The sequence below is a fragment of the Hymenobacter yonginensis genome, assembly GCF_027625995.1.
Classification (GTDB): Bacteria; Bacteroidota; Bacteroidia; order Cytophagales; family Hymenobacteraceae; genus Hymenobacter; species Hymenobacter yonginensis.
Window position 1 is genome coordinate 3,025,509 of the sequence record NZ_CP115396.1, and the last position, 115,343, is coordinate 3,140,851.

The 115,343-nt window shown below is 60.9% G+C and carries 96 protein-coding genes (2 of these 96 cut by a window edge); 56 read left to right on the top strand and 40 right to left on the bottom strand.

Features of this window, described 5'->3' with window-relative positions; genetic code table 11:
• The 3 genes from O9Z63_RS13035 to O9Z63_RS13045 form a co-directional block, all read right to left on the bottom strand.
• Positions 1 to 114 carry the 5' portion of a TRAFAC clade GTPase domain-containing protein gene (locus O9Z63_RS13035; RefSeq protein WP_270125682.1) on the bottom strand. It extends 909 nt beyond the left edge of the window, so 114 of the gene's 1,023 nt are visible here — the first part of the coding sequence; it begins with the start codon at positions 112 to 114; its stop codon lies beyond the left edge, outside the window.
• The gene (locus O9Z63_RS13040) at positions 111 to 1,397 is read right to left on the bottom strand and encodes a GTPase-associated system all-helical protein GASH (RefSeq protein ID WP_270125683.1); all 1,287 of its coding nucleotides are present in this window, start codon (positions 1,395 to 1,397) and stop codon (positions 111 to 113) included. The genes O9Z63_RS13035 and O9Z63_RS13040 overlap by 4 nt, the downstream gene beginning before the upstream one ends.
• Positions 1,398 to 1,742: 345 nt before the next feature.
• Positions 1,743 to 4,841, bottom strand: coding sequence for a DEAD/DEAH box helicase (locus O9Z63_RS13045; protein ID WP_270125684.1), 3,099 nt, complete (start codon positions 4,839 to 4,841; stop codon positions 1,743 to 1,745).
• Positions 4,842 to 5,119: 278 nt separating this feature from the next.
• Here O9Z63_RS13045 and O9Z63_RS21195 point away from each other — a divergent pair, with 278 nt between their 5' ends.
• The 5 genes from O9Z63_RS21195 (at position 5,120) to O9Z63_RS13065 (ending at position 13,827) form a co-directional block, all read left to right on the top strand.
• Entirely contained in the window at positions 5,120 to 5,449 is a 330-nt protein-coding gene (locus tag O9Z63_RS21195; RefSeq protein ID WP_408613545.1) for a DUF6660 family protein, read from the top strand.
• Positions 5,450 to 5,634: 185 nt separating this feature from the next.
• Positions 5,635 to 10,038 (top strand): CusA/CzcA family heavy metal efflux RND transporter, encoded by a 4,404-nt coding sequence (locus O9Z63_RS13050; protein WP_270125686.1) that lies wholly within the window; start codon positions 5,635 to 5,637, stop codon positions 10,036 to 10,038.
• Positions 10,039 to 10,065: 27 nt separating this feature from the next.
• Complete coding sequence (locus tag O9Z63_RS13055; RefSeq protein ID WP_270125687.1) at positions 10,066 to 11,238, top strand: efflux RND transporter periplasmic adaptor subunit; 1,173 nt, start codon at positions 10,066 to 10,068, stop codon at positions 11,236 to 11,238.
• 3 nt (positions 11,239 to 11,241) lie between these two features.
• Positions 11,242 to 11,664: a Fur family transcriptional regulator gene (locus O9Z63_RS13060; RefSeq protein WP_270125688.1), complete on the top strand. Its 423-nt coding sequence runs from the start codon at positions 11,242 to 11,244 to the stop codon at positions 11,662 to 11,664.
• A gap of 75 nt (positions 11,665 to 11,739) precedes the next feature.
• Entirely contained in the window at positions 11,740 to 13,827 is a 2,088-nt protein-coding gene (locus O9Z63_RS13065; RefSeq protein ID WP_270125689.1) for a heavy metal translocating P-type ATPase, read from the top strand.
• A gap of 1,285 nt (positions 13,828 to 15,112) precedes the next feature.
• Here O9Z63_RS13065 and O9Z63_RS13070 read toward each other — a convergent pair.
• Positions 15,113 to 15,349: a helix-turn-helix domain-containing protein gene (locus O9Z63_RS13070; protein WP_270125690.1), complete on the bottom strand. Its 237-nt coding sequence runs from the start codon at positions 15,347 to 15,349 to the stop codon at positions 15,113 to 15,115.
• A gap of 220 nt (positions 15,350 to 15,569) precedes the next feature.
• On the opposite strand from O9Z63_RS13070, the gene O9Z63_RS13075 reads away from it, so the two are divergent.
• Positions 15,570 to 16,067 carry an SH3 domain-containing protein gene (locus O9Z63_RS13075; protein ID WP_270125691.1) on the top strand — a complete coding sequence of 166 codons (498 nt, stop codon included), beginning with the start codon at positions 15,570 to 15,572 and terminating at the stop codon, positions 16,065 to 16,067.
• Between the two features lie 1,951 nt (positions 16,068 to 18,018).
• Here the strand turns inward: O9Z63_RS13075 and O9Z63_RS13080 are convergent.
• From O9Z63_RS13080 to O9Z63_RS13090, 3 genes are all read right to left on the bottom strand, one after another.
• A complete protein-coding gene (locus O9Z63_RS13080; protein ID WP_270125692.1) occupies positions 18,019 to 18,306 on the bottom strand; it encodes a helix-turn-helix domain-containing protein in 288 nt (95 codons plus the stop codon).
• Positions 18,307 to 18,538: 232 nt separating this feature from the next.
• Positions 18,539 to 19,432: a hypothetical protein gene (locus tag O9Z63_RS13085; RefSeq protein ID WP_270125693.1), complete on the bottom strand. Its 894-nt coding sequence runs from the start codon at positions 19,430 to 19,432 to the stop codon at positions 18,539 to 18,541.
• A gap of 6 nt (positions 19,433 to 19,438) precedes the next feature.
• A complete protein-coding gene (locus tag O9Z63_RS13090; protein ID WP_270125694.1) occupies positions 19,439 to 20,620 on the bottom strand; it encodes a site-specific integrase in 1,182 nt (393 codons plus the stop codon).
• A gap of 508 nt (positions 20,621 to 21,128) precedes the next feature.
• Between O9Z63_RS13090 and O9Z63_RS13095 the strand changes: the two genes are divergently transcribed.
• Positions 21,129 to 21,527: a hypothetical protein gene (locus O9Z63_RS13095; RefSeq protein WP_270125695.1), complete on the top strand. Its 399-nt coding sequence runs from the start codon at positions 21,129 to 21,131 to the stop codon at positions 21,525 to 21,527.
• A gap of 11 nt (positions 21,528 to 21,538) precedes the next feature.
• Here the strand turns inward: O9Z63_RS13095 and O9Z63_RS13100 are convergent, their stop codons facing one another.
• Positions 21,539 to 21,901, bottom strand: a complete 363-nt coding sequence (locus tag O9Z63_RS13100) for a hypothetical protein (protein WP_270125696.1) — start codon at positions 21,899 to 21,901, stop codon at positions 21,539 to 21,541.
• A gap of 314 nt (positions 21,902 to 22,215) precedes the next feature.
• On the opposite strand from O9Z63_RS13100, the gene O9Z63_RS13105 reads away from it, so the two are divergent.
• From O9Z63_RS13105 to O9Z63_RS13125, 5 genes are all read left to right on the top strand, one after another.
• Positions 22,216 to 22,626 (top strand): hypothetical protein, encoded by a 411-nt coding sequence (locus tag O9Z63_RS13105; protein ID WP_270125697.1) that lies wholly within the window; start codon positions 22,216 to 22,218, stop codon positions 22,624 to 22,626.
• Between the two features lie 156 nt (positions 22,627 to 22,782).
• Positions 22,783 to 23,796: an NAD(P)/FAD-dependent oxidoreductase gene (locus O9Z63_RS13110; RefSeq protein WP_044016328.1), complete on the top strand. Its 1,014-nt coding sequence runs from the start codon at positions 22,783 to 22,785 to the stop codon at positions 23,794 to 23,796.
• Positions 23,797 to 23,990: 194 nt separating this feature from the next.
• Positions 23,991 to 24,317 (top strand): 2Fe-2S iron-sulfur cluster-binding protein, encoded by a 327-nt coding sequence (locus tag O9Z63_RS13115; protein ID WP_044016326.1) that lies wholly within the window; start codon positions 23,991 to 23,993, stop codon positions 24,315 to 24,317.
• 45 nt (positions 24,318 to 24,362) lie between these two features.
• On the top strand, positions 24,363 to 25,229 hold the full coding sequence (locus O9Z63_RS13120) for a hypothetical protein (protein WP_270125699.1): 867 nt from the start codon (positions 24,363 to 24,365) through the stop codon (positions 25,227 to 25,229).
• 154 nt (positions 25,230 to 25,383) lie between these two features.
• Positions 25,384 to 25,755 carry a DoxX family protein gene (locus tag O9Z63_RS13125; protein WP_270125700.1) on the top strand — a complete coding sequence of 124 codons (372 nt, stop codon included), beginning with the start codon at positions 25,384 to 25,386 and terminating at the stop codon, positions 25,753 to 25,755.
• Between the two features lie 106 nt (positions 25,756 to 25,861).
• On the opposite strand, the gene O9Z63_RS13130 is transcribed toward O9Z63_RS13125, so the two are convergent.
• Complete coding sequence (locus O9Z63_RS13130) at positions 25,862 to 26,296, bottom strand: hypothetical protein (RefSeq protein WP_270125701.1); 435 nt, start codon at positions 26,294 to 26,296, stop codon at positions 25,862 to 25,864.
• A gap of 170 nt (positions 26,297 to 26,466) precedes the next feature.
• Complete coding sequence (locus tag O9Z63_RS13135; RefSeq protein WP_270125702.1) at positions 26,467 to 32,742, bottom strand: alpha-2-macroglobulin family protein; 6,276 nt, start codon at positions 32,740 to 32,742, stop codon at positions 26,467 to 26,469.
• Between the two features lie 189 nt (positions 32,743 to 32,931).
• Between O9Z63_RS13135 and O9Z63_RS13140 the strand changes: the two genes are divergently transcribed.
• Positions 32,932 to 33,639 carry a porin family protein gene (locus O9Z63_RS13140; protein WP_270125704.1) on the top strand — a complete coding sequence of 236 codons (708 nt, stop codon included), beginning with the start codon at positions 32,932 to 32,934 and terminating at the stop codon, positions 33,637 to 33,639.
• A gap of 90 nt (positions 33,640 to 33,729) precedes the next feature.
• Here O9Z63_RS13140 and O9Z63_RS13145 read toward each other — a convergent pair whose 3' ends face one another.
• Entirely contained in the window at positions 33,730 to 34,311 is a 582-nt protein-coding gene (locus O9Z63_RS13145) for a DinB family protein (protein ID WP_270125705.1), read from the bottom strand.
• A gap of 124 nt (positions 34,312 to 34,435) precedes the next feature.
• Here O9Z63_RS13145 and O9Z63_RS13150 point away from each other — a divergent pair, with 124 nt between their 5' ends.
• From O9Z63_RS13150 to O9Z63_RS13160, 3 genes are all read left to right on the top strand, one after another.
• Positions 34,436 to 35,395, top strand: coding sequence for a hypothetical protein (locus O9Z63_RS13150; RefSeq protein ID WP_270125707.1), 960 nt, complete (start codon positions 34,436 to 34,438; stop codon positions 35,393 to 35,395).
• An 84-nt stretch (positions 35,396 to 35,479) separates the two neighbouring features.
• Positions 35,480 to 36,544, top strand: coding sequence for a ComEA family DNA-binding protein (locus O9Z63_RS13155; RefSeq protein WP_270125708.1), 1,065 nt, complete (start codon positions 35,480 to 35,482; stop codon positions 36,542 to 36,544).
• A gap of 84 nt (positions 36,545 to 36,628) precedes the next feature.
• A complete protein-coding gene (locus tag O9Z63_RS13160; RefSeq protein WP_270125709.1) occupies positions 36,629 to 37,498 on the top strand; it encodes a hypothetical protein in 870 nt (289 codons plus the stop codon).
• 81 nt (positions 37,499 to 37,579) lie between these two features.
• Here the strand turns inward: O9Z63_RS13160 and O9Z63_RS13165 are convergent, their stop codons facing one another.
• Positions 37,580 to 38,476, bottom strand: a complete 897-nt coding sequence (locus tag O9Z63_RS13165; RefSeq protein ID WP_270125710.1) for a hypothetical protein — start codon at positions 38,474 to 38,476, stop codon at positions 37,580 to 37,582.
• A gap of 248 nt (positions 38,477 to 38,724) precedes the next feature.
• On the opposite strand from O9Z63_RS13165, the gene O9Z63_RS13170 reads away from it, so the two are divergent.
• Positions 38,725 to 38,925 (top strand): cold-shock protein, encoded by a 201-nt coding sequence (locus O9Z63_RS13170; protein ID WP_044016307.1) that lies wholly within the window; start codon positions 38,725 to 38,727, stop codon positions 38,923 to 38,925.
• Positions 38,926 to 39,224: 299 nt separating this feature from the next.
• Here the strand turns inward: O9Z63_RS13170 and O9Z63_RS13175 are convergent, their stop codons facing one another.
• Together O9Z63_RS13175 and ricT are read right to left on the bottom strand one after the other, a co-directional pair.
• Positions 39,225 to 39,713, bottom strand: a complete 489-nt coding sequence (locus O9Z63_RS13175; RefSeq protein ID WP_270125711.1) for a gliding motility lipoprotein GldH — start codon at positions 39,711 to 39,713, stop codon at positions 39,225 to 39,227.
• Between the two features lie 18 nt (positions 39,714 to 39,731).
• Entirely contained in the window at positions 39,732 to 41,408 is a 1,677-nt protein-coding gene (gene ricT / locus O9Z63_RS13180) for a regulatory iron-sulfur-containing complex subunit RicT (protein WP_270125713.1), read from the bottom strand.
• Between the two features lie 393 nt (positions 41,409 to 41,801).
• Here ricT and O9Z63_RS13185 point away from each other — a divergent pair, with 393 nt between their 5' ends.
• The gene (locus tag O9Z63_RS13185; RefSeq protein ID WP_270125715.1) at positions 41,802 to 42,608 is read left to right on the top strand and encodes a M57 family metalloprotease; all 807 of its coding nucleotides are present in this window, start codon (positions 41,802 to 41,804) and stop codon (positions 42,606 to 42,608) included.
• Positions 42,609 to 42,991: 383 nt separating this feature from the next.
• Here the strand turns inward: O9Z63_RS13185 and O9Z63_RS13190 are convergent, their stop codons facing one another.
• The 5 genes from O9Z63_RS13190 to O9Z63_RS13210 all read right to left on the bottom strand — a co-directional run bounded on the left by O9Z63_RS13190 (position 42,992) and on the right by O9Z63_RS13210 (position 49,485).
• Positions 42,992 to 45,574 carry a S8 family serine peptidase gene (locus O9Z63_RS13190; RefSeq protein WP_270125717.1) on the bottom strand — a complete coding sequence of 861 codons (2,583 nt, stop codon included), beginning with the start codon at positions 45,572 to 45,574 and terminating at the stop codon, positions 42,992 to 42,994.
• Positions 45,575 to 45,816: 242 nt separating this feature from the next.
• Positions 45,817 to 46,980, bottom strand: a complete 1,164-nt coding sequence (locus O9Z63_RS13195; protein ID WP_270125719.1) for a zinc-dependent alcohol dehydrogenase — start codon at positions 46,978 to 46,980, stop codon at positions 45,817 to 45,819.
• A 133-nt stretch (positions 46,981 to 47,113) separates the two neighbouring features.
• Entirely contained in the window at positions 47,114 to 47,989 is an 876-nt protein-coding gene (locus O9Z63_RS13200) for an NHL repeat-containing protein (protein WP_270125722.1), read from the bottom strand.
• 70 nt (positions 47,990 to 48,059) lie between these two features.
• On the bottom strand, positions 48,060 to 48,854 hold the full coding sequence (locus O9Z63_RS13205) for a UDP-2,3-diacylglucosamine diphosphatase (protein ID WP_270125725.1): 795 nt from the start codon (positions 48,852 to 48,854) through the stop codon (positions 48,060 to 48,062).
• Complete coding sequence (locus O9Z63_RS13210; RefSeq protein WP_270125727.1) at positions 48,820 to 49,485, bottom strand: LutC/YkgG family protein; 666 nt, start codon at positions 49,483 to 49,485, stop codon at positions 48,820 to 48,822. Before O9Z63_RS13210 ends, O9Z63_RS13205 begins: the two co-directional genes overlap by 35 nt.
• Positions 49,486 to 49,895: 410 nt before the next feature.
• Here O9Z63_RS13210 and O9Z63_RS13215 point away from each other — a divergent pair, with 410 nt between their 5' ends.
• Complete coding sequence (locus O9Z63_RS13215; protein ID WP_270125729.1) at positions 49,896 to 51,230, top strand: tetratricopeptide repeat protein; 1,335 nt, start codon at positions 49,896 to 49,898, stop codon at positions 51,228 to 51,230.
• Between the two features lie 222 nt (positions 51,231 to 51,452).
• On the opposite strand, the gene ftsH is transcribed toward O9Z63_RS13215, so the two are convergent.
• Positions 51,453 to 53,573 carry an ATP-dependent zinc metalloprotease FtsH gene (gene ftsH / locus O9Z63_RS13220; protein ID WP_270125730.1) on the bottom strand — a complete coding sequence of 707 codons (2,121 nt, stop codon included), beginning with the start codon at positions 53,571 to 53,573 and terminating at the stop codon, positions 51,453 to 51,455.
• 91 nt (positions 53,574 to 53,664) lie between these two features.
• Positions 53,665 to 54,054, bottom strand: a complete 390-nt coding sequence (rsfS, locus tag O9Z63_RS13225) for a ribosome silencing factor (RefSeq protein ID WP_270125731.1) — start codon at positions 54,052 to 54,054, stop codon at positions 53,665 to 53,667.
• A gap of 84 nt (positions 54,055 to 54,138) precedes the next feature.
• Here rsfS and O9Z63_RS13230 point away from each other — a divergent pair, with 84 nt between their 5' ends.
• The 5 genes from O9Z63_RS13230 (at position 54,139) to rlmB (ending at position 61,364) form a co-directional block, all read left to right on the top strand.
• A complete protein-coding gene (locus tag O9Z63_RS13230; RefSeq protein ID WP_333490314.1) occupies positions 54,139 to 54,861 on the top strand; it encodes a biotin--[acetyl-CoA-carboxylase] ligase in 723 nt (240 codons plus the stop codon).
• A gap of 290 nt (positions 54,862 to 55,151) precedes the next feature.
• A complete protein-coding gene (locus tag O9Z63_RS13235) occupies positions 55,152 to 55,802 on the top strand; it encodes a T9SS type A sorting domain-containing protein (protein ID WP_270125733.1) in 651 nt (216 codons plus the stop codon).
• 216 nt (positions 55,803 to 56,018) lie between these two features.
• Entirely contained in the window at positions 56,019 to 59,018 is a 3,000-nt protein-coding gene (locus O9Z63_RS13240) for a protein O-mannosyl-transferase family (protein WP_270125734.1), read from the top strand.
• Between the two features lie 124 nt (positions 59,019 to 59,142).
• Positions 59,143 to 60,366 carry a GWxTD domain-containing protein gene (locus tag O9Z63_RS13245; protein WP_270125736.1) on the top strand — a complete coding sequence of 408 codons (1,224 nt, stop codon included), beginning with the start codon at positions 59,143 to 59,145 and terminating at the stop codon, positions 60,364 to 60,366.
• Entirely contained in the window at positions 60,330 to 61,364 is a 1,035-nt protein-coding gene (gene rlmB / locus O9Z63_RS13250) for a 23S rRNA (guanosine(2251)-2'-O)-methyltransferase RlmB (RefSeq protein WP_270125738.1), read from the top strand. The genes O9Z63_RS13245 and rlmB overlap by 37 nt, the downstream gene beginning before the upstream one ends.
• Positions 61,365 to 61,437: 73 nt before the next feature.
• On the opposite strand, the gene O9Z63_RS13255 is transcribed toward rlmB, so the two are convergent.
• Positions 61,438 to 62,529, bottom strand: coding sequence for a mannose-1-phosphate guanylyltransferase (locus O9Z63_RS13255; RefSeq protein ID WP_270125740.1), 1,092 nt, complete (start codon positions 62,527 to 62,529; stop codon positions 61,438 to 61,440).
• A 123-nt stretch (positions 62,530 to 62,652) separates the two neighbouring features.
• A complete protein-coding gene (locus tag O9Z63_RS13260; protein ID WP_408613546.1) occupies positions 62,653 to 63,630 on the bottom strand; it encodes a KpsF/GutQ family sugar-phosphate isomerase in 978 nt (325 codons plus the stop codon).
• Positions 63,631 to 63,801: 171 nt separating this feature from the next.
• On the opposite strand from O9Z63_RS13260, the gene recQ reads away from it, so the two are divergent.
• Complete coding sequence (gene recQ / locus O9Z63_RS13265; RefSeq protein ID WP_044016281.1) at positions 63,802 to 65,997, top strand: DNA helicase RecQ; 2,196 nt, start codon at positions 63,802 to 63,804, stop codon at positions 65,995 to 65,997.
• Between the two features lie 178 nt (positions 65,998 to 66,175).
• On the opposite strand, the gene O9Z63_RS13270 is transcribed toward recQ, so the two are convergent.
• Positions 66,176 to 66,598, bottom strand: a complete 423-nt coding sequence (locus O9Z63_RS13270) for a BrxA/BrxB family bacilliredoxin (protein ID WP_044016277.1) — start codon at positions 66,596 to 66,598, stop codon at positions 66,176 to 66,178.
• A gap of 178 nt (positions 66,599 to 66,776) precedes the next feature.
• On the opposite strand from O9Z63_RS13270, the gene O9Z63_RS13275 reads away from it, so the two are divergent.
• From O9Z63_RS13275 to O9Z63_RS13305, 7 genes are all read left to right on the top strand, one after another.
• A complete protein-coding gene (locus O9Z63_RS13275; RefSeq protein ID WP_270125743.1) occupies positions 66,777 to 67,067 on the top strand; it encodes a hypothetical protein in 291 nt (96 codons plus the stop codon).
• Positions 67,068 to 67,195: 128 nt separating this feature from the next.
• On the top strand, positions 67,196 to 68,257 hold the full coding sequence (locus O9Z63_RS13280; protein WP_270125744.1) for a tetratricopeptide repeat protein: 1,062 nt from the start codon (positions 67,196 to 67,198) through the stop codon (positions 68,255 to 68,257).
• A gap of 154 nt (positions 68,258 to 68,411) precedes the next feature.
• A complete protein-coding gene (locus O9Z63_RS13285) occupies positions 68,412 to 70,445 on the top strand; it encodes an OmpA family protein (protein ID WP_270125745.1) in 2,034 nt (677 codons plus the stop codon).
• A 214-nt stretch (positions 70,446 to 70,659) separates the two neighbouring features.
• Positions 70,660 to 74,328 (top strand): hybrid sensor histidine kinase/response regulator, encoded by a 3,669-nt coding sequence (locus O9Z63_RS13290; protein WP_270125746.1) that lies wholly within the window; start codon positions 70,660 to 70,662, stop codon positions 74,326 to 74,328.
• Positions 74,329 to 74,379: 51 nt separating this feature from the next.
• Complete coding sequence (locus O9Z63_RS13295; RefSeq protein ID WP_270125747.1) at positions 74,380 to 75,099, top strand: LytR/AlgR family response regulator transcription factor; 720 nt, start codon at positions 74,380 to 74,382, stop codon at positions 75,097 to 75,099.
• 78 nt (positions 75,100 to 75,177) lie between these two features.
• Positions 75,178 to 75,756, top strand: coding sequence for a PKD domain-containing protein (locus tag O9Z63_RS13300; RefSeq protein ID WP_270125748.1), 579 nt, complete (start codon positions 75,178 to 75,180; stop codon positions 75,754 to 75,756).
• A gap of 188 nt (positions 75,757 to 75,944) precedes the next feature.
• Positions 75,945 to 76,346 carry a hypothetical protein gene (locus O9Z63_RS13305; RefSeq protein WP_270125749.1) on the top strand — a complete coding sequence of 134 codons (402 nt, stop codon included), beginning with the start codon at positions 75,945 to 75,947 and terminating at the stop codon, positions 76,344 to 76,346.
• A gap of 205 nt (positions 76,347 to 76,551) precedes the next feature.
• On the opposite strand, the gene O9Z63_RS13310 is transcribed toward O9Z63_RS13305, so the two are convergent.
• Entirely contained in the window at positions 76,552 to 78,021 is a 1,470-nt protein-coding gene (locus O9Z63_RS13310; RefSeq protein ID WP_270125750.1) for a hypothetical protein, read from the bottom strand.
• Between the two features lie 430 nt (positions 78,022 to 78,451).
• On the opposite strand from O9Z63_RS13310, the gene O9Z63_RS13315 reads away from it, so the two are divergent.
• From O9Z63_RS13315 to O9Z63_RS13335, 5 genes are all read left to right on the top strand, one after another.
• Positions 78,452 to 78,733 (top strand): hypothetical protein, encoded by a 282-nt coding sequence (locus O9Z63_RS13315; protein ID WP_270125751.1) that lies wholly within the window; start codon positions 78,452 to 78,454, stop codon positions 78,731 to 78,733.
• Positions 78,734 to 79,014: 281 nt separating this feature from the next.
• Positions 79,015 to 80,553, top strand: a complete 1,539-nt coding sequence (locus O9Z63_RS13320; protein ID WP_270125752.1) for an ABC transporter substrate-binding protein — start codon at positions 79,015 to 79,017, stop codon at positions 80,551 to 80,553.
• A gap of 3 nt (positions 80,554 to 80,556) precedes the next feature.
• A complete protein-coding gene (locus O9Z63_RS13325) occupies positions 80,557 to 81,609 on the top strand; it encodes an ABC transporter permease (protein WP_270125753.1) in 1,053 nt (350 codons plus the stop codon).
• Positions 81,606 to 82,595: an ABC transporter permease gene (locus tag O9Z63_RS13330; protein ID WP_270125754.1), complete on the top strand. Its 990-nt coding sequence runs from the start codon at positions 81,606 to 81,608 to the stop codon at positions 82,593 to 82,595. The genes O9Z63_RS13325 and O9Z63_RS13330 overlap by 4 nt, the downstream gene beginning before the upstream one ends.
• A 308-nt stretch (positions 82,596 to 82,903) precedes the next feature.
• Positions 82,904 to 83,128: a hypothetical protein gene (locus O9Z63_RS13335; RefSeq protein ID WP_270125755.1), complete on the top strand. Its 225-nt coding sequence runs from the start codon at positions 82,904 to 82,906 to the stop codon at positions 83,126 to 83,128.
• Between the two features lie 170 nt (positions 83,129 to 83,298).
• Here O9Z63_RS13335 and O9Z63_RS13340 read toward each other — a convergent pair whose 3' ends face one another.
• Complete coding sequence (locus O9Z63_RS13340) at positions 83,299 to 84,204, bottom strand: SDR family oxidoreductase (protein ID WP_270125756.1); 906 nt, start codon at positions 84,202 to 84,204, stop codon at positions 83,299 to 83,301.
• A 41-nt stretch (positions 84,205 to 84,245) separates the two neighbouring features.
• A complete protein-coding gene (locus O9Z63_RS13345; RefSeq protein WP_270125757.1) occupies positions 84,246 to 84,887 on the bottom strand; it encodes a peptidylprolyl isomerase in 642 nt (213 codons plus the stop codon).
• A 172-nt stretch (positions 84,888 to 85,059) separates the two neighbouring features.
• Between O9Z63_RS13345 and O9Z63_RS13350 the strand changes: the two genes are divergently transcribed.
• On the top strand, positions 85,060 to 85,710 hold the full coding sequence (locus O9Z63_RS13350; protein WP_270125758.1) for a DUF2238 domain-containing protein: 651 nt from the start codon (positions 85,060 to 85,062) through the stop codon (positions 85,708 to 85,710).
• A gap of 87 nt (positions 85,711 to 85,797) precedes the next feature.
• On the opposite strand, the gene hemC is transcribed toward O9Z63_RS13350, so the two are convergent.
• The 4 genes from hemC to O9Z63_RS13370 form a co-directional block, all read right to left on the bottom strand.
• Positions 85,798 to 86,736 carry a hydroxymethylbilane synthase gene (gene hemC, locus O9Z63_RS13355; protein ID WP_270125759.1) on the bottom strand — a complete coding sequence of 313 codons (939 nt, stop codon included), beginning with the start codon at positions 86,734 to 86,736 and terminating at the stop codon, positions 85,798 to 85,800.
• Between the two features lie 198 nt (positions 86,737 to 86,934).
• Entirely contained in the window at positions 86,935 to 88,074 is a 1,140-nt protein-coding gene (locus O9Z63_RS13360) for a DNA polymerase III subunit (RefSeq protein ID WP_270125760.1), read from the bottom strand.
• A gap of 87 nt (positions 88,075 to 88,161) precedes the next feature.
• Positions 88,162 to 89,400: a GlmU family protein gene (locus O9Z63_RS13365; RefSeq protein WP_270125761.1), complete on the bottom strand. Its 1,239-nt coding sequence runs from the start codon at positions 89,398 to 89,400 to the stop codon at positions 88,162 to 88,164.
• A gap of 182 nt (positions 89,401 to 89,582) precedes the next feature.
• Positions 89,583 to 89,828, bottom strand: coding sequence for a type B 50S ribosomal protein L31 (locus O9Z63_RS13370; protein ID WP_044016244.1), 246 nt, complete (start codon positions 89,826 to 89,828; stop codon positions 89,583 to 89,585).
• A gap of 201 nt (positions 89,829 to 90,029) precedes the next feature.
• On the opposite strand from O9Z63_RS13370, the gene O9Z63_RS13375 reads away from it, so the two are divergent.
• From O9Z63_RS13375 to O9Z63_RS13420, 10 genes are all read left to right on the top strand, one after another.
• Positions 90,030 to 90,434, top strand: a complete 405-nt coding sequence (locus O9Z63_RS13375; protein ID WP_270125762.1) for a hypothetical protein — start codon at positions 90,030 to 90,032, stop codon at positions 90,432 to 90,434.
• A gap of 139 nt (positions 90,435 to 90,573) precedes the next feature.
• Complete coding sequence (rdgB, locus tag O9Z63_RS13380; protein ID WP_270125763.1) at positions 90,574 to 91,158, top strand: RdgB/HAM1 family non-canonical purine NTP pyrophosphatase; 585 nt, start codon at positions 90,574 to 90,576, stop codon at positions 91,156 to 91,158.
• A gap of 187 nt (positions 91,159 to 91,345) precedes the next feature.
• Positions 91,346 to 91,972: a uridine kinase family protein gene (locus O9Z63_RS13385; protein WP_044016239.1), complete on the top strand. Its 627-nt coding sequence runs from the start codon at positions 91,346 to 91,348 to the stop codon at positions 91,970 to 91,972.
• 154 nt (positions 91,973 to 92,126) lie between these two features.
• A complete protein-coding gene (locus O9Z63_RS13390) occupies positions 92,127 to 92,498 on the top strand; it encodes a hypothetical protein (protein WP_270125764.1) in 372 nt (123 codons plus the stop codon).
• 180 nt (positions 92,499 to 92,678) lie between these two features.
• Complete coding sequence (gene secDF, locus O9Z63_RS13395; RefSeq protein ID WP_270125765.1) at positions 92,679 to 95,696, top strand: protein translocase subunit SecDF; 3,018 nt, start codon at positions 92,679 to 92,681, stop codon at positions 95,694 to 95,696.
• 188 nt (positions 95,697 to 95,884) lie between these two features.
• Positions 95,885 to 96,451, top strand: coding sequence for an RNA polymerase sigma factor (locus tag O9Z63_RS13400; RefSeq protein WP_270125766.1), 567 nt, complete (start codon positions 95,885 to 95,887; stop codon positions 96,449 to 96,451).
• Positions 96,426 to 97,775 carry an outer membrane beta-barrel protein gene (locus tag O9Z63_RS13405; protein WP_270125771.1) on the top strand — a complete coding sequence of 450 codons (1,350 nt, stop codon included), beginning with the start codon at positions 96,426 to 96,428 and terminating at the stop codon, positions 97,773 to 97,775. The genes O9Z63_RS13400 and O9Z63_RS13405 overlap by 26 nt, the downstream gene beginning before the upstream one ends.
• Before the next feature lie 142 nt (positions 97,776 to 97,917).
• Positions 97,918 to 98,316 (top strand): hypothetical protein, encoded by a 399-nt coding sequence (locus O9Z63_RS13410; RefSeq protein ID WP_270125772.1) that lies wholly within the window; start codon positions 97,918 to 97,920, stop codon positions 98,314 to 98,316.
• 14 nt (positions 98,317 to 98,330) lie between these two features.
• On the top strand, positions 98,331 to 98,948 hold the full coding sequence (locus O9Z63_RS13415) for a YceI family protein (protein WP_270125773.1): 618 nt from the start codon (positions 98,331 to 98,333) through the stop codon (positions 98,946 to 98,948).
• A gap of 27 nt (positions 98,949 to 98,975) precedes the next feature.
• Positions 98,976 to 99,899, top strand: coding sequence for a DUF5777 family beta-barrel protein (locus O9Z63_RS13420; protein ID WP_270125774.1), 924 nt, complete (start codon positions 98,976 to 98,978; stop codon positions 99,897 to 99,899).
• Between the two features lie 183 nt (positions 99,900 to 100,082).
• On the opposite strand, the gene O9Z63_RS13425 is transcribed toward O9Z63_RS13420, so the two are convergent.
• From O9Z63_RS13425 to O9Z63_RS13440, 4 genes are all read right to left on the bottom strand, one after another.
• Positions 100,083 to 100,721 (bottom strand): NifU family protein, encoded by a 639-nt coding sequence (locus O9Z63_RS13425; RefSeq protein ID WP_044016228.1) that lies wholly within the window; start codon positions 100,719 to 100,721, stop codon positions 100,083 to 100,085.
• Positions 100,722 to 100,856: 135 nt separating this feature from the next.
• On the bottom strand, positions 100,857 to 102,173 hold the full coding sequence (gene nhaA, locus O9Z63_RS13430; protein ID WP_270125775.1) for a Na+/H+ antiporter NhaA: 1,317 nt from the start codon (positions 102,171 to 102,173) through the stop codon (positions 100,857 to 100,859).
• A gap of 139 nt (positions 102,174 to 102,312) precedes the next feature.
• Positions 102,313 to 103,389 carry a chorismate synthase gene (aroC, locus tag O9Z63_RS13435; RefSeq protein WP_270125777.1) on the bottom strand — a complete coding sequence of 359 codons (1,077 nt, stop codon included), beginning with the start codon at positions 103,387 to 103,389 and terminating at the stop codon, positions 102,313 to 102,315.
• Between the two features lie 231 nt (positions 103,390 to 103,620).
• Complete coding sequence (locus O9Z63_RS13440) at positions 103,621 to 105,117, bottom strand: BatD family protein (protein ID WP_270125779.1); 1,497 nt, start codon at positions 105,115 to 105,117, stop codon at positions 103,621 to 103,623.
• Between the two features lie 288 nt (positions 105,118 to 105,405).
• Between O9Z63_RS13440 and O9Z63_RS13445 the strand changes: the two genes are divergently transcribed.
• The 5 genes from O9Z63_RS13445 to O9Z63_RS13465 all read left to right on the top strand — a co-directional run bounded on the left by O9Z63_RS13445 (position 105,406) and on the right by O9Z63_RS13465 (position 109,455).
• The gene (locus tag O9Z63_RS13445; protein WP_270125781.1) at positions 105,406 to 106,158 is read left to right on the top strand and encodes a ferritin-like domain-containing protein; all 753 of its coding nucleotides are present in this window, start codon (positions 105,406 to 105,408) and stop codon (positions 106,156 to 106,158) included.
• Between the two features lie 41 nt (positions 106,159 to 106,199).
• Entirely contained in the window at positions 106,200 to 107,216 is a 1,017-nt protein-coding gene (locus O9Z63_RS13450) for a ferritin-like domain-containing protein (RefSeq protein WP_270125782.1), read from the top strand.
• Between the two features lie 184 nt (positions 107,217 to 107,400).
• On the top strand, positions 107,401 to 108,117 hold the full coding sequence (locus O9Z63_RS13455; protein ID WP_270125783.1) for a ferritin-like domain-containing protein: 717 nt from the start codon (positions 107,401 to 107,403) through the stop codon (positions 108,115 to 108,117).
• Between the two features lie 13 nt (positions 108,118 to 108,130).
• Positions 108,131 to 108,994, top strand: coding sequence for a ferritin-like domain-containing protein (locus O9Z63_RS13460; protein ID WP_270125784.1), 864 nt, complete (start codon positions 108,131 to 108,133; stop codon positions 108,992 to 108,994).
• A 266-nt stretch (positions 108,995 to 109,260) separates the two neighbouring features.
• Entirely contained in the window at positions 109,261 to 109,455 is a 195-nt protein-coding gene (locus O9Z63_RS13465; protein WP_044016216.1) for a hypothetical protein, read from the top strand.
• An 82-nt stretch (positions 109,456 to 109,537) separates the two neighbouring features.
• On the opposite strand, the gene queG is transcribed toward O9Z63_RS13465, so the two are convergent.
• Positions 109,538 to 110,473 (bottom strand): tRNA epoxyqueuosine(34) reductase QueG, encoded by a 936-nt coding sequence (gene queG, locus O9Z63_RS13470; protein WP_270125785.1) that lies wholly within the window; start codon positions 110,471 to 110,473, stop codon positions 109,538 to 109,540.
• Positions 110,474 to 110,604: 131 nt separating this feature from the next.
• Positions 110,605 to 111,645, bottom strand: a complete 1,041-nt coding sequence (gene ruvB, locus O9Z63_RS13475; protein WP_270125786.1) for a Holliday junction branch migration DNA helicase RuvB — start codon at positions 111,643 to 111,645, stop codon at positions 110,605 to 110,607.
• A 199-nt stretch (positions 111,646 to 111,844) separates the two neighbouring features.
• Here ruvB and O9Z63_RS13480 point away from each other — a divergent pair, with 199 nt between their 5' ends.
• The gene (locus tag O9Z63_RS13480) at positions 111,845 to 112,822 is read left to right on the top strand and encodes a hypothetical protein (protein ID WP_270125787.1); all 978 of its coding nucleotides are present in this window, start codon (positions 111,845 to 111,847) and stop codon (positions 112,820 to 112,822) included.
• Positions 112,823 to 113,017: 195 nt separating this feature from the next.
• Here O9Z63_RS13480 and O9Z63_RS13485 read toward each other — a convergent pair whose 3' ends face one another.
• A complete protein-coding gene (locus O9Z63_RS13485; protein WP_044016206.1) occupies positions 113,018 to 113,347 on the bottom strand; it encodes an HIRAN domain-containing protein in 330 nt (109 codons plus the stop codon).
• Between the two features lie 251 nt (positions 113,348 to 113,598).
• Here O9Z63_RS13485 and O9Z63_RS13490 point away from each other — a divergent pair, with 251 nt between their 5' ends.
• Together O9Z63_RS13490 and O9Z63_RS13495 are read left to right on the top strand one after the other, a co-directional pair.
• On the top strand, positions 113,599 to 114,060 hold the full coding sequence (locus O9Z63_RS13490; protein WP_270125788.1) for a DUF4268 domain-containing protein: 462 nt from the start codon (positions 113,599 to 113,601) through the stop codon (positions 114,058 to 114,060).
• Positions 114,061 to 114,081: 21 nt separating this feature from the next.
• Positions 114,082 to 114,438 (top strand): hypothetical protein, encoded by a 357-nt coding sequence (locus tag O9Z63_RS13495; protein ID WP_270125789.1) that lies wholly within the window; start codon positions 114,082 to 114,084, stop codon positions 114,436 to 114,438.
• Between the two features lie 62 nt (positions 114,439 to 114,500).
• Here O9Z63_RS13495 and O9Z63_RS13500 read toward each other — a convergent pair whose 3' ends face one another.
• Both O9Z63_RS13500 and O9Z63_RS13505 read right to left on the bottom strand, forming a co-directional pair.
• Complete coding sequence (locus O9Z63_RS13500; protein WP_270125790.1) at positions 114,501 to 115,034, bottom strand: hypothetical protein; 534 nt, start codon at positions 115,032 to 115,034, stop codon at positions 114,501 to 114,503.
• Between the two features lie 86 nt (positions 115,035 to 115,120).
• Positions 115,121 to 115,343: the 3' end of a hypothetical protein gene (locus O9Z63_RS13505; RefSeq protein ID WP_270125791.1), read on the bottom strand. The gene runs 476 nt beyond the window's last position; only the last 223 of its 699 coding nucleotides appear in the window; its start codon lies off the right edge, out of view; it ends in the stop codon at positions 115,121 to 115,123.

Here is a 115,343-nt window from a genome sequence, read left to right on the forward strand (position 1 = left end):
TTCGGCTTGGTTGGCTGCTTTCTTTCGAAACTTGCACTTGGTTCCGTCGCCGCCACCTTCTTCAGCGCAACCCGACTCCTCGGGGTGGCAATAGGTTTGGGTGCACGTTATCATAAGCGGGAAGCCAGCAGGCGGTCGGTGAGTAAATCGTGAAGCAGAATGACAGCTAGTTGGTCAGGGGCGGCAGGATGGTCAGAGCGCAAGCCGGTGCGGTCTTGTAACTGTTCAGGGGCGGCGTGCTGGTGCAGTACTTGAGTAAGAAACGCCGTGAGAGTGGTGCGCTCGGCACAGGCAGTCATTACCAATGGTAATGACTGACGCAATGCCGCGCGGTTTTCATCGACGGCAAAGACCGCAACCAAATCGGCCAGCGTTTGGGGTTCGGGTTTGCCACCCACCACAGCGCGGTAGGTATCAGTTAGCAGAAAATCTACGCTCACCGGAATGGTATCGGGTACCAGCTTCGCCAATTCTACGGCCATCACGGCGGGTAATAGGGCAGCATCCAGGTCACGGTAGCTTCGGCGGAGCGTAGTGGAGTACAGCGTTTCCTTCCACCACAGTAACTGGCTACGCCGCTCCACCGCCTTCAGCGACTGATGCGATTTGGCAAGTGTGTCGGTTATGGCTTTGCTGACAGAGCCGAAGAACTTGTTGACTTCTGCCTCTAAGCTTACAGTAGAAAGCGACTGGCTGAAACTTTGCAGAGCGGTTTCAACGGCTGACGTAATGCCAGCGGACGCTTTTATGCCAAAGTTCTCATACCAATCAGCTGAAGGTTCCTGAGTATTTCTGTAAGCGGTTTCTATCTCTAGGGACTGCACTGAGTTGGTCATTTCAACTCGCAACTTGTCATTGTCCACCTTGGCACTCCCAAATTTAAATCCGCTCAGTTTAAACGGCTCAATCTGAGGTGTCAACGCTGTCTGCTCTAATGACCACTCCGCAACAGCATGCACCTCCAACTCGCTGCCGAACTTCTCTAGCAGCAGTTCGATAGCAGGTTGCTCCGAGCCGAAGTCCGCGAAATGGTAATATCCGCTGGCGGTGTAGTAGAGGACTTTTAAAGCCGTCATGTCTTCCGCTGCTCGCTCGTACAGGGCGCTCAACATAACTCCCCGCACTGTTTGACGGGGCATGGCTCCCCTGAACTTGCCGCCAGCTCCCGGCCAGTGTTTTTTTATTACCTCATACGTAGCAACCAGTAAGGGACTGTCCTCCGCCACGTGGGCATCGAGAGCTACTAGCGTGTAGCAGCGTATCTGGCTGGGAGTTTTCTTGAAAAGTTTGACCAAGTCCCCAACAGCTTTTAGAAGTTGTTCGCGGCGCGTATCATCGTCTCCGATGCCGAAGAAGTCGTTTTCGTGCCAGAGGTCAAAAAGGGGATTGACAGACATAAACCTGGAGTAATTTCTAAAATGGTTAGCGTGAGATGCTAACGCAAGATAAGCGAGCTGTGACGAACAAACGGCAGTAAAACTGGCATGAAGCCCCATCTATGGACTTTCACTCGTTTAACTTGTAAGAAGATTACGTCAGGATAATGCTCTTGCGTACGCCCTACAGCATAAAGTTGATGAACAGCTTGTCAGTTTTACTACCCAGTCTGGCCTGTGGCAGTGCTAGTCCAACATAGAGAGTTGTATACTCTGATCCCGGATAGTTCAACCGCGGAGAGGTGTGATTTAACGTTCCAACAGCTGTTCACACGCTCTAAGACCGCTTCGAGCTTTGTTAGTATGTCAGGCACTACCAATGACCCGCAGTGGTACCCCAGCCAGTTCATGCACGAAGTTTTGCGTAACTCCAAGCAGCTTCAACAGTTCCGGCCCCACGTCCCCCTGTTTGATAGAGGGCTGTACAATGATGAAGGAAAATTCGACTGGCAGCTGCCGCTTAGCCAGCCGTCGTAGCGTTTCCAATTCCTTCACCGTTCCCTTTTCCAATCGGTCGCGTGTCATCCCCTTCTCCGTCTTGGGCTTGCGTCGAAGCAAGTGTAACAGAAGTGCATCCGGACGGCGGTGCTTCCAGTGGACTGACCGTTGCGTCTGTCCGCATACTTCATACAAGTTCTTTACCGCGTTTCCGATCTTACCCTTACTGGCGTACTTCAGATGGTATAGCTCCACGGCAATCCGGTCAGGGTGTAGCTTGAGTGTTACTATGTCGGCCGCTTCACCCGCGCTGTCATCATCATAAATAATGTCGTAGTCACCCTGCTGAAGCCTCTGGATCACCCGATACTGGATAGAATCCGTTACCGGAAGTACACCCTGTGACTCGGCACTGAGATCAACACCCGTCCAATCCCAATATTCGATTCCCGCCGCCGGGAATAACCCAATTGAGTGCTTCGGGGCCAAGTGGTCGTTGCCTCGCACTGAGGAGCCATCGGCAAACCACACCGTTGGCGGCAAGCGCTGTAGGAACTGTACTCCTTCCTCCTCCCGCCGCCCAAATAAGGCCTGTACGGCTGGCCCACCAGTCTGCATGATGGCATAGTGCGGGTATCTGGCCCTGGCCTCCCCTGCTTCTTGTAAGGTTACGCGAAATGCCGCCTGCTGGGTATCACTAACCAAAAGGAAATCGATTGTAGTAGCACTGAATACCCCAGTTAGCTCCAGTGTTGCGTTTGACAGATCAACTACTTCGTCGCCCAACCTGAACTTGAAGTACACCTCGTCTTGAAGGTACAAGTCTTCGTGCCAGTCAATCCACACTGGGTCACTCTCCGGAAACTCGCTCACATAAGTCGGCACCAACGTCTCTTTCAGAAACTGGTTGGGGTCGATGTTCGGATCTAGCAGCTGCTTGCCAACTTTGGAGCACCATTTGGTGAACACGCTCAAGTCGTTCTCCCGCTTCAGCCAGATACGCCCCTTGTAAGAAGCCCCCAGGTTGCGCTGCTTGCCGTCTTCGTAGCCCATTCCCATCACGAAGGCTTTTTCACCTTTCTGCTGCTCCAGTGCGCTAACTGCCTCCTCCAGGTCACGCCCCACCATCATCCTAAATCGGACGTCTTTACCCACGTGGTTGCGTAGCCCCACGTTTTGCAGACTGATGCGGTGCAGGCCATCAAACGTTTTGAACACATCCACCCCCTTGATGATCTGTGCATTGTTGTCCAAAATAGCGTTAGCCAGCGGCTCGTAGAGCGACGAGTTGTCGGAACTATGGATAAAGAGTAGCTTGAGTCGTGCCTCCCAGAATACTACGATAATCCGCCAGGTCAACTGGTACACCTCTTTCGAGTCCAACCAATCTACGCCGTCTTGGTGGGCTGTCAGGATAAGCAACAACTGCTTGTCGCTGTTGAGGTCGTCAAACTGGTAGAATGCCTTATCGTAGTCGGGTAGTCCTTGTCGGAAGTTACGTGGGTTCCATGTATCAGCGGTACGATACACTACCGTACTCAGCTTAATTTTGATGTTGTTAAGGGGCAGCTTGGCCTCGTTGAGCCGGGAGAAACCCGCCAGTAGTCGCTTGAAATCTACCTCTTCTTGAATCCGGGTCTGGCCCATGTTGGCCAGCAGCTTGTTCCAGTCTGTGTCGGCTGCATACAACTCATCCAACTCGTCACCCACTTGCGGATCGGCGATGTTGGCAATGAAGCACGCATTACCCAGTTGCTCGTCGCGCTTGGTGCGCGTGAAACGCCCAGCCAGTTGGAGAGTGATGGGCAGGCTTTTACGAATATCGTGGAAGGCGGCAATCTTCAACTCCGGCAGGTCGAAGCCTTCACCCAGCATATCTACGCACACAATGATGCGAGCTTGGCGTGTAGTAATCTGACGTAATATTTCCTTAGCCCCGGTCACACCCGAGTATAACAACACGGGGGTCAGGTCATTATGCGGTGCGTAGAGTTGATACACCTGTTTGGCCCGCTCCTTTGTGGCGCAGCGGGCCATCAATATGTGGTTGTAGCCAGCTGTCAAGTCCTCGCGTAATCGGGCCATCGCCGCATCAGCAATGGCTTGGTCGGCCTTCTCGGGCTGAAACACACTGACCGGTTTGAACTCGATGGTTTTGTAGTACCCCTGCCGTTGGGCCTCGCTTAGGGGGAAGTTGAAAAGAAGGTTGCCTTCAAGCCGCTGCCCATCGTTGCGAAACGGGGTGGCTGTGAACTGTAGCACCTTGTGGCTGTCAAAATGGTCTTTCACATATTGCCAAGAGGCGGCCTTTACGTGGTGTGCCTCGTCGATGAACACATGAGAGCAAACGTCAGCCATATGTTGCAACTGAGTTGGCTCCAGTGTCTGCAGAATTGACATCGTAGCTACCAGAACGTTGCTTTGAGCTACGAACCGCTCGAAATCAGCGCCATCAGCAAATGACTGACGCATCACGCCAACTGCTGGGTACCCAGCCCCCTGACCGACAATGCCAAACTCCTTGAGTAAGCCCAGTGTGATGAACTTCTCGGCAATCTGAGTGCGCAACGCATCGGATGGTACGACGACGAGTAGCTTGGCGCACTGTTTCGCGACAAGCACTGCCAGCATAGTCTCAGTTTTTCCTGTGCCAGTAGGTAGCACTACGAGTCCCGCATCGGAAGGTAACGTCAGATGCCCTAGCACAGAGTAAATGGCACCAAGTTGTGGCTGGCGTAAACCGGGACTCTCAGTAGCCTGGTCTTCCTCAACGAAAAAGAAGTTGTTGCACCACGAGCTTACGATGTCAGCGGGGGTGGTAGCAGCAGATTCTTCGGCCTTCAGCCACCGCTTAAACTCAACTTTCTCTAACTGCCACGCCGCAAGCGTAGGTTTATGTTTAGTCTGCACCACATGTGTCTCACCAACCGGAACATCGGCCGGATCTGCGGTTAGGTAGAGTGACATGTGTGTGCTCTGCAGGCGTAGGCCGTTTAGGTGAGGGGTTGCGGTTATGTCAACCAGTTTATTTCCTCGCCGCCGCAGCCGGGTAACGGTATTTTTCTGGCCTGGTACCGAATAGACCTCCGTATGCCAATCTGGTAGTAATAACTCCATTGATGATGTGGTTACGCGTATAATACCGCACAAGCTACTAAAGAATGGTGTAGTCAGCAGCTTCTAACCTGTACCCTTTCCGACTGGTAAAAACACCGAGCCTGCTGTTTTGCGTACCTTTGTTCCACATGCGTTTTTTGTCTCTGTTCTTCGCCTTCTACTTCGCTTGCCTGTCGACGCTGACGTGTGCCGATGAAGTAATCGTGTGCCAGGACCAGACGCAGACCATCGTGGCTGCTTCCTCTCATGCTGATTGTAGCGCGGCTAACGTAGGAGACTGGTGCTCCCCTCTGTGCCAATGCCATTGCTGCGGTGGTGCCGTCACTCTGTTACCTTCTCTAGCAGCCCCTGCTTCACAGAATGCCTTGGAATGGGGTTCTACGGAACGCCATGCCCATTCTCTAGCTACCGCCCCAACGCGGGCACCCGCCGCCGTCTGGCAACCGCCGCGAGCCTAAAACGTCCCCCTTTTTTCCTGCTGAGTACCCCTTAAGGGCAGTTCGTGGCTGTACGTCATGGACGACCCCTCGTATGGGCGCATCGCGTCCTAGTGGGAGTCACTCCCGTGCCGTTCCCACCCGTTTGGTCGGAACGGCTGGTCAGGCAGGGTTTACGGAAGCGTTAGACCTTACCCCAGCGACGGATGTTTGATCGGCTGATTCATTTTTCTATTCACAACAAGCTCATCATCGGGCTGCTCACTCTGGCGCTGACTGCCTGGGGTAGCTACTCGCTGAGCCGGCTACCGATTGATGCGGTACCCGACATTACCACCAACCAAGTTGTCGTCTACACAGTAGCCCCGTCCCTGGCGGCAAGCGACATCGAGCGGCTGGTGTCCTTCCCCGTGGAGCAGAGCCTGGCCACGATTCCCGGCCGGGAGGAAGTGCGCTCCTTTTCGCGCTTCGGCCTCTCCGTCGTCACCATTGTCTTCGAGGACAAGATTGATATTTATTGGGCCCGGCAACAAGTCGGAGAGCGGCTGCGCGAAGCCGAAAGCCAGATACCCGAAAGCATCGGCCGGCCGGAAATGGCCCCGGTCAGCACCGGGTTGGGGGAAGTGTATCAGTACCTGGTGCGCGCTAAACCCGGCTACGAGCAGAAGTACGACGCCCGCGAGCTGCGTACTATTCAGGACTGGATTGTGCGGCGGCAATTGCTGGGCACACCCGGCGTAGCGGACGTGGCCAGCTTCGGCGGGCAGCTTAAGCAGTTTGAAATCCGGCTGGACCCCACCCGGCTCCGCTCGCTCGGGGTCACCACGGAGCAAGTCTACCAGGCTGTTTCGCGTAACAACCAGAACGCGGGCGGTGCCTACCTCGATCAGAAACCCACTGCCTACTTCATCCGCACCGAAGGACTGGCCGAGAATGCCGCCGACCTGGGTAACATCGTCGTGCGCAGCACCCAAGGGGGTATGCCGGTGCTGGTACGGGATGTGGCGGACGTACGCTTAGGCTCGGCCGTGCGCTACGGAGCCATGACCCGTAACGCGGAGGGAGAAGTGACCGGTGGGCTGGTGCTCATGCTTAAGGGAGCCAACGCCAACGAGGTCATCAAAGCCGTGAAAGCGCGCATGCAGACTGTACGCAAGTCTTTGCCCGAAGGCGTCACCATTGACGTGTACCTGGACCGCTCCGACCTGGTAGGCCGCGCCATAAGCACCGTGCAGACCAACCTGATCGAGGGCGCCCTGATTGTCCTGTTCGTGCTGGTGCTCTTTCTGGGCAACTGGCGCGCCGGGCTTGTGGTAGCCTCGGTCATTCCGCTGGCCATGCTCTTTGCCATCAGCATGATGCGCCTGTTTGGGGTGTCCGGCAACCTGCTCTCACTAGGGGCCATAGACTTCGGCCTGGTCGTGGACGGGGCCGTGATTATCGTCGAAGCCATCGTGCACCGCCTGCACGGCGGGCAGCTCCAAGTGCCGGGAAACCGGTTGACCAGTGCGCAGATGAACGAGGAAACCTACCACGCGGCCAGCCAGATTCGCTCCTCGGCAGCCTTTGGGGAAATCATCATCCTGATCGTGTATCTGCCCCTGCTGGCGCTGGCCGGCATCGAGGGCAAGATGTTCCGGCCCATGGCTGAGACGGTCGCCTTTGCCATCGTCGGCGCTTTCATCCTCTCGCTCACCTACGTACCCATGATGTCGGCCTTGGCGCTCAGCCGCTCGACGGAACCTAAACGCAACTTATCGGACCGGATGATGAGCTGGCTCGAAGCCCGTTACCGACCGGTGCTTGTATGGGCCCTACGTCGGAAGACGGTGGTGGTGTCGGCGGCCTTGGTGCTGTTTGCCGGCGCTTTGCTGCTGTTCCGCACCCTGGGTGGGGAGTTCATTCCCCAACTCTCGGAAGGGGACTTTGCAATTGAAATGCGCACGCTGACCGGCTCGTCGCTGAGCTACACGGTGGAGAAAAGCCAGCAAGCTGCGAGCATCCTGCAGAAACAGTTTCCCGAGGTCAAGGAAGTGGTGGCCAAGATCGGCGCGGCCGAGATTCCCACGGACCCCATGCCGGTGGAAGCCGCCGACGTGATGGTTATTCTGGAGAAGGATCGGGGGAAGTGGACCTCGGCCACAACGCAGGAAGAGCTGGCTGAGAAGATGGCCAAAGCCCTGAGCGTGATTCCTGGAGTCACTTTTGGCTTCCAACAGCCCATCCAGATGCGCTTCAACGAGCTCATCAGTGGGGCCAAGCAGGATGTGGTCCTTAAAATCTACGGCGAGGACCTGCAGCAGCTTGCTTCCTACGCCGAGCGCGCCGCCCGTCTGGTACGCCAAGTGGAAGGCGCGGAGGACGTGTACGTGGAGCAGGTCACGGGTCTGCCGCAGATCGTGGTGAAGCTGGACCGCAACCGCCTGGCCCGTTTTGGCCTCAACGCCGAGGATGTGAACCGCACGGTGCAGACGGCCTTTGCCGGACAGAGTGCCGGCCAGCTCTTTGAGCAGGAGCGACGATTTGATGTGGTGCTGCGCCTGGCCCCAGAGCTGCGCCAGAACATCGGCAACGTACGCCAGCTGCTGGTGGCCACCCCGGCCGGCGAGCAGATTCCGCTGGAGCAGGTAGCGTCGGTAGACCTGCAAGAAGGCCCAAACCAGATTCAGCGCGACGACGCGAAACGTCGGATTACGGTGGCCTTCAACGTACGGGGCCGGGACGTGGAAAGCGTGGTGACGGAACTGCAGGGCAAAGTGGATCAGCAGTTGGAGTTTGCACCCGGTTACTACACCACCTACGGCGGGCAGTTCGAGAACCTGCGCCAGGCTACCGAACGGTTGAGCGTCGCCGTGCCCGTGGCGCTGCTGCTCATCTTCGTGCTCCTGTTCTTCACCTTCAAGTCCCTGAAGCAGTCGATACTCATTTTCACGGCCATTCCCCTGTCGGCCATCGGCGGGGTGCTAGCCCTGTGGCTGCGCGATATGCCCTTCAGCATCTCGGCCGGAGTCGGCTTCATTGCCCTGTTCGGGGTAGCCGTGCTCAACGGCATCGTGCTGATCGGTTACTTCAATCAACTCAAGGAGGAAGGCCGTATGGACCTCTACCAGCGTATTTTGGAAGGTACCCAGGTAAGGCTACGGCCTGTGCTGATGACAGCCACGGTAGCCTCACTGGGCTTCCTGCCTATGGCCTTGTCCACCTCGGCCGGCGCGGAAGTGCAACGTCCTCTGGCCACCGTCGTGATAGGGGGCCTAGTCACCGCGACTCTGCTGACGTTGCTGGTGCTGCCCGTACTCTATTCCTTATCGGAACGCGGTGAAACACCCGCCCCGCAGCCATCGGCTTCCCGTTCCTTGCCCGTTGCGGGGCTGCTCGTGGCACTGGGGCTGAGTGGAGTACTGAAGAGTACGCCAGCGCACGCCCAGGGGCCTCTTACTGCCACTCAGGCCGTAGGGCGAGCGCTGCAGGCTAATGGCACAGTCCAGGCCGCGCAACGCTCTCTACAGGCGCAGCAAGCCCTGCGACGCACTTCCTTTGACGTGGGGCGTACCACGGTGCTGGGTACCTATGGGCAGGTCAACTCCCCCCTCTCCGACAACGTGCTCAGTATCGGGCAGATTATTGCCCTACCAAGATACTACAAAGCTCAAGCGGGGCTGAGTCAAGCCCAGATCAGCGGCCGGGAGCAGCAACTGGCCCAGGTGCAGGCCGAACTACGCCGGCAGGTACGACGCAGCTACGAGCAGGCGGTCTACGCCCGGCATCGGCTGCGTACCCTGCGCGGCCAGGACAGCATCTACCGCGAGTTTCTGCGCTCGGCCCAACTCCGCTTCAAAACCGGCGAAGCTGCCCGCCTGGAGCCCGCCAATGCGTTGATTCAGCAGGGCGAAACGCAGAACCTGTTGGCGCAGGCCCGGGCGGATTACGCCATTGCCCAGCGTCAGCTGCAGGCCTTGCTGCAATCGCCCCAACCCGTGGACATCGCCGACAGCACGGTGCACCTGCTGCCCGCTCCGGTGGTCGCTGCGGACACCGCTGTGCTGGCCCTCACTCCCCAGGCGCGGGTCTTGCAGCAGCAAATTGCCGAGCGCCGGGCGGAAACCCGCGTGGAGAAAGCCCAGGGGCTGCCTCAAGTGAGCGTGGGCTATACCAATCAGTCGTTGCGCGGTACGTACGAAATAGACGGACAAGCCACTACCTACGGCACCGGCGACCGGTTCCAGAGCGTACAGGCCGGCGTAGCGATTCCCCTGCTGCGCGGCCCCCAGAAGGCTCGGGTGCAGGCCGCCCAGTTGCAGGAGCAAGCCGCCACGGCGACCTACCAGCGTTACCGGGCGGAAGTAGCCAGCCAGCTGGAGGAGCTACGCCTGCGCCTGCAGGAGCAACAACAGCGCGTGCAATTCTATGAGCAGACCGGCTTGCTGCAAGCGGCCGTCATTGTCCGGCTCAGCCAGCGCGCCTACAAGGCTGGTGAAACGACCTATTCCGAGCTGCTGCTCAATCTGGAGCGTGCCCTGAGCGTGCGCACCGCGTACTTGGATGCCGTGCTTCAGCACAATCAAACCGCCATTGATCTGGACTACCTGCTGGGCGCTACCGCGCAGTAAGGAAACTCCTTTTCCTGAACCCAACCCATGCATAAGATTGCAACCCTGGTGCTGCTGCTGAGCCTGACCGTAGCCAGCTGCACCAACAAGAACGAGAAAGAAACGGCCGAAACTACGGAGACACCCGCGTCGGCAGAAGAAGAGGAAGCAGAGGAAGCCTCGGACCTGGTTTCCCTTTCGCCCGCCGAGCAGCAAGCGGCAGGTATCCAGACCGGACGCATCCAGAGCCGCCCGATGGGAGCCGGGTTGGCGGTAACGGGTACGCTGGACGTGCCCCCGGAGAGTGCCGTATCCATTACCGCCCCATTGGGAGGCTTCGTAGAGCGCACGGAGCTGCTGCAGGGGGCCCGTGTGCGCAAAGGAGAGGTGCTAGCCACCATTCGCAACCCGGAGTTTGTGACCCTGCAGCAGGACTACCTGGAAACCCGCGCTCGGCTGGCATACGCCCGTACGGAGCTTGCCCGCCAGAAAGAGCTCTACGAGCAGGAGGTCGCCCCGCAAAAAAACTACCAGCGCGCCCAGGCTGACTACAATGCCCTGCAAGTGCAAACCAACGCCCAGGCTGCCCGATTGCGGCTGGCGGGCCTCCCCGTGGGCGGCAAGATTGTCACCACGGCCAGCTTACGGGCTCCCCGGGCGGGCTTTGTGCGCGCCGTGAACGTGACGGTCGGCCAGGCAGTGACGGCCACCGATGCCTTATTTGAAATCGTGGACCCAGAACACCTGCACGTCGAACTCACGGTCTTCGAGCGGGATGTGGCCCGGGTACAAAAGGGGCAGCTGATCCGCTTTACCCTGGCCAGCGACTCTACCGGCTCCCACCGGGAGCGTACGGCTCACGTGTACCTGGTCGGCAAAGCTATTGGCGAGGACCGGACCGTGCGGGTGCACGGCCACCTCGACCAGGAAAACGACCCAGCGTTGCTGCCAGGCCTCTACGTGCGCGCTATGATTGAAACCGGCCGCAGCGACGCGCCGGTGCTCCCCGATGCGGCTCTGGTGCGCTTTGAGGGCAAGAATTACGCCTACGCGGTGGAAGCGCCGGGCCGCTACCGGATGGTACCCGTTACGCTAGGTCGTAGCGAGGACAACTTCACGGAAGTCACCTTGCCTGAAGCCGTGCCGGCCACGACGACGTTCGTGACGACGGGAGCCTACTCGTTGCTGGCCAAGATGAAAAACGCCGAAGAGGAGGAATAAACTATGGCTCACCCCCAAGAAGACACCCTCATCGCCCGGCAGATTACGCCGACGCCCGTGCGCCTGCTCGTACTGGATGTGCTGCAGCACCACCCGGCCGCGCTCAGCCTGGCGGATGTGGAACTCCTGCTCGGGTACGCGGACCGTATTACCGTGCACCGAACGCTGAAAATCTTTACCGAGAAGGGACTCGTGCACCGCATCGAGGACGGCAGCGGAGCCGTCAAGTTTGCCCTGTGCGAGCCGGGCTGCACCCCGGAGCACCACCAGGACTTCCATGTGCACTTCTTCTGTACCCGCTGCCGGGAAACCTCCTGCTTGTCCACGGTGGCGGTACCCGTCATTGCCTTGCCGGGAGCGTACCAGGTACAGGAAACCAGTCTGGTGATGAAGGGGCTGTGCGAGAACTGCGCCAGCGCCGGCTGAAACAATGCAATAGCATTGCATCGTCCAGCCCCCGAGGTTTGCCTCTTCTAGTTGATCTACCTCATTCCTTAGCTCATGCCTGACCCTTCTCTAGATAAAACCAACGAGGAGCTGAACACCGCCAAGCAGGTGCAGCTCGAAAATGTAGGCGCGCTGACCCGCGACCAACTCTCCCCCGACGCCGCGACAGAGCCACAGGGCCACGACGTACCCGGCCATGACCACGCGCCAGCGGCGGATACCACACCCGATGCCCAGGCCGGCCACACCCATGAAGAAGGTGACGACCATGACCATGAAAATGCGGGAGCCAGCCCTTACCTGTGGCCGGGCGTGAGTCTGGCGCTGCTGCTGGCCGGTATCGCGCTGGACTACTTCGACGTTTCCTTCTTTAGCGGCACCGTACGCCTGCTGTGGTACGGGGTGGCCTTTTTGCTGGTCGGCTGGAAAGTCATCAAGGCGGCGGTGCTAAGTATTCCATCCGGGAACGTGTTCAACGAGTTTCTACTCATGAGCTTGGCCACGCTCGGGGCGTTTGCCATCGGCGAGTACCCGGAAGGAGTCGCCGTGATGCTGTTCTATACCGTGGGCGAACTGTTCCAGGACGCGGCCGTTAACCGGGCCAAGCGTAGCATTCGAGCCCTTCTAGAGATCCAAGCCACGGAAGTCACAGTGTTGCGCGGAGGCCGTAGTCTGGTGCTGGATCCTAAGCAGGTACAGCTGGGCGATATCATTGAGGTGAAGCCCGGGGAGAAAGTAGCCCTCGACGGGACCCTGCTAGTTGGACCCGCCAGCTTCAACACGGCCGCTCTTACCGGCGAGTCAGCTCCTCAAACCAAGCAAACTGGGGACATGGTACTGGCCGGCATGATCAACCAAGAGTCACTGGCGCAGGTGCAGGTAACTGCGACGTACCAGGACACGAAGCTGGCCAAAATCCTGTCGATGGTGCAGGATGCGGTCGGGCGTAAGGCGAAAACCCAGCTGTTCATCACCCGCTTTGCGAAGATCTACACACCCATCGTCGTGCTACTGGCCGCGCTGCTTATTGTCGTGCCCTATTTTCTGGTGGACGACTATGTGTTTCGAGACTGGCTCTACCGGGCCCTCGTCTTTCTGGTCATCTCTTGCCCCTGCGCCCTAGTCGTGAGCATTCCATTGGGCTACTTTGGTGGCATCGGCGCGGCCTCCCGGGCCGGCATCCTGCTTAAGGGCTCCAACTTCCTGGACGTGCTGCGTGAAATCGACACCGTGGTGATGGACAAGACCGGTACGCTGACCCAAGGCGTGTTTGCCGTGCAGCAGGTGCAGCCCGCCGCTGGGTTTGACGCTGAGCAACTGTTGCGCCTGGTCGGAACCCTGGAAACGAAATCGACTCACCCCATTGCCAAAGCCGTAGTACAGCATGTCGGTAACGCAGTGGCAGGCGTCATGGTAGAGAACGTCGAGGAAATAGCCGGCCACGGGTTGCGTGGCCGGATCGATAGCAAGGACGTCCTGGCCGGCAACACCAAGCTGTTGACCAAGTTTCAGGTTTCCTACCCCCCCGAAGTAGATCAGGTAGTAGATAGTATTGTGGTTGCGGCTGTAAATGGTCAGTACGCCGGCTACCTGACTGTGGCCGACGCACCTAAGGCTGACGCAAAGCAAACCGTGCGGGAGCTGCGGGCCGATGGCATCACGAAGATCGTCATGCTCTCGGGTGACAAAGACAGCATTACTCAGCGGGTAGCCAAGGAGCTCGGTATTGACGAAGCCCACGGTGGGCTGTTACCGGAAGACAAAGCCCGTTATGTACAGCAATATCTCACGGAAGGCTGCAAGTTGGCGTTTGTGGGTGATGGGGTGAACGATGCGCCGGTCGTCGCCTTGGCCGACGTAGGCATTGCCATGGGTGGTCTGGGGTCGGACGCGACGATTGAAACAGCCGATGTAGTCATTCAGACGGACCACCCTAGCAAGATTGCCACGGCTCGCCGGATTGCTCGCGCCACGCACTCAGTAGTGTGGCAGAACATCTGGCTCGCGTTCGGGGTGAAAGCCATCGTCCTGGCCCTCGGGGCGGGTGGCGTGGCCACGATGTGGGAAGCCGTGTTTGCCGACGTCGGAGTGGCTCTACTCGCGATTCTAAACGCTTGGCGCATTCAACGGATGAAGTTTTGAACTCCTGTACTGATGTAGTTGCCGCTCCCTTGTCGACGAGTGGTTAATAGAGTTGCTACGTCAGCATGAACTATCGTCTGAGTACACGACTCCCTAGTCGAAGTAATGACGTCACATCATTCTCGACTAGGGAGTTGTGTACTTATACATGTATACACTCACATGTCATGACAACATGTAAGCTGAGTCTGTGAGCGTGTCGCTGCCCTCATCGAAGACACACCAATGGAAGCAATCTGCGTTTGCTGCTTAAACAAGTCACCCCCCTGCCCCCTCCAGGAAGATGACTTCTGATTGCTGCTCCCGTGGACTACAACCAGAAGGTTGCTGTTCGCAGGTAAGAGTCGTTACAAGTCGTCGAAAAACGTTGCTCTCCTCAATCCTCCGGCATAGAGGATGAGTAGCCCGCCACTCCGAAGAAACGGAAGTGGGTCGTTGCAGAAGCGGTTCAGGCAGCGGCTCGTGCTACTACCTAGTGGTAGTAGTTAGGTTGTTGTCCGGTACAAAACCACGCAAAAAAACCGAGTTAGCTATAAGGTACTGCAGACGACTTGTGAGAAGAGTTCTATGTCCGAACTGGACTCGCATGACTTCTTGCTGCAGTGGAGCACTCTATAATCTACTAAATAATTCGTCGTCGTGCAAGCTGTAGGCGGTTGACGTCGGAAAAAGTTACATAGGTAACTGTTGCGCCCTGCGTTGACATGATGAGCTAAGTCCCGCAGTACAGTGGCAAAAACAGGATGGAGTGAGCGTGCATGTGTGAGGAGAGAGTGATATTGCCGTGTATTCAATTAGTTCTCTCTCGACCCAGATGATGCGGCTCAGTAGTACACTAGATAGCTAACTCGGTGTACTACGACTCGAGTTCACGTTACTGATTACGCCCATGGGGACAGTGAAGATGACATAATGAGAGGATGAGAAACGGCCGTCCAAGAAAAAAATGAAAAAAATCTAGAGTGTCGTGAATGCGAGAGCACTGGGTACCCTAGGAAACACCCCCCGGTGCTTAGGCTTAACCAGCCTACCCCCCCTAAACACCTCCGTTCAGCACTTAGTGAGTTAAACGGTTCACGTTTAAATGTCACAGAGTTACAAGTTTACTACACCTAGTTAGTCTCCGGTAATGCTTACCACATTTGTGAGTCCAAGTAAGCCATAGTGGTGGTGACAGACTGACGCTGCTCCATTGCTAACTTGAGGTAGACTACTGAAAGGAGTTGTCACAGGTCGCCCGACGTCCGAGAGCTTGAGCGTATCTACATCAAAAACAAGAGACTTCTCAATCAGCTTCTTCCATACCAGGACACTTCACTAGTTCATGAAGCGGCATACCCAGTGCTTTCGTGAGAGAGAGCAGCACGTCGATTGTGGCGGAGAATTGCGCAGTTTCAATGCGGTGTACTGTCATCTTGGACACATCCGCATAGTCGGCCAGCTCCTGCTGACTCATTCCGCGCTGTTCACGCAAGTGCCGAAGACGAGCACCGAATGCTTTAACACCAGCCGGATTTTTCACGGTTGGCAAGCTCCCACAGTACTACAGCAATATTGTCTACATATATGTAGATCGTGTGGGCAAACGTCCTACTTTTGCAGAGCGCATCGCCCCTCACCCCCGCTTTCTGGTATCCTCGTTAGAATGTCTGTAAACAACGAGCAGGCACTTGACCGACGACCCTTGAGGGTCTGAAGCTCTCGTCAACTAAGACGCTGTTTACCCTGATTAACGCTCTTCAATGATTCACCGACTCTCTCTTCTTACAGCGTTTTCACTGCTGTGTACCGTGGGTTTCAGCCAGACCACCCGCAACACCAACAATGGGGTAATCATCAACAGCACTGTTGTTGTATCAGACCCAGTGTATGTCCCAGTCGCGCCCTCTAGCACCGGTACAAGTGCGTTTGAAAGGAAGGTCATTCGGAAAATGGAAGATGAGCAGAGAGCTAGGGACATAGAGTACCGTCGTACTTTCGAAACCATTGAGAAAGAAGCGGAGGAGAAACGGCGTGAGGATGCCTATCGGCTCCTACCTACTTACTACACGACTCAGGTCGTCAACATGAGAACGGATGGGGGAACAGAATACCCGATAATGCGACAGCTTCCTAAGGGCACTGTTGTTAAGGTTGTTGAGGGAGGGGGCTTTCTCAACGGTGGTTGGTGGTTGATACATGTTCCCGGTACGGAGGCAGCAGGTTACGTGCACCCCAAGTTTTTAAAGCCGCGACTCTGAGAGTCGTGTCTCTACCCCATTACACAAGTTCGTTGAAGCAGCATTTGGTTGGTGCAAGGAGTCAACATTCACTGGTCTGTCAAGCCGCCCTACATCATAGCTGCTCCCTCAGCACGAACTGACCGAACGTTCAAGATTCTGTCCTCTATATAGTAGTTCCCATGCTTTCATCACAGAACCACACCTCTGCAAACGCCCTACCCTACGGTTCAGCTACTCCTGCTCAACAGGAACAGGCGCTCATTCACGCCCGGCAATCACTGCAACCCCAACTTCCTAGCTTCGTTGACGATCAGTGGGCTAACATGTTTGCTACTTACGCACCTCAACTTCATGTAGAAGCGGAATCAGGAGCAGTTACACTAGAGAATGACACACTTGTAGGCTTCGCCAACTGGGTTAACCTACACCGAGATTCTAACCAAGATGTGCCCCTTTACGGGCCGGAAGCGTACTATCTCGCCCGCAATCTGGTGTCTTATTCTCAGGATGCAAAGGAACTACTCACTGCGGATCCCGAACTCTCACAGCCAGAGTCCATCAGTGTTATGAGAGCGTTGTTCAGCCGCCTATCAGTTGGTAACAGCGTCGCCGAGCGTGTCTATCACGCTTGTCAGAAGCAGGTTGAGTAGACAGAGCAGTAAACAACCTGTTCTTGGAAACCAAAGAGTCCAGCGACATCACCTCCCACTGGGTGAATGCGCTGGACTTTTCGTTGTGGGTGCTAAGCTGACTCGTGTAGAGGCAGAACTACTACCTAGTGTCTGAGTCAGGCGATGTCTGAGGTCGGAAGTTCCCAGTTAGCAGAGATGAATACACACCCTTTTGTCGACGTCATTATGTGAGTGTGCTTTACTGCATCAGAAGATTTGCACTCCACAGTATTCCTCCTTAGCAACTCATCAAGCCGCCAAAAGGTTAATGCTGTCGTCGTTCCAGCTAGACAGCACCTCATCCCTCCTACTACCAAATTCCACATGATTACATGTGTGGAGAATGGTACCACTTTTGGGACTTACTTCCACCAACTGAAACTCGTTTGGACAAAGCTCTCGCATGTGATCAGCCAGAAGCAAGTCATAGGGGTGAGGTCCTTCTTGCTGCCTCATCTGCTTTTGAAGCTGACGGTACAACGCCTGATTACGCTTGAAGGTAGATTTGGGAGTATGAGGACGGACACCCTCCCACCATTCCAAATTAGTGCCTGAGTACAACAGGGCAGCGTGAGCCATGGAAAGGTTTGAGTAATCGGGAGCAAGCCGGCGAACTGTTCTCTTCCATTGCTCATGCACATATGTAGCAACCGTTCTAAGCACGTCAGGTGCCGCCAAGTCGACTAAAGTAAGATTTGTGCGGCCTGTGAGCTTGTTCAAGTTGCGGACGCGAGTGAAGACTACCTCGAATCTCAATAAGTGGCGACAACCCATTGGTAGTGAGGTACCCTGACGCGTAGCATAAGTCCCCTTGTCGTAGTACTTAAGCCTGTAATTAGCATGAGTTGCCACGTACTCCAACGGACGAGTATATCCTGTTGGAGGAGGTACTGCATAGAAGGGACTCTTCTTGTGGTGACTCAGTGTTTCCAAGAATGGGCGCGGTGATGAAGGCACGACGATGTTCACACCAGCTTCCAGCTTACGCGTTACAAATACCTCAGCAGGTAGTCCTAAGCAAGACGCAAGGGATGCAGTGGCTTCGAATACCTCCGCGATATCAAACATGCCGACGTTAGAGCCCTGTGCGAATGTGTGTAGAGAGCCTCGCACATTGCCCCAAAACTCGCCTGGCATGTAGTCTATGCGCATTCCACGATATTGAACCCGAAGACGGCCCTTATCGTCAGGTTGCCCGGCGCTACTGGCAAAGGCAGGTGAGTTAGCCAGCGCCACTTCAAACTCATGTGCCGGCTCGGGAAGACGAAAATGTAGGTGCAGATTGTCGTACACGCCCTCTACGCAGTTGCTCGGAAGGGCTTATGGTGGTGCTTCAAGAGCATTCGGTCAATTTCCTCACGATTGTAGTAAATCTTCCCACCAATCTGGCTGAATCCGATCAGCCCCTCGTCGCGCCAAGACTGCAACGTTCGCTTACTGATTTTCAGCAAGGCCGCAGCTTCGGCGTTATCTAACCAGTCAATAGTGGCTTTCTTACGCTCCTGCTCCATGAGTTTTCTCATGTAGGCGAATGTGTTCTGCTGAAGCTGGTCATATGCTTCACTCTGTAGTACTACAAGGTTCATGTGGTGTAGGTGGTTGTGGTTTGATGCTGCGAAATAATAGTGTAGAGCAGCTCTACAAAATACCCACCACCGTTACATGTAACGCACCTGTAATTGACCTGTAGCAGTACTGCACGAAAAAGGCCACACATGGTATTGTGTAGCCTTTTTACGAATCCGCATCTAGTCCCGAAATAGTCAACAAACTTCTGCGGACCTGTAACGAGGTCTACATGTTGACTCTACAAAATGACTATCGTAGCACACTACCGAGGTCCTCATTCTCGCTCATTTTGGCCGCATTCTTCCTTGTAAGTCCCGTACTCTGAAGTTGCTTGGCAGTAAAACTGTCCCCATTACGGTGGACAAAGCACGCTGCCACGGTTTCCCATTTCCCGACCCTATCATTAGCAAGTGGCATCAACTTGGGCTCAATCGACATAAAGACGTGTCGGAGTTGTTTGTTTGTACCAATCCATGTGACGGGCTTCAAAACAGCCTTCCCCGAGAAAATCTCCCTGAAGTCCTCAACTGAAGTGTCGAGAGCAATTAACCTGAGTTCGTCCCGCAATTTGTGGAACAACTCAGTCAAGTAATGCCGTGTCAGAGCTTTGTCCTCCTTGTTAGTTCCTACTCCAACATACTTGTAGTGGCAACTGACAATCGTTGAATCCACCAAGTCTGGTACATCCACCAAATCATTAGGCTGCAGCGGACTGTGTGCTGTGACAAACTTTTTAATCTCGGCCAGAGCGGTGGAAACACATGGATACTTGGTGTATATATGCTGTCCGGCGACGATTCCAATCAGGCTGTCAACGTCTTTCGTTACTTGCCGAGCAAACGCTTGTCGCTCAACCAGTGAATCCGAAGTCAACCCATCGTAGATAACAACCTGACACTTCTTGAGCTTCTGTGCTACCTCCGAATATATGATCTGTCCGAAGTTCTCCACCACTTGGATGAATTGGAAGTCGTGATTCATGTACTCGTACTCAACAGTTTCCGTGTCTTCGTAGTACTTGACATCACTATTAACGCTGGCTTTGCCGGCGTATTCTTTATGAAATCCCTCACGCCTTCTCACTAGTTCGCCCAGCTTGATTAAGCGGATGAAGTACTTCAAAGCGGACTTACGCTTCTTCATGTGTGGTCAGTTGAATGCGTCCATCGCCTCGTCGAGTTTTGCGTTGACGATCTTCGCGTAAATCTGTGTTGTGTTGATGGAGCGGTGTCCCATCAGTTTGGAAACTGCCTCAATTCCTACCCCTTTCGTGAGTGCTCTGGTAGCAAACGTGTGCCGCGAACTGTGAAAGCTGACATGTTTCTCGATTCCTGCGCGCTTGACGATGATCTTCACGTTCTTGTTGGCGTAGGCGGTTGCTGAAGAGATGACTCTGTGCAAGGCTTTTGGATCAGTGTAGTCAACATCCGCTCTAAGAAACGGAAAGATGTAGTCGGATGGCCCATTACTATCCTGCTGGTAGAGGTGTAGTATTTCCAACCCTCTGCTCGGCACCTTAACCGCCACGACATCACTCGTCTTTTGCATTGTGGTACGGATGTGTGTACCGGAAAAGTTTCCCCATTTAAGTTGGAGCAGGTCAGAGATACGCAGGCCGCCCACATAGGAAGCAAAGACGAATACGTTTCTATGGTGCCACAGTTTGGTCCCCTCTTTGAGCGGCAGGATCCACAATGCTTCTAGTTCGTCTTCTGAGAGGTAAGTCTTAGTCGTTTTCTCCAGTTTGAGCTTGAACTTTCGAAACGGGTCACGGGCAATAGGGAACAAATCCTCCCGGATGGCGTCGTTGATGAGTTTACGAAAGATCTTGAGGTTGGCATGTATGGTGTTGACCGCGTTACCCAACTCATCACGCAGATGCACCTCGTACTGCTTCAAAAAACTCACCGTGACCTCATCAAAGAGCAGGTCACTCGTCCCTAAAAACTCCTTAAGCTTGGTGTAAACAGAAGTTGCCTTGGCCAGTGTACTGATTTTTCCGGTTTTCTCCAGGGTGTGCAGGTGTCTATCGAAGTACTTGAGGAAGCTCTCTGACGACTGCCCCATGATGGTATTCTTAATTTGCACAGGGGAGACGAACTTAGACTCCCGCTGTAGATCAAGAGCCACTCCCTCGGCCTCGGCGACCTTTGTGGCAATGAACGCATTTACGCGTCCCATGTTCGGGTGCGACTTCTTAACCTTACTCAGGTCACTGTTCCAATCCTGTGGCTTCACCCGCAGGCTGATGGAGATGTATTTTGGTTTCCTGTCCTTAATTATACGCAGGTAGACGGGTGCCTCACCAGCCTTGTTTATCTTCTCCTGCATCAGGAGTACCTTAACACTTGCCATGTGGTTGGGATCTTGGTTGCCTAGCAAAGGTACACACGGAGCACACCAGGTAAAACAACAGGTAAAACATCCACCTCAAAACAACACCAAAATCTACACCTGTCTACAACCCATACACTCGTTATATCCGGCCTAGAGTGGAAATACGACGCAAAGAGAAGCAACACAAGTACAATATCGGAGTCCTTACACGACCACGAAAAAACCCCTCAGCAGCCTGCTGAGGGGTTTTTTTATGCGGTTTTCTTTCGGGTGCCACGCGCAATCCGGTTTCTAAGACCAGCAGCAAGCGGCCCTGAGGCAGTGCTTTATCAGCAACTTAAAAAGCCATATTTTCCAGATTTGAAACCCGCTAAATAGTTCACGGTCAGAAGTTAAAATTTTACAAACCCAGATTGGCAAGGTTTTGGGATTTCGGCACTCACTGCCCGCAAGAGCAGCATTGTTCCATTTCACCGTTTCGTCCCAACCCCTAACAACCAACATGCTGGATCGAATTAGAAAACACCTCATCCTCTTCGCCCGACAGCAGGTAGGCACCACCAGCTACCTGAATCTTGTACAGGAAGCCGATCTGGGTTTCAACCTCGACAACACCCACGAGAAAAAACGCCTGAAAGAAGTGCTGGCCGAAATTTCGGAAGCGGAGTATGCGGCCGGGCGGCCCATCCTGAGCTGCCTGGTGACCGTGGCGGGCCACAAAGGCCAGGGCGACACCTTCTACAAGCTCTGCGAGCAACTGGGCCTGGGCGAATGGCGCGACCTGCGCCGGCAGGAAGATTTCCTGAAAAACCTGCGCGCCGAATGCCGTGCCTACTGGCAGGACGACGCCAACTTTGCGCAATTCAGCCAGCTCAGCGAATACAGCGACCGGCAGGCCTAGCCCCGCTGCCGCTACGAGAGCAGCTTGGCCTGGTGGGCCGCATTAATGATGGCCGGCGCATTTTTGAGCGTAGCCAGCACAAACTCCCGGGCGGCCTCCTTCAACTCATCCTTGCTGATGTCGTGCGCCTCTTCGCGTACCAGCTCCCCTATCGTTTGGAAGGCCAGCACCAGCGTTTCGCGCTTCGGACGCTCCTGCTTCAGCTGGGCGTAGGCCAGGGCCAGCTGCGCATTAATTTTTTTGCGCCGCGTCCGGAAAACCGACTCGTTGGCCGCGTGGGGCTTGATGGCATCGAGCAGCTTCAGCAGGGGCAGCAGCTGAGTGGCCGTGGATACCACAGTGCCTTCCAGCCGCTGCCGACGCCGGCGCAACATGGCCGAGGCAACGCTTCTTTTGCTGTCTGGGTCAGCGGCGGCGGCCTGCTGAGAATGTTGGGCTTCTTTTGAGTGCATACGGGGCCTGATTGCCAATAACAGGTGCCCCAAGATAGGGCCTGCCCAACATTATTGCTTCTGCTGCATGCTCCGCGAACAATGTTTGCGGAGCATGTGTAGTTTGTAGCCCAGCTACAGCAACTGGCGGAAAGGGCACTAATGTTGTGGGCCCGGAATAGCACCGATATTTACGGCGTTAGCCGGCCACTATCCTCTCCGCCACTTATCGATATTCCGTTATTCACACGCCGTTTATGGACCTTATTGCCTACCGCCCACAGTACCGGATTTACCTGCACGTGGCCGGCAACCATATCGTCTATGAGCGCCTAGAAGAAATGACGCTGGCTACGGAGCTGCCGCATTATGTGGCCGATATCGAACGGGCCCTGAAGCTGGTGAAGCCCGGTTTCACGGTGCTGTCGGATCTGCGGCGCACCTTGGGGCCCAACCCCCAGATGCTGCCCGTGTTCCGGCAGGTACGCCAGATGCTGCTGGCCTACGGGGTGGGGCTGATGGTGGAAGTACACCCTCCTTCGCTCAGCGTGCCCAAGTTTATGCAGCAGGTGCGGGCCCAGTCGGAGGAAATTCCAACCCACCTGTTCACCGATATAGCCGAAGCTAACGCCTTCCTGCAGCGGTTCTGGGCGCAGCAGGCTTCCTGATACCTGGCTTGGGGCGAAAGTACCGCCACGAAAGCGCGGGTTGGAGCCGGGTGCCTATCTTTGCGGCGGCATTGTCAGGCCTCGCCAACGTTTTGGCCTGTTTGGCTGTTGTGCCCAGGGCCCTGTTGGCCATTTGTTTGAACTCACCCTTCACTGATGAATTCTATTTCCACCGATATCTGCATCATCGGGGCCGGCCCGGTGGGGCTGTTTGCTGTATTTGAGGCCGGGCTGCTGAAGCTGCGCTGCCATGTAGTAGACGCCCTGCCCCAGGTAGGCGGGCAGCTGTCTGAAATTTATCCGAAGAAGCCCATCTACGACATTCCGGGCTTCCCGGATATTCTGGCCGGCGACCTGGTCAACAACCTGATGCGCCAGATCGAGCCCTTCCACCCCACCTTCACGCTGGGCGAGCGGGTGGAAGGCTACCGCAAGCTCGACGACGGCTCGTTTGTGGTGACCACCATCGACGGCACCGAAATCAACTGCAAAGCCATTGCCATTGCCGGCGGCCTGGGCTCGTTTGAACCCCGCAAGCCTGCCATCGAGCAGCTCGAAAGCTTCGAGCAGGGCAAGGGCGTGTACTACATGGTGCGCGACCCCGAAACCTTCCGCGACCAGCGCCTCGTCATTGCTGGCGGCGGCGACTCAGCCCTCGACTGGACTATTTTCCTGGCCAACGTAGCCAAGGAAGTGACGCTCGTGCACCGCGGCACCACCTTCCGCGGCGCCGCCGACTCGGCCGAGAAAGTGAAACACCTGCACGAGGCCGGCAAGGTGAACCTGGTGCTGAGCAGCAACGTGACGCACGTGCATGGCAACGGCCAGCTGCACGCCGTGACCATCACGGCCAACGACGGCACCGCCACCGAGCTGCCCGTGGATTCGTTCATTCCGCTGTTCGGCCTCACGCCCAAGCTCGGCCCGATTGAGGACTGGGGCCTGGAGCTGGAAGACAACGCCGTGAAGGTGAACACGCTGGACTACTCCACCTCGGAGCCCGGCATCTTCGCCATCGGCGACATCAACACGTATCCGGGCAAGCTGAAGCTGATTCTGTGCGGCTTCCACGAGGCGGCCCTCATGTGCCAGGGCGCCTTCAAGCACATCTTCCCCGAGAAGAAATACACCCTCAAGTACACCACCGTAAACGGCGTTCCGACGCTGTAATTTGGTGATGAAGTGATGAGGGAAGAACGTCATTCCGAGCAGCGCGAGGAATCTCGCGTGCTGATGGTGGAGTAGTATGACCTACCACATTAGCGAGATTCCTCGCTGCGCTCGGAATGACGTTCTTCCCTCATCACTCCATCCCCTCATCACTTCATCACGCTATTACCCCCCATCACTTCATCACGCACTCAATGACCGAAGACGTACGCGTATACGTGGAGGAAGCGCCCGGCCAGCGCACCGAAGTAAGCGGCCCCACCGACATGGGCCTCAGTCTCATGGAGCTGCTCAAGGCCAGCGGCTACGACATTCAGGCCACCTGCGGCGGCATGGCGCTGTGCGGCACCTGCCACATTGAGGTGCTGGCCGGCCCCGCCCTCGACGAGCCCTCCGACGACGAGCTGGCCATGCTGGAAAGCCTGCCGGTGATGAGCCAGGGCAGCCGCCTCTCCTGCCAGATCCGCCTCACCGAGCGCCTCGACGGCCTGGTGCTGCGCCTGATGCCGCAAAATACGTAGGCTGCCAGCCGCAATTTGCGGCCCGCCGGCGGCGTTAGGCTGCCGATGGCTACAACTACTTTTACTCATGATATCCTGTACCGCGGCCTGATGGGCTGCGGTTTTTTATTGCTTGGTTCCAGCGGCCATGCCCTGGCGCAGCGCGAAACAGAGCTGAACATCAGCACCGGCACGACGCTGGCCCAACTGGCTACCAAGAAACAAGACCTGACTCGACAGTTTCGGGCGGTGGCAGGCTTCAATACCGGGGCCGCGCTGCGCCTGGTAGTGCCGCTGAGTTCCCGGCTGGGGGTGGGCTTCGAGCAGCGGGTCACAGGTCTGAATCAGAGTGTGCGCTACGGCACTCGCGACAACGGATTGAGCACGGGCATCGGGGATAACACGGTGCATCAGTCGGGGCTGAGTGTGCGCCTCTACGACCTATGGCGGCCGGGGCCGCGCTGGGGCTTGGATGTGGCCATAACAGGCTCTTATGCCTGGCCCTACTATTGGCACAATGGGTCTTATGAAGGTCCGCTTTGGTTTGGTTCTGCAGCCCAACTACCCCGGCCCGGCATCCCACTGGTGCTGGTACGTGAAACCGAACGGCGGGGCACCGCCATGGCCGGTGTGGAGGCACTACTACATTACGAACTGGGGTTGCGCCACATGTTGCTGCTTACGGCCACTTACCAGCGCGGCCTGCGCCCAATCACGGAAATCACTTCCACCCGGCTGGAATACATTGATGACAACGGCGCCGTGCAGCAGGGCAGCCTGACGGTCGTCAGCCGGGGCTCTTACGCCACAGTGCAGCTGGGCTACGGCCTGCGCCTGGGCCAGCTGGCCGGTGCTACCCGCCGCAACCCCACCCCCCGCTACAGCCTCGACCCCGACGATACCGACCCGGACACGACACCGGAAACCGAGTAGCAAGCCAGTGGCGCTAACAGAACGGCGGCCCGTTAGATTGATTGGAGCAAAGAGAGCGGTGGTATGAATTATTGCCTGAATCCGCCATATTGTGCAGCAGCTCAGTTCAAAACGGGCTCCGAGTTTCTCTCACTTCCACCAACCCACTTTTCGTATGACAGCTTCTACCCGCAACATCATTGCCTGGATTCTGCAAGTCCTGCTGGGCTTGGCCTTTATTGCATCCGGTGGCCGAAAACTCATGGATCTGCCGGGCACGGTGGCCATGTTCGGCAGTATGGGCATGCCCGCCGTGGTGGCGTATCTGGTAGCCGGCGGCGAGCTGCTGGGCGGCATCGGGCTGCTGATACCGCGCTTTGTGCGGCCGGCCGCGCTGGGGCTGATTATCATCATGCTGGGCGCGGTGGTGATGCACGCCACCAAAATTCCGGGCGGGTTGGCCAAGGGCGTACCGGCCATCGTGCTACTGGTGCTGCTGCTGGTAGTGTTCTGGCTGCGCCGCCCCGCCACCTCCTCCACCATGTAGCAGCCCAGTGATTCAGCCCAAAGACTTACCACCGGGTTTCACCCAAAAAAGAAGCGGCAACCGTTCTGGCTGCCGCTTCTTTTTTGGGTAAGGTCAAGGATTGTGGCTAGCGCCGACGCGAGTGGCTGCTTTTGGTGGCCGTCTTGCGCTTGCCAGCCGACGACTTATGCACCACTTTCTTTTTGCTGCTGGTAGAGCGGTGGCGGCTGCGTGAAGCTACATGCCGGGGGGCGGCAGCCGGAGCGCTGGCCTTGGGGGCAACTTCCGGAGCTTTCGGCTCCGGGGCGGCTTCGGCATGGTAGGCCGATGCTTCGGTATCGGCCTGGGCGGCGGCTTCTTCACGGGCGGCGGCCTTCAGCACGGCATCCTGCTTGCGGCGGGCGGGCATCAGAAAGTCGCGCTCGGCTCGCTCGCGGGGAGTCAATTTCTCTTCGCCGGGCAGCGCGGTGGGGGTTACGGAGGTGGTCTTCTTTTCGCTTTGGGCCATCAGGGCCGTGCTGCTCAGCAGCAGGCCGGTTATCATCACAATCAGTCTCTTCATTGTTCCAACAGGGGCTAAACGGAACTTCAAAATTACCACCCCCCGGCTACAAAATCCAAAACCGGCCACGTACTGAGCTGGCAGAAAGCCCTTTTGGCCGGATTGGAGTGCACTTTCACCGGCAAAAAAGCTACCGGCCGCCACTATATAGCGGCCGGCAGCTATGGCCGCTACGGCTGCCCCGCAATCTGCACGCGCGTGCCGGCCGAGTGGGTGGTGAATTCCGGCGCGTAGAGGCACTGCAGCTGGCTCAGGCCACCCGAGAAGTTGCCGGCCTGCGCCGCCCGCAGCCGGTATTCGAAGGTGTGGGTGCCTTTGGGGAAGAAGCCGATGAAGAAGTTGGTGGCCGCGTCGCGGGGGCTCTCGTAGTAGCCCAGGCCGCCCTGGTAGCGGTAGCCAGAGGTCTGGCCGATGAGCTCCAGGCCGGCAGCGCGCTGGTCTTTGAGGTGCACGTATTCCAGGTCGCGGTCGGCGCGCAGCACCAGGCGCACCACCAGCACGTCGCCGACGCGCAGGGGGCTGGCAGCGGTGAGGCGTTCCAGCACCGGGCCGCCGGCGGTGCGTTGCTCGCGGTAGAGCTGGCGCTCCAGCTGCAGGCCTGTGGCGGCGGGCGTTATCTTATCCAGCTGCTCGAAATACTGCCAGTAGAGCGCGCCCCAGGCCACGCCGGCATCGGTTTTCTGCACCGATACGCGGCCCTGCGCGGGCTGCACTTCGGCGGCGGGCCAGCTGACTTTGTAATAGCCGGTGCCGGCCTGCTGGGCGGTAGGCGTCACGGGCTTCCCTCCCACCGTCACGCGCAGGGGTTGGGTGGGCTGCAGCCAGTCGGAGCCGCGTAGCAGCAGGGCGTAGCAGGCATCGGCGGTGGCGCGGGTGCTGGGCCAGCTCTGGGTCTGCTTCTGCTTGAGCAGCCAGAGCTTCATTTCATCCACGGATTTCTGGTCGTTCTGCACCTCGTCGAAAGCCTCGATGAGGGTGGCCTGAGTTTCGGTGGGAGCTTCGCGCCAGTAGTAGCCGCCGCGCACTTCCTTCCAGTACATGCCCAGCTCGGGCGAGTGCAGGGCGTTTTCGGTGAGGGCCGTGAGGATGGCGCGGGGAGCGGCGGGCTGCTGCTGGCGGTGCAGGGCCAGGGCAATCTGGGCCTGCAGGTAGCGGGTGCGGGCGGGCCAGAAGGTGGCGGCCTGCTGCTGGTAGTAGGCCAGCGCCGGCTGCGCGGCCTTGGCTACGGCCGGCGCGGCCCAGAAGCTACGGGCATACAGCGCCTGAACCTGCAGATCGGAAAGGTGGTCCTGCTTCAGATTTACGCCCTTTTGCTGGCGCAGGTCGGTGTAGTCGCGCTGCAGCTCGCCATCGAGGTAAGCCAGGGCCTGGCGCAAGACGGGGGCGGCGCGCTCGTCCTGGCTGGCATCGAAGGCACCGAGCTTGCGCAGCTTGCCGAAGCCGGCCACGATGAGCTGGGTGATGTAGCGGTCAGCGGGCATCTTCTCAAACCACGGAAACGCCCCGTTGGGCTGCTGCATGGCGGCCAGCTTGGTGAGGGCGCGGGCGGTTTCGGCCTTCAGGCGGGGCTCATCGAACAGCTCGGTAAGGCGGCGCATCCGCTCGGTTTCGCTCTGGGCGTCGCGCACCCAGGGCGTTTCCTGGAGCAGCAGGGCCTTCAACTCAGGGTTCTGGTCGAGCTTGCTGGTGAGGGCGGCTTTATCCCCACTTTGGGCGGCGCGCTGCCACTCGGCCAGCATAGTCTTGAAGCGCGGATTGCATTGCAGGATTTTGGCCGCCAGCAGGTTGGCGTAGAGGCGGCTGAACACCTGCTCGGAGCACTCGTAGGGGTACTCCATCAGGTAAGGCAGCGCCTGCACGGCGTACCAAGCCGGGTTTTCGGTCATTTCCAGCGTGAGCGAGTAGTTGCGCCGGGTGGCCGAGGTGGTGCTGGTCAGCTTCTGCAGCTCAAACTCCCGGGTGGCCGGCCCCACGATGGGCAGCGGCAGGCTTTCGGTGACCAGCAGACGGTTGGGCAGCACCGGCAGCGTGTTCTGCTCGCCGTCTTCGATGGTTGTTAGTTGTTGGTTGTCGGTTGTTTGTTTGTTCTGGCGGCGGGCCTTTTTCTGCTCCTTCTTATCCTTGCCTGACAACTGCGTACCGGCAGCTGACAACTCTCCCGACGCCACCACCTTGTATGTTATGGCTTCGATGGGTAGCTGGCCTTCGGCGGTTTCGGGGAGGATGAGGCTCCAGCTCACAGCTTGGCTCTGGCGGGCGGGCAGATTGAACGCCAGCTGGGCGGGACTTTGCAGCACTTTCGCCTCGATGGGCTGCTGAGTACGGGCATCGAGCAGCAGCAACTGGGTGCGGCCGCTGATGGGCGCATCGGTGAGGTTGCTGAGCTTGGCCGAGAAGGTGAGCTGGTCGCCTTCGCGGAAGAAGCGTGGGGCGTTGGGCGTCACCTGCAGGCTTTTCTGGGTCACCAGCTCGCGCTGCAGCATGCCGGAGTGCAGCTGCTGGTCGTGGGCCAGGGTGAGCAGTTGCCAGCGGGTTACGGCCTCGGGCATCTGGAACTCCAGCACGATTTCGCCTTGGGCGTTGGTGCGCACGGCGGGCGCCCACAAAGCCGTTTCGCGGAAGTCGGTGCGGGCCTGCACGTTGCTGAGGTCGGGTTGGGCAGCGGGTTCTGATACAGTTGGCGCCGCGTCTTTAAACTTAGGCGAATGTGCCACTCCGCGCATCCTGACTTTACCATCACTGCTTGGAGCGGCTGCCATTGCAGCAGCTTCAATCCGGTCTTCCATACGCGCATTACCCATTGCTGTACGAGTTAGTACTGCTTTATCAGCAAGCTCCGTCTGATCCGGAATTGCATCCTCGCCCATAAAGCCCCACATATTGAGGTGCGGGTAGACGAGGCTCCAGACCGGACCGGCCACGGGGTTGCCGTCAAACAGCTCCGTGGATTCCTCCACGCCAAACCGGCCGTTCCAGGCCAGCACGGCGGGGTAGTATGGCTGGGCAAACTCCGGCTCCGCGAAGGAGTGCGGCCGGAAAACGTCCAGCGACTTATCGTAGAGCGAGGCCAGCAGCTCGGCCGCGGCGGGCTGGCCGTTGGCCTGGCGGATGGTGACGCGCCAGGTTTCCTGTTGGCCGGGCTGCAGCTTGTCGCGGAAGGTGGCGATGCTGAGGGTTAGTGGCGCGGGCGGCGTGGCGACCTGCACGGTGGCTTCGTGGCGGTAGAGGCGGTTGTCGCGGATTTGCGTGAGGTGCAGATGCAGCTCCGCGCCGTCGAGGGCGGCGGTGGTCGGAATTTCCACCACGCGCTGCTCGTTGGCGGTCAGCGTGAGCCACTCGTGGCGCAGGGTTTCGCCCTTGGCTTCCACTTCCAGCAGCACCCGCGCCCCGGCGGCGCTGCCTACCAGGAAGCGGGCCGGCTGGCCGGGCAGCACGCTATCCTGCAGGGCCACAAACCAGTCGAAGGTGGGCACGGGCAGCGTGGCGGCGGTGGCTGAAAAGAGCGTGAAGCGCTGCTCGGCTTTGGCCTCCGGCGCGTCGGCGGTGGCGGCCGGCGCGGTGGCTTCCAGCAGGTAGCGGCCGGGCTCCTGAGTGGACAGCGAGGCGCGCAGGTTGGGCAGCAGGGGCGTTTTATCTGTATCGAACTCCTGGGTCAGCACGAGGGTACGGGCCCAGGTGCTGTCGTTGTCTTCGCGGGCGTAGGCGTCCAGCGGGAAGCGGCGCTGGAACTCTTCGCGGCTCAGGGCTTCGCGCTCGGGCCGGTCCCAGGCGCGGGGGCGCAGGGCACGGGTGGGCGGCGTGAGGCGGAACAGGCGCAGCGTGCCCCGGGCCGGGCGCGGCTCGCCGGCCGCGTTGGTGCTCAGGAGCTGCAACGGTGGCAGCTGCTCGCGGTTGAGCTGCTCGGGCACGTCGAGGCGCAGGGAAAGAGCGCTGGTGCCGAGGCTCACGCGCTGCTGGCCGGTGCGGGTTTCGCCGGCCGCGTCGGTCACGTCGGCCGTCACCTCAAACGCGTAGCCGGGGCCCCAGCCGCGCTTGCCGGGGCCGGCCGTGGCGTCGCCCTTGGCCACGAACGTGACGGTGAAGCCCCCGGCCGAGTCCGTCTGCGCTTTGCCGCTGAGGATTTCCAGCTCGGGCGGCCCCTGCATCCCATACAGGCTGCGGAAGCTCATTCCGAACAAAGGCCAGAACGTGCGCCGCACCACCCGGTACTGCACCGTGGCACCATCAATGGGCTGGCCGGCGTAGGCGGTAGCCTTGCCCCGCACCGTCACGGATTGGCCCAGCACGGGCGTGCCCGTCACCGGCTCAAACGTCACCTGGAACGTGGGCCGCTTGTAGTCCTCGACGGCAAAGCTGACGCTGCCAGCGTCGGTCTGCAAGCTCATTTCGCCGTTGAGCAACCCGGTAGGCAGCACCACGGAGCCGTGGAACGAGCCAAAGTCGGATGTGGTGAAGGGCAGCGTCTGTACGGTCTGGCCGTTCACGTCCACGAGCCGCACCGACACAGCCTGCCTGGTGAGCAGCTGCGACTTGCCGGCGCGGGTTTCGGTGAAGATGCCTTTGAAGTACAGCGTCTGACCGGGCCGGTAGATGGCGCGGTCGGTGTAGAGGAAGGTGCGGCGCTGGGGCTGCTCCAGCTCCCGCAGGCCCCGGCGCGGACCATAGTAGCCGTTTTGCGTGGTCAGCAGCGAGTCGCGGCCCTGGGTGAGCAGCAGCGCGCGGAGCTGGGTGTTCTGGCCGGTGGCGGTGCCCAGCGCAATCTGGGTCAGGCCCTCGGCGGTGGTGGTTTGCGCGGTGCCGCGCCGCTGCTTGTATTGGCCCGCCTTCTGGTCGTAATACTGAAAGAAGGGCAGCACCTGCACGCCGGCCTGGGGAGAGCCGGTCTGGCGGTGCAGCACGAGCACCTCGGGGCCTTCCTGGGCGGCGGCATTGCGGCGCAATTCGCTCAGCTCGCTCACGCTCAGCTCAGCGTAGGTGGTAGCCACGCCGGGCTTTTCTTTGGTAGCCGCTTCCTCAGCGGTGCTCAGCACGATGAGGTAGTGGCCCACCGGCAGCGCCGGGCCGGCGTGCTGCACGGTGTGGGCGCGGTAGTCGGCGGGGCCGGGCAGCTCCAGGGGCCAGGCGGCGGCGGGCTTGCCGGCCAGCACGCGGGCGTAGAGCTTCTGAAAACGGTCTTCGTCGTAGGACTCCGGCTTTTCCAGCTGCCGCAGCTGCCGGACTGTGCTGATGCGGTAGGCCTTGGCGTACAGCTTAGGCACGTTGCGCACGTTCAGCTTCAGCAGCCAGGGCTGGCCGGGCAACACCACTTCTTCGGTAGTGAAGTGCAGCTCCACGGCCTCGATTTCCAGGCGCAGGTTGCGGGCCTGCTGAGCGCCCTGGGTCTTCGGCCAGGCTTTTTCGGCGGCCAGGGCCAGCGTGCGCGCCTGGGCGGGGTCGGTTTCGCGCAGGCTGTTGGCTTGCTCAAACATAAACCGGCTGGCAATCGGCAAGGCTTTGTAGGTGTCGATGGCGCGCAGCAGGGCGGCGCGGTACAGCGCGTCTTCGTCGGGCAGAGTGGCGTGCTCGCGCACGAAGCGCAGGCGGGCCAGGTCCACGTCGGCCAGGGCGGCGGGGTTGGCAGCGGCCTCGCGGAGGCGGAAGGCGGTGAGCTGCTGCAACACCCGCAGCACCTGCAGCTGCCCGTTCAGCGAGTCGGCCGGTGGCGCGGTCAGCTTTAGCTGCACAAACTCAGCGGCGGGGCCGAACAGGGCCGGATTGGTCAGCTCGAACTGCTCGGCAGGCTTCGTGACGTAGAACTCGTCGTTGCCGAGGCCCTCGATGGCGCGGCGGGCCAGCAGGTCGTAAAGCGTGGGCGTGAGGGCGCTGCTTTCGGCGTCGCCGCCGGTTACGGCATAGCCCAGGGCGGCCAGTTTCAGCTGCTGCTGGCGTTGGGGCTCATCGAGCAAAGAGGCGCGGTAGTGCTGCAGCACAGCGCTGCCCAGGCGGGCGGCATCCCAGGTGCGGATATCAGCTTGGCTGGCATCGGCGGGGTCGAGTGCGGCGGCACGGGTCCGGTCGTAGAGCTGGTAGCGGTGCTGCTGGTAGTAGTTGGCGTAGAGCTGGGCCAGCAGGCTGTGCAGGATGGGCCGGGCCGGAAACTGCGCCGTTTTCAGGTCGGCCTCAACCAGGGCAATGCCTTTTTCGTCAGACTCTTCTTCGCGCTCATCCAGCAGGCGCAGCTTGTAGAGAAGAGCGCGCAGGTACTCGGGCGTGTCCTGGCGCTGGCGGGCCTGCTGGTAAATGGCCTCTACCAGCTTATCGGCCGAGGCCGTCTGGTCTTTGGCCAGCAGCTGGTCGATTTTCTTCCAGGCGGCGGGGGTACCGGGGCCGGCACCCGTCGGCGGGTTTTGGGAGGAGCCAGGGAGCAACATCAGCAGGGCCAGCAAACTAAAGAGGAAGGAACGCATAGGCTTGAAACGACGGGAAACGGCAAGTTGGTAAAATCCAGATGCCTGTTCCTGCGCAATTCCATATTCACTCTGGCAGAAAGTTGGCGGCTAGCTCCTGCGTCGGAAGGAAAGCCCGTAGCGAAGCAGTCTATATTCGCGCCGAATACAACCAAACAGGTTCACTTACCCCCTATTTTCCTCTTTTTTATGAAGTCCCTATTTACCGCCCTGCTGGGTATGGCAACTGTAACCCTGGCTGCTCCTGCCGCTGAGGCACAAATCAGTTTTGGCCCCCGCATCGGGGCTAATTTCGCCGATTTCAGCTACCACACTCAGGCGTCGTATGTTCTAAACTCGCAAATGCGCTTTGGTGCGCAGGCTGGCGTAGCGGCCAACATTGGCTTCGGCAATGTTGCCTTTCAGCCGGCGTTGCTCTACAGCCAAAAGGGCTACCGGGTTGATTTGGAAGATTCCAGCCCTAACAGGGTCTCGACTCACCAGGAAGAACTACGCCTCAACTATCTGGAAGTACCCCTGAATGTGGTGTATACCGCTAACGGCGCCACAGGCTTGCAAGTATTTGCTGGTCCATACTTCGGGCTGGCACTGAGTGGCAAGGGCAAAGAGGAGCTGAAGTATACTACTGGCAGCCTCAACGATATTCTTGAAGGGAAATACGACGTAGAATTCGCCGACCAGGCCGGTACCGACAATTCAAAAGCTTATTACCGCCGCCTCGACCTGGGCGCCACATTTGGCGTGGGCTACAAGGTTGGCCCAATGCAGGCACAGCTCGGCTACGCCATGGGTATCAGTAACATTGCCCCCAACGACCGAAATAACGACGAGCCCAAAAACAAAATCCGCAACCGCAACCTCCAACTTGGTTTGACCTATTTTTTTGGGGCGAAGTAATTGGTGCTGCCTAGATATAAAAGAAGAGCTGCCGGGTGGACCAGCAGCTCTTCTTTTATGCTATACTTTTCCGCTTTAGTTGTGCGCCGCTCAGGCCGCCACGCCGTGACCCTGCAGCACCCGCTCGGCCTGCGTTACGTGGCGGCGGATGTGCACCACCAGCATTTCTAGCACGTCGGTGAGGCGGGGCCAGAGCAGCGGAATGATGGGGTTGGGGATGCGCACGGCGTTGGCGTTGACGCGGCGGGCCTGCTCCAGCAAGCTCAGCAGCTCATCGAGCTGGCGGCCGAACACCTCCACCACGGTGCGCGGCAGCCGCGAGCCGCTGGGGGCATACTGCTGGGGCGTTTTCAGAGGTTTGTCCGTGGGCGGCACCTTCAGGGCGGCCGTCATTTTCTGGCCGATGTAGCCGTGTTTCACGGTTTCGGCGGGGGTGCTGCCGCGCTCCTGGGCCCGCTTGAGCTTGCGCGTGATGGTAGGCAGGTAGAAGCCACCGATGATGTTGAGGTGTTCCAGGCACTGGCCCACGCTCCAGGTGTCGGGCGAGGGTCGACGGTTCAGCTGGTCGTCGGTCAGGGGCCGGAAGCGGTGCTGCGTCACTTCACGCAAGGCGGTCAGCTCGGCAGTCAGGCCATCGAAGAATTCGGAGGTGCGGGTGGTGGGCTGACTCATGACGGGGTGCAAACAGGATAGAGAGCGGCAGAACGGCGCGTAATGATACGGGCCAGGGGTGGCATCGGCAATTACGCAGCCTGCATTATAGAAGATTCACACCATTTTCTGATACCTTGTCTATATGTATCGGTTTCTATTTAGCGTCTTTTTCCTGACTATCTCCGCCTTTTCGGCCTGGGCCCAGGCAGTGCCCAGCCCCGGCGAAAATATTGCTTCCCTCGTCACGTTCGGGGCCCAGGCCGACCCTAGCTGGGGCGACGACGACTTCACCCAGACCTTTTTCTTTCTGGTGCCCAAGCAAAACCGCCAGCCGGTGTACATCCGGGTCTTCGACCCCGACTGCGGCGGCCAGCTCGACGAGAAGCGCTTCAACTGGAACACCACCACTGAGTTCAGCCTCTACGGCGGCCCCGGCACCCACTCCGCCCCCGACGCCCGCAAGCCCAAACCGGGCGGCAACTTTCGCTCCGGCACCTTGCTCAAACAGGTGAAGTTTGGGGCCGACGCGAAATACGATGGCAAGTGGTACACGTTCGGGCCGCTCAACCCGCTGGAGGGCGAGTACGTGCCGGAGTTTGATGGCTACGTGTTCAAGCTGATTGTGCAGGGCAAAGCCGGCGACGACGGCAACCTGTACCGCTACTTTTTCAGCACCAGCCCCACCCAGAACGTGGCCGTGGAGGGCGGCAACGCCTTCACCTACGAGTATGCCTTCCGGCTGGTGCCCACCCGGCGCGCCATTACGCACCTCTACCCCTACGTCAACGACCGGGTGGTGAGCATCACGCAAAGCAACTTCGACCTCGACGGCGACGTGACCATCAAGATCTTCAGCGTGGCTAAAAACGGCCACCCGGCCAGCGTGAGCCAGGACAACGTGTGGGCCCGCAGCCAGCACCCCATCAGCAGCAAAGAGCACGGCCTCTCGCTGGACATGCGCCTGACCTCGCTCACCAAGGAAGGCAACGACCTGGTGTTCTACGTCACGGACCAGTACGACGTGGCGCTGCCGTTTTTTGCTATTCCGCTGGGCGGGCCGCCGCGCTACCGCTACGACGTGGACGTGAAAATCCGGAAGTAGCTGCCGGCCGGGCTTGGGGATGAATAGGCGGCTTGCTATATTGATTGCAGCTTATTCTGTACCAATATTCTATGCTTACCCGGTATGCCGCTACCCTCTCCTCCCCCCACCAGGGCCCAGGCGCCCGCTACTGGTTTTCGGGCCCGGTTTCGGGTGGCGCGGCGACGCTACTTCGGGTTTTCGCGCCGCGAAACCACGGGCTTTGCGGTGCTCCTGACGCTGCTGCTAGGGCTGCTGGTGGCGCCTTTGCTGCTGCGGCCGCACCTGCCTTCCTATAATCCCGCCGCCGACCAACGCCAACTCAACCAGTGGGCCACTGAGCTGGCCGCCAAACGCCAGTCCCGCCCCACCTACGCCGGCTCCGGCAGCCGCTACCCGCGCCGCACCTATCCGCGCCGGCCCCGCGTGCCGCAGGTGGCTCTGGCTCCTTTCGACCCCAACCGGTTTTCCAGCCTCGACTGGCAGGCGCGCGGGCTGCCGGCCTGGCTGGGTGAGCGGCTGGTGAAATACCGCGACGCGGTGGGCGGCTTCCGGGCCAAAGAGCAGCTCCGGCGCGCCTACGGCCTCTCCGACACCACCTACGCCCGCCTCGCGCCCTACATCCAGCTGCCTGAGGCCCTGCCGCCGCGTGAGCCGCGCACCTACGCCGCCCGCCCCGACCGCGCCACCGACCCGGCCAGCCGCCGCTTTGGGGCCGGCGGACCGGCCGCCAGTGCCTACCCGCGCAAGCCTCGCAACCTGCAGCCCTTCGATCTGAACACGGCCGATACCACGCAGCTGATGCAGATCCGGGGCATCGGGCGGGGGCTTTCGGCGCGGGTGGTGGACTACCGGCAGCGGCTAGGCGGCTTCCGCGAGGCCGGGCAGCTGTCTGAGCTCTACAGCTTGCGCGACGCGCCCGACCTGGTGGACAGCCTGCGCAAGTACACGTTCGTGCGGCCTGGTTTCGTGCCGGAGGGCGTGGATATCAACAATGCGCCGTTTGAAGTGCTGCAAAGCCACCCCTACGTGGGCAAGCGCCTGGCCCGGGTGGTGGTGGCCTTCCGCCAGCAGCACGGTCCGTTCCGGCAGCCCACCGACCTGCGCCAGATCCGCATCCTCGACGAGGCCACCTACGAGAAGCTGCTGCCCTATCTGCTGATTAAATGAGGCCGCTTCAGCCGGCGCAGTAGCTTTGCGGGCCCAACCCTTCGGGCCTGCTGGGAGTTAAACGGCTAACCTTTCTTCATTTTCATGCTGTTTCTGCTGCGCGACAAGCTGTTTCCAATTCTCGTTTTTCTGCAGTCGGTGGTGTGTGGCTGCGGCTCCCAGGATGGCCGGGGAGAATTTATTAAGATCAACAAGCACTATAAGGTAGAGCAGACGGGCCGCATGCGCCAGCCACTGGTGAAGGAAAGCTCGGGCTTTGCGCTGGCCGGGGTGCAGGAAGACCTCTGGACCCACGGCGACGGCGGCAGCGCGCAGTCGCTGTTCCGGGTGACGCCCCAGGGCGACGTACTGCAAACCCTGAACCTGGCCCCGCTCACCAACATCGACTGGGAAGACCTAGCCCGCGACAACGCCGGCCGCCTCTACATCGGCGACTTCGGCAACAACCAGAACAAGCGGCGCAACCTGGCCATCTACCGCCTCAGCGGCCCCAAGCTCGATCAGGTAGACACCATCCGGTTCCGCTACTCCGACCAGCGAGAGTTTCCGCCCCGCAAAGCCGCCCGCAATTTCGACTGCGAGGCCTTCTATTATCATCAGGACAGCCTCTATCTATTCACCAAAAACCGGGGCAAGGGCCACTACGTGAAGCTCTACTCCTTGCCCGCCCGCCCCGGCAACCACGTAGCTACTCTCCTCGACAGCCTCCGCATCAACACCTGGGTTACGGCCGCCGACATCAGCCCCGACGGCCGCACGGTGGCGCTGCTCGGCTACGGCCACGTGTATCTGCTGGAGCGCCAGCCCGGCCGCCGCCTGTTCGATAGCCCTAAGTCCTGCCTGGCGCTGCCCACCACCGGACAAGCCGAGGCGCTGGCCTTCCTCAACAACACCGACTTCATGGTCAGCAACGAGAAGGGCCGCATCTACCGCGCCACCCGCAAAGCCCGATAACACCTTTACAGCTAAAGCAAAACGGCCCGCTACCTAAGGTAGCGGGCCGTTTTGCTTGGTGCCGAAGCAGCCGATTACGCCTTATTCCTGGGTGCCGGTGCGCTTGGGGGTGGCGCCATAGTCGGTATCCTTTTCGCCGGCCGGGCGGTTTTCCTGGCGGCTTTGCTGCCCGTAGTTCTGGCTCTGGTCCTGGCTGTCGTAGTCGCCGCGGGCGGGCGAGCCGGCCTGGCTGTTGTCGTTGGCGGCGTCGTACTCGTCGTTGTAGGAGCCGCCGCGCGAGCCGTGGCCGTCCTGGGTGCTGCCGCTGTAGCTACTACCAGCGCCGGCGTTAGCTTCTTCGGGATGGGCAGCGGGGCGGCCGGCTTCGTCCTGGGCGCTGGCCGTGCCAGAGGCGGCGGCGGCACCGGGGGTGGGCTGGCGGTAGTTGCTGTCGTCGGGGTGGCCCTGGTTGTCGTAGCCGCCGCGGGACGAGTGGTCGTCTTCGCGCTGGTTGCGGCCGGTGTCCTGTGCCGAGTTGGACACTTCGGCGTGCAGCGGGCTGCCGCCGGAGGTGTTGCCGTAGTCGGCGCTATAGCCTTCGCTACGGCTTACGTCCGAGCCATTGTCGTTTTGCTGGCTGGTGGCTCCGCCCATGCCCTGGCCGTTGTCGCCGTTGCCTTGTGGGGTCTGGTGGCCGTCGTGGTGGGCAGTGGTATCGGAGGGCGGGGCGGCCTCGCGGGCTGGCTCCGGGGTGAGGTTGCGCACTTGGTTGCCGTAGCCGCCGTGCGTGTGGCCGAGGTGGCCGTGGGCACCAAACTCGCCCCGGTCGGGGCTACTTTGCTGGTTTTCGAGCCGGTCGGGATCCTGGAAGCTGGCCTGCGTGCTGCTGTTGTCGTAGCGGCTGCCTTCGCTCCCTACGGTGGAGTTGCTGTTGTCGGCGGCAGCTGGCGCGGCCGAATCGGGGGCGGTGTTATGCGGTTTTTTTTCGTCGTTTTCCATGGGCGGGGCTGCCATGTTGGCGGGAATAGGTGTGGCAGCTACCGTGCTATACGGGGCCATTTCCCGCATGGTTCGTGCTGACTGGCAAGCTCCCGGTTCGCCCGGGCCAGCCGCCTTACGCCGGGCCGCCAGCGGCGGCAGCCGGGAGGGCGCACCCGGCGCCACTGGCCCTTCGTGCCTGATTATTCGAAATAGCTATTAGATTTACCGGCGTCTTTTCCACACTTCCACTACAAGCAGGTTCTTCTATGAAAACAGGCAAAGTGAAGTTCTTCAACGAATCGAAGGGCTTCGGTTTTATCATCCAGGACGAAAACGAGCAGGATATTTTCGTGCACCAAACGGGTCTGATTCACGAAATCCGTGAAAACGACCGGGTTTCCTTTGAGGTAATTGAAGGTAAGAAAGGCCTCAATGCCGTGAAAGTAGAGCGTATTGCCGCCGTGTAATACCGCCTTCCGTTGGCTATCTGCAAAAGCTCCGGCCTCAGGGTCGGAGCTTCTTGTTTTAATAATGGCTGTTCAGCAGGGCGTTGATTTCAATGATGCCGGAGCAGTAGCGCGAACTTTGTAGTTCGCGCTCCAGAACGACAACCACCCGAACGGCGCGGGGCCGCGAACTACGCAGTGCGCGCTACTGCCCCGGCATAACAGCAGGTAACAAGGCTTACGCCCTGCCGCATAAAAAAGGCCGCCGCACCAACTTCTATAGAGTAAGTGCGGCGGCCTGCTTTTTATTGGTCAGGCTGCTACGGCTTGCTCGCAGCAGCCTGGGACACGCGCACCCCCACGGCCATCAGGCCGGGCAGCTGGTCTTGGCGCATGTACTGCTCCAGCACCAGCTTGTAGGTACCCGTCTGCCGGAACCGCTGGTTAGGCAGGGCCAGAAACTGGTGGTCGTAGATGTCGCCGGTACCGCGGCCGCGGGGCTCGCCGGTTTGGGGGTCCATGAGCAGCATCTGGTGCAGCAGCTGCGACACGGGCTTGCCGTCGGGGGCCGTGAGCGTGTGCTTCAGGTACAGGTTGTAGTAGCCGTAGGCGGAGGCATTGCGCACGTTGAAGTACACGTCGTACCGCTGAGTGGTGTCGGCAATGTCGAACGTGAAAGCCGGCTTCTGCCGCACCGACCAAGTGTAGCCTTCAAAATCGACGTTCTTTTCATAGAGCTGGCTTTGGTCGCAGGCCGTTAGACCCGCTACCAAAGCCAACAAGGGCAGCAAACGAAATAGCTTGAGCATAGACATCAACTACTGACTCTAGGAAGCGCTGGGCGGAGTAGCGGCCGGGCCTCGGTTTTCGCCGCGGTTGCCGCCTTCACCCCGGCGGCCGCCGCGGCGGCCGCGGCCACCTTCACGGCCTTCGCGGGCGGGCCGCTCGGGGCTGCCTGCGCTGCCTTCGGGCGGGGTTGGGCGGGTACCGGCATCACCGGAGGCCGGAGTGCTGGAGTTGCCCCGGCCACCGCGCCGCTCACTGCCGCTCCGGCCCTGGCGAGGCTCGGCGGCGCTGCCGTCGGCATTGCGGCGGCTTTCACGGCCCTCGCCACGGCTGGCATCGTCGCGGGTGCTGCCTTCGGCGCTGCTGCCGGTGCGGTTGCGGTTGTTGCGGCGGTTGAGGGGGCGGGCAGCTGCCCCGCGCGGACGGCGCGGCTCTTCGGCAGCACCTTCCGCTGCGGGCGTGGCGGCAGGGCCGTCGGCATCGGAAGGTGCTGGCGCGGCCGTGGCGGCCGGGCGCGGCCGGCCACTGCCGCGTGGGGCGGCGGCGGCTGGGCGGTCTTCGGCAGGCGCCTCGGAGCGGCCTTTCTTCTTGGTGCGCTTCAGGCGCTTGCCCGCCTTGATCTTGTCATCGAGGCGCTCCAGCGAGCCTTCCACGATGGCCGTCACGTCGGGCGCCTTTTCTTCTTCGCGCAGGGCTACCAGCAGCGTATCCACCACTTCGCCGCGCTTGTTCATGTCCTGCACCTCGCGCACCCGGTCGGTGGTCAGCACCACCCAGTTGTTGTCGCCGCGCACGGCAAACCACATTTTACGGCGGAAGATGTCGGTTTTCTGCAGCACGTACTCGCCCTTGCTGGTAATGAGCGGACGCTGCACCTGCGGAATGTCCTTGAGGGCGTCGAGGTAGGTGTCGAGCTCGTAGTTGAGGCAGCACTTGAGGCGGCCGCACTGGCCCGAGAGCTTGGCCGGGTTGAGGCTCAGGTTCTGGTAGCGGGCGGCGGTGGTGCTCACGCTCTTAAAGTCGGTGAGCCAGGTGGAGCAGCACAGCTCGCGCCCGCACACCCCGATGCCGCCCAGGCGGCCGGCCTCGTGGCGCAGCGAAATCTGGCGCATCTCCACGCGCACCCGAAACTCGTCGGCGAGGCGTTTGATCAGGTCGCGGAAGTCCACCCGGTCTTCGGCCGAGTAGAAGAACGTGGCGCGGGTGCGGTCGGCCTGATACTCCACATCGGAGAGCTTCATTTTCAGGCGCAGCTCGTCCACCACGGTGCGGGCCCGGAACATGGTGCCGGTTTCCAAGTCGCGCACGGCATTCCAGCGCTCCACGTCCTGCTCGGTAGCTACCCGCAGAATATTGCGGATGTCCTTGGAGTCGGTGGGCACCTTCTTCTTTTTCATCTGCAGGCGCACCAGCTCGCCCTTAAGCGAGACGTGGCCCAGGTGCCAGCCGCTGCCGCCGGCCTCAATCACCACGGCGTCGCCGGTGATGAGGGGCAGGTGGCTGGCGTTGCGGTAGAAGTCCTTTCGGCCGCCTTTGAAGCGGATTTCGACCAGGTCGAAGCCCTTGAAATCACTGGGGGTATCTAAATCCTGGAGCCAGTCGAAGACATTAAGACGCGTACAGCCGCTGCTACAGCTGCCTTTCGAGCCGCAGCCCGAGGCAGAATTGGTAGAGCAGCCTCCACCGGATGAGCCGGATGAGCAAGTAGAACAGGCCACTGGTGAGGTATCTATATAGTGAAGCGGCGCGGTGCGCCGCGGAAAATCGGTTTCAGACAAAGATACAGAAAACAGCTACGGATGACCGTGCCCGGTATAAGGTGCGCCATGCCGGCCGCCGCCGGGCCTAACGTTGATAGGGTAAAACCAATGTGACAGCGCGGTCTAAAGAGCAGGCGGAATGATAAAATACTTATCCCGCCCAAATCTTCATCATTCCTTCATCAACGCACGGAAAGCCAGCTTTTGGGATATCACAGAAAGAATAGTGAAAATACCCTATGTGTATAATTCTGTCAATTATATCGAACATATTTTGTGATATCATCAATAAGTTCGTAAGTTTTCAGCGCAATTCGTTCTTTCACTTCCACAACCAACCAAACCATTTCCATGAAAGCACCCCGTTTACTGACTCCTCTGGCCCTGATGCTCGGCGCCGCCATGTCGCTTTCTTCGTGCGAAAAGAAGCAGGAAGTACTTGCCAAAAATGAACTCTCCGAAGAAACTATCGACCAGATCCGGGCCCTCGGCTTTGGTACTTCGGATGCCCGCAAAGTGGAAGACGGCGTGGTAGTGGAAGGCGACATCCTACTGACCAACGAAGTGCTGGCTAGCGGCCCACAGACCCAGCTCATGCGCGTAGGCGAAGACGAGCAGTACCGCACAACCAACCTGGTGACCGGCCTGCCCCGCACCCTCACTGTGAAGCTGGAAGGCTCTTTCCCTTCAGCTTATGTGTCGGCCGCTGACGAAGCCATCCGTCGCTACAACGCCCAGAACCTGCGTCTGCGTTTCGTACGCATCACCTCGGGCACGGCCAACCTGCCAATCACGTCGGCCAACCTGGGTGCCGGCGTACTGGGTCAGTCGGGCGGCTTCCCATCGGGTGGCAACCCTGCACCCGGCTTCAAACTGTCGCCTACGGCTATCAACAGCACCAACGTGAACTACATCGCCACCATCATGGCGCACGAAATCGGGCACGCCATCGGCTTCCGCCACACCGATTACTTCAACCGTGCGTATAGCTGCGGCGGCTCGGCTTCCAACGAAGGCGCCAGCACCGTGGGCGCTATCCTCATCCCCGGCACGCCCTCGGGCGCTGATCCAAGCTCGTGGATGCTGGCCTGCGTAGGCAACGGCGTAAACCGTCCGTTCAATGCGAACGACGTAACTGCCCTCAACTACGTGTACTAAGCACTAATCCAGGCATAGCCTGACCCAAAACGGCCCCGGTTCTACCAAGAACCGGGGCCGTTTTTTTGTGGGCCACACGCGGCGTATACTGGCCGCCCCGCCGCCCTCGCCGCTTGCCACCGCCCTTTGGCCTGCCCTACTTGGTGCAGCCCTCCCCGCGGCGCACAGGCCGCCGGTGGCGCCGGGTACCAGAAACGCCCACGCCGCGCCCCGAAAAAAGGCCGGATATCAGTGCCGGGGCTACGCAGCCCTGGCGCCGATATCCGGCCTGCAGTCGTTTGAAGGTGGCCACGCCCGGGTGCCGCTACGCGGCTTGTGCGCGACCCGGGCCCAACGCACGGCGAAGTGGCCCGGAGCCCGGCCGGGGCGCTTCGGCAGCCAGCTTACAGCACCACAATGCGGCGCGTGACCTCGCGGCCGCCCGGGGCGCCGATGCGCAGCAGGAACGTGCCCGGCTCCAGACCCCGGGTATCGAGGGTCTGCTGGGCGGTGTTGTCGGTGGTCAGGTCGAGGCGCAGGCGGCCGGTCAGGTCGAACAGCCGGATGCGCAGGGCCTGGTCGCGGGGCCCGACGATGGTGAGGGGCTCGCCGGCCGTCACCGGCACCGGATACACCAGCACATCGGCCGGGGCGCGTAGGAAGAAGGCGGCTTCCACCGCGCTGTAGTACACGCGGCCGTTGTCGAGCTCCAGCCGGGCCCGGTACTCACTGCGCCCGGGCGCGGGGTTGGGGTCGGTCAGGAGCAGCGTGAGGCCGGGCACGGGGCTGACGGATTGTACCGGGCCGAAGCTGCCATCGGAAGCGCGGCGCTCCAGGGCCACCTGCCGCAGCTGGTAGGTGCTGCTCAGCAGCAGCCGGAAGCGCACGGTGTCGGCCACGGGCTGCACCGGCAGAAACGAGCGGATGTAGCAGCCGTTGTTGGTGGGCCCCGCATCCACGGTCAGGCTTTGCTCGCGCAGCCGGCCGCCAACGCGAGGGGCCACGGCGAAGTAGCGGGCGGCGGCCTCGGCGGGCGGCAGGGTCAGGGTGGTATCCGTGAGCAGGCGGTAGGGCTCGAGGTGGGTGGCGCCGAGGCGGTATAGCTGGTACTGAGTGGCGCCGGGCACGCGGCTCCAGGCCAGCCGGGTTTCCTCGGGGCAGCTGTAGAGCACCTGCAGAGTTGGAGGCGCGGCCACAAAAAACGTGTCCGACTCCACCGTTTCGGAGCCCGACTGCAGCCGCAGCCGGCCCAGCGTGGGCGTAGCGGGGGTGGTCCAGCGCAGCGTCTGCGGGGCCAGATCTGTGTTACTCACCAAACTCCAGGCAGTCTGGCCTGCCGGCTGAAACTCCAGCCGGGCGGTAGTGGCCGGGCCGGCCCACTGCCAGCGCAGCAGCGCCGCCTCCGCCGCCCGCAGGTTGCGGGCCGAAGTCGGGTGCACCCACGCCAGCCCCGATTCCAGCTCGAAGGCCAGGCTGTAGGCCTGGGGACCCTGTGCTAGCTGGTAGCCCCGCACGCGCAGCTCGTAGGTGCCGGCGGCGGGCAGGTCGAGGGTGATTTGCTCGGCATTGTCTCGGTGGTTGGGGCGGCGGCGGGCGGGGCGGGCCAGCGAATCGGGGTGCGGATAGGCGCTGAGCGTCCAGGGCAGCCAGCGCTGGCCGTCGGTGGGGCGCACCAGGGTCAGGTCCAGGTCGTTGAGCAGCGGGGTGGCGGCGTTGGCGGCGGCAGCGGGGTCGGTCCAGCACAGGGTGGCCTTGAGCCGGTGCACGCCGGCGGGCACCGTCAGTGTGAACACCTGCTCCTGCCCGGCCGCCACGCTACCGCCCCGAAACCGGCCGTCGAGCATGGTCTGCACGGCGCCCAGGGCGTCTACTTGGCCGTAGCCGGCCACAAAATCGACGTTGGGCCGGCCGGTGTCATCGGCCGTGTTCAGCAGCACGGCCCGCAGCAGCGCCGCCGAGGGCAGCGCGCCGCTACGCTGCCGGTGCGCGTGCTGGGCCAGCAGGCTCACGCCCGACACCAGCGCCGCCGCATCGGAGCTGCCGCCCTCGCCGAAGGCCACCAGCTCGGGCTTCACGCGGCCGTCGGCGGCGGGGCCGCGAGAGCTGAGCGGGGCCACTTGGCCCAGGGCATCAGTAGCGCCCACGCTCAGGGTATTTTTGGCGTTTTTGAACTCCCCGGTGAGGTTGGCAGTGGCCGCCAGCCCGGCGTAGGGGCCGGCCGGCGCGGGCCGGTTGCCGGAGTTGCCGGCCGAGAATACGTGCAGCAGCGTGGGATACTGCGCGGCCTGCTCGTCGTAGGCGCGGGCCTCCTGGCCGTAGAAGTTCTCCACGCTCACCCCGTAGGAATGGTTCTGCACCGATACGCCCTGCGCCGCCAGGCCGGGTCCGTCGTCGGGCAGCAGGTTGGCGTAGCTGGACTGGGCAATGCGGGCCTGCCAGGCGGCGCCTTTGCCGTTGGGGCCGGAGTTGCCGCCGCCCGCAATCAGGGTGGCCATGGTGGTGGCGTGCGAGTTCAGCAGCGCGGCCTGCGGATCGGGGTTTACGAGGCGGCCCCGGAAGTCGAGGTCGTTGAGGTCGAGGGGGGCTTCCTTCACCGAAACCGTGAGGCCCTGCCCGGTAAGCTGGGGGTAGCGGGCGTGCACGGCCGTGACCTTGTTGGCTGTGAAGTCGTTGCCGTTGACCAGCCGCTCGGGCCGGGCCTCCCGGTCGGCAGCCTGCACGAAGCTCACCCAGGGGCAGGCGGCCAGCGCGGAGGCGGCCACGCCGCGCACGCGCAGCAGCCGGGGCTGGCGCGGCTCAGGCTGCACGGTGGCGGCCGGGTACGTGCGCGCCAGCCACTCCCGGAACGCAGCAGCATCGGTTACGCTCACGCGCAGCAGGCGCGGGGTGCGGGCTTCGGCGAGGCCGGGCGCCAGTCGGCCTTCGGGCCGGTATTGCTGCTGGGCCTGCCCGGTGCTCAGGCCTGCTCCGGCCGCCAGTATTCCCATGAATAAACGGAACCTGATTCGGCGGAAAAGAGCAGCAGACATAACAGAGAAATGGTTGTGGCAGAGCAAACAGGGCGGTAAAGAACAACCAGCGTCGTTCTATCCAAATGTAGGCAGAAATCTGCCAGTCCGGCTGGCGTAACAGCACACCAAAACCGTCGGTTCAACGGCCGGTTAGCCCAAAAAAAGAGCCTACCAACGGATAGGCTCTTTTGCAGAAGCGGCAACCGACTATGCCAGGTCTAAGGCTTCAGCACCACTTTGGTGCAGTTGTCTTTCTTGTTGCGGAAGATGTCGTAGCCGTGGGCAGCTTCCGACAGCGGCAGGCGGTGCGAGATGATGTCGTCGAGCACCACTTTGCCTTCTATCACATACTGCAGCAGCTTGTCAATGTGCTTCTGGGCGGGAGCCTGCCCCCCGCGCAGGGTGATGCCTTTGTCGAAAAACTGGCCGATGGGGAAGTTGTCGAACGGCGTGGCGTACACGCCCAGCACCGTCACGATGCCACCCCGGCGCACGGCGCTCATACAGGCTTCCAGCACTTTGGGCGAGCCTTTTTCGAGGTTGAGCACGGCCTTAGCACGGTCCAGCAGGTCGCGGTCGGGCTCGAAGCCCACGCATTCCACGCACACGTCGGCGCCGCGGCCTTCGCTCATGGCCCGGATCTGCTCGATAACGTCTTTGGCGTTGTCCCAGAGGATGGTTTCGGCCTGGGCCGATTTCTTCGCCAGATCCAGCCGGTACTGCTGGGTATCGACGATGACGACCCGGCCGGCCCCACGCAGCCATGCCGACTTGGCGGCCATGATGCCCACCGGCCCGGCTCCGAAAATAGCCACGAACTCGCCGCCCTTTACGTCGGCCCAGTCGATGCCGGAGTAGCCGGTCGGGAAGATGTCGGTCAGGAACAGGGCCTGCTCGTCGGTCAGCGAATCGGGGATGACGCGGGGGCCGTAGTCAGCGTAGGGTACGCGCACATACTCGGCCTGGCCGCCGTTGTAGCCGCCGTAGAGGTCGGTGTAGCCGAACAGGGCGCCGCCTTTTTCGGTCAGCAGGCCGCCTTCGGGGCCGTAGTGGTCGGGGTTGGAATTTTCGCAGTGGCCGGGCAGCTCGTGGTTGCAGAAGTAGCAGGTGCCGCAGGAAATCGGGAACGGCACCACCACCCGGTCGCCGACCTTGATTTTGCCGCCGACGCCCTTCCCAACTTCTTCCACGATGCCCATGAACTCGTGGCCCAGCACCATGGGCCGGGGCTGCGGAATGCTCCCGTTGTAGATGTGCAGGTCGGAGCCGCAGATGGCCGTGCTGGTCACCCGGATAATGGCGTCGCGGGCGTCTTCAATCGTCGGATCATCCACGGTGTCTACGCGGACGTCCTTCATTCCATGATACACGAGAGCTCTCATAAGCGGCGAAGTGTGGGAGGAAGAAAAACAGGAGCCACGCAGCCTGCGCGGCCCTACTTTATTCCTAACGACCTGCCTCTGCCAGAGTTATGGCTCAGCTTTACTGGCTGAGGCAGTTCCGGCCGCTCCTACCCTACAGCTTGTACACCTGCAGGCCCGCCTGCGTGAACAGGTAGGCGTAGCTCTCGCCCAGCAGTACCTGGCGCACTTCTGCGGCCGGCACGCCGGCAGGCAGGGGCACCGTCCGCTGCGCCAGCGTGTAGAGCTGCAAAAGCTGCACGGCGCCATCGGCCAGAAAATACAGCTCATCGGCGCGGAAGCCCACCGTGCTGAGGCCCGGAAACGGCAGCTTTTTGCGGTAGTTGCCCAGGTTATCGAACACGTAGATGCCGTTCACCCGGTCCACCAGGTAGAGGTTGTTCTGGTATTCGCGTAGAAACCGAAAATCGGGCCGGGAGCGGCCAATCAGCAGGTCGAGGGGCGTGGACACCGTGAAGCGCCGGGTGGCGGCATCAAACTGCCGCAGCGTCAGGTCCGACTCGTTGAGCAGCCAGAGCCGGTCGTCGGGGGCCAGGGTGGCGGCCCGGGCGGTGCCGTCGAGCAGGTCGAGCAGGTTGAACTCGCCCAGCGGCGCCGCAAACCTATCGAGCAACAGCAGCTGCTGGCGGTCGTCGTAAAAAACCAGAATCTTTGTGGTGTTCCAGGCTTCGAGCTGCGCCACGTGCCCAGGCTGGGGCGCCGAATACACGTTCAGGGCCTGCCCGTCGGGGCCGTACTGGTGGATGTTGTCGCGCGAGTCGGCCACGTAGAGGTTGCCGCGCCGGTCCAGCGACGCCACGCCGGGCTGGGGCAGCGCAATGGTGCGCACCAGCTGCCAAGTGCTGCCGGGCGCGGCCGCCGGCAGCTGCGCTACAGCCGGAGCAGCGGCAGCCGGCGCGGGCCGGCCGGGCGGCGCTACCGAGGCCGGCGTGGGCGCCGTAGTTTGGGCAGCAGCAAAGGCGCACTGCATAGCTAGCAATCCGAAAAGCGCCAACTGCCGCAGCCACTTGCGGGGCTGATTATGCGCAGGAAGCGCTAAATCAGCCCTTCTCGAAATGCTGCAATGCCAGGTCCGTACCATCATAGACGCCATAGGAGCAATAATTGACCCACTCGCCGAGGTTGACATAGCGGCTGCCGGACGCTACCGATACGTCGAGCGGCAGGTGGCGGTGGCCGAACACGTAATAGTCGTGGTGGAAACGCTTTTCCAGCTCCCGGCAATATATCAGCAGCCACTCGTCCTCGCCGAAGTACTGCGCGTCGGCGGCGGCATTCTGAATGCGGCTGCGGCGGCTCCAGCGGTTGGCAATGCCGATGCCCAGGTTGGGGTGCAGCCGCGCAAACAGCCACTGCGACATCGGCGAGGCAAACACCCGTTTCAGCATCTTATAGGTGTAGTCCTTGGGGCCGAGGCCGTCGCCGTGGCCGATGTGGAACTCGCGCCCGCCAATCTGCTGGCTCACCGGGTGGCGCAGAATCGGGATGCCCAGCTCCTTGGTGAAGTAGTCGAACATCCACATATCGTGGTTGCCGGTGAAGAAGATGATGGGCAGGCCGGCGTCGGTCAGCTCGGCCAGCTTGCCCTGCAGCCGGATAAAGCCCCGCGGAATGGCGTGGCGGTACTCAAACCAGAAGTCGAAGATGTCGCCGAGCAGGTAGATTGCGGCGGCGTCTTTGGCGGCCTCGTCGAGCCAGCGCACAATGCGCCGCTCCCGTTCCAGCGAGCTGGCGGCATCGGGGGCACCCAAGTGGAAATCGGAAGCGAAATAGATGCGGCGGCCGGGCGGCAGCGCCAGATCAGGCAGGCGGGGTGGCGGGGTCGGTTTCGTCATCCAGCAAAAACAGGGCGAGGCTGCGCGGGCCGTGGGCACCGAGCACAAGGGTCTTTTCAATGTCGGCCGTGCGGCTGGGGCCGGTCGTGAGCGAAATCATCGACGGCAGATGGTCGGGGCCGTAATGAGCCTGCAGGCGTTGCAGAGCGTCGCCGATGTCGGCCACTACCTGCGAGGTGCGGGCAAACACCAGGTGCTGGTCGGGATAGATGCTGAGGCGGCGGCCGCTGCCGGTGGCGGCACTCACCAGCACGCTGCCGGTGCGGGCAATCAGGGCCTCACAGGTGGTCAGGCCGGCGTCGGCGTGGGCCAGGAAGTCGGTTTCGTCCTGCCGGAACACGAGGCCGCCAGCGTGCAGCAGCTTCTTCAGCTCGGGCTCCCACACGTAGAGGTTGTCGAGCTCCTTTTCCTTCTTGTAGGCAAAAAGCTGGTCGTAGAAATGCTCTGCCGACTCGCAGAAATACAGCTGTCCGCCCACGCGCACAAAGCTTTCGGCAAAGGCTACGGCCAAGTCGTCGGCCGCCGCTGGGTGTAGCGGGGCCGTGAAGTCGGGCGCGGGCTTGGGCGGCGTAGGCTGCCGGAGCGCTTCGCGGATGCGGCGCAGAACAATATCGCGGGACGATTCGGGCATAGCCCAAAGATAGCAGGCCCGCCCGGACCTGCAGCTTTACCGGTATTTTCCGGAGCCGCGCCGCCGCAAAACGGCCTGATTGCATGGACCATTTTGGGAAGCACACAGCGCGCTTTTACGCCGACCGAAACGGCATATCCGGCACTGGCCGACAATTTCAAGGTATTGGAATAGTATCAGATGGGGTTTCGACGACATTTTACTTCATAGCCCTGATATTCTGGCTCGTTTCATTTTCATGTCGCTGAATTATATCCTATATTTCTTAACGCTTAGAACACCTAAAATCAGCCAAATAGACTTAATTTTGCCTTTCACCGACTCTGTCTATGGATAAAAATTACTATTTTATACAGGTATTGTCTAGTATCACATCCTCCCTACGCTCGCGGCGGGGGGCAGGGCTGCTAATGGCTTTCATCCTACTGAGCCTGCGCACCCTCGGCCAGACCCCGGACAGCGCCTTGGTAGATGGCATGCGCAACATCTCGCTGGAAAATATCGACGTGGCACCGGCCGCCGTCGACACCAAAGGCTGGCTGCTGCTCGACAAGGATATTCAGACCGAGCTGGACGGCGCCGTTACCAACCTCTACAACTCCAAGCACGACCAAGCCGAGAAGCAGTTTCGCTCGTTGCGCCGCCGCTACCCGCAGCACCCGATGCCCTATTTCCTGATGGGGCTCAGCGCGTGGTGGAAGATCATGCCCAGCAACGCCACCAACCCGCTGCACGACAAGATTTTCTTTGCGTACATGGATACGGCCATCACCAAAGGCGAGCGGCTGTATGAGCTGGATAACAAGAACTACGAGGCCTGCTTTTTCCTGGCCGCCGCCTACGGCTTCGATGCGCGCCTGAACGCCGAGCGCCACAACCTGCGCAAGGCCACAGTCAGCAGCAAGCGCGCCCTCGACTATCTGGAGCGTAGCAAGGAAGCCAACGGCCTCAGCCCCGAGTTTCTGCTGGGCCAAGGCATGTTCAACTACTATGCCGCCTGGATTTCGGAAGAGCACCCCTGGCTGCGCCCGATTCTGCTGCTGTTTCCGAAAGGCAACCGCCAGCTGGGGCTGCAGCAGATCCGCAATGTGGCGGCCAACGGCTTCTATACCGGCCCCGAGGCCCGGTTTTTTCTGCTGAAAATTCTGAGCAGCGAGCGGGAAAACAACCCGGCCGCTGCGCTGCAGGTGGCGCGCCAACTCAATACCGCCTACCCCGACAACGGCTATTTCGAGCGGTGCTACGCCATGCTCAGCTTCAACAACGGCGAGTTCCGTAAGTGTGAGCAGATCAGTCTCGACATTCTGGACAAGCTCAACCGCGGTATGCCTGGCTATGAGGGCTTCGGCGGGCGCTACGCCACCTACTATCTGGGCTGGCTGAACCGCAACAAATACAAGAACAACTCCAAGGCCAAGGAGTATTTCCAGCGCTGCATCGTCTTTTCGGAAATAACCGACCAGATGGGCCCGGGCTATTACGTGCATGCCAACTACAACCTGGCCCGCATTGCCGACGAGGAGCACAACACCGCCGCCGCGCGCCGCTACTACCAGGTGGTAATGGACAAAGCCGAGCGCAAATCCGAAATCTATACCGAAGCGCGCGACTACCTGAAAAACCGCCGCAACATGAAAGCCGATTCCGGCACGCGCCAGAGCACCGAGTATTCGGCCGGCTTCAAGCGGCAGTCCAGCGCTAAACCGCAGGCGTCGCAAGAAGGCAAGGGCAAGTTCCGCCAGTAGCGCCGGGCACATTGCCTCAGCCTCGCGCCTTGCCTGGCTAACCCAGGCTGCGAGAGCCGCACCAGCCCCATTGTTTCAACAGCACCTGATACGACGAAGCACTGCCGAACCTTCACTCGCTCATAGGCGGCGGGCAAATAGTAGCAGCACCAGTACCGCCCACAAACAAAGAAGCCAGCCCCGAGGGGCTGGCTTCTTTGTTTACTGGAACAGCGTTCCGGTCTACATAGGCGTCACGGCTGAGCCGCTAGGCTCGGAAGTAGCGCCCGTGGAACCGGGGCGGTCGGCGTCGACGCCGGGCAGGTTCAGGTCGGGCAGGTCGTTGCTGAGGGGCACGCCGGGGTGCTCCTGCTTCCGCTCGCTCAGGGTTTCCGAGCGGTCGGTGCCGGCCATGTGGGCCTGGTAGTTGGTTTGCACGCCGTGCGGGCGTTTGCCCACGAGGCGCTCCAGGTCGTCCTGCAGCAGCACTTCCTTTTCCAGCAGCTCCTTGGCCACCACTTCCAGCTCGTGCCGGCGCTCGGTCAGCAGCTCCTTGGTGCGGATGTAGGCGTTTTCGATGATGGTACGCACTTCCTCGTCGATCATCTGCGAAGTAGCCTCCGAATACGGCTTCGAGAAACCGTACTCATTCTGCCCCTTCGAGTCGTAGAAGGAAATGTTGCCCAGCTTGGCATTCATGCCATACATCGTCACGATGCTGTAAGCCATCTTGGTGATGCGCTCCAGATCAGACAGGGCACCGGTGGAAATCTTGCCGAACACCAGCTCCTCGGCGGCACGGCCACCCAGGGTCATGCACATCTCGTCGGTGAGCTGCTCGGTGTTGTAGAGGAACTGCTCACGCGGCAGATACTGCGCGTAGCCCAGCGCCGCCACCCCACGGGGTACGATGCTCACTTTCACCAACGGATCGGCGTGCTCCAGGAACCAGCCGGCAATGGCGTGGCCGGCTTCGTGATAGGCCACAATCCGCTTTTCGTCGGGGCTGATGATCTTGTTTTTCTTCTCCAAGCCCCCAATGACGCGGTCAACGGCGTCGGTGAAATCCTGCATGGTTACCATCTTCTTGTCGCGGCGGGCGGCAATGAGGGCGGCTTCGTTGCAGACGTTGGCAATTTCGGCGCCGGCAAAACCGGGCGTCATGGCCGCCAGCTTACGGGCCTCTACGTCGGTGCCGAGCGTAATCGGCTTCAGGTGCACCTGAAAAATCTCAGTGCGGCCGTTGATGTCGGGCTTGTCGATGCTGATCTGGCGGTCGAAGCGGCCGGGACGCAGCAGGGCCGAGTCCAGCGTATCGGGACGGTTGGTGGCCGCCAGGATGATAACCCCGGAGTCGGTGCCGAAGCCGTCCATTTCCACCAGCAGCGAGTTGAGCGTGTTTTCGCGCTCGTCGTTGCCGCCGGGCACGTTGCCGCGGCTGCGGCTGCGGCCGATGGCGTCAATCTCATCAATAAAGATGATGCAGGGCGCCTTGGCTTTGGCCTGCTTGAACAGGTCCCGAACCCGGGCCGCGCCTACGCCTACGAACATCTCCACGAAGTCGGAGCCCGACAGCGAGAAGAACGGCACGTCGGCTTCGCCGGCTACAGCTTTGGCCAGCAGGGTTTTGCCGGTACCGGGAGGACCTACCAGCAGCGCGCCTTTCGGGATTTTGCCGCCGAGCACCGTGAATTTGCTGGGATTCTTAAGGAACTCCACAATCTCCTGCACTTCCTCTTTGGCTTCTTCCAGACCGGCCACGTCCTTGAACGTGATTTTCACCTTGTCGCCGCCGTCAAACAGCGCCGCGCGGCTCTTGCCAATGTTGAAGATCTGGCCGCCGGCCCCTGCCCCACCGCTCATGCGGCGCATCAGGAACCAGAAGCCCACGAACAGCAGAATGGTAAAGCCCCAAGTGGTAATCAGGTCGCCGTAGCCGGTGCGCGTATCGAAGCTCAGCCCGATACGCTTTTCCAGCGGCACGTTGGCCTGCAGCTTCTCGAAGTCCTCCTTGAAGGTTTTGCCGTCGACCACCTGGAAACCGAACTGCGGGCTGGTGTCGAGGGTGAGCGGGCCGCGGCGGCTGAGCAGCTGGTTGTAGCGGCCCGACTTGATGGCTTCGTTGCGCAGCGCCACCTCCACCATGCGGCGGTCGGTGAGCAGCTTCACGTCGCGCACGTCGCCGGCGGCGTACATCTGCTCGAATTTTTGCTGGTTGATTTCTACCGTGCTGCCGCTTTGGTTGAAAAACAACCAGGCGCACAGAAACAGCACCAACCCAGCCAGCAGCCACAGCTGCATCCCGGGTTTGGGAGCAGGCGTGGGCAGCATCGGCTTTTTCTTTTTGGGCGTGTTATCAGACATGAATAGAGGTTAGCTAAAGCACAAAACAAAGGCGGAACACCCCGCCCGAACGTTTGTTCCCGGAAGCAGACGCAGCCCGCCGGATTTTACCTTACCGGGTCGGCACCGTTTCTTCCTCCACGTACCGGATTTCGGCGTCGCCCCAGAGCTCTTCCAGCGCGTAGAACTGGCGCCGGTCGCGCAGGAACACGTGCACCACCACGTCTACGTAGTCGAGCAGCACCCACTCGCGGTTGGTGCGCCCTTCCGTCTGCCAGGGGCTCTGGCCGGTAAGTTTTTCCACTTCTTCTTCCACCGAGCGCGCAATGGCGTCGATTTGGGTATCTGAGGAAGCCGAGCAGATGATGAAATAATCTGCAACAGCGTTTTTAAGTTCTTTGAGATTGAGTACGACGACGTCGAGCGCCTTCTTCTCCTGCATGCCGCGCACGACTACATCTGCCAACTTGTCCGAATCCTGTCGAACCAGGGTACTTTTCATGGGGTATTATTAGGTTTGAACGTCACAAAGTACGAAAATCAAGTGGAGCCTCTTTCCCCGCATACTCTCTTCACGGGCCGCCAAGTGCATTGGTTGCCCGAATGTGCCTCTACAAACAGCGAAGCACAGCTTTTGCTTGGCGAAAACCGCGCCACCGACGGCTGCGTGGTAATTACCGACAAACAGACTGCCGGAAAAGGTCAGCGGGGCAACACCTGGGAGGCCCAGCCCGGCGAAAACCTGACGCTTTCGGTTATCTGGCGGCCGGCCTTCTTGGCGGCCCAGGACCAGTTCCTGCTCAGCCAGGCCGTGGCGCTGGGCGTGCACGACTGGGCCGGCACGCTGCTGGGCTTCGGGAATGCCCTGCGGGTGAAGTGGCCCAACGACCTGCTGTATGGTAACCAAAAGTTTGGCGGCATCCTGATAGAAAACACGCTCAACGGCACAATGATTCAGCATAGTGTGGTTGGGATTGGGCTGAACGTGAACCAGCAGGAGTTTGGGGTGCCCACGGCCACGTCGCTGGGGCTGCTGACCGGGCGCGCCTATGCCCTGGCACCGCTGGCCTCGCGGCTGCTGGAGTGCCTGGAGCGGCGCTACCTGCAGCTGCGGGCCGGCCGCATTGCCGCCCTGCGCTACGACTACCTGCACGTGCTGTACCGCTACCAAGAGCCCCATTCCTTTGAAGTGGGCGGCCAGCAAATCACCGGCGAGATTGTGGGCGTCGACGATGCCGGCCGGCTGGCGCTGCAGGTGCAAGACCAGCTCCGGCACTTCGACCTGAAAGAAATCCGGTATCTGCTCTGACAGTTCAGCAGGCCGGGGCGGCGGGGCGGCGAATGCCCGTATTTTATTGATCATCAGGCAACCCATCCGCGTATTTATCCGAGTAGTCAGGCAGGCGTTAAACCCAACGCAACCGTTTGCCTCCAATTGGCATCTGTGCTTCTGGAACGCGGCCGGCAATTAGGCATGGTGCTTGATTTACTGGCGGCAGCGCTGGCCCTGGCCTCCTGCCGCCCGGCCGCTTTTAAGTGTAAAAACCCTATATTTGGAATAGCCCGCTTGCGGGTGCCGTTCCCTGACTTTCACGAATCATGAAAATATCTACGCGTTTTTTTGGAATGGTGAGCTTGCTGCTGGCCTCACTCACGGGCTACGCGGCCACGGTGGTGGTGCAGGTGGGTGGCGCCGACGGCTCCAACGTCTTCTCGCCCCAGAACGTCACTATCCGCCCCGGCGACCAGGTGCGCTGGGAGTGGGTATCGGGCTTCCATCCTTCGGTGGCCGATGACGGCGTGTCGTTTGCCGCTTTCAATGTATCGGCCAATGCGCCGGCTACGCGCGGGCCGTTCACGGCGCTGGGCACCATCACCTACCACTGCCAGCCGCACGCCTTCCAGGCAACGCCGGGCGGACCGTGGCAGGGCATGATAGGCAGCATCACCGTCAGCAATGCGCCGCTGGCCACGCTCGACTCGAAAGCGGCCGGCGTGGGCCTCAGCCTCTACCCCAACCCCAGCAAGGGGATGGTGATGCTGACCGTAAACCAGAAACCCGGCGCCGAGTACAAGCTGCGCCTGAGTAACATCATCGGGCGGGAAGTGCGCACATTCACGCTACGCCCCGAGGCGGCCACCAACGGCATGCCCCTGAACCTCTCCGACCTGCCCGCCGGTATGTACGTGTACAGCCTGCTGCTGCACGACAAGGTGGTGGCCACCAAGCGGCTGGTACTGCAGAACTAACCTGATTCCTTTTGTTCCTTTCCGAAGAAAGCGGCCGACTGCTCCGGCCGCTTTTTTTTGTGCGCCTTGCATGCCAGCCGGGCTTTTGGGCGTTTGGGCGGGTGCGGCGCGGCCGGATTAATTCTCTACTTTTGGCATTCTCTACTTTCTGCATCACTTTAATCCCATCGGGTCACGCCCGGCGGACGGGGCTTGCCCCGCCCTACCCCAAGACGTATGCGCTCCTACAAAAGCCTGAATGACGTAGTGGGCTGGCTGGTTTTTGCCATTGCCACCCTCACCTATCTGCTCACGCTCGAACCCACGGCCTCGTTCTGGGACTGTGGCGAGTTCATTGCCTGCTCCTACAAGCTGCTGGTGCCGCACCCTCCCGGGGCGCCCACCTTCCTGCTGCTGGGCCGCATCTTCTCGCTGTTCTCCTTCGGCGACGTCACGAAGGTGTCGGTGCTGGTGAATGCGCTGTCGGCGCTGAGCAGCTCGTTTACGGTGCTGTTTCTGTTCTGGAGCATCACCATGCTGGCTAAGAAGCTGGTGCTGCACCGCCCGGTAGCGGGCCACACGGTGCCCGGCACGCCCGAGCCCACCCAGGGCCAGACCCTGCTGATTCTGGGCGCCGGCGTGGTAGGAGCACTCAGCTTCGCCTTCTCCGACTCGTTCTGGTTTAATGCCGTGGAAGGCGAGGTGTACGCCATGTCGTCGTTGTGCACGGCGGCGGTGGTGTGGATCATGCTGAAGTGGGAAAACCGCGCCCACGAGGCCGATTCCGACAAGTGGCTGATTCTGATTGCCTACGTTATCGGCCTCAGCATCGGGGTCCATCTGCTGAACCTGCTGGCAGTGCCGGCGCTGGCCTTCATCTACTACTACCGCCGCACCCAGAACCCTACCACTATGGGCGGCATGATTACGCTGGTGGTAAGCCTCGTGATTGTGGGCCTTATTCTGGCCGGCATCATCCCGGGCCTGCCCACGCTGGCCGGCAGCTTCGAGGTGTTCTTCGTGAACTCTGCCGGCCTGCCCTTCAACTCGGGCATCATCATTTTCCTGGTGCTGTTCATCGGGTTGCTATGGTTTGGCTTCCGCTATTCGTTCAGCAAAAAAAGCCGCCTCGTCAACACGGCTATGCTGAGTCTGGTGTTTATCCTGATTGGCTACACCAGCTACCTCATCATCCCGATCCGCAGCAGCTACCACCCCACCATCAACGAAAACAACCCCGAGGACGTGCTCAGCTTCGTGAGCTACCTCAAGCGGGAGCAGTACGGCGACCGGCCCCTGCTCTACGGCCCACAGTTCAACGCCCGCCCCATCCGCTACGAAGACGGCGCCCCGCGCTACGTGCGCGAAGGCGACAAGTACGTGGTGGCCGAGAAGCGCCAGAACATCGTGTACGACGATGCCGACAAGATGCTGCTGCCGCGCATCTACAGCCCCCAGCCCGAGCACCTCTACAACTACCAGAAATGGGTGGACGTGCGCGAAGGCGTGAAGCCGACCATGGGCCAGAACCTCTCGTTCCTGTTCCGCTACCAGATGGGCCACCAGTTCTGGCGCTACTTCCTCTGGAACTATGTGGGCCGCGAAAGCGACATTCAGCAGTCGGGCGGCCTGTGGCCGTGGAACGCCGGCAAAGCCGGCCTGCCGGAGCGCGTGGCTGAAAGCCCGGCCCGCAACAATTTCTTCGCCATTCCGCTGATTCTGGGCCTGATTGGCCTGTTTTTCCATGCCCGCCGTGATTCGCGCAACGCCTTCATTGTGGGCCTGCTATTCGTGTTCACGGGCCTGGCCATTGTGGTCTACCTCAACCAGCCGCCCATCGAGCCTCGCGAGCGGGACTACACCTTCACGGGGGCTACCTATGCCTTCGCCATCTGGATTGGCCTGAGCGTGCTGGGCATTGCCGAGTTGCTGCGCAAAGTGCTGCAGGCTGATACCGCCCGCGCCATTGCCGCCAGCGCCATCGGCTTGCTGGCTCCAGCCATTCTGGTGGCGCAGGGCTGGAACGACCACGACCGTTCGGACCGCTACAACTCCGTGGATTCGGCCAAAAACCTGCTGAACTCGCTGCAGCCGAATGCCATTGTATTCACCAACGGCGACAATGATACCTTCCCGCTCTGGTACGCCCAGGAGGTGGAAGGCGTGCGCACCGACGTGCGCGTGGCCGTACTCAGCTACCTCAACACCGACTGGTACATAGAGCAGATGCGCCGCCGCGCCTACGAGTCGCAGCCGCTGCCGATTTCCATGCCCGCCGACCGCTACAAGCAAGGCACCAACGACTACCTGCCCTACGCTGAAAACCCGGCCGTGCAGGAAGTGAACCTCAAGCAGTTTGTGGATTTGGTGAAGCAAAACAGCGACCTGCTAAAGGTATCCTACGGCGAAGGCCAGCCGTCGATGATGTCGTTCCCGACCCGCAAGTTCTACCTCGACGTGGACACGGCGGCGGTGGAAAAGCTGGGTCTGATTCCGGCCGACCGCCGCAAGCAGCTCGTGAGCCGCATGGAGTGGGACATGGGCAAAGGCGCCATCGAGAAGAAAAACCTGGTGATTCTGGACATGCTGGCCACCAACAACTGGAAGCGCCCCATCTACTTCTCCAGCACCGTGGCCGGCTCCGATTTCATGAACCTGCAGCCGTACTTCCAGCTCGAAGGCATGGCCTACCGCGTGCTGCCGCTCAAAGACCCCAACTACGAGCCCCGCTCGTCGGACGAGGGCTATGTGGAGAAAAACATCATGTTTGAAAACATGATGAAGAAGTTTGCCTTCCGCAACCTCAACAAGCCCGGCATCTTCTACGACGAAAACAACCTGCGCTTCCCGGCCAACTACCGCGACAAGTTCGCGCGCCTGGCCAACGCCTACCTCGCCGCCGGCGACAAAGTGAAAGCCAAGCAGGTGCTCGACAAAGCCTTCGAGGCAATGCCCGACGAAACGATTCCCTACGACTACTACTCGCCGCAGTTTGTGCCAGCCCTGGTGACTGTGGGCGACCAGGCTCGCGCCCAGGACATCATGGACAAGATGACCGGCCGCGCCCAGGTGGCCCTGGCATACTACCAGACCCACAACCCGGCCCTGTTCGACATCGAGAGCCAGACTTATCTGCTGGGTTTGCAGAGCGTGTACCGCGCCGCCGAGCAGGTAGGCGACCAGGCCCGCGCCACCAAGGCGCTGGAGCTGCTGCAGCAGTATTATCCGCGTCAGTAGCAGCGCCGAAGCACCCCAATTCGCAAAAACGCCAGCCCCGCAGGGCTGGCGTTTTTCGTTTCGGCACGGCATTCGCTGCCCGGGTATTGGTTTATAGTCCCATCTTGCTGTTATTCCCTATCCTATGTCTGTGCGCCTTTTCATTCGTTTGCTTCTGCTCTGCTGTGGCCTGCTGCTGGCCCCGCTCACCCAGGCCCAGCGCCGCGACTTTTCCGGCCAGTACCGCCCCAGCCGGCAGCTGCTGGCCGATTCGCGCCGTGAAGGCGACAGCCTGCGCATCTATCTGCTTTTTTCGGATGCCAATGTCCTGCGGCAGGGCCAGCCGCTGCGCGTGATGTCCTGGGCTTCTTATGATGCCAAACGCCCGCTCTGGGCCGATACGGTGCGGCACCTGGCCCGCCGCATCCGGCCCGACGGAAAGGCCGCCCGCCTGGAATTCTGCCTGCCCCTGACCCAGCTGCAGGCCGGTACGGTGCTCAGCATAGCCAGCGGCCCCGCCGCCGAAGCCTCATCCGGCGATGCGGCCTGGCTCCTACTCACGCCGGCCCGGCTGGCGCGTCCCTTCATGCTCACCGACAGCCTAGGCCAGCCCTTGCTGCGAGCCATGGTGCGCGCCAACGAGCCGTTTGTTGTGGACCGCTACGGCCCCGACCAGCCCGTGAGCCTACGCCGCTACGCCAGCCCATTCGTGGCCGCCCTGCCGCCCCACGCCGACCCCACCCGGCAGTCGGCCGCCCCGCCCCGGCTGCCGGTGCTGGATTCTTTGTTTGCCCGCGCCGGCGCGGCGTTGGCCCTGCCGGAGCCCGGCCTCTACACGCTGCGGCTGCCCGGCGAGCCCAGCACGCTGGGTTTGCTGGTCACGGATAGCAACTACCCCAACCTGACTTCCGCCGACGCGCTCATTCAGCCCCTGATTTACTTAACGACCTCCACGGAACGGGCAAAACTGTACGCGGCCCCCAACCCCAAGCGGGCCGTCGACGAGTTCTGGCTGGCTGCCGCGGCCGGCCAGCAGACGCTGGCCCGGCAGGCCATTCGCACCTATTACGGCCGGGCCGCCGTAGCCAACGAGCTGTTTGCCGCCCACAAAGCCGGCTGGATGACCGACCGGGGCATGCTCTATATGGTGCTGGGCGCCCCCGATGCCGTGTACCGCACCGCCCAGGAGGAGCGCTGGGTTTACCACGGTTCCGACGACGGCTCCTCCGCCACGTATACGTTCCGGCCCAAACCGAGTACCTTTGCACCCGAACACTATGAACTGGTGCGCCATCCCGAGCAAGAACGTCTCTGGTATGCCGCCGTGGAGCAATGGAGAAAAGCAACGACGACCGCCCCCGGCCGCTAAAACCGCGCCGCACATTCTTTGACTCGGAAAACCGCCCTGTGCCGCGCACCCCGCGCCGCGACTTCGGCGACGACTCGCCCGGTGGCTACCGCCGCCCCGACGCCCGGCCCGAAGGCCGCGACGACAACCGCCCCGCCAGCCGGCCCGATAACCGGGGCGGCCAGCGCTTCGACGGCCCCCGCGGCAACGCCAGCCGCCCCTCCGGCGGCGGCGAAAAACCCTTCTACTCGCACCGCCCGGCTGCCGACCACAACATCGACATGCTCTTCGGTCTGCGCCCCATCCTGGAAGCGCTGCACGCCGGCCGCACGCTGGAAAAGATTTTCCTGCTGCGGGGCACCAAGAACAGCATCACCCAGGAAATCAACGACCTGGCCCGTGAGCGGGGCACACCCGTTTCGATGGTGCCCACCGAAAAGCTCGACGGCCTCACCCGCAAAAACCACCAGGGCGCGGTAGCCTTCGTGTCGCCTATCGACTACATGCCGCTGGACAGCATCTTGGCCGGCCTGTATGAGGAAGGCAAAGTGCCGTTCCTGCTGATTCTGGACCGGGTGACCGACGTGCGTAACTTCGGCGCCATTGCCCGCAACGCCGAGTGTATGGGCGTGCACGCCATTGTGGTGCCCGCCCGCGGCGCTGCCCAGATCAACGGGGACGCCGTGAAAACCTCGGCTGGTGCCCTGAACCTGATTCCGGTGTGCCGCGAAGCTAATCTGCGCGACAGCCTCAACTTCCTGCGCCAGTCCGGCGTGCAGATTGTGGCCTGCACCGAGAAATCCGACGCCAGCCTGGAGGCCGCCACCGTCGACATGACCGGCCCCGTGGCCGTGCTCATGGGCAGCGAGGAAGACGGCATCAGCCCCGAGTACCTGCAGCTCGCCGACCACCGCCTCCGCATCCCCATGACCGGCCAGATTGGCTCGCTCAACGTGTCGGTAGCCAGCGGCATCATGCTGTTCGAAGTGCTGCGTCAGCGCCTCACCTCAGGTAAATAACCCGCATCCACGAAGAAGCCGGCCCGTTCCCTCAGTCGAGGGAACGGGCCGGCTTCTTCGTGGATGCTCCAGACTAATTGTACCCTAAGCCCTTCTTAGCCTTCACGTCGGCCACAAAATCCTTCACGCGCTGTTCTTCCGTACGCTTGCAGATCAGCAGCACGTTGTCATACTCCGCGATGATGTAACCATCCAGCCCCTGCACCACCACCAGGCGCTCGGCCGGGGTCTTAATGACGCACTCCCGGGTATCGTAGAGCAGGGCGTCGCCGTCCACTACGTTGTTGTCGGCGTCGTGGTGGCCCATGCGGTGCAGCGAGTCCCAGGTACCCAGGTCGCTCCAGCCGAAGTCGGCGGGCAGCACGTACACGTTGTCGGCCTTTTCCATCACCCCGTAGTCGATGCTGATGTTGCGGCAGCGGGTGTAGGCAGCGGCAATGAATTCGCTTTCCGCCGGAGTTCCCAGCTGTCCGATTCCTTCATCAAACACCTCCGCAATGTCGCCCAGGTACTGGTGGAAGGCATGGATAATAGCATCGGCCCGCCACACAAACAGCCCCGAGTTCCAGAGAAAGTCGCCGCTGTTGAGGAACATCTGGGCCAGCTCCAGATTAGGTTTTTCGGTGAATGTCTTCACTTTTTTAAGCCCCGCGGGAATCCCGTCGGCGCCGCCCTCATCCAAATACTGAATATAGCCATAACCCGTGTCAGGCCGGGACGGCTGGATGCCGAGCGTTATCAGAATCTCGTTTTCCCGGGCCGCCTCAACTGCCTGGTTGATGATCCGCTGAAACTCCACCTCCCGCAGCACCGCATGGTCGGCGGGCGTCACAACGATTACCGCCTTGGGGTCGCGCTGCGCAATGCGGTAACTGGCGTAGGCAATGCATGGTGCCGTATTCCGGCCGATGGGCTCACCCAAGATCTGGTCGGCGGGCAGCTCGGGCAGATGCTGATGCACCAGCTCCATGTAATCTTTATTCGTGACGACGAAAACGTTTTCGGGCGGGCAGATTCCCTGAAAACGCTCCACCGTGAGCTGCAGCATGGAGCGGCCCACGCCCATCACGTCGTGGAACTGCTTGGGCAAATGGGTGCGGCTGAAAGGCCAGAAGCGGCTGCCAATGCCGCCGGCCATCACTACGAGATAGGTATTTGGTTTCATAGGGTTCAGAGGCGGTGTGGAATGTAGACGGAACTCTTCGTTGGCAGGTGCCAATATCTGCTTTTACTGGCAGAAAAGGCCAGATAGGTAGCAGCTCCACCTATGGTGGTTACCGGAAGGCCGCTACACCAACCCTTCCCGCAGCAGATCGTGCAGGTGGATGAAGCCACTGAAACGGCCCTGCTCCGTCACGATGAGTTGGGTGATGTTGCGCTGCTGCATGCGGGCCAGGGCCTCCACCGCAAAATCGTCGATGTCCACGCTCATGGGCTGGGGCGTGAGAATGTCGCGGGCGCGCACGTCTTCCAGGCGGCCGGCGAAGGTGCTGAGCATGCGGCGCAGGTCGCCGTCGGTGATGATGCCTTGCAGCTGGCCGGCGGCGTCGAGCACGGCGGTGGCGCCGAGACGCTTGCCGGATATCTCCAGGATGATGTCCTTGAGCAGGGCGTCGTCCTGCACCTGGGGCTGCTGGTTCTGGCGGCTCAGGTCCCCTACTTTCAGGTAGAGTTGCTTGCCGAGCGTGCCGCCGGGGTGCAGGCGGGCAAAATCCTGGCGCGAGAAGTCGCGGCTTTCCAGCAGGCACACGGCCAGCGCGTCGCCCAGGGCCAGAGCGGCGGTGGTGCTGGTGGTGGGCGCCAGGTTGTGGGGGCAGGCCTCGCGTGTTACGGGGGCATGCAGCACGTAGGTGGCCTGCTGCGCCAAGTAGGAATCAGCATTGCTGACGAGCGCCGCAAGCGGCACGCCTTTGCGCTTGAGCAGCGGCACCAGCACTTTTATTTCGGGCGTGTCGCCGCTCTTGCTGATGGCCACCACAAAGTCGTCGGGCTGGATCATGCCCAGGTCGCCGTGGATGGCGTCGGCGGCGTGCATAAATAGCGCCGGGGTGCCCGTAGAGTTGAGCGTGGCCACTATTTTCCCGGCAATGTGGGCGCTCTTGCCAATGCCGGTTACCACCACCCGTCCTCGCAAAGACAAAATCGCCTCTACGCATAGTGCAAAATCCGGCGTCAGGGCAATGGCGTCGGCTACCCCTTGGATGGCTTCTGCTTCCTGCAGAAGCACTTTTTTTGCGATGGAATGAAGCTCGTTCTGTGCTTTCAATCTAAATTTGATTAGGTATTGCGTGTTGAGGTCTACCGGCGAAACAAGGTTTTGTCTTTTTACCCGCTACCCATTACCGAATACTTCAAAAACACTTAGATTGAGATAGGCAACCCGCGCTACGCGTCGAAGTCCTGTCTGAATTTCCCAACCGAGTAAGTGAGGATGCCGATGCCAGCCGTGAATACCGCAGTCAGTTCAACACCTGATTTGAAGGGCAAATTAAAGGAAGTTTTTGGGTACGGGCAGTTCCGTGGTACGCAGGAAGCCATTATCCAGAACGTCATCGAGGGCCACAACACCTTCGTAATTATGCCCACCGGCGCCGGCAAGAGCCTTTGCTATCAGCTGCCCGCGCTGGTGCTGCCCGGCACGGCCATTGTTATTTCGCCCCTGATTGCCCTGATGAAAAACCAGGTCGATCAGCTCAACGCCTTCGGCGTGAATGCCCAGTTTCTGAACTCCACGCTCACCAAGGCGGAGATGAACCGGGTGAAGAAGGACGTTATCAGCGGCGAGGTGAAGCTGCTGTACGTGGCGCCCGAAAGCCTCACCAAAGACGAAACCATCGAGTTTCTGCAGAAAGCCACCATCAGCTTCGTAGCCATTGATGAGGCCCACTGCATCTCGGAGTGGGGCCACGACTTCCGACCCGAGTACCGCCGCATCCGGGGCATCATCGACAACATCGGGCAGGTGCCCATCATTGCCCTCACGGCCACGGCCACGCCCAAAGTGCAGCTGGACATCCAGAAAAACCTGCAGATGGACGACGCCTCGGTGTTCAAGACCAGCTTCAACCGCACCAACCTCTACTACGAGGTGCGGCCCAAGCACAACACCAAGAAGCAGCTGATTCAGTACGTGAAGCAGCGCAAGGGCCTGGCCGGCATCATCTATTGCTTGAGCCGCAAGAAAGTAGAAGAAATTGCCGAGCTGCTAAAGGTCAACGACGTGCGGGCCCTGCCCTACCACGCCGGCCTCGACCCGCACGTACGCATGGCCAACCAGGACGCCTTCCTCAACGAAGACGCCGACGTCATTGTGGCTACCATTGCCTTCGGCATGGGCATCGACAAGCCCGATGTGCGCTTCGTGATTCACTACGACACGCCCAAGAGCATCGAGGGTTACTACCAGGAAACCGGCCGCGGCGGCCGCGACGGCCTCGACGGCGACTGCCTGATGTTCTACAGCTACGACGACATCGTGAAGCTGGAGAAGTTCAACAAGGACAAGCCCGTGACGGAGCGCGACAACAGCAAGCTGCTGCTCCAGGAAATGGCCAACTACGCCGACTCGGCCGTGTGCCGCCGCAAGCAGCTGCTGCACTACTTCGGCGAAACCTACCCGACCGACTGCGGCTTCTGCGACAACTGCAAGCACCCCAAGGAGCGGTTTGAGGCCAAGGATGAAGTAGCAATGGCCCTGAAGGCCGTGGTGCAGACTGAGCAGCGCTTCGGCCTCGACCACATCGGTACCGTATTGATGGGCATGAACAATGCGCACGTGGAGAGCTACGGCCACAACGGCCTGCCGATCTACGGCCAGGGCAAGCACAAAGACGCGCAGTTCTGGCACTCGCTGCTGCGCCAGTGCTTGATTTTCGGTTTATTGGAGAAGGATATTGAAAGCTTTGGCGTTGTAAAAATCACCGACAAGGGTATGGAATTCATCGACAATCCCCATTCGATCAAGCTCACCAAAGACCACGACTACGACGAGGAGGTAAAGGAGGAGCTGGAGCAGGAAGAGGTGCAGCAGGCCGCCGGCCACGACGAAACGCTGTTCCAGATGCTCAAGGACCTGCGCAAGAAGATGGCCAAGGAGAAAAACCTGCCGCCGTACGTGCTCTTCCAGGATCCAAGCCTGAAGGAAATGGCCACCACCTTCCCGCTCAAGATGGACGACCTCGCCCACGTGGGCGGCGTCGGGCAGGGTAAGGCCACCAAGTTCGGCACGCCGTTCCTGGCTTTGATCAAGAAGTACGTCGACGACAACGACATCGAAACCGCCACCGATGTGGTGGTGAAGTCGGCCGTCAACAAGTCGAAAATCAAGATCTACATCATTCAGCAGATCGACAAGAAGATGGACTTGGAGGAAATTGCGTCCTCGAAGGGCATCGATATGCGCGAGCTGATGGAGGAAATCGAGCACATCTGCTACTCCGGCACCAAGCTCAACCTCGACTACTACATCGACGGCGTGCTGGACGAAGACCGCCAGGAGGAAATCTACGACTACTTTATGTCGGCCAGCACCGACAACATTGCCGTGGCCCTCAAGGAGCTCGGCACCGACGAATACACCGAGGAAGACCTGCGCCTGATGCGCATCAAGTTTCTGAGCGAGGTGGCGAACTAAATCACGGATTTTTTCGAATTAGACGGATTGATCGGATTTTGTGGATGACGCTGGTCTGCTTCCACCAATGGACCTACAATGAAAAAAGGCTTGCCAAGTGGCAAGCCTTTTTTGTTTTAAACGAACATTAATCGTCTACAAAATCCGTCTAATCCGTCTAATCCGAAAAAATCCGTGATTAGCAGTACTCCTCGAACGCGCCTTGCAGGTTGTTCACGATGCGCATCAGGTCGTTGCCTTCGATGTGGTAACGCTCAATCATGTGCACCAGCTCGCCGTCTTTGAACAGGGCAATGCTGGGGCTGCTGGGCGGATACGGCAGCAGGTGCTCGCGCACCTTGGCTACGGCGTCGGTTTCCATGCCGGCGAATACCGTCACGAGCTTGGCGGGCTTCTTGTCGGAGCTGGACACGGCCATTTTCAGGGCCGGGCGGGCTTTGGAAGCCGCGCAGCCGCACACCGAGTTAACGGCAACCAGCACGGTGCCGCTCTGCTCGTTGAGGACGGCGTCCACTTCTTCGGGGGTCATCAGTTGCTCGAAGCCAGCCTCGGTGAGGTCCTGGCGGATGGGGGCAACCATGTATTCGGGGTACGTAGCCATAGGTAAAAGCTAGGCGTTAAGAGAAAAATGATGGGTGACAGACGGCCACCGCTGCCGCAAAATTACGCAATAAACGGCGGTCATCCGGCAGCTGGCGTATTCAACCCAAATGCGCCCTGAGAAGTTTACAAAGCAGCCTCTGCCACTCTGCCTCCCGTCATTTTTTATCGCCACCGCCATGACTTACTCTGAATTCTCTGCTTCGCTCACCCAGCACACGGCCCCGGCCGGCCTCACGCCGCTGCTGCAGGCGCTATGGTACGCCGGCCGCGACGAATGGAGCCGCGCCCACGACATTGCCCAGCAGCACGAAGGCGACCCGCTCTTCGACTGGCTGCACGCGCTGCTGCACCGCCAGGAAGGCGACGCCGGCAACGCAGCCTACTGGTACCGCCGCGCCGGCCGGCCGGGGTCGGTGGGCAATATCCGGACCGAGTGGGAGCAGCTGGTCCGGACGCAACTGCCGTAGTGGAAGTGGCTCGTGGCTGCTACTGGTTCTTGCCATAGTTCTACTATAAAACAAAAACCAAAACCCTTTTGCGTGCTTTGCGCAATTAAAATTACATTTATCCGGCCGAAGCTAAACGGCCGAATGCTATGTTAAAACCGATACTCTTGCTGGCGGCCGGCAGCCTGCTGCCCCTGGCGGCCACGGCCCAGGTAGATACCGTGCGCGCCTCGACCTTGCCGCCGGCCCAGCAGGCCGAACGGCTCTACAACAGCGGCGTGGCCAAGTTCAACCAGAAAAGCTACCGCGCGGCCCTGCAGGATTTCGACCGGGCGCTGGCGGCCAAGCCCGACTTCGCCAAGGCCTATTACAACCGCGCCGCCGTCCGCTACGAGCTGCAGGAATACCAGCCCGCCGTGCAGGACTACGATGCCGCCCTCAAGCTGGACCCGGCCAGCGGCACCGCCTACTTCGGGCGCGGCCAGGCGCGGGAGGCGCTGAAACAGCCTGCCGAGGCCGAGCAGGACTATTCCAAAGCCGTGGAAACCAACCCGGCCTACGCCCCGGCCTGGTACTACCGTGGCGCGCTGCGCTTCGAGAAAGGCGAGTACAAGGCTGCCAAGGCCGATTTCGAGCAGGCCACCAAGGCCGACCCCACCTACGCCTACGCCTGGCACGACCGGGCCAGCGCCGAGCGCCAGCTGCAGGAGTACCCGGCCGCCATCCAGAGCTACACCCGCGCCCTCACGCTGCAGCCGGAGCTACTGCCAGCTTTGCTGAACCGCGCCGGTACCCGCCGCCGCGCCGGCGACCTGAAAGGCGCCCTGCAAGACTACACCCAGTACCTCCAGAAAAAGCAGGACAACCCCATCGCCTACACCAACCGCGGCGCCGCCCGCTACGAGGCCGCCGACTACAAAGGCGCCGCCGAGGACTTCGGGCGTGCCATTGAGCTGGACGGCGCCTACGCCTTTGCCTGGAACAACCGCGCCGCCGCCTTCCTTAAGCTGGAAGACTACAAAAAGGCCGAAGCCGACGCCAGCAAAGCCATTGCCCTCAATCCGCAGTACGCTGAGGCCTACCTCAACCGCGGCCACGCCCGCGAAATGCTGCGCAACCCCGACGGCGCCTGCCAGGACTGGCGCAAAGCCGCCGAGCTGGGCCTGGAAATCGGCACCAGCTACGCCGCCAACTCCGGCTGCGGCGAGTAGGTGCGTGCTTTCAGACGATAAAAGAACGTCATGCCCTATCTGGCGTCCGCTTGCCGAAGCATCTCTACCGCTTCGTTGTCAAAGAATTGATTAGCCAGCAGAGAGATGCTTCGACAATTTCAGCATGACGCCCTTCTAATAGCTTCATATTCTCATGTATAAATACCTACTCGCCCTGCTCCTGCTTTCCTCGGCCGCGCAGGCCCAAAGCGTGGAGTTCAGCAAGGACCGGTTCGGCAACGACAAGGACGGTCTGCGGGCGGCCCTCAAGGAAATCAAGCTCGGCGACGAGTGGTACCTGGCCGACCCACCCCGCTACGAGCAGGCCCTGCCGCACTACTTGGAAGCCCAGAAATTCAACGCTGAAAACGCCGAGCTGAACCTGAAAATCGGGGACTGCTACCTGCATTCGGGATTTAAGCCGCGGGCGCTGGCGTACCTGCAGAAGGCCTATCAGCTCAACTCGGGCGTCGATCCGCGGATCCACTACCTGCTGGGGCGCGGGCTGCACCTGAACGGCAAGTGGGCCGCAGCCATTGCCGAATACAAGCAGGCCACGCCCGCCACCGGCACCAAAAACACGGCCGGCTTCACCCAGGATATCCAGAAGAAAATCAAAGAGTGCGAAAACGGCCGCCTGCTGGAAGCCAAGCCCATCCGGGTGTTTGTGGACAACGCCGGGCCGGGCGTGAACTCGCCCTACCCCGACTACGGCCCGGTGATTTCGGCCGATGAGTCGGTGATGCTGTTTACCTCGCGCCGCCAGGGCTCTACCGGCGGCGAGAAAGACCCTGAGTCGGGCGGCTTCTTCGAGGACGTGTACCAGAGCGCCCGCACCGGCGACGCCTGGGGCCCAGCCCGCAGCCTCGGCGAAACCGTAAACACCGCCGGCCACGACGCCACCGTGGGCCTCGCCCCCGACGCCCAGCGCCTGCTGGTGTACATGGAAGACAACGGCGGCGACCTGCACGAAAGCAACCTGCGCGGCGCCGAGTGGAGCAAGCCCAAGCAGCTGGGCTCACGCATCAACAGCAAGGCGCATGAGTCGTCGGCGGCCTATACGCCGGATGGGCGCAGCCTGCTGTTTGTGAGCGACAAGCCCGGCGGGCTGGGTTCGCGCGACATCTACAAGGTGGAAATGGAAGGGCGCGGCCCGGCCGTGAACCTCGGCCCCACCATCAACACGCCCTACGGCGAGGAAGGCGTGTTTCTGCACCCCGATGGCAAGACGATGTACTTCTCATCGGAAGGCCACAACTCCATGGGCGGATACGACATATTCCGCTCCACCTACGAAAACGGCAAGTGGAGCGCGCCCGAAAACCTGGGCTGGCCCATCAACACGCCCGACGACGACGTGTTCTTCGTGATTTCCGCCTCGGGCCGGCACGGCTATTATTCCTCGTTCCGCGACGACGGCCTGGGCTCCAAGGACATCTACCAGATTACGTTTCTGGGCGCCGAAAAAGCGCCAGTTCTTAGCCAGGAAGACCAGCTGCTGGCTTCCCGCGTGCAGCCCGTGAAGGAAACCCAGCTGGCCCCGGCCGTGCCCGTGGCCACCGCTCAGGTCACCATCCTGAAAGGCACCATCACCGACGCCGTCAGCAAACAGCCGCTGGAAGCCACCATCGACGTGATTGACAACTCGCGCAACGAGAACATTGCCTCGTTTAAAGCCAATGCGCAGTCGGGCCGTTACCTAGTGAGCTTGCCCTCGGGCGTGAACTACGGCATTGTGGTGCGGCAGGACGGCTACCTGTTCCACTCCGAAAACTTCGATCTGCCGGCCGGCGCGGCCTATTCGGAGGTGGTGAAGGACATTCAGCTCCGGAAGCTGGACGTGGGCGTGAAGGTGGTGCTCAACAACATCTTCTTCGACTTCGACAAGGCCACGCTGCGCAAGGAAAGCACCGGCGAGCTGGAGCGCCTGCAGAAGCTGCTGACTGAAACGCCCGCCCTGCGCCTGGAAATTTCGGGCCACACCGACAACGTGGGCAACGCCGCCTACAACAAAGACCTGAGCCAGCGCCGCGCCAAAGCTGTGGTAGACTACCTCGTGGCCAAAGGCGTCGCCAAAGACCGCCTCACCTTCGCCGGATACGGCGACACCCAACCCGTTGCCCTGAACACCACCAAGGCCGGCCGCCAGCAAAACCGCCGCACCGAGTTCAAGGTGACCGGCAAGTAGCGTTTCCGGCCGATTTTGCGCTGCCCCCGCCCGCCGGTTCTTCTGGCAGGCGGGGGTAGTCTTTGTCGGGGGCTACGCCGGCCAACCAGTGTGGTCCTATATTCAACGAGTAAACTACCCGGTTCCCCGGATGCCCGCGGCAGGCTTCCCGCCAGCCGCTACCTTGCTAGCCGCTTCCCTCCCGATTGTCAATTTTCTCTGCCAGCTGCCTGTGTTGCGCCCGTTTCTTCTGCTGTTTCGTCTGGGTTTGCTACTGGTGCTGCTGTTGAGCGCGCCACGTAGTTGGGCGCAGCCGGGGCAGGCGCAGTACTATCTCAAGCAGTTTGGGCCGGCTGAAGGATTGCCGCAGCCGTTCATCTACGCCCTCGCGCAGGACCGGCAGGGTTACCTCTGGATTGGCACCGCCGAGGGCCTCGTGCGCTACGACGGCACGGAGTTCAAGACCTACACCACCAAAGACGGGCTGGCTGAGGATTTTGTGACCCAGCTCTACGTGCAGCCCAGCACCGGCCAGCTCTGGGCCGCGCACTACCAGGGCGGTGCCTCCCGCTGGAACGGGCAGCTCTTTCAGGCAGTAGCGGCGGGCGCGGCGCGGCCACGGGCGCTGCGCACCCCCCCCGGCATTGCGCCCCTCGATACTGCCCGCAACACGCTCAACCTGCCACAGTCCTTAGCGAGCCGCCTGCCCGATGTACAGCAGGTGCTGCCCGCCGGCACTGTGCTTCAGTGCCAGCTCACCGACCAGGAACAAACGGTCTGGATTGGCACGGCCGGCCAGGGACTGTGGCGCTGGGCCGACCGCCACATCAGCTTTTATCCGAACCCGGCATCCCCGGCTGCTCCGCTGGCGCTGCAGGAGGGTGGCCGCGTGGCAGGCATTTCTGCCGGTGGCCAATACTTCACGCTGAACCCCACTGTTGGCCAGCCGTCACCGCTAATTGCCTACCCGTTCCGGCATCTGCCCTACCCGCCCAGTGTGGTGCTGCGCACGCCTTCCGAGCGCGCCAATCCGGTGTTCGACAACCGATATCCCGAGCCTGCGCCGCAGATGCTGTGGGCGGGCACGCAGGGCCACGGGCTATGGCAGCTGCCGATTCCCTCGGGCGAGCGGCCAATGCGGCGTGTCCGCCGACTGCCCTCCACCCTGACCGTAACGGCCCTGACCCAACACCCCGGCGGCGACTTGTGGGTGGGCACCGCCCTGGATGGCGTGTACCGCCTACCGGCCGACACCACACAGGCCGCCGAGCATTTCACCACCGCCAACGGCCTTTTGCACAACACCATTTATGCCCTTGCCGCCGACTCGGCGGGCCGGGTTTGGCTGGGCACCCACGATACGGGGCTGGCGTTCTGGCAGCGGGGCCGGTTCCACTATTTCCGGTTCCGGACCGGGGCCATCGACGTGTCGGCCTTACTCACCGATGATGCCGGCCGGGTCTGGATTGGCACTGAAGGCAGCGGCGTGCTTTGTTACAGAAAAGGCAAGCTGCGTCCCTATGGCCCGTCCGAAGGCCTGCTTTCGCCGTATTGCTACGCCCTGCTGCCCGTGCGCTGGGGCGCTAGCTACCACGGCGGCTACCGCCACGATTTTCGGACCGAGCAGGTGCTGGCCGTCCACCGCAATGCCCTCAGCTTTCTGGAGGCCGAGCGGCAGCGATTCCGGCCGGTGGCCCTGCCCGACAACCCGCTGGTGCGGGAGCTACTACCCGCGGCGGCCGTCGCCTGGAACGACTACTGCGTCTGGATTCAGACTCGTTCAGGCTTGCTGTGCGTGCGCACCAACTACCCTGTGCTGCCCAGCCTGTCGGTTCCGACTCCGGCTATTATAAGAAGCGAGGTGGATGGCGCAGCCCAGGCGCCGCAGCAGCTGGGGCAGCTGTCCGCTACCCGGCACCGGTTGGGGTTTGCCTTCCGGGCCGTGAGCTTGCTGGCCGGCCCGGCCAGTCTGCAATACCAGTACCGCCTACGCGGCTACGACATGGTGTGGAGCAAGCCCTCCACAGCCACCGAAGCGCAGTTTGCCCAGCTGGATGCCGGCACCTACGAGTTTGAGGTGCGGGCCCGGCGCGGCGAACAGGGCGCGTGGAGCCGGGCGGCCACTGTGGCCTTCAGCATCGCCACGCCGTTTTGGCGTACGTGGTGGTTTGCGGCTTTGAGCGTGCTGACGGCCGGGGCTGGTATCTGGGCGTTTGTGCGGGGGCGCGAGGCCGTGCTGCGGCAACAGAAGCTGCAGCTAGAAACCACCGTGCGCGAACGAACCCAGGAGCTGCGCCACCAGAACGCCCACATCGAGGAGATGAACGCCGAGCTGACCGTGGCCCGCGACGTGGCCGAGGCCTCGCGCAAAGCCAAAGCCCAGTTTCTGGCCAACATGAGCCACGAAATCCGCACCCCGATGAACGCCGTCATTGGCCTCTCGCACCTGCTGCGCCAGACGCCCCTCACCGGCGAGCAGAGCGAGTACCTGGAAGCTGTGCAGTCGTCGTCGCAGAATCTGCTGGTCATCATCAACGACATCCTCGACAGCTCCAAGATTGAGGCCGGCAAGATGACGCTGGAGCACACCGCCTTCCGGCTGCCGGAGCTGCTGCGGCGCGTGGCCAGCATGTTCCGCTTCGCCACCGAAAGCAAACAGCTCTACTTCCGGCTGGAAATCGGGCCTGGCGTGCCCGCCGCCGTCTTCGGCGACCCGGTGCGCCTCAATCAGGTGCTGGTCAACCTGGTCGGCAATGCCATCAAGTTCACCACCCGCGGCGGCGTCACGCTGCGCGTATCGGTGCCCGGAGAAGCCACCGGTACGGCCCGGCCTGCGGTGCGTTTCGCGGTGCAGGATACCGGCATCGGCATTCCGGCCGATAAGCTGGATGCCATTTTCGAGGATTTCTCCCAAGCCAACACCAGCACCACGCGCCAGTTCGGCGGCACCGGACTGGGGCTGAGCATCGCCCGCAACCTCGTGGAGCTGCACGGCGGCCAGCTGGGCGTGGACAGCCAGGACGGCGTGGGCTCCACCTTCCACTTCAGCATCGCCTACGAAGCCGCCGATCCAGCCACCGTGCCCGCCGAAGCCAGCCTAGCCGTCGGCCGCTTCGAGCCGGCGCTGCACGTGCTGGTGGCCGAAGACAACGAGCTCAACCAGCTGGTAGCCCGCAAAACCCTTGAAGCCTGGAACGTGCAGGTAACCATTGCCGCCAACGGCCGCCTGGCCGTGGAAGCCGCCGCCGCCCACCCCTTCGATGCCGTGCTCATGGATGTGCAGATGCCGGAAATGGACGGCTACGAAGCCTCGCGGCAGCTGCGCATGCTCTTCCCCGATGCCAGCCAGTTCCCGATTATCGGCCTCACGGCGTCGGCGCTGCCCGAAGACCGTGCCCTGGCCCTGGAAGCCGGCATGAACGATACGCTGGCCAAGCCCTTCGACCCGGCCGTGCTTTTCGCCCGGCTCGCCCAGCACACCCGCCGCCCTACAACCGAAGCCACCGCCCCAGCCGAAGTACCGGCAGCCGCACCAGCTGAAGTGGCGCCTGCTACTCCAGCCGCCGCCCTCGACTGGACATTGCTGGAAGAGCTGGCGGGCGGCAACGAAGCCTTTATCGGCCAGATCATCCGGACGTTTCTGACCCAGGCGCCCCTGCTGCAGCAGGAGTTGGCCGCCGCCTTCACTGCTACCGACCACGAGGCCCTGGCCCGCACGGCGCACAAGCTAAAAGGCCAGGTAGCGTATTTCGGGGTACCGGCGCTCCACGGCACGCTGGAACAGCTCGAGCAGCAGGCCCGGCAGCAAGCATCACCCGACCAGCTGGCGGCCGGCCTGGGGTATCTGGAGCTGCAGCTGGCCGACCTGTATCCGCTCATTCAGGCCCGTATTATGGTCAGTTGAAGCCTGGAGATGCGGGGTGGTTTTTTCAAGGGATAGTTTACCTTTGATTATATGCCGCATCCCTCCCCGCTCCGCTGCCTGGTTATCGACGATGACCCGCTTTCCATTCAGATTGTTGAAAACTGCATTGCCAGCACCGGCTTTCTGACCTCAGCCGGCTCCTGCACCAGTGCCGTCCAGGCGGCCGAAGTCCTGCGCACCCAGTCCGTGGATTTGCTGTTTCTGGACGTGGAGATGCCTTTGATGTCGGGCATCGACCTGCTCCGTACGCTGCAGAACCCACCCCTGGTGGTGCTCATCACCAGCAGCCAGCAGTACGCCGTCGAGGCCTTCGAGCACGATGTGGTCGACTATCTGGTGAAGCCCATCAGCTATGCCCGGTTCCTGAAAGCCTCGCAGCGCGCCCTGGAACTGGCCACTACCCGCTCCGAGCCCGAAGCCGCCACGGCCACCGAAACCGCCGATTTCACCTTCATGAAGGTGGATACCAAGCTAGTGAAGGTCATTTTTGATGAAGTGCGCTACGTAGAGGCCCTCGGCGACTACGTGCACGTGGTGACGGGACAGAGCAAGCTCATCGTGTACAGCACCATGAAAGCGGTGGAAGAGAAGTTTCCGGCCGGCCTTTTCGTACGGGTGCACCGCTCGTTTATCGTCAACCTGAAACGCGTCCAGGCCATCGAGGACAACTCCATCATCATTGATGGCAAGCACATTCCCATCGGCCAGACTTACACGCGCGACGTATTTCAGCGGCTCAATAAGTTCTAGCGCCGCTTCTGTTCACTGTACTTGGTTTGGCCAGCCGTGCACACCTGCCGTTTCTTTGCTCTACTTCTGCTGACCGCCTTGCTAGCGGCCCTGCCACGGGCTACCCGCGCCCAAACGGCCGGCGACACCATCAGCGTGGAGTGTCCACCGGCACGTCTTGTAGAGCTGTGCGTGGAGCTGGACGCCCGCGCTTCCGTCGACACGGCCGCCGGGCCTCTTAGCTACCGCTGGCTGATGGGAGATGGCACCACCCTTACCGGTGCCACCGTAGCGCATTGCTACGCCGAGCGCCGCCGCTACACCGTGCAGCTGGACGTGGTAGACGAGAAAACCGGCGAAGTACGGGCCGCGGAAAAGCTCATTCCCGTTGATTTCACCCAGGAAATTGTCCTCAATTTCAAAGCCTCGCCAGCTAATGGCCACGTAGGCCAGCGGCTCACATTCGATGCGCTGGACTCGCAGCTGCCGCTTTGCGAGAATGTGATAGTGCTATGGGATTTCCGGGACGGTACGGTGGCGAATGGTCGCCGGGTAGAGCACTCCTTCCGTCGCCCCGGCAACTACATCGTAAGAATGGCCCTGCGCGGCAACGGCCCCGACACCTGCCCCGACAGCCACTGCGTCACCCGGCAGGTAAGCATCCTGATCGAACCATAATCCCTTCATTAAAAGTAATTTACAGACCATTTTTACAGTGTACGTATCGTACACAGGGGGCCATGCATACTATTGAATAACAATATATTTCAATAATATGCTTTTAACACTGCACTTATCTAATAAACAATTGCTTTATTTGCGTACCCAAACAACTCACACCGTCTGTTTGCTCTTACGCACTCCCTATGAAAAGCCTCTTTGCCATTCTGTTAGCTGGCAGCCTTAGCGCTGCGTCGTTCTCCGTTCAGGCTCAACAAGCCTCCGACCGGCTGCGGGCCGAAGCCATGGAAAACACCCGCCTGCTGGCCAATCGGATTGCGCTGGATGATGCCCGCTCCGTACGGGTCCGCCAGCTGACGTACGACCGACTGGTGCAGGAAAGCCAGATTGCGACCATGTACGGCGACGATCCGGCAATGCGCCAGAACAAATTGCGCGTAGTAGAAGAAGAATACACGGCAAAGCTCAAAGACCTGCTGACCTCGGTGCAGTTCGACCGGTATAAGGCGCTGGTAGCGGCCGGCACGGCTCCCGCTTCCCGGCATACTGCCTCGGTGCTCAACGCCTCGGCCACCTCGCCCAAGTAACCTACTCCACACTGCTACCTGCTACACGAGCAGGGGGTGTAGCCAGCTACATCCCCTGCTCGTTTTTGTTTGCGTCTACGCAGCAACTGATTCAACATTGAGTACTGAGTAATAAGCAAGCTGTATCTACAGTTCGCTCAACAACCTGCTTGGCATTGCTTTAACAAGCACCTAAACACCCAGCACTTAGGCCTGACCACTTAGGCTATACCAGCTTTTTGTCCTGCTCAGCATTGTATAGTGCTGTCGTCTGCAGAATGTCCAGCGTAATCTGCCACAGCTGCTCGTAAGGCACAATTTCGATTTCAGCGAAGGCCTCGCCGGGAGGTGGCGATGACTGCAGCTTCTTCAGTATCGCCTCGCCCTTTTTGCGGCTGGTTACCGGGTTGAATTCCTCCTTAACCACAATTGCCAGCAGCCGGAAAAACAGCTGGCTTCGCACGTTGCCGGTTTCCCGCAGGTACCGCTGCTGGTATTTGCGCAGGCTTTCCAGCCGGGTAAGGATGTTTTCCAGGTCGCGCTGGCGCAGAAAGTGCAGAAACTGCAGAATCAGCACCGCCACGTTGTAGCCCTGTTTGTCGCGGCTGTGGTCGGGCACGGTTTGCACAAACGTGGTAAAGTTGCGCATCCGCAGCGGCGACAGTTCTGGCCGCACAAACTGCAGGTACGCCATGTACAGGTCCCAGCGTTGCTGGGCCACAGGCTGTTGCTTGTCGAAGTACACGTTTTTGCGGGCAGTACCCAGTAGTTCCAGTGCCTGCCCATACTGCCCGGCATGAATGGCCAGCAGCAGATAGATTTCCAGGTAATACAGCCAGTTGACCGAGGAGTGGTGAAACTCCTTGGCATGAAGCTCTGCCAGCCGCAGGCCACTTTCCACTTTCCGGCTCCGGAAGTGTGCGTACACGCTCATGTATGCGTTGTAACGCTTATCAAAGCGCTTGTTGTTGATCTTGCCCTTTTCCAGCAAGCGGGTTGTCTTACTGGTTACCTCTATTATTTCCTGATAATTACCTACCAGCTCCTCCTTGATGAGCTGTGCCCTATAGTGATAGTGGAACGTGATGAATGTACCCGCGGCTTTGTAGAGCTCTGCCAGTTTCAGTACCACAGCATCCATCTTATCCAAGACCGTGCGCCGGCTGCGCACGTTGTAGGCTACCATCCCTTTCACGTCCCAGTACAGCTGCGCAGCCTCTTCCTCGATTACCAGTGTTTTCTTGCTTTTATCCAACAGCAGCCGGTTGGCTTGGTAGCGGGCGGGCATTCGGATATCCGCGTATATGCCGCGCAATAGCTGCCCGAACAGCACCACGTATTGCGTCATTTCGTGGGTTTGCGCCAAACGCTGGCCCTTTCTGCTCAACGATTCAGCGGCCTTCAGCTCTCCCTCCGAGTACAGAACACTCACCTGCATATACAGATTAAGCACCTGATATTCATATCGCCGCGACACCAGATGGCGGCTGTCGGTTTCATCCAGGAAATACAGGTGATTAAGCAGTTTCTGCTGAACCCTCGACTTCAGCTTGCGAAACGCGGCGTACCGGGTCTGGTCTGCTTTGCCATATAAGGTCTTGACGATTTGCTGCTGCGACTTCGGTTGGCCATTCACCAATTGTTGCACCAGCTGCATTTCCTTGTTGGAAGAATGACGGGCCGTAAAGTCAAGCAACGGAAGTACTTTCAGCTTCCTGTCTGTCACAATACGGGCCAAATTTATCAGTTCATCCATCAGTAAAACGCCTTATACAGGTTCTTATCGTTATTTTTCAGATTGACTACTCCACGAAATTACTGTCACAAAACAACACAGTTTTTCCTTTACTGCCACTACTATCCTGTTGGACATTTGTAGTGGTGAAATATGTTTTTTTTAATCGAAAAATGTCACACTTTGACTGAATTTCAACACAGAATTAAGCCCGGTCAGACTTATCAGCAACAACGCAGCAGGCCTATGCCAGAAAATACAATGTAATTAAACATATTTTTTATACATATTATACCAATCACTTTTCCGCAAATACTGTCCTTTACGTGGCTTGATCCAGCGCCCACCTTTGTGTCAATCAATCACTTGAAACACACAAAACCCAAGCGCCATGCTAGAATTAATCGCCCTCGCCCTGCTCCAGTTTTCGAGCTTCACCACTGAGTTCTCCGGCGGCATCCGTCCCGCAAACTCCCCCACGATGACGATGGCTGCCGACCACGGCACCGGCGGCTGGACGGGTATCGACGCTGACCACGGCACTGGCGGCTGGACGGGCATTGACGCTGACCACGGCACCGGCGGCTGGACGGGTATCGACGCTGACCATGGCACTGGCGGCTGGACGGGCATTGACGCTGACCACGGCACTGGCGGCTGGGTTGGTCGCTAAGCTAAGCGGCAACCAAGCGTGTGCGGTAGTCGCTACCACAAATTTCCTGGCTAACTTGCCTGTCGGGAAACTCTGCCGGCGATGCGCACATGAAGTCTATACTGTCCGGGGTATTGCTACTGCTTACAGGTTGGTACGGATTGGTTAGCTGCGACTCAGCAGCCAAGCCATCGGCAGCCATTCGTATTCGCTGGGCCGACGATCCACGCTCGCTTGACCCGCTGGCGGTGCCTACCCCGCAAGCCACGGAAGTTCTTAACCTCTTGCACTGCAGCTTGCTCATGGGCGAGCCCGACAAGCAGCAGATAGTCCCGTGGCTCGCCGACTCGCTACCACGCATCGAGCAACAGGGGCCGCTTACGTTGCTGCATTACCGCCTTCGGCCAGAGGCTACCTGGGACAACGGCACGCCGGTACTGGCGCAGGATGTAGCCTTCACGCTCCGTCTGCTGAATTGCCCCGGGCTCCCAACCGAGCTTTCCCGCCTCCAGTACGGCGACATTCTCGATATCCGGCTGGATGCATCAGACCCGCGGCGCTTTACGCTGGTTCGCGCCAGCTCTTCGCTGGATATGGTGCTGGCCTCTGGCGACTATTCCATCGTGCCGGAATATGCGCTGGATCCGGCAGGGCAGCTACGCGCTGTTCCGCTTGCGCTACTGAAAACCGATACCGTTGCGGCCATCCGGCAATATCCGGCCATCCGGGCTTTTGCGACCCGTTACCGCCAGGCCCAGCTCGGCCAGCACCCGGAACGCCTGCCAGGCTGCGGCCCCTATACAGTGGCCGCGTGGCGCCCAAACCAGTATTTGCGCCTTCAGCGCAAAGCCAACTGGTGGGCCAACCGCCTGTCCCGGCCCGGCAGCTGGCTGCAAGCAAAGGCTGCACAGCTCGAATACCGCGTCATTCCGGATGATGCCACCGCTACTCTGGCCCTACGCAGAGGGAACCTGGATTTGTACCCGATGCCATCGGCCCGCATATTCACGCAGCTGAAGAACTCAGCCGACAGCACCCGCCTGACCTTCGCCACGGCCGACACCTACGAGTCGACGATGGCGGGCTTCAACACCCAGCACGCATTTCTGCGCGATGCCGCAACGCGCCGCGCACTCACGCTGCTGTTTGATGTTCCGAGGCTGATTCAGGCTACTCAGCCTGGGCTGGCTTACCGCAGCCCCAGCCTGATTTCACCACGGGATAAGCAGGCGTTCAACGACAGCCTGGCTCTACCCCAATTTTCTCCCACCCAGGCGGCTGCCCTTCTGCAACAGGCGGGCTGGCAGAAACACCCCGATGGCACCTGGTGGAAAGGCCGCACGGGTCCATTGGCTTTCAGTATAAGCTACCGCAGCGAAGCCGCGGCCCACGAAACCGTGGCCCTGCAGTTCCGCGAGGCCGCCGATAAGCTGGGCATTGCCGTGCAGCTGCGCCCGACGGAAACCAGCCTGCTCCAGCAGCGCCTTGCAGCCGGCGAGGTGGAAATATTCATCCGGACGATATCAGGCAACCCGTTCGCCTATAATTTCAAGCCCATCCTGCATTCACAGGGTATTGGGCTCTTCAATTTCACCCGATTCAGCTCACCTGCCGCCGACCATTTAATAGAGGCTATAGCCACTGCAAACCGCTTGGATGTGCGCAACCAGCTGCTGCACCGTTTTCAGCGGCTTCTGCAGCAGCAGGCTCCTCTTACGATACTGTATTTCTCGCGCAACCGGGTGGTAGCTTCCCGCCGGCTGCAGCCGGTGCAGGTCACCAGCGTGCGGCCCGGCTACAATGCCCTCCAGCTGAAACTGGCAGCCCTTCCGGTCCGGTAACGTATGCTGGGGCGCTTGGGTATCCGGCTGGGCCGGCAGCTGCTGGTAATGTGGGGCATTCTCACACTGCTGTTTCTGCTCACCCGGACGCTGCCCGAAGAGCAGCAGTTGTTGGCGCGCTTCGGTGGCATACCTACGGGCGCGGCTCCCACCGCCCGGCAGATTCAGGCCGCCCAGCAGCAGGCCCGCCACCGGCTGGGGCTCGATTATCCGCTGTTCTACTTTTCCCGGCACAGCGCTCCGCCCACGCAGATGCTGGCGCTGCGGTGGCAATGGGAAGGCCGCCACAACCAGTACCACCACTGGCTGGCAGGGCTTTGGCACGGAAACCTGGGCTACTCCTACCAGACCCAGGAACCGGTATTGCCTCTGCTGGCCCAGGCATTGCGCACCACGGTGCCACTTACGCTGCTGGCTCTGCTGGTGCTGGTGCTGCTTAGCGGGGCACTTGGCATAAAGCTGGCCCAGGCCCGGCGACTTGGCCCGCTCCTGACGGTGCTGTTTGCGCTGGATGCACTGCCGCTGTTTGCAGTGGCCTCGCTGCTACTGCTGCTGCTGGCCAACCCCGACTTTCTCGCGCTTTTTCCGGCTTATGGTCTGGCAGATGAGGCGGACCCGGGCAGTTCTTTGACGTATCTGAGCTATCTGGTGTTGCCGGCCGCCAGCCTAGTGCTCACCGGCATTGCCGAGCCGGCAATTCAGCTGGCTACTGCGCTGCGCCACGAGTTGCAGCAACCGTACGTGCTGGCTGCGCGTGCCAAAGGCCTGTCGGAGCGGCAGGTGCTCTGGCGCCATACCCTGCGCAACGCCGCATTGCCCAGCCTTGTACTCTTCACCGATCTGCTGCCCAATCTGCTGGCGGGCTCGGTGGTGGTGGAGCTTATTTTTGCTCTGCCGGGCATAGGGCGGCTGCTCGCCGAAGCCGCCACCGCCCGCGACTATCCGGTATTGTTAGGCGGTGTGCTGCTGCTTACGGTGTTGCGTCAACTGTCGCTCTGGGTGGCAGATGGGCTGCACTACCTGCTCGACCCACGCCTTAGTCCGGCTGCCACGTGAAACACCAACCACCTTTCTACCGCTGGGGCCAGGGCGTAGGCTGGAGCTGGCTGCTGCTACTGCTGGCCGCAGCCCTGCTCGCCGACCTGCTACCCCTACCTGCTTTTCCGGATCTGCTGCATACGAGCGCCCCACCCCTCACGCCCGGCCACCCGCTGGGTACCGACCCGCAGGGCCACGATGTTCTGGGCAGCCTGGTGCATGGCGCGCGCACGGTGCTACTGATGAGTGTACCGGCTACGCTGCTCGCCACGCTGCTGGGCGTGGTTTTAGGCGGAGGAGCCGGCTATTGGGGCAATACCGGCCTACGGCTGCCCTTAGCGGTCCTGGTTACGGGTGGCATAATCGGGCTGCTGTACCTGCTGCTGCAGGCCCCCGCCAGCGGCTGGTCCGCTATCTGGTGGCCCGCAGTGCTGCTGAGTATCGGTGCTGGTGGGGCTGGCCTGCTGGCCCGTCGCCGGTGGTTGCAGCGTCCCGTAGCCTTGCCCATAGACACCTGGTTTTCACTAGCTATTGTGATGTTGGCCGCATTGCCACGCCTGGTAGTGGTGCTGATAGTAGCAGCTTCTATCGAGCCCAACGCCATATTCATTACCGCCCTACTGGTGGTAGTTTCGTGGCCCGTACCGGCCCGGTTGATGCGCGCCGAGACCCGCCGAATCCGGCAGCTGCCCTATCTGGAAGCGGCCCGGGCCTTGGGGCTGCCTACCTACAGCCTGCTGTTGCATCATGTGTTGCCTAACAGTTGGCGCGTGCTACGCGCATCCCTGCCTATGAATCTGGCGGTCCTGATAGGCTTGGAAACCACCCTATCTTTCTTGGGAGTGGGGCTGCCGCCGGAACTGCCAAGCTGGGGCCGGCTGCTGGCAGCCAGTCGTTTATCGCCGGACAGCTGGTGGCTTATTGTGTTTCCCGTGGCAGCCCTGGTGCTCACTGCGCTAGCTTTACGCCAAGTGCTTCCGGCCACCAAAGCCCGGAGCAATTAAAGCGTGCCCACTGATTTTCAATGTCACATCTGGGCATCTATAAAGCATTTTATTCGCTTCGGGCTAAGCCTGCATAGCCCTACTTTTCATCACAAATCGTTGACTGTAAAAAATATAATAATTATTAAATATTTAATCAGCGTCGACACAACCTGCGTCTGAGTGCATTACGGCGCCGAAAAAGTATAGTCACAAATACGCGGCAACTGTCCTTTACAGCGGTAGCCCTGGCCTGTAGTTTTGTAATGTGCTAAGGGTTCTAGGTAGTTCTCTCAGCATTTCTACAGGCTGTTCTCTACTGGCTATCTATGGCCTCCTTACTTCTCAAACGCCGGCAAGGACACGCATTGCGCTACTTGCTTCTGGAAATGGCAGCTCGCCAGCGCGCTGCTACTACGCTCGCCGGATTCCAGACGATTGATGGAGAAATGGTGTCTTACGTCACAGGAGAGCAGGCCATCCGGTCGGGCACTGCGGTGCTGATTGGCGGGCTGCTGGTAGGAACGGTTTTGCCTCAATTCGACAATTACTGATTCAATAGATTTTATTTTAGTATCCCGGCTGGCAGTGCCCCAGAGGCATTCCATCCCGTGAACAATGTTGCAATAGGTGTGTAAAAACCCCGCCGGTTCTGCCCGCGGGGTTTTTGCGTTTATCACTTTCTGGCCCTGACCGGCAGGCTGCGTGTGCGGGGGCGAGCCACTCAGGTGGCGGCCGTCTGGCGCGCCACTTCAGCAATACCTTCTTCGAAGGAATGGGGCCGGTAGCCTAGCTCCCGGCGTGCTTTCTCAATGATAAAGCCGGTACGCAACGGCCGTTGCGCGGGCTGCGAGAATACACTGGCATCCACTTTTTCAATCAGGGCGCTATCCAGCTGGAAATAGGCGGCCACCCGGAGTGCCATTTGGTACGGGGTCAGCATTTCGTCACTGCTGATGTGGTAGAGGCCGGTGGCGTGGTGCCGGGCCACCAGCCAGCAGCCCTGTGCCAGATCCTCGGCTAGGGTAGGCGTCCGGAACTGGTCATTCACCACCTTAATGGGCTTTTTTGCCCGTAGCGAATCGCGCACCCAGAGCACGATGTTGGTGCGGCCGTACTCATGCGCCACCCCATACACCAGCACGGTGCGCACAATGGCCCACGGTGCACGGCAGGCCTGCACCAAGCGCTCGGCCGCTACCTTGCTGGTACCGTAGAAATTCACCGGAGCCGGGACGGCGTCCTCGGCCAGCGGGCCAGCCTCGCCGCTAAATATAAAGTCGGTACTGAGGTGGGTGAAGTGAATCTGGTGCGTTTCGCAGACGGCTACCAGATGCCCGACGGCCGTCACGTTTTGGATCCAGCAGGCTTCCTGGTTTAGCTCGCACTCATCCACGTTGGTCATGGCGGCCGTGTGGATGAGGTGCGTGGGCTGCTCCTGCGCCAGCACCGCCGCCACCTGGGCGCCATCCGTAACATCCAGCGGCACGAAGCGCACCTCGGGGTAGAGCGTGGCCAGCTTGTTGGGCCCGCGCGAAGTGGCAATGAGCGTCAGGCCGGGCTGGGTGCGGAGCAAGGCCACTAGCTTTTGCCCCAGCAAGCCATTGGAACCCGTGACGAGAATACGCATAGCACTACCAAGTGAATGTGGAACGGGACGCAGAACGGGCCTTAGTAGGTGTAGCCGTAGAGCTCCGTGATTTTCTTTTTCTTCAGCTTTTCCACCTTCATCGTCATTTTGATGTCAGTCAGGGGCCGGTCGCGGCCGTCTTTGGGCTGGGCAGCAATCTTGTCGATGACGTCGAGGCCGCTCACTACCTGGCCGTACACGGTGTACTGGCCGTTGAGGTGCGGTGTGCCGCGGTGGTTCTGCACCAGATAAAACTGCGAGGCACTGCTGGCCCGCTCGGGGTTCACGAAGTCGGCCTGGCGGGCGGCGGCCAGCGCGCCGAACTTGTGGGTGAATTCGGGCCGGATTTCGGCCGGGATGGTGCCTTCGTTGGGTTGGCCCTGGCCGTCGTTGGTGGGGTCGGCGTCTTTGCTGCCGGGGTCGCCGCCCTGCACCATGAAGTCGGAGATGATGCGGTGGAAGGTGGTGCCGTTATAGAAGCCGCTCTCGGCCAGCTTCAGGAAGTTGGCTTTGTGCTTGGGTGTGGCATCGAAGAGCACCAGCTTGATGTCGCCGAACGAGGTGCTGATGGTGACGAGCTGATCTTTCTTGCTGCTCTTAGGAAATTTGGCCGCGTAGAGGGCCGGCGCCAGCAGCAACAAAAACACCCCAAGCAGAACCGAAAAGCGGGAAGCAAAACGCATAAACAGGAAGGATATGAAATTGAGAAGGCGAAAGTAAGGGGTTTGACGCAGAGCCGCCCGGTTTGCACGCCACCCATCTTCCGGTATAAGGTTGAATATATTTTTTCACGAATATCCTCCCTAATGCCGCCAATGGCGTATGAGGCGCCAGTTTCCCTCTCACTCTTTTTTCATGACGACTACCTTACCCCCTACCGCTACCCCCAGCCTGGCTCCACCGCCGCCCCACTGGTTTCCGAAATTGCTGCTGGCCATCTACCTGATTGAGTTTGTGGCCCTGGGCATCAGCCCGGCCGAGCGCGGCACCTGGTGGGCCGAAAACGTGCCGATTTTCCTGATTGTGCTGGCCCTGACGGTGCTGTACGTGCGTGGCACGCGCTTCTCCAACTTGGCCTACGCCCTGATGAGCGTGTTGCTGTTTATGCATACTGTAGGTGGCCACTACACCTTCGAGAAAGTGCCGTTCGACTGGTTCAACAACCTGTTTGGCTTCAAGCGCAACATGTACGACCGGGTGGCGCACTTCTCGGTGGGCTTCTACGCCTACGCCATCATCGAGCTGACGGACCGCTACGGCACCATTCGCAACCGCGCCATCAGCTACCTGTTTCCGCTGTGCGTCATCGGCACGGTGGCCATGGCCTACGAGCTTATTGAGTGGGTGTACGCCGAAGTGGCCGGCGGCGACGCCGGCGCCGCCTTCCTGGGCAGCCAGGGCGACATCTGGGATGCGCAGAAAGACATGCTGGCCGATACCAGCGGCGCCATTTTCGCACTGATTCTGTACGCCCTCTTTGGCCGTGGCCGCCGCGAGGCCGCCTAGCGCCTGCCGATACCCATTCAGCAAAAAGCCTCGTTTCTGCACAGAAACGAGGCTTTTTTATGCAGCCCAGACTCTTGGAAGCGGCGCTTACGCGTCTCTCTCCCGGCGGATTTCGTCGAGAATATGCTGGCCGCCGCGGGCCAGTACGCTTTCGGCAATGCGGATTCCCAGTGCTTCGGCCTGGCTGGCATCGGCGGTCTGGTCTTCTTCCAACAGCTTGCCGCCGTCGAGGCTGATGAGGCCGCCGTGCAGGTGCACCACGGCGCCGTCGGGGCTGAGGGTGGCCAGCGCGAAGCTGGGGATGCTGCAGCCGCCTTCCATGGTGCGCAGGAAGGCCCGCTCGGCGGCTAGGCACACGTGGGTGGCCGGGTGGTCGAGGATGCGGTGCAGCTCGGTTTTGAGGGCCGGTTCCAGGGTGCGGGCGCACTCAATGGCCACGCTGCCCTGCCCGGTGGCGGGCACAAACTGCGTTTCGGGCAGCACGTGCCGGATCAGGTGGTCGTATTCCATACGGTGCACGCCGGCGTAGGCCAGCACCAGCGCGTCGTACTGGCCTTCTTCGAGCTTGCGCAGGCGCGTCTGGAGGTTGCCGCGGGCTTCGGCGGTGCTGGCGTTGGGCAGAAACCGGCGCAGCATGGCCTTGCGGCGGGTGCTACTGGTGCCCAGCACGAGGTTCGGCTTGCGCAGATCCAGGTCGGCCTGAAAGCTCACCACCACGTCGTTCACCTGCTCGCGCTCCATAAACGCCAGCAGCTCTAAGTCGTCGGGGATGGTGCTTTGCACGTCTTTAGCGCTGTGCACAGCAATATCGATGTGGCCGGTGCGCAAGCCCACTTCCAGCTCTTCGGTGAACACACCTTTGGCCCCGATTTTATCCAGGGAGCGGTCCAGCACCACGTCGCCCTTGGTGGTGATGATGACGATTTCGGAAGCCAGCCCGGCCTGCTCCAGGCAAGCCGCTACGTGGTGGGCCTGCCACAGCGCCAGCTTGCTGCCCCGGGTGCCAATGCGAATGGGCTTTTTCAAGTAAGAATTCTGAATTAGAAAGTAAACGTGTAAGCTTGCGATGCGCAGCGGCTTTGCGGCTGGTTCTGCGCCGACATTGACGCCGGCCCTCAGCAGGTCTGGCAAAGGTACGGTGCGGCTGGTTTAGGCGGGTGGCTATAGCGGTTTTAGCGGCAGCTATACCTTTTTAGCAAACTGTATTTTCTGCCTCTATTCGCTCTAAGCGGCCATTTTCAGCAGCGTGGCCATCCGCAGCGACACATCCACGAACACCATGCGCGGGTTAGCGTTGCGCTCTATGTGGTAGTGCGCGTCGTTCAGCTCGCGGGTGATAGGGTCGGCATTGAGGGGCGTGACGAAGCGGCTGAAGCCCTGCACAAACGGCTGCTCCTGCGCCGGCAGGTGCGGCACCAGCTGCGGATCGAGGCCGAAGAGCAGAACCTTGCGCAGCAGCGTGAGGGCGTACTGCAGAAACTCCTTCTGGTTTTCGCGGCCCAGCTTCTGGAATTCGTCGCTCCGCTCCAGCATCTCGCTCACCTTATTGCTGAAGCAGGTGCGCATCCAGCCCGCAAACAGGGCAAAGTAGTCGTGGTCGGTGGCGGCGGCGTGCTGGGCGGCCAGGGCGGCGCCGGGGTTGCCTTCCGCGAGCTGGGCCAGTTGCCGGGCCTTCACTTCGGGCACCTGGTGCTCGTCGCGCAGCCAGTTGGTGAGGTCTTGCTCGGAGAGCGGGCGCACCACCACGGGCTGCACCCGGCTGATGATGGTGGGCAGCAGCTGCTCGGGCGCGTGGCTCACCAACAGAAACACGGTGGCCGTGGGCGGCTCTTCCAGCAGCTTGAGCACGGCATTGGCCGCGGCCGGGTGCATCAGCTCGGGCTGCCAGATCACCACCAGCTTGTACTGCGCCTCAAAGGCCTTGAGGCTCACCAGCCGCAGCAGCTGCAGGCTTTCTTCCTTGGAAATACTGCCCTGCTTGTTTTCGGCCCCGATGTGCTGCATCCAGTCGTTGAGGCCCTGGTAGGGGCTGTCGAGCACGAAGGTGCGCCAGTCGGCCATGAACTTGCTGCTGGTAGCGTCCTTGGCCACGGCCTTGGTGGTCGTGACGGGCACGATGAAGTTCAGGTCGGGGTGGATGAGCTTGTCGATTTTCTGGCAGCTCGGGCAATGGCCGCAGGAATCGTCGGCGTCGGGCGTGCGGCTCTCACAGTTCAGAAAAGCCGCGAAGGCCAGCGCCAGCGGCAGCGCCGCCGAGCCCTCGGCCCCGCGAAACAGCTGGGCGTGCGCCACGTGGTTTTGCTGCACGCTGCGCACGAGCAGCTGCTTCACCTGTTGCTGGCCGGGAATGTCGGAGAAACGCATGGAACTGGGGGACGCGCGGTGGGCTTGGTTGATTGGAACGGCGGTGACCCGCGTGGCACCATCGTGCGCCACGCGGGCCGGGCCGGATTACAGTTCCGTGCCGCCAACCGGCGCGGCGGGGGCGGTCCGCTCCCACACCCGGTCTTTCACGGTTTGCTCGTACACGTGGCGCATGATGTCCTGCTCCACCTGGTCGTAGGCCAGGCTGCGGCGGGCCATTACGCGCTCCGCTACTTCGGCCACTTTGGGCAGCCGGAAGGTTTCGAAGCCGGCGGCGCCGCCCCAGCTGAAGCTTGGGATGAAGGTGCGCGGGAAGCCGGCCCCGAAGATATTGGCGCCCACGCCCACCACCGTGCCGGTGTTGAACATGGTGTTGATGCCGCACTTGCTGTGGTCGCCCATCATCAGGCCGCAGAAAGTCTGGCCGGTGTTCACGAAGCGGCCCGCCGAGTGGCTCCAGATCTTGACGGGCGCATAGTTGTTTTTGAGGTTGCTGGTGTTGGTGTCGGCGCCCAGGTTGCACCACTCGCCAATCACCGAGTTACCGAGGTAGCCGTCGTGACCTTTGTTGCTGTAGCCAAGCAGGATGCTGTTGCCGACTTCGCCGCCCACCTTGCTGAACGGGCCCACGGTGTTGTCGCCGCGCATTTTGGCGCCGGCGTTGATGTGGCTGCCTTCGCAGAGCGCCAGCGGCCCGCTGATGATGGCGCCTTCGTGCACCTGCGAGTTTTTGCCGAGGTAAATCGGGCCGTTTTCGGCGTTGAGAATGGCGGCGCGAATCTTCACACCGGGCTCGATGAACACGTTTTCGGGCGCGTACACGATAGTATGCGCGTCGCCGACGGGCGCCGACTCACGGTCTTTGGTCAGCAGGTCGAAGTCGCGGCGGATTTCGGCGCCGTTGCGCAGAAACAGGTGCCACACTTCCCGGATGATGGTAATGGGCTCGACCACGTCGCGGGTTTTCTGGAAGCCTTCCTGAATCAGCTCGGCCACCTGGGTGGCATCGGCGAGGTGGGCCGCTACCAGCGTTTCGTCGCAGAACAGGGCCTCGCCGGCCGCCAGAGCCTGCACCTGCTGCGCCAGCACGTCGTCGGGGCAGATGGCGCCGTTGATGACCAGGGCCGGGCCCGCCGTGGCGCCGGCCGGGTACTTGGCCTGCAGATACGGCTCGGTGAGGTAGCCCACGGGCTGCCCGCCCAGCCGGTGCTGCCACTTTTCGGCCAGCGTCAGGATGCCGCAGCGCAGCGCCGCCACCGGGCGCGTAAACGTAAAGGGCAGCAGATGGGGCCGGATGGCCGGATCGTCGAAGAGCAGAACGTGCATGGAAACTTAGTGCTTAGTGCCTGATGCCTGGTGCTTGGCTTAAGCCAGCGCTCCAGGCGCAGCAAGTAATAAGCTGCAAAGGTGGGCAGAAAAGAAAAAACTCCTGCCAGGCGAGCCGGCAGGAGTTTTTAGAAAATCAGTTGTACGAAGCACCAGGCACTAAGCACCAGGCACTCAGAAAACTACTTCTTCTTGTAGCGGGTCATGAACTTCTCTACGCGGCCAGCCGTGTCGAGCAGAACGTTTTTGCCGGTGTAGAAGGGGTGCGACTCCGAGCTAACTTCCACTTTCACGACGGGATACGTCTTACCGTCTTCCATTGTGATGGTCTCGTTGGAGTTCATCGTCGAGCGGGTAACGAATTTGAAACCGCTGGAGCTGTCCTGGAATACCACTTCGCGGTACTCGGGGTGGATGTCTTTTTTCATGGTCGGAATACCGTTTGTGCCTAGTTGCCTGCCGATTTTGCGGAAGGGACTGCAAAAGTACACGTTACGCGCAACTTTCAAAAGCTTATCCGGCTCTTTTCTGCAATTCCGGTATCCGACAGCCTGAGCTACCGGAATTTGTTTATTTTTGAAGCCCTGCCTTACCTATCTACTATCAGCCTACTTATTACTCTCTCCCCCATGCTTCCCCACAAAGCTACGCGGCTGTTGCTGCTGCTCTTGCTCCTGTGCACTACGCTGGCAATGGGTGCTACCATTACGCTCTTTCAGGCCGTATTTGACAGCAATAATGTGCGCGTGACCTGGGAAGTGGCCAGTGAAAGCGGCGTGCAGAGCTACGAGCTGTACCGCAAAACCAACGCCGACTCCGGCTTCAACCGCCTCACCACCCTCGCCCCCACCGGCCAGGGCCGCTACCAGTACCTCGACACCGACGTGTACCGCGGCGCGCAGGGCGGCGGGCCGTTCATTTACCGCCTGAACGTGCGCACCACCACCGGCGACCAGCAGTACACCAGCACCCTCGGCCAGACGCCCAGCGCCGTCCAGCGCTCCTGGGGCAGCATCAAGTCGATGTTTAGGTGAATTGTTTAATCGTTGAAAATTGCTTGTAGCCGGCTGGTCCGGCTTTTTTTGTGCCGTTTCCTTTTCCTTTGCGCCGGATCGTGGCCAAGCGTTCGACCATCAAGCCATTCAACCATCAAACAATTAAGCCATCCAATCCATGCGCCTTTGCTTTGCTTCCAATAATGCTCATAAGCTCGACGAAATCCGGCCGCTGCTGCCCGCCGGCACCGAGCTGCTGAGCCTCGCCGACATCGGCTGCCACGAGGAGCTGCCCGAAACCCAGGACACGCTGGCCGGCAACGCCCGCCAGAAGGCCGAGTACGTGTGGGAGCACTACGGCGTGGCCTGCTTCGCCGACGATACGGGGCTGGAGGTAACGGCGCTGGGCGGCGCGCCCGGCGTGTACTCGGCGCGCTATGCCGGGCCCCAGCGCTCGGCCGAAGACAACGTGCAGAAGCTACTGACGGAGCTGCGCACCCACAATGACCGCTCGGCCCGGTTCCGGACGGTGGTGGCGCTGGTGCTGCCCGGCGGCGTGGTGCACGAGTTTGAAGGTGCCGTGGAAGGCCGCATCACCGAGCAGCTCAGCGGCACCGGCGGCTTCGGCTACGACCCGGTGTTCCAGCCCACCGAGGGCGACGGCCGCACGTTTGCCGAAATGACCACCACCGAGAAAAACCAGATCAGCCACCGGGCGCGGGCCGTGGCCGGGCTGGTGGCGTTTTTGGGCGCAATGGCATAGACGGGCGGCGGGGAACGGCAGGAAGATAAATAGTGGCCGTCCTTTCCCATTTTATCCTATATCCATTCCCCGCGCCCCTGTTTGCCCCGCTGCTCAACACTTCCTTACCACTTACCTCATCACCTCATCACCTAATTTCTTACTTTTGCAGGGTTGGCCCTGCCAGTACGGGCCGTTTTCCCACACCATGCAACATCCTTTCATCGTCGGTATCACGGGCGGCAGTGCCTCCGGCAAGACCACCTTCCTGCGCCGGCTGCTGGCTTCGTTTCCCGAAGAAGAAATTTGCCTGATTTCGCAGGACAACTACTACCACCCGCGCGAAAACCAGTCGGTGGATGCGCAGGGCGTGACCAACTTCGACCTGCCATCTAGCATCGACTCGGCCGCTTACGCCGCCGACGTGCTACGCATCAGCCAGGGCCTGGAGGTGCGCCGCCCGGAGTACACGTTCAACAATCCCGGCGTGGTGCCGCAGGAGCTGGTGTTCAAGCCGGCTCCTATTGTAGTAGTGGAAGGCATCTTCGTGTTCTACTTCGAGGAAGTAGCCAAGCTGCTCGACCTGAAGGTCTACATCGATGCGCGGGAGCATGTGAAGCTGCAGCGCCGTATTGTGCGCGACCGGGACGAGCGCGGCTACGACCTGGAGGACGTGCTCTACCGCTACACCAACCACGTGGCGCCCACCTACGAGAAATACATCAAGCCCTTCAAGCAGGACGCCGACATCGTGATTCCCAACAACCGGCACTTCGACCGGGGCCTGGATGTGCTGGTGTCGTTCCTGAAAAGCAAAGCCGCCATCAACGGATAACGCCCTTCCGGCCTGACATAGCCTGACATAGATAGAGCTCTGCCACGCGGCAGGGCTCTTTTTTTGGCGCCTCAGGATGCCGGCCTGCCTGAATAGCCCGCGGCCGTTGCCTCGCCCGGCCGGTTTGGCTATATTTGTAGCTCTTAGGTTTTTCATGCTCCCCTTTTTCTCTCACTTTTTGCCCCGCGTGCGTTTTGCGCTGCTCACAGCCACCGTGCTGTTTGTGCTGTCGCTGAACCACCAAGCCGTGGCCACCTTCCGGGTGCCGGCCGGCAAAACCACGCGCATCGGGCAGCCGCTGCGCGTGTCGGTGGTGAAGCAGAAAGTAACGCTGGAAGCCACCGGCCCTTTGGTGCTGCATACGGCGCCCGAGCTGGCCGCGTGGCTGCCCTGGCCCGCCCCGCAGAGCTGGCTGCCGGCCGTGCGCCGGGCGCTGGCCGTGCCGCGCCCCCTGGCGGGCATCCGGCCGGCGGCCGTGTTCCGTGCCCGCCTGCTGGTGGCGGCGCTTTCGCCGCAGGCTCCCTAGCGGCTGCGCTGATAGGTTGGTGAGCGGTGGTGCTGTGTTCCCGGAGCTGATGCGGGCCAGCCATACCGCAAGCGCATCCGTGCTTTGCCGGCAGTTGCCGGACATTTCCTCGCCACCTATAGCCACAGCAGACTCCGGGCACATCAGCACATCCAGAAGCAGCTCATCAATTCATTAAACATGCGTAATAAAGGACTCATCATTGCGCTGACCATCATTGTGTCGGCGCTGTGTATCTACTTTCTGACCTTCACGTTCATTTCGCGGCGGGTGCAGAACGACGCCGTGGTGTATGCCACCAAAGGCGGCCAGGTTGACCAGAAACTGCGCCAGCGCTACCTCGACTCGGTGTGGCGCGCGCCCGTAACCAGCCTGCTTGGCGTTGACTATACGTACCGCGACGTGCGCTCGTCGGAGCTGGGCCTCGGCCTTGACCTGAAAGGCGGCATGCACGTGACGCTGGAAGTGTCGCCGGTGGAGATTGTGCGCGCCATGAGCGGCAACTCCAAAGACCCCAAGTTCAACCAGGCCATGGAGCAGGCGCAGGAAGCCCAGAAGGCGAATCCTTCGACGCCGTTCACGACCCTCTTCGCGCAGGCGTACCAGACGGCCGCTCCCGGCCAAAACCTGGCCCGCATCTTCGCTAACACCACCAACAAGAGCCGCGGCATCGACATCAACTCGACCAACGAAAAGGTTATCGGCGCCATCAACAAGGAAGTGGAAGAAGCCATTGACCGCTCGTTCAACATCCTGCGGACCCGTATTGACAAATTCGGCACCAGCCAGCCCAGCATTCAGCGCGTGAAAGGCACGGGCCGCATTCAGGTGGAGCTGCCCGGCGTGGATAACCCCGACCGTGTGCGCAAACTGCTGCAAGGCCAAGCCAAGCTGGAGTTCTGGGAAGTATGGCGCCAGGATGAGTTCGGCCCTTACCTGCAGCAGCTCGACCAGGCTCTGATTGCCAAAGAGAAAACCGCTACCACCGCCAAGCCGGCCACCGTAGCCGCCGCTACCGATACCGCCACGGCCGCCGCCGGCGACTCTACCTCGCTGGCCAGCCAGCTGGCCAAGAAAAACGCCGCTACGGCCGCTAAAACCGATACCGCCGCCGCTGCTCAGCAGGGCTCAGTACTGGCCCGCCTGTTCACGATGCCGGTACCCGGCCAGCTGGGCGTAAACGTGCAGGACACGGCCCGCATGAACACCATCCTGCGTTCCGACGAAGCCCGCGCCATTCTGCCGCCTAACCTGACGTTCCTGTGGAGCGTGAAGCCGGAGACCATTGAAGGCAAGGAATACCTGAAACTGAACGCCATCCGCAAGCAGCCCGGCACTGAGGCTCCGCTGGGTGGTGAAGTGGTAGCTGATGCCCGCCAGGACTACGACCAGGGCGGCCGCCCCGAAGTGAGCATGGCCATGAACCCCTCGGGCGCCAAGAAATGGCAGAAACTGACCGGCGCCAACATCGGCCGCCAGGTAGGTATCGTGCTCGACGACTACGTGTACTCGGACCCAGTGGTGCAGTCGGAAATTGCCGGCGGCAACACCAGCATTTCGGGCAACTTCTCCATCGAGGAAGCCCAGGACCTTTCCAACGTACTGAAAGCCGGTAAGCTGCCCGCCCCGACGCGCATCGTGGAAGAAGCCGTAGTAGGTCCGTCGCTGGGCCAGGAGGCTATCAACCAGGGTCTGTACTCGTCGCTGGCCGGCCTGATCATCATCATGGCCTTCATGGCCCTGTACTATGGCCGAGCTGGTCTGGTGGCTGATGCCGCCCTGCTGTTCAACGGCTTCCTGATTCTGGGCGTACTGGCCCAGTTCTCCTTCGCCCTCACGCTGCCCGGTATTGCCGGTCTGATCCTGGTGTTTGCCTCGTCGGTGGATGCCAACGTACTGATCTTCGAACGGATCCGGGAAGAGCTGGACCACGGTCTGACTTTGCACGACGCCATCAACAAAGGCTACTCGCGCGCCTTCTCGGCCATTTTCGACTCCAACGTTACCACGCTCATCATCGCCCTGATCCTGTTCATCTTCGGTACGGGTCCGGTGCAGAACTTCGCCGTAACGCTGCTCATCGGTATTTTCACCTCGTTCCTGTCGGCCGTGTTCATCTCGCGCCTCATCATTGAGTGGCTGGTGAAAGGCAAGGAGAAGAGCAGCATGACCTTCTCGACCTTCCTGTCGCGCAAGCTGTTCAAGGGTGTCAACTTCGACATCGTGGGCAAGCGCAAGTGGGCCTATGCCTTCTCGACCATCGTTATTGTGGTGGGCTTCGTGCTGATGGCCATTCAGGGCGGCCCGAACCTGGGCGTTGACTTCCGCGGCGGCCGTGCCTACGTGGTAGACTTCAACAAAGACATGGACGCTTCTAAGGTGCACGACGCCCTGGTGGAGCGGGCTTTCCAGGGTGCCGGTACGGAGGTGAAAACCTTCGGCGCCCCGAACCGTCTGCGCGTCACGACCGGCTATCTAGCCGATGACGAATCGGTGGTAGCTGACAAGAAAGTGGAAGCTGCCATGGTGAAGGAACTCACCAAAGACTTCGCGGCCGATGCCCCAGTTATTAAATCAACCTCGAAAGTAGGCGCCACCATCGCCGACGACATCAAGCGTACTTCGGTGCTGAGCCTGGGCCTGACGCTGCTCGGCATCTTCATCTACGTACTGTTCCGCTTCGAGAAGTGGCAGTACTCGATGGCCGCCGTAGTGGCGCTCTTCCACGATGCGCTGCTGGTAATTGCCTGCTACCCGATTGCCCGTCTGTTCGGTCTCAACTACGAGATGGACCAGATTTTTGTGGCCGCCGTGCTCACCGTAATCGGTTTCTCGATGAACGACACCGTGGTTATCTACGACCGGATCCGCGAGTATCTGCGGGAAAACCCCAAGCTGACGTTTGCGCAGGTAGCCAACCCAGCCCTGAACTCCACGTTCTCACGTACCATGATTACGTTCACCACGGTATTCCTGGTGGTGGCCGTACTCTACATCTTCGGTGGTGAAACGCTGCGCTCGTTCTCGTTTGCCATGCTCGTGGGTATGATCTTCGGTACGTACTCGTCGCTGTTCATTGCCACGCCTATCATCCTCGACACCTACGGCCGCAAAGAGGCCCGCGAGCGGGGCACCGATATGTCGACGCACATCGGCGACGGCACCGACGCCCCGAAACTCTCGACGGCGCAGGTATAAACCACTAGGGGCGCGCTTCGCTCGCCTCCGTGCAACTTCCCATTTGCTTGAAAAGTCCGGCCCCCTGGCCGGACTTTTTTTGTGTAAATTCCTGAAGCTCAGGCAACCTTTATAAGAGGCCGGCCGAGTGGGCTGGTGTACTTCCTCTCTCTGCCGTGGCTCGTCCTGACCTGGATTCTGCGCTACTTATGCCCCTGCTGGCAGGCTGCCAGCGGCAGGAGCGCGGCTGCCAGCGCCAGCTCTACGTGCAGTACTACGGCTACGCCCTGAGCGTGTGCCTGCGCTACCTGCACGACCGGGACACCGCCCTGGAAGCCGTAAACGACGGATTCCTCAAGATTTTCCAGGAACTGCCGCGCTTTGATGCCGCCCGCTACCCCGACCTAGCCGGCTCTTGGCGCGGCTGGATGCGGCGCATTCTGGTGCGCACGGCCATCGACCGGTTTCGGGCCGGCATGCGCCACGCTTTCCAGACCGACCTGGAAACCGTAGCGCCCTTCTACCCCGACGACAGCCACTCCCCGCTCGATACCCTTTCCTTCGAGGAGCTGCTGGCCGTGGTAGGGCAGCTGACACCGGCTTACCGGGCCGTGTTCAATATGTTCGCCATCGATGGCTACACCCACGAAGAAATAGCCGAGCAGCTGGGCATTTCGGTGGGCGCGTCTAAATCCAATCTCTCGAAGGCGCGGGCCCACCTGCGTGCCTCGCTCAAAAGAAGCCACCACCATGCGTACGCCACTCATGTCGGATGAAGAGCTGGACGCGCTGGCCCGGCGTAGCGCCGCGGCGTACCCCGACGAGCTGCCGCTTGGTGCGTGGCAGCAGTTGGAAAACCAACTGGATGCCGCCGCCCAACAGCGGCAGGTGCAGCAGCAGGTCCGGCATCGGGTGGCCGAGCTTTTTCTGCTGGAAATGCTGCTGCTGGGCTTTCTGATGATCGGCTGGCAAAGCCAGCAGCTGCTGCAAAAACAGCGGCCGGCGCGGCCGGAACCTCTGGCCGCAACCCCAGCTTCCGCACCGGATAAGCAGCAGGCGGCGTCTGTAGCCCGGCGCTCCGGCCGTTTGGAGCCAGTTGCCGCGGCAGTTTCCCGGCCGCCGGCAGCTTCGGCGGGAATGCCCGGTAGCAGCGGCACTGAGGCCCTGGCACTGCCCCAAGCAGATGCTTTCTATCAGCCGACGCAGCCTGCCACACGCCGGCAGTTGCCGTTGCAATATCTGGCAGCCGGCCGGCCGTATCACGTGACTTGGCAGGCCAACAAGCCGCAGGAGCAACTTGGTAGCCCGGTCGGGCAGCAGCAGCCTGCGGTGGTGGCAGAGCCTGCGGTTGCTGGGCTTTCTGATTCACCAACCGCGGCACAAGCCACCCCACTAATAGCCCCGCAGGACTCCGGCCGGATGCAGCCGGCGGCCGTGCCACCTGCTTCTGCAGTTGCAGCCGATTCCATGCAGCCTCGTTCCGCCACCGCAAAGCCGATGTACCGGCTGCTGCTGGGGGTGACGGTGGCTCCGGAGCTGGCTGCCGTCAGGCCCCGGCAGCTGGCCGGGCCGGGCCTGACGGCCGGGCTGGTGGCCGAGTACCGGCTGACGCCGCACTGGCGGGTGCGTAGCGGCCTGCTGTATAGTGTAAAGCGCTACGAAGCCCGCGGCTCCGACTACCGGCCGCCCGCCTCCTACTGGACCTGGCGCACCCCCGTTGACCGTATCGAAGCCGACTGCCGGCTGGTGGAAATTCCGCTGGATGTGCGCTACGAAGTGCGGCCCCAGCCCACATACTCGCTGTTTGCCAGCGCCGGCCTTTCGTCATTTCTCATGCGCAACGAGCAATACACTTACGACTACAGCCTCAACGGGCAGTATCTGGAGCGCACCTGGAGCCTGGCGCGCGGCAGCAACCACATGCTGAGCGTGCTCAATCTGTCGGTAGGCTGTGAGCGGACGCTGGGAGGGCGCTGGGCGGCGCAGGCCGAGCCGTTTGTGAAGCTGCCGCTGGGAGGCGTGGGCTTCGGGCGCATTCAGCTGCGGAGCGCCGGCCTGGCAGTGGGCCTCAAGTATGGGCTGCTGGCTGCCCGGCCCTGAAGCGGAGCGCAACTGACCATCATCAAATAACACGAATAGCGGCCTACTAAGGGCTTGCTGATACGCCTTTGCCGCAACCGCCCTGGCAGTTGGCTTGGCCAGCGGCCCCTCTCTTCCGGTCTTTCTTTTCCTCCCGACAACGATGAAAACCAAGCACCCCGTGCGCGCCGCTCTGCCGGGGCGTTGGCTGATGCTGGGGCTTCTGGTGCTGGCGGCCTGTGCCTCCGAAAACACCGAAGACCTGCTCGGCAACGTCCCGCCCACCCCCGCCTGCGACCCGGCGGCCAATACCTACGCGGCCGTGGTGGCCCCGCTGTTGCAGCAGCGGTGTGTGGTCTGCCACAACAACGTCGCGCGGGAAGGCAATGTCAGCCTGGAAACCCATGCCCAGGTGCAGGCCGTGGCCCGCAATGGGCTGCTGGTGGGGGTGGTGAGCCAAGCGCCCGGCTACCAGGCTATGCCGCAGGGTGGCCCCAAGCTCAGCAACTGTGAAATCGACCATATCCGGCGTTGGGTGGATGCCGGAGCCCTCAACAACTAACCTGCCTCCTGCTCATGCCAAGCTGCCTGCCAAGTATTGCCGGTCGTTGGGGGCCGGTGCTCCTGCTGTTTCTGGGGCTGTTGCCGCACCTAGCTGCCGGTCAGGCCCGCTTCCAGACGCGGACTGGCCTGCTGTCGTTCTTTTCGGCCAGCCCGCTCGAAGATATTGAGGCCCGCTCGCAGCAAACCGCAGCCGTGCTCGACCTGAACACCCGGCAGGTGGCCTTTTCACTTCCGGTGAAGTCGTTTCAGTTTCGGCGCACCCTGATGCAGGAGCACTTCAACGAAAACTACCTGGAGTCGGACCGCTACCCGCGGGCTACGTTTGCGGGCCGGCTGCTGGCGCTGGACGAGGAAGCCCTCCGCGCCGGCGGCGCCCGGCCCGTGACGGCTGAGGGCGACCTGACCATCCATGGAGTAACGCGGCATGTGCAGGTGCCCGGCACGCTGGAGCTGCAAAACGGCCGCCTACGGGTGCTGGCCACCTTCAACGTAGCCCCGGCCGACTACCAAATTGACATTCCGGCGCTGGTGCGCGACCATATTGCCAAAGTGGTGCAGGTTCGCTTGGACCTGAGCTGCGAGGCCGTAGCGGCCACGGCCGGAGCGCCGGCTCCTTCGGCCCGTCCCTGATTTGCTTCTCTGTCTGCCGTTGCGCTTATGGCACTCCTCTCCCGTTTCTGCTTTTGCCTGGGCTGGCTGCTGCTGGCCGGCTGGCTGCCCGCCACCCGCGTGCAGGCCCAGAATACGCCGCCCCCACCCGACCTACTCGGCGACCTGGAGCGCCAAACCACCGACACGCTGCGGCGCGAGCTGGTGGCGGCTACGTTCAAGGGCACACGCATCATCAACGGGCACTCGGTGGAAACGCCGGGCGGCGGCACGCTGGTGTTCCTGATTTCGCACCGGTTCGGCACGCTCAACAGCGGGGCCTACAACTTCTTCGGCCTCGACCAAGCCACCATCCGGCTGGGGCTGGAATACGGCGCCACCGACCGCCTGACGGTGGGCATCGGCCGCAGCTCGCTGGACAAAACCTACGATGGTTTCCTGAAATACCAGGCGCTACGCCAGACCACCGGCCTGCACGCCATACCGGTCAGTGTCACGCTGTTTGGCAGCTCGGCCCTCACCTCCTTGCGCTACTTCGATGGCCTCGACCACACCCTGCCGCGCCGGCTCACCTACACGGTGCAGGCGCTGGTGGCACGCCGGTTCAGCCCCGGCTTGTCGGTGCAATTGAGCCCCACCGTGGTGCACCGCAACCTGGTAGACACGCGCCGGCAGCACAACGACGTGTACGCGCTGGGCGTGGCGGGCCGCCAGAAGCTCAACAAGCGCACCGCCCTCATGCTGGAATACTACTACCGCCTGCCTACAACCGCCGACCCCAGCACCCGCAACGCGCTGGCCGCGGGCTTCGATATCGAAACCGGCGGGCACGTGTTTCAGCTGCACGTCACGAACTCGCAGGGTATGATTGAGCGGCATTTCCTGACCCAGACCACCGGCAACTTCTTCGACGGCGACATTTACTTCGGCTTCAACGTGGCCCGCAATTTCACGCTCAAACCCCGTCTGTAGCGGGGTATGGCTCCCCAGTCCTGCTCAGAGAGGAAGCCAGGACTGCCCGACGGCTCCGTTGCGCCGCTCGTGGGGCCCGGTCAGGGGGCAGACGTCCTGACCGGGCTGGAGGCAGCCATTTATCAACGCAAAAGCCCCGAACCAACTGGCTCGGGGCTTTTGATTTCTTCAGGTTGAAGCAGCTTAGTGCTGGGCCGTAATGCCTTCGGCTACTACCTCTTTCACCTCGGGCACCATCCGCTTGAGCAGGTTCTCGATGCCCGACTTCAGTGTAACGGTAGCCGAAGGGCAGCCCGAGCACGAACCCTGCAGGTTCACGGTCACGATGCCTTCGTGGTAACTTTTGAAGGTGATGTTGCCACCATCCTGCTCCACGGCGGGGCGCACGTAGTTATCGAGCAGGTCGATGATTTTCTGGCTGGTCTGCTGGTCGGCTTCCGACGAGTTGGCCGAGCCGCTGGCGGCGGCCTGCTGGGCGGCTTTCTGCTCGGCAGCGGGGTCGACGGTGAAAATCGGGCCACTGGCTTCCACATACGACTTCAGGAAGGTGCGCAACTCAGGAATGAGCTGGGCCCACTGGTGGTCGGTCGTTTTGGTGACCGTAACGAAGTTCTGGGCAATGAACACGCGGCCCACATAATCGAAGTTGAAAAGCTCTTGGGCCAGCGGCGAATTGGCCGCGGCTTCGAGGTTAGGATAGTCCACGCTTACGCCATCAGCCAAGAGCTGGGCGTTGAGCACGAACTTCATGGATTCGGGGTTGGGCGAGGCTTCGGCGTAGATAGAAACCGGGCCGGCGGGGGCAGTGAGTTGTTCAGCCATGTTTGAAAGACTTGGAGACAAGCGGGAGAAAGTCGGCCGAATCTGTTCGGCCTGACACGTAAAACCGCGCGGGGCGGCAATAGTTGCAAAGGTAGCTAGGAAATGGAGGATGTGGGCTGTGGGCCTCCGTCAGCGTTAGGCGCCGGGAGCAGCCGGCGCGCTGCGCAGCAGCAGGAAGCCCACGGTGCCCGACACAAAGGAGGCGCACAGAATGGCCACCTTGGCCACCGGCTCGCCGGCCGAATGCTCGCCCAGCGCCAGCAGCGTTATAAACAATGACATCGTGAAGCCAATGCCGCCCAGCACGCCCGCGCCCCACAGGTGCCGCCACGTCACGCCGGCCGGCAGCTCGGCCCAGCCCAGCCGGATACTCAGCCACGACAGCGCCCCAATGCCCAGCGGCTTGCCCACCACCAGCCCCAGCAGAATGCCCAGTCCCAGCGGCGAAAGCAGCTGCCCGAACACGCTGCCATCAATGATGAGGCTGGTGTTGGCGAAGGCAAATAGCGGGATGATGCCAAAGGCCACCACAGAGTGCAGGCGCTGCTCCAGCTTCTGGGCCGGCGAGCTAATGGCATCCGACAGGTACTCCAGCTCCTCGCTGATGATGCGCGGATTGGCTTCGGCCCCGTGCACCTCGTGCTGCAGTATGCCCAGCCGGTCGTTCAGCATCAGCAGGATTTCGGGGCGGGCCCGCCCGATGCGCGCCGGAATAGCCAGCGCCAGCAGCACGCCCGCCAGCGTGGCATGAATGCCCGACTGGTGCATGAAAAACCAGAGCAGCACGCCCAGCGGCAGGTAGATGGCCAGGCTGCGCGCGCCCAGAAAATTCAGGTTTAACAGCAGCGCCCACACGCCCAGCGCCAGCAGCAGGTAGGTCAGGTCGAGGTTGGTGGTGTAGAAGCCGGCAATAACCAGCACCGCACCCAAATCATCGACGATGGCCAGGGCCGTGAGGAACACCTTGAGGCCCAGCGGCACGCGCGGCCCCAGCAGCTGCAGCACCGCCAGCGCAAAGGCAATATCGGTAGCCATCGGGATGCCCCAGCCGTTTTGGGTGGGTAGGCCGCGGTTTACCAGAAAGTAGAGCAGCGCCGGCAGCAGCATGCCGCCCAGCGCCCCCGCAATCGGCAGGGCCGCCTGCCGCCATTCCGACAGCTCGCCCTCCATCACCTCTCGCTTGATTTCCAAGCCAACAATCAGGAAGAACACGCTCATCAGCCCGTCGTTGATCCAGTGCGCCAAACTCATGTCGAGCACCACGCCGTTGAGCGAGAGTTTCAGGTGCTTTTCCCAGATCTGCGGAAAGTAGGCGGCCGGCCCCCAGCTGGTATTGGCCAGCAGCAACGCCAGCGCGGCACTGGCCATCAGCATAATGCCGCCGGCGGCTTCGCGCCGAAAAAACTCCGTAAAAGGCCGCACTAGCGGACGCACAAGTTGAGGAACAGCCATAGGCAATGAGCAACGCAAAAGCTGCCGGCGCGGCCAAAAATGACCGCGCCGGCAATGCAGGAAAATACCGAGCCCGGTTGCGGCTTCAGCGTGGATTGCAACCGGGCCCTTGAATATCGTTGAGTATAACAGCCGTTGCCTACACCCGGTTGGCGCGGGCGCGCAGCAGCATGTCGGCCAGCACGAGGCTGGACATGGCATCCACGATGGGCACGGCACGGGGCAGCACGCAGGGATCGTGGCGGCCGCGGCCGGCCAGGCTGATGGCCTCGCCCTGGTCGTTGATGGTGGCCTGGGGCTGCAGAATGGTGGCTACGGGCTTGAAAGCTACTCTAAAGTAAATGTCCTGCCCGTTGCTGATGCCGCCCTGAATCCCACCCGAATGGTTGGTGCGGGTCCGAACTTGGCCGGTTTCGTCGGTGTAGAATGGGTCGTTGTGCTCGGAGCCGAACAGCAGTGTGCCGGCAAAGCCGGAGCCGTACTCGAAGCCCTTTACGGCGTTGATGCCCAGCATGGCCCGGCCCAGCTCGGAATGCAGCTTGTCGAACACCGGCTCGCCGAGGCCGGCCGGCACGCCCGTCAGCACGCCCGTCACGAGGCCGCCTACCGTGTCGTGCCGGTCGCGGGTCTGGCGGATCAGCTCGGCCATGCGCTCGGCGGTTTCGGGGTGTGGGCAGCGCACCGGGTTGGAGTCGATGAGGCTCAGGTCCAGCTGCTCGTAGCCCACCGGCACGGCCACCGCCCCCACCTGCGACACGTAGCTTTGCACCCGAATGCCGTGCTGATTCAGAAACTGCTGCGCCACGGCCCCGGCGGCCACGCGGGCGGCCGTTTCGCGGGCCGAGCTGCGGCCGCCACCGCGGTAGTCGCGCCGCCCGTACTTCTGGTCGTAGGTGTAGTCGGCGTGCGAAGGGCGGTAGGCGTGCTCGATGTGCGAGTAGTCGTGGCTGGCCTGGTCCTGGTTGCGGATGTAGAGGCTGATGGGCGTGCCCGTGGTCTGCCCCTGAAAAATGCCCGACTGCACTTCCACCCGGTCGGCTTCCTGGCGCGGAGTGGTCAGGTCGCTCTGGCCGGGGCGGCGCCGGTCCAGCGCCGCCTGAATGTCTTCGGTAGCCACCGCCAGCCCGGCCGGACAGCCGTCAATCACCACCCCAATGCCCGGCCCGTGCGATTCTCCAAACGTGGTAATGCGAAACAGTGAGCCGAAAGAATTCATATGGTTTGGGGTGATGAGGTGATGAGGTGATGGGGTGACAGGTGACAAAGGTAGCTGTCATGCTGAGCCCGCACAGAACAGCAGCACGCATGAACAGAAAGGTTGACAGGATTTTCGGGGTGGCAAGACATTCCACAGGTTCAGAGTAACCGTTACCCTCATAATCCCATCACCTCATCACCCCATAACCTCATTACTTCATCCCCTTTCACCCCATCCCCTTTCACCCCATCACCTCTTAGCCTGCCACCAGCCCCAGCCAGCTATGGCCAGCAGCCCGGCCAGGATGTAGGTGGCGTAGCGGCGCACGTCGCGGTAGGCGTCCAGCGGCTGCAGGCGGTTGCTGGCCTCGAAGAGCACAGCCTGGTAATACGGGTCGTCGGTGCGGGCGCGGAAGGGCAGCTCGGTCCGGACTGCACCGCGCACAGTGGGGCGCAGCTCCGGCCGCAGCGTATCATAGCGGCCGGTTTCGGGGTCGAAATACACCAGCTGCAGCAGGCTGTCCAATGGCAGCACACCCGGCTGGCGCGCCACCAGCCGGTAGCGGAACACCTTGCGCCCTCCTACCCGACCAGCCTGCCGGGTCAGCTCCTGCTGCACGTCGGGGCCATACACTTCCAGGCCGGTCCGGGGCTGCACCACCGGCGCGTTCAGAGCCGCCAGGTTGCCTTCGCCTTCCGCGCCGAACGTGTAGGTGAAGGCCTGCCCGGTCCGGAACGCAGTCCGGTCGATGGCCTCGCGCAGTTGGTAGCTGCCCACCGCCACTTGGTCGCGCAGCGGGTGGGGCGGCAGCGGCTTCACGGCAATGGTGCGGGCGGCGGCACGGTAGGTTTTGTAGCCTTCCATCCGGTTGTCGAGGCCCTCAGCCGGCTTTTTGGCCAGGCGGTACTTCACCATCTGCAGCGCCACTTCCCCAAAAACCAGCGGCTCGCTGTTCAGCGGATAGTACTCGGCTTCGTAGAGCCGGTAGCGCAGAAACGGTTTGCCGCCCATCGTCACCGGCTCCGGCACAATCTCCTGCTCGTTGAACGACTCCTCCCAAGCCGTGCGCTGCCGCAGCTGGCGCAGAATGCCCGGCAGCTGCCCCGGGAAGTTGTAGAAATCCAGCAGGCCCTGATCGGATGGGGTGAGGTAGAAGTAAAGCCCTACGTGCACGCCTTCGCCTACGTACACGCTGGTTTTATCGGGCACAAGGGCCAGAAAGGCGTTGTCTTTGGGCTCCACGTACTCCTGCGGCTTGGGCTTGCCAAACAGCAGATCCATCAGGCCAATGCCCTGCGGAGCGCTGCCGGCGGGTGGCGGGGCTGTGGCGGTCGGGGCCTGGCCTACTGTGAGCTTTGCCCCCGCCGAGCGCGCCACCTGCCCATTCACGGTCATCGAAAACGGCTTAATGGTGTACTCGCCCTCGGCGTAGGCGGCGTAGCGCTGCGTGATAGTCAGCTCGGTGGTGGTGCGGCCCTCTACGATGCGCGTGGTGGTGGTGCTGGACTTGCCGCTTTTCTTGAATCCCTCCAAGTCGGGGAAGGCCGAATACCGCTCCAGCGGCGCCCCGCTCAGCCGGAAGCTGATGGTGAAATACTCCGTCACCGGAAAAGTGGCACGGCCCAGCTCCAGCTCCACCCGGACTGCTGACGTGGTAGCGGGCGGACGTACAGGCTGTTGGGCCCAAACCTGCGGACCGGCAATAGTACACAACACCAAGAGCATCCAGCCCAAAAACCGCATCATAGAATCAGCATGAGTTTCAAAATTACGCCAAAAAGCCTGCATCGTGCTAATGAGCTGATCCTCGCCTCTTTCCCGACCCAACCCTAGACTATTCCTGTATTTTTTCTGTACCAACCGTTACGCAATAGGTACAAAATTTCGGCTTCCGACAATCCCTGCTTTGCAAGGCCCCGTAAGTGCTGTCAAATACCCACCCCTCCTTTATTTCCTCTTTCTAAACAAAAGCGGCTTTGCAGGCTGGCAGGTATTCTATTGCCGAAACTTTCCCTTACCTAATCTTCTACCCCCATGTCCAACAACCTCAAAAAAGGTGGCGAAGAGGCTGATTTCACTAAGCCGCTTCACGTTCCTATCAAGCGCCGTTCGTTCTTCATGTATGCCGGTGCCACTGCCGGTGCTACCGCCCTGCTACTCTCGGGCTGCGACGATGACGAAGATGAAAACAACATCCCCGGCATGGTGAACGTTGGTTCTGGTAGCGTGGGCGTACTGAACTATGCGTATGCTCTGGAGCAGCTTGAGGCAGCATTCTACACTTCGCTTCGTACAGGCACCTATTACACGGGCCTTGCAGGCAACAGTGCTGAAAAACAGATCCTTGACGATTTGTATTACCATGAAGTAATTCACCGCGAATTCTTCAAAGCGGCTTTGGGTCGTGACGCTGCCTCTTCTAAAATCAAAGACAACCTAGAGCCTGATTTCAGCAAGATCAACTTTAACGACCGTACTAGCGTGCTTGGCGCCGCCAAATCCTTTGAGGATCTGGGCGTAGCAGCTTACAACGGTGCTGGTCGTTTTATCGGTACCGACAACTCCGGCCTCAATTATTTGGTAGCTGCCGGCAAAATCGTATCCGTAGAGGCACGTCACGCAGCCATCATCCGCGACCTTATTTCGGAAGGCTCATTTATTGATTCCGACGTGGTGAGAACCGGTGAAAATGGCCTGGAAATATCCAAGTCGCCTTCGGAAGTAGTTGCCGTAGCTAACACTTTCCTGAAGGACGGCTCTAAGCTCAATGTTTCTGGCCTCGTGTAGCCCAGCTGCACCCCTCACTCCCATCTAAACTCGCATTCACCATGAATTTCTTCCATATCCTTTCCGAAATCGAGAAAACTGATCCTGAAGTTTTCGAACGTTTCGATTCCCGCCGCCAAGTGTTCAAGCACCTGAGTGGCTTTGGCAAGAAAATGACTGCTGCCGCACTGCCACTGGCTATGGGCGCCATTTTCAACAAAGCATACGGTCAGTCATCCAGTGCCCCCAGCGTAAACGACGTGCTCAACTTCGCGTTGAAACTGGAGTATCTGGAAGCCTATTTCTACAATATCGGTCTGTCAGGCGACGGCACTATCGGCAACAACACGACTACTGCCGCGCAAACTGCTTTGCGTGCACAGTTTAGCACTACCAATTTGTCGTCGCTGCTGAAAATCCGTACCGATGAAAATAACCACGTAAACTTCTTGCGCACAGCTCTTGGCAACAATGCCATTGCTGCACCAGCCGTTTCGCAGTTCGATTTTACGGGTGGTAAAGGCACTAACGCCGGTCCGTTTGCAGGCTTGTTCAGCAATGCTGCGCTGTTCCTGGCAGTAGCTCAGTCTTTGGAAGACACCGGCGTGCGTGCCTACAAAGGCGGTGCACCCTACTTGGCTTCCAACAAAGACATTCTGACGGCTGCCCTCAACATACATTCTGTTGAAGCTCGCCATGCTTCTCGTCTGCGCACTATGCGTCGTGGTGGCCCGCTTAACAACGCTGCTTCCGGCACGGCTGGTGCCGGCACTGGTGCTTCGCCGAAAAGCTGGATTTCTGGCACCGATGGTGGCGGCGCTTCGCCAGCTCAAACGGCTCCAATCTATGGTGCTGGTTCGGCACCCACTTACACGCCTGCTGGTATTACGTTCCCAGCTGAGGATAACGTGACGCAGGGCGCTACCGGCGCCAACCCAGGTGTAAATCTGCAAACGGCGCTGGCATCGTTGAATTTCCCGGCAGCTGCTTTCTCGGAAGCCTTCGATGAGCCACTGGACGTACCAACGGTTTCGACCATTGCCCGCACGTTCACTATCACTGGTAGCACGCTGTTCTAAGAACGCTAGTGTTTGTTTTTTGAAAAGAGGATGGCCTGATAGGCCATCCTCTTTTTGTTTTAGGACGATGCAACTGTGTTTATTACCCAGTACTCTTGTTACTAGGGCATCCCATCTTAACAGGCTATCTTTGTTGGGTTGGAACCGAGCTATTTTTTGTTCTGGTACCGCCCGACCTTTTCTTATGCACACTCCTTCTTCTCCGGCGCGGATGCTTGCCCGCCGCTCCTTCTTTCGCGTAGCCGGGGCCGGTGCGGCCGCGTCGGCACTGGTTCTGGCTGGCTGCGGCAAAGACGACCCCGAGCCGACCGTGGCTGGCACGCCTACCCTGACGCTGGGCAGCTTCGTGACCACCACCTCCTCCGACCCCAACATCACGGTACTAAACTATGCGTACCTGCTGGAGCAGATTGAGGCCGCCTTCTACGACAAAGTCGTGGCCACGCCGCCCGCCGATCTGCAGCCGGGCGAGCTGGCGTACCTCACCGACCTGCGCGACCATGAGCTGATCCATCGGGAGTACCTGAAGTACGCGCTGGGAACCTCGGCCTACGACAATTCGCTCTCCGCGCCGCTGGTTTTCAACTTCTCCACGTTCACGCTCACCACCCGCACCGGCGTCTGGACGGCGGCGCGGCAATTAGAGGAAATTGGGGTGGCGGCCTACAACGGCGCGGCTAAGTACCTGACCTCGGCCGAGCATCTGAACGCCCTGGGCAAGATTGTATCGGTGGAAGCCCGGCACGCCGCGCTGGCCCGCGAGGTGCTGCAGCCCGGCTCCTTTGCCGACAACGTAGGCACCACAGGCCTCGACGACGCCAAAACCCCGGCCCAGATTGTCGCCCTGATTCAGCCGTTCGTTCCGGTAGTTATTTCCACGGCAAACCTGCCGACCACCTAAGGCACCGCTTGCTATGTACCTCCTGAAGCTTCTGGCCGAACTGGCCACTACCGATACCACCCCGCTGGAGCAGTCGGCCCCACGCCGCGCTGCGCTGGAGAGCCTGGGCCGTTTCAGCGCCAAAACGCTGGCAGCCGCGCTACCGCTGGGCCTGGCGGCCCTGCCCACCCAGGCCGGCACCACCACCATCCTCGACTCGCTGACGCTGGCGCTGCAGCTGGAGCGCCTGCAGGAAGCCTTCTACGCGCGGGCGCTAGCCGCCCCGGCCGGCTTCTTCCCCGCCGATGCCACCATCCGCGCTTCCATCGTCACGATGCAGCGCCACCAGCAGCAGCACATCACGCTGCTCACCGATGCCATTACCAACTCGGGCGGCACAGCCCCGGCCCGGCCCAACTACGATTTCACGGGCAGCCGCAACGGCACGCAGCCAGCCTTTTTTGCCTCGGTGTTCAGCAACTTCGATGATTTTCTGCGGCTTGCGCAGCTGCTCGAAGATGCCGGCGTGCGGGCCTATAAAGGCCAGGTAGAAGCCCTGATCAGCAACGACTTTATCCTGCAGACTGCCTTGCAGATGCATTCTACTGAGGCCCGCCACGCTGCCCGCATCCGCATCATCCGGCAGAAGCGCGCGGCCGTGGTGAAGCCCTGGCCCAGCCCGGCGGATGCTTCTATTACGGTAGCAGGCAAAACCGACATCGTGTATAGCGGCGAGAATGCGCTGGAGCAATCGGTGCCCGGCTACCGGCCGGTGCCGTTCCGGCTGTTGCCCATTGGCTCCGGAGCCAACATCCTCACGCAGGGCGTACCAGAGGCCTTCGATGAGTTGCTCAACACGGCGCAAGCCAGCACTTTGCTGGGGCTATTCACCTACTAGCAGCACCCCTATGGCGGTTGCCACCCATTGCCTGAAAGGAACGACTAACGTCGTTCCTTTTTTGTTGAATATTCTGCTTTCACGATACGTACAGGCCCTTTTTGGCCATAATACTGTTTGAACCTAACGGATTTTATTTTGTAATTTTCAATAAAATAACGTGACACTCCCGGCACGGAATCGACTGTTTTTTCCCGGTTCCGTATAGTTCTCCTGCAATCGTCCTGTTCTGCATCTGCCCCACCCAGAAAACAAGCCTTACCCCAATGCTCGAGTACGCTAAAACCATCCTGCTAAAAGTTAGCTTCGATAAGATTCTCTTCGAGAAAGAACTGCGCAAAGCCTTGCGCACCATGCTCCCCGACGAGCTGCTTCAGCTCAAGGCGTGGTGCTACGAGCAGTTCTCCAAGCTCTACCGCCGCATCCTGAACCGCGTTTTCACGCAGGCCACCCTCGCCTAAAACGCCCGGACTGCCAGAAACCCACCGGCCCCGGCTGCCAGCAGTACGCTGGTGGCCGGGGCCGGTTTTTTATGCTTTTAAGCTACTCGTCGCCGGTTACGAAGCGGATGTTGCGCTGCAGGCCCGCGTAGCCGGTGCGCTTCACGGCCGACTGCCGAAACAGCTCCGAAAACAGCTCGTGCGTGATTTCCTGCCAGTCGCCGCGGGTGAGGTCTTTCAGGCCGGGGTGCGGGTTGAACTGGGGCTCTTGGTGGGGCTTGCTGAACCGGTTCCAGGGGCACACATCTTGGCAGATGTCGCACCCGAACACCCAGTTGCCGAATTTGCCGTCCACCTCACGCGGAATCTGGTCTTTCAGCTCGATGGTGAAGTAGCTGATGCACTTGCTGCCGTCTACCACGTAAGGCTCGGTAATGGCCTGGGTGGGGCAGGCATCCACGCATTTGGTGCAGGTACCACAATAGTCCCGGATGGGGCCGTCGTAGTCCAGCGGCACGTCCACAATCAGCTCGGCAATGAAGAAGAAGCTGCCGGTACCGGGCCGGATTAGGTTGGCGTTCTTACCTACCCAGCCCAGCCCGCTCTTCTTGGCCCAGGCCTTGTCCATCACCGGCGCCGAATCGACAAAGCAGCGTCCCCCGATTTCGCCGATTTCCTCTTGCATATCGGCCAGCAGCGTCTTCAGCTTGTCTTTGATGACGAAGTGATAGTCGCGGCCGTAGGCGTATTTGCTGATCTGGAGCGTGTCGTCGGGCTGCTGGGTTTCCTCGGGCGGGTAGTAGTTGAGTAGCAGCGAAATCACCGATTTGGCCCCGTCTACGAGCAAACGCGGGTCGAGGCGCTTGTCAAAGTGGTTGGCCATGTAGGCCATCCGGCCGTGCATGTTCTGGTTCAGCCAGCTTTCGAGGCGCGGTGCCTCTTCCTCCAGAAACCCGGCCTCGGAAATCCCGCAGTACATAAAGCCCAACTCCGCCGCGCGGCGCTTGACGAAAGCAGTGTAGTGGGCAGTAGGAAGCACAGGAGGACAGGTAGGTAAGCCGTAAAAATACGTCATCCTGAGCGAAGCGAAGGATCTGATTACACCGGAACGAGTAGGTTCTAATGTAATCAGGTCCTTCGCTTTGCTCAGGATGACAGGAGGTTTTTCGGCTACGAGAACAGCTCGCCGGTATTGCCGCGCAGGTGCTGTGGCATGGCGCGGCCCAGGTGCAGGTAGGCAGCTTCCGTGGCCTCGCGGCCGCGGCTGGTGCGCTTGATGTAGCCTTCCTGAATCAGGAACGGCTCGTACACTTCCTCGATGGTTTCGCCTTCCTCGCCGCAGGCCGTAGCAATGGTGCTGATACCCACCGGCCCGCCTTTGAACTTATCGATGATGGTGGTCAGGATGCGCTTGTCCATGTCGTCGAGGCCGCGGGCGTCTACGTCGAGGGCGTTGAGAGCAAACTGGGCAATGTCCATCGTGATGCTGCCATCGCCTTTCACCTGCGCAAAGTCGCGGGTGCGGCGCAGCAGGTTGTTGGCGATACGCGGCGTACCACGCGAGCGGCGGGCAATTTCATAGGCCGCGTCCTCGTAAATCGGGGTGCCCAGGATTTCGGCCGAGCGCTGCACAATACTGGTCAGCAGCTTGGAATCGTAGTATTCGAGGCGGGAGCTGATGCCGAAGCGGGCCCGTAGCGGCGAGGTGAGCATGCCCGAGCGGGTGGTCGCGCCAATCAGCGTAAACGGCGACAACGAAATCTGCACCGACCGCGCATTCGGGCCCGAATCGAGCATGATGTCGATGCGGTAGTCCTCCATGGCCGAGTACAAATACTCTTCCACCACGGGGTTTAGGCGGTGGATTTCGTCGATGAACAGCACGTCGTGCGGCTCCAGATTGGTGAGCAGGCCGGCCAGGTCGGAGGGCTTGTCGAGCACCGGGCCGCTGGTCATTTTAATGCCAGCCTGCAGCTCGTTGGCAATGATGTGCGAGAGGGTGGTTTTGCCGAGGCCGGGAGGGCCGTGCAGCAGCACGTGGTCGAGGGCGTCGCCGCGGCGGCGGGCGGCGGCCACAAACACCTTTAGGTTTTCGACCACCTTATCCTGGCCCGCGAAGTCGTCGAAGGAAAGCGGCCGCAGCGCCTTGTCAATGTCTTTTTCGGTGGCGTCCATGTGGTCGGCGCCGCCGGTGAGAAATGGTTCGCGCATAGGGCGGAAAGTGAAAGTTGATAGCAGCAAGGTAACACCGGCATCGGGCAGATTGTGCCCTTTTTAGCAAAAAAATAGTCCGGCGCTATTATCTGCTAATTTCACTAGCAAAACCCCGCCTATGCCGGCTGCCTGAAGCCGGTTGGAAGGCATCTGCGCGGCGTGCTGCCTACCTTTGTGTTCTTCCGCACGCTGCCTTATGCCTACGCCTTCCGCCCCCCACGACTGGCTGCACGCCATTCCCACCGACTTCTACGACCAGCTGGCGCACTGCCTTTCCCTGCACGGCATGGCCTGCGCCGAGCTGCTGAGCCGCCCGCAGGATGCGCCGCTGCTGCAGCTCATGGCCCTCACCGGCCTCAATACCCTGCGCGTAGCCGAGCTGAACGCCATTGCCAGCCACGAGCAGCTGCTGCAGGCGCTAGAACAGCAGCCCCGCGCCCTCTACGACTTGCTGCTGCTGGGCCGCCTCACCCTCGATACCAGCCTGGCCACGCCCGTGCTGCAGTATGTGCAGCGCCAGATGGCCATTGAACCCGAGCAGGTGCAGGCGCTGAAAACCTATTGCCTGGAGCTGAGCGGCGCTTTTCTGGCGCTGCTGGAAGAGCACCTGCCGGCCACGCCTTCGCTGGGGCTGCACCGGCTGAGCGTGGAGGAAGCATTTGTGCACTACTTGGCCGCCCACCCGGCTCCGGCGCCGCCGGCAGCCACGGTGCGCTTCTCGGAGCCGCAGCTGCAGATGATGCGGCTGGCCTTGCTGCTGGTGCACTCGCTGCCCGAAGCTGGCGAGCATCCGTTCCTGACCGCCGTGGCCGACCTAGAAGACCTGCGCCCGGCCGCGCTGGAGCCTATGATAGCACGCCTGAGCACGCTGGAGCCCGGCGAAGAATTGGCGCTGAGCATGCCGGAGCTGGTGCAGCTCTACCAGGCCATGCAGGTGTGCGGCATGGTGTTCGTGAGCGAGGTGCTGGAAAAAGTGGGCCTGGGCAGCGTATTCCCCACCGTGGCACCCGAAGAAGTGGCCGCCTCCGCGCCCGCCACCACCGAACCCAGCGGCCGGCAGGCCGTGGGCGAGATGGTGAGCGGCTTCACGCGCTGGGTGCAGCACACGTTCCCGCAGGAGCCGGCGCTGCACAAGGCCCGCGAGCAGGTGCTGGCCCTGGCCGATTCTCTTTAGGGATTAAGGATTGGGGATGAGGGTATGGGGATTAGACCGTTAGGTACAGAAATCGGCCTGCGTGTTGTAGAGACGCAATATTTTGCGTCTCGTCGTTGAACGACCGGCACCGCGCAGATCAAACAACATCAGCAACCACGAGACGCAAAATATTGCGTCTCTACAGCAACCAACCCCCTAATCCCTAACGACCATTTACCGCGGCATCAGCACTTCGATTTCCAGGTGCAGCCACTCGTCTTCCCAGGCTTTGTGGGTGAGGCGGCCGGTCAGGGGGAAGCCGGCGTCGAGCATGCGGGCGACGGTTTCGTTGTGGCCCTCGGGCAGGTAGCCTAGCCAGAACGGCTCGGCGCCTTCGGTCAGCACTTTCACGGCCCAGTCGTCGTAGGCGCTGTCGGCTTCGCGCTGCAGGGCCAGGCGCTGGCCGGCTTTCAGCTGGGGCTCGAACTCACGCAGGCCGGGGCGGTGGGTGGTGCCGGCTACCAGGCATTCAAGCAGAATCAGGGAATCGGAGGTTTTGGGCATGGAGGAGAGCCGTAATGAGGCAGTAAAATACACAGCAAAATAGTTTTACGCCGTCAGGCCGACAATTCGGGCGCTGCTCACCGGGCTTGCCGCCACCGCGCGGCGCGTGCTTGACTGTACCTGGCCGCCTGTCCTGCGCGTAGAATCCTGCCCGGCGCGCTGGGTGCCGCCGCCGCCCTGCCTGGCTGGCCGCTACCCGCCGGCGCGGCGCGGGCTTCATTCCCCTATCAGAAGCGTTATTTTTGCGGCCCATGTATAGCAAAACTGAAGTAACACAGCTCCGCCAGGCTTTCTGGACCACTTTCGGCCAGTATATGGCGCCCGTGCCTTCCGCCGAGGGCGTGCCCACCAACTGGATCAACTACAAAACCGGCCTCAAGCACGTGCACTTCCGCCTGCACGCCGACGCCCGCCACGCCACCATAGCCATCGAGCTGACGCACCCGGACGCCGGGGTGCGGGAGCTGTTCTTTGAGCAGTTGCGCGAGTTAAAAACGATGCTGCAGGAGGCCGTGGGTGAGCCCTGGCGCTGGGAAGCCGACACCACCGATGCCAACGGTCAGCCCCTGAGCCGCGTGTTCACCGAGCTGACGCCCGTCAACCTGTTCAGCCGCGACGACTGGCCCGCCCTGATTTCGTTCTTCAAGCCCCGCCTGATTGCCCTGGACGAGTTCTGGAGCACCGGCCAGTATGCCTTCGACGAGCTGCGGTAAGGTTTTTGAACGGCGGGTAGCATGAAAAAATCTATCCTCTATCTGCTCGCACTACTGGCCATATGTAGCAGCCTAGCATTCCACCCCAAGCCAACCTCCGAGGAGGGCTATATGCTGCTGATGCTGCACACCGGGGGCCGTCCTACGCTGGTTTCCATCTCCCCCACCGGGGAGCAGCACGAATACCCGTTAATCAAAAAGACCAAAGGGTCGCATGATTATCACGCGCAGATTATATTGAAAATCAACGAGTTGCGGCAGCAAGGCTGGACCGTAGTACAAATGCAAACCACCGAATCCGTAGTTCCGGATCTGCAACACCCACTGCTGAGACCGGATAAGCTCAATACGCTCACATTTCTGCTGGAAAAACGGTAAGCTTTGGTAATTCCAACTTGACTCCGGGTTGTATTTATCAATTGGGAGTTTAGTTGGCATTCTCAATCCATGCCCAAGTCGTTGGTGAAGCTGTCGGTTAGCCGGATTTCGGGCACCGGCACGCCGCACCGGTCGCTGGTGAGGCCGACGACGGCCCGCTGCACCTCGTAGAGCGTAGCGGGTTGTGGCAGCAGCAGCTGGTAGTTCTGGGCCAGCAGCCACTCCGTGAGGTCGGCGACGATGCTTTGGGCCCAGTCGGGTGAAAGTGGCGGCGGCGTGGGGGGCGCTGCCGCAGTCCCGAACAGGCGCTGCCACCAGCCCGGCAGACGGGGCTGCCAGCTGGCCTGCGGCAAATCGGGCATCTGCAGCTGCAGGCAGGCGGCCAGCTCCTGGGCTCGCGCTTTGTTGGCGCCCAGCAGCTCCAGTTGGGTGAGCAGTGTGGCCTCGGTGGGGGCCGGGTGGCGCGGAGACAGGCACGCCAGCAGGCGCGCGAGCAACTGGTAGTACACTGCCGTGCGCGCCGGGTCGGTGGGCAGTCCTTTCAGGTGGGCGATGGCCGCCGCGGCCTGCTCCACGGTGCCGATTGTTTCCGCCATCTGGTTCGGGATGGCCAGCTGAAAATGTTCCTCAAAAGCAACGACGAGTTCAACGGTATCGAGGCCCATAAACGAATGTCTGGCTACTAACTCACCCAACTATTCAACAACCACGCTATGCGCCACTTGCCCTGGTGGCGCTTCAGCACCCACGTATCGCCACCGCCGCACAGGCCACGGCAGTTGGTGGTGACGCCCACAATCACCGTCTTGCCGTCGCGGGAAAAGAGTGGGCAAGTCAGGTAGGATATTTCCTCCAACAGGTACTGAGCGTAAAGCTTTTTCCAGAACTTATCCAGGTATTTTTCC

Bases quoted from the DNA above. Each gene is read 5' to 3' on its own strand.
- O9Z63_RS13130 (WP_270125701.1), bottom strand. From the start codon at position 26,296: ATGAAGAGACTGATTGTGATGATAACCGGCCTGCTGCTGAGCAGCACG.
- O9Z63_RS13420 (WP_270125774.1), top strand. From the start codon at position 98,976: ATGGCACTCCTCTCCCGTTTCTGCTTTTGCCTGGGCTGGCTGCTGCTG.
- O9Z63_RS13175 (WP_270125711.1), bottom strand. From the start codon at position 39,713: ATGCTCAAGCTATTTCGTTTGCTGCCCTTGTTGGCTTTGGTAGCGGGT.
- O9Z63_RS13445 (WP_270125781.1), top strand. From the start codon at position 105,406: ATGTCCAACAACCTCAAAAAAGGTGGCGAAGAGGCTGATTTCACTAAG.
- O9Z63_RS13040 (WP_270125683.1), bottom strand. From the start codon at position 1,397: ATGTCTGTCAATCCCCTTTTTGACCTCTGGCACGAAAACGACTTCTTC.
- O9Z63_RS13320 (WP_270125752.1), top strand. From the start codon at position 79,015: ATGGGCGAGCCCGACAAGCAGCAGATAGTCCCGTGGCTCGCCGACTCG.
- O9Z63_RS13425 (WP_044016228.1), bottom strand. From the start codon at position 100,721: ATGGCTGAACAACTCACTGCCCCCGCCGGCCCGGTTTCTATCTACGCC.
- recQ (WP_044016281.1), top strand. From the start codon at position 63,802: ATGCCAGCCGTGAATACCGCAGTCAGTTCAACACCTGATTTGAAGGGC.
- O9Z63_RS13385 (WP_044016239.1), top strand. From the start codon at position 91,346: ATGCAACATCCTTTCATCGTCGGTATCACGGGCGGCAGTGCCTCCGGC.
- O9Z63_RS13500 (WP_270125790.1), bottom strand. From the start codon at position 115,034: ATGGCGGAAACAATCGGCACCGTGGAGCAGGCCGCGGCGGCCATCGCC.
- O9Z63_RS13460 (WP_270125784.1), top strand. From the start codon at position 108,131: ATGTACCTCCTGAAGCTTCTGGCCGAACTGGCCACTACCGATACCACC.
- O9Z63_RS13335 (WP_270125755.1), top strand. From the start codon at position 82,904: ATGGCCTCCTTACTTCTCAAACGCCGGCAAGGACACGCATTGCGCTAC.
- O9Z63_RS13390 (WP_270125764.1), top strand. From the start codon at position 92,127: ATGCTCCCCTTTTTCTCTCACTTTTTGCCCCGCGTGCGTTTTGCGCTG.
- O9Z63_RS13405 (WP_270125771.1), top strand. From the start codon at position 96,426: ATGCGTACGCCACTCATGTCGGATGAAGAGCTGGACGCGCTGGCCCGG.
- O9Z63_RS13065 (WP_270125689.1), top strand. From the start codon at position 11,740: ATGCCTGACCCTTCTCTAGATAAAACCAACGAGGAGCTGAACACCGCC.
- O9Z63_RS13365 (WP_270125761.1), bottom strand. From the start codon at position 89,400: ATGCACGTTCTGCTCTTCGACGATCCGGCCATCCGGCCCCATCTGCTG.
- O9Z63_RS13350 (WP_270125758.1), top strand. From the start codon at position 85,060: ATGACGACTACCTTACCCCCTACCGCTACCCCCAGCCTGGCTCCACCG.
- O9Z63_RS13465 (WP_044016216.1), top strand. From the start codon at position 109,261: ATGCTCGAGTACGCTAAAACCATCCTGCTAAAAGTTAGCTTCGATAAG.
- O9Z63_RS13315 (WP_270125751.1), top strand. From the start codon at position 78,452: ATGCTAGAATTAATCGCCCTCGCCCTGCTCCAGTTTTCGAGCTTCACC.
- O9Z63_RS13480 (WP_270125787.1), top strand. From the start codon at position 111,845: ATGCCTACGCCTTCCGCCCCCCACGACTGGCTGCACGCCATTCCCACC.
- O9Z63_RS13200 (WP_270125722.1), bottom strand. From the start codon at position 47,989: ATGCAGTGCGCCTTTGCTGCTGCCCAAACTACGGCGCCCACGCCGGCC.
- O9Z63_RS13105 (WP_270125697.1), top strand. From the start codon at position 22,216: ATGGACCTTATTGCCTACCGCCCACAGTACCGGATTTACCTGCACGTG.
- secDF (WP_270125765.1), top strand. From the start codon at position 92,679: ATGCGTAATAAAGGACTCATCATTGCGCTGACCATCATTGTGTCGGCG.
- O9Z63_RS13235 (WP_270125733.1), top strand. From the start codon at position 55,152: ATGAAAATATCTACGCGTTTTTTTGGAATGGTGAGCTTGCTGCTGGCC.
- ftsH (WP_270125730.1), bottom strand. From the start codon at position 53,573: ATGTCTGATAACACGCCCAAAAAGAAAAAGCCGATGCTGCCCACGCCT.
- O9Z63_RS13215 (WP_270125729.1), top strand. From the start codon at position 49,896: ATGGCTTTCATCCTACTGAGCCTGCGCACCCTCGGCCAGACCCCGGAC.
- rdgB (WP_270125763.1), top strand. From the start codon at position 90,574: ATGCGCCTTTGCTTTGCTTCCAATAATGCTCATAAGCTCGACGAAATC.
- O9Z63_RS13110 (WP_044016328.1), top strand. From the start codon at position 22,783: ATGAATTCTATTTCCACCGATATCTGCATCATCGGGGCCGGCCCGGTG.
- O9Z63_RS13145 (WP_270125705.1), bottom strand. From the start codon at position 34,311: ATGAGTCAGCCCACCACCCGCACCTCCGAATTCTTCGATGGCCTGACT.
- rlmB (WP_270125738.1), top strand. From the start codon at position 60,330: ATGGAGAAAAGCAACGACGACCGCCCCCGGCCGCTAAAACCGCGCCGC.
- O9Z63_RS13100 (WP_270125696.1), bottom strand. From the start codon at position 21,901: ATGTTGCGCCGGCGTCGGCAGCGGCTGGAAGGCACTGTGGTATCCACG.
- O9Z63_RS13090 (WP_270125694.1), bottom strand. From the start codon at position 20,620: ATGCAGGAGAAGATAAACAAGGCTGGTGAGGCACCCGTCTACCTGCGT.
- O9Z63_RS13205 (WP_270125725.1), bottom strand. From the start codon at position 48,854: ATGACGAAACCGACCCCGCCACCCCGCCTGCCTGATCTGGCGCTGCCG.
- O9Z63_RS13255 (WP_270125740.1), bottom strand. From the start codon at position 62,529: ATGAAACCAAATACCTATCTCGTAGTGATGGCCGGCGGCATTGGCAGC.
- O9Z63_RS13185 (WP_270125715.1), top strand. From the start codon at position 41,802: ATGAAAGCACCCCGTTTACTGACTCCTCTGGCCCTGATGCTCGGCGCC.
- O9Z63_RS13345 (WP_270125757.1), bottom strand. From the start codon at position 84,887: ATGCGTTTTGCTTCCCGCTTTTCGGTTCTGCTTGGGGTGTTTTTGTTG.
- O9Z63_RS13275 (WP_270125743.1), top strand. From the start codon at position 66,777: ATGACTTACTCTGAATTCTCTGCTTCGCTCACCCAGCACACGGCCCCG.
- O9Z63_RS13400 (WP_270125766.1), top strand. From the start codon at position 95,885: ATGCCCCTGCTGGCAGGCTGCCAGCGGCAGGAGCGCGGCTGCCAGCGC.
- O9Z63_RS13095 (WP_270125695.1), top strand. From the start codon at position 21,129: ATGCTGGATCGAATTAGAAAACACCTCATCCTCTTCGCCCGACAGCAG.
- aroC (WP_270125777.1), bottom strand. From the start codon at position 103,389: ATGAATTCTTTCGGCTCACTGTTTCGCATTACCACGTTTGGAGAATCG.
- O9Z63_RS13170 (WP_044016307.1), top strand. From the start codon at position 38,725: ATGAAAACAGGCAAAGTGAAGTTCTTCAACGAATCGAAGGGCTTCGGT.
- O9Z63_RS13295 (WP_270125747.1), top strand. From the start codon at position 74,380: ATGCCGCATCCCTCCCCGCTCCGCTGCCTGGTTATCGACGATGACCCG.
- O9Z63_RS13195 (WP_270125719.1), bottom strand. From the start codon at position 46,980: ATGAGAGCTCTCGTGTATCATGGAATGAAGGACGTCCGCGTAGACACC.
- O9Z63_RS13440 (WP_270125779.1), bottom strand. From the start codon at position 105,117: ATGATGCGGTTTTTGGGCTGGATGCTCTTGGTGTTGTGTACTATTGCC.
- O9Z63_RS13120 (WP_270125699.1), top strand. From the start codon at position 24,363: ATGGCTACAACTACTTTTACTCATGATATCCTGTACCGCGGCCTGATG.
- O9Z63_RS13375 (WP_270125762.1), top strand. From the start codon at position 90,030: ATGCTTCCCCACAAAGCTACGCGGCTGTTGCTGCTGCTCTTGCTCCTG.
- O9Z63_RS13285 (WP_270125745.1), top strand. From the start codon at position 68,412: ATGTATAAATACCTACTCGCCCTGCTCCTGCTTTCCTCGGCCGCGCAG.
- O9Z63_RS13450 (WP_270125782.1), top strand. From the start codon at position 106,200: ATGAATTTCTTCCATATCCTTTCCGAAATCGAGAAAACTGATCCTGAA.
- O9Z63_RS13210 (WP_270125727.1), bottom strand. From the start codon at position 49,485: ATGCCCGAATCGTCCCGCGATATTGTTCTGCGCCGCATCCGCGAAGCG.
- O9Z63_RS13360 (WP_270125760.1), bottom strand. From the start codon at position 88,074: ATGCGTTTCTCCGACATTCCCGGCCAGCAACAGGTGAAGCAGCTGCTC.
- O9Z63_RS13150 (WP_270125707.1), top strand. From the start codon at position 34,436: ATGTATCGGTTTCTATTTAGCGTCTTTTTCCTGACTATCTCCGCCTTT.
- O9Z63_RS13080 (WP_270125692.1), bottom strand. From the start codon at position 18,306: ATGAACCTTGTAGTACTACAGAGTGAAGCATATGACCAGCTTCAGCAG.
- O9Z63_RS13410 (WP_270125772.1), top strand. From the start codon at position 97,918: ATGAAAACCAAGCACCCCGTGCGCGCCGCTCTGCCGGGGCGTTGGCTG.
- O9Z63_RS13455 (WP_270125783.1), top strand. From the start codon at position 107,401: ATGCACACTCCTTCTTCTCCGGCGCGGATGCTTGCCCGCCGCTCCTTC.
- O9Z63_RS13045 (WP_270125684.1), bottom strand. From the start codon at position 4,841: ATGTCACTCTACCTAACCGCAGATCCGGCCGATGTTCCGGTTGGTGAG.
- O9Z63_RS13085 (WP_270125693.1), bottom strand. From the start codon at position 19,432: ATGAAGAAGCGTAAGTCCGCTTTGAAGTACTTCATCCGCTTAATCAAG.
- O9Z63_RS13415 (WP_270125773.1), top strand. From the start codon at position 98,331: ATGCCAAGCTGCCTGCCAAGTATTGCCGGTCGTTGGGGGCCGGTGCTC.
- O9Z63_RS13160 (WP_270125709.1), top strand. From the start codon at position 36,629: ATGCTGTTTCTGCTGCGCGACAAGCTGTTTCCAATTCTCGTTTTTCTG.
- O9Z63_RS13190 (WP_270125717.1), bottom strand. From the start codon at position 45,574: ATGGGAATACTGGCGGCCGGAGCAGGCCTGAGCACCGGGCAGGCCCAG.
- O9Z63_RS13055 (WP_270125687.1), top strand. From the start codon at position 10,066: ATGCATAAGATTGCAACCCTGGTGCTGCTGCTGAGCCTGACCGTAGCC.
- O9Z63_RS13135 (WP_270125702.1), bottom strand. From the start codon at position 32,742: ATGCGTTCCTTCCTCTTTAGTTTGCTGGCCCTGCTGATGTTGCTCCCT.
- O9Z63_RS13125 (WP_270125700.1), top strand. From the start codon at position 25,384: ATGACAGCTTCTACCCGCAACATCATTGCCTGGATTCTGCAAGTCCTG.
- O9Z63_RS13270 (WP_044016277.1), bottom strand. From the start codon at position 66,598: ATGGCTACGTACCCCGAATACATGGTTGCCCCCATCCGCCAGGACCTC.
- O9Z63_RS13050 (WP_270125686.1), top strand. From the start codon at position 5,635: ATGTTTGATCGGCTGATTCATTTTTCTATTCACAACAAGCTCATCATC.
- O9Z63_RS13490 (WP_270125788.1), top strand. From the start codon at position 113,599: ATGTATAGCAAAACTGAAGTAACACAGCTCCGCCAGGCTTTCTGGACC.
- O9Z63_RS13240 (WP_270125734.1), top strand. From the start codon at position 56,019: ATGCGCTCCTACAAAAGCCTGAATGACGTAGTGGGCTGGCTGGTTTTT.
- O9Z63_RS13495 (WP_270125789.1), top strand. From the start codon at position 114,082: ATGAAAAAATCTATCCTCTATCTGCTCGCACTACTGGCCATATGTAGC.
- O9Z63_RS13370 (WP_044016244.1), bottom strand. From the start codon at position 89,828: ATGAAAAAAGACATCCACCCCGAGTACCGCGAAGTGGTATTCCAGGAC.
- rsfS (WP_270125731.1), bottom strand. From the start codon at position 54,054: ATGAAAAGTACCCTGGTTCGACAGGATTCGGACAAGTTGGCAGATGTA.
- ruvB (WP_270125786.1), bottom strand. From the start codon at position 111,645: ATGCGCGAACCATTTCTCACCGGCGGCGCCGACCACATGGACGCCACC.
- O9Z63_RS13075 (WP_270125691.1), top strand. From the start codon at position 15,570: ATGATTCACCGACTCTCTCTTCTTACAGCGTTTTCACTGCTGTGTACC.
- O9Z63_RS13340 (WP_270125756.1), bottom strand. From the start codon at position 84,204: ATGCGTATTCTCGTCACGGGTTCCAATGGCTTGCTGGGGCAAAAGCTA.
- O9Z63_RS13140 (WP_270125704.1), top strand. From the start codon at position 32,932: ATGAAGTCCCTATTTACCGCCCTGCTGGGTATGGCAACTGTAACCCTG.
- O9Z63_RS13305 (WP_270125749.1), top strand. From the start codon at position 75,945: ATGAAAAGCCTCTTTGCCATTCTGTTAGCTGGCAGCCTTAGCGCTGCG.
- O9Z63_RS13280 (WP_270125744.1), top strand. From the start codon at position 67,196: ATGTTAAAACCGATACTCTTGCTGGCGGCCGGCAGCCTGCTGCCCCTG.
- O9Z63_RS13485 (WP_044016206.1), bottom strand. From the start codon at position 113,347: ATGCCCAAAACCTCCGATTCCCTGATTCTGCTTGAATGCCTGGTAGCC.
- O9Z63_RS13155 (WP_270125708.1), top strand. From the start codon at position 35,480: ATGCCGCTACCCTCTCCTCCCCCCACCAGGGCCCAGGCGCCCGCTACT.
- O9Z63_RS21195 (WP_408613545.1), top strand. From the start codon at position 5,120: ATGCGTTTTTTGTCTCTGTTCTTCGCCTTCTACTTCGCTTGCCTGTCG.
- O9Z63_RS13245 (WP_270125736.1), top strand. From the start codon at position 59,143: ATGTCTGTGCGCCTTTTCATTCGTTTGCTTCTGCTCTGCTGTGGCCTG.
- nhaA (WP_270125775.1), bottom strand. From the start codon at position 102,173: ATGGCTGTTCCTCAACTTGTGCGTCCGCTAGTGCGGCCTTTTACGGAG.
- O9Z63_RS13325 (WP_270125753.1), top strand. From the start codon at position 80,557: ATGCTGGGGCGCTTGGGTATCCGGCTGGGCCGGCAGCTGCTGGTAATG.
- O9Z63_RS13060 (WP_270125688.1), top strand. From the start codon at position 11,242: ATGGCTCACCCCCAAGAAGACACCCTCATCGCCCGGCAGATTACGCCG.
- O9Z63_RS13115 (WP_044016326.1), top strand. From the start codon at position 23,991: ATGACCGAAGACGTACGCGTATACGTGGAGGAAGCGCCCGGCCAGCGC.
- O9Z63_RS13165 (WP_270125710.1), bottom strand. From the start codon at position 38,476: ATGGAAAACGACGAAAAAAAACCGCATAACACCGCCCCCGATTCGGCC.